Origin of the sequence: Paenibacillus massiliensis 2301065 = DSM 16942, from assembly GCF_000377505.1 — a bacterium.
GTDB lineage: Bacteria > Bacillota > Bacilli > Paenibacillales > Paenibacillaceae > Paenibacillus > Paenibacillus massiliensis.
The window spans coordinates 1-85,644 of sequence record NZ_KB898204.1 but is presented as its reverse complement, the minus strand read 5'-3'; the positions used below and the strand labels follow the sequence as shown (position 1 = coordinate 85,644).

The following is an 85,644-nucleotide window of genomic DNA, read 5'->3' as shown; positions in this document are numbered from 1 at the left end:
GAGAGCCATTAGCTCAGTTGGTAGAGCACCTGACTTTTAATCAGGGTGTCGAAGGTTCGAGTCCTTCATGGCTCACCATAATGTATCATATGCGCGTGTGGCGGAATTGGCAGACGCACTAGACTTAGGATCTAGCGTCTTTGACGTGGGGGTTCAAGTCCCTCCACGCGCATAGGTTTTGCGGACGTGGCTCAGCGGTAGAGCATCGCCTTGCCAAGGCGAGGGTCGCGGGTTCGATTCCCGTCGTCCGCTCCAAGTAAGTCCCCTTAGCTCAGCTGGATAGAGCGTTTGACTACGAATCAAAAGGTCGGGAGTTCGAATCTCTCAGGGGACGCCATAATATTTAATATCGGGACGTAGCTCAGCTTGGTAGAGCACCTGGTTTGGGACCAGGGGGTCGCATGTTCAAATCGTGTCGTCCCGATCTTATATGTGCGGGTGTAGTTCAATGGTAGAACTCCAGCCTTCCAAGCTGGTAGCGTGGGTTCGATTCCCATCACCCGCTTTTATGATGTAACAGTTGAGCCTATAGGCTCTTTTTTTATTATCTATTTCTAATATTCATAATGACGTGGAATCACGAGTAACATGTGCAAGCAATCTTTATTATGATATGTTGGGTGGAATTGAAGCTTCTCGTGAATTTAATCTGTACATATGACTCATCCTACCCATGTCTCTTCCTGTTGTTGTTCCTAACTGATGTGACCATCACTTCGCCCCTTGCCCTTGCAGCTATTCATTGAATCCTTCCTCTACTAGGGAATATTTGCTTGTATTTCAGTCACACTGATCTTAACAAATAGATGCTCAAACCCATATTTCACACTATTACTGTAATAAGGTATTGATTTATTGTGCTAAAGAGTGCTACACTCAGTGTCATACTTTGGACAAATTCGAGGAGATGTAGAAAAATCACATTTTTACAAAAAAAGTAAGGCTGATTTATGAATTTTTCTAGCTTAAAATTGAAGCTTTTCAGGTGCTTTTATTGTATGATGTTAAGAAAGTGTCAATTTCGTACTTATGGAAGCGGATGAGATGGGAGGAAAAGCATGACTGAGCTTACGTTAACCGCAAACAAAAATCAATCGAACAATTCATTGCGGCGAGACGTTCGTTTTTTAGGAAACATTCTCGGAGAGGTACTAGTACACCAAGGCGGCAATGAGCTGCTGGAGACCGTAGAGAAGATCAGAGAAACGAGCAAATCCTTGCGTGCGGAATTTCTACCTGAGTTATTCCAGGATTTTAAAGCCATGATCAGTAATCTGGAGCCTGATACTCGGCATCAGATCATTCGTGCGTTTGCTATTTATTTTCAATTGGTGAATATTGCAGAACAAAACCATCGCATCCGTAGAAAAAGGGACTATGAGCGCTCTGTTGGTGAAGAGCCACAGCCAGGCTCTATCGAGAGCTCTGTGCGAGAGCTTCAAGAGAATGGCTTCACTGCCCAGGATGTGCGTGACATGCTGGAGGAGCTTTCCCTAGAGCTGGTAATGACCGCTCATCCGACAGAGGCCATGCGGAGAGCAATTCTGGATATTCATAAGCGAATATCCGAGGATGTCATGCTGCTCGATAATCCTACATTGACATTCAGAGAACGCGAGCAGACACGGGAAAACCTATTAAATGAGGTTAGTACACTGTGGCAGACAGATGAGCTTCGAGATCGCAAGCCAACCGTACTGGATGAAGTGCGTAATGGAATGTACTTTTTCCATGAGACTCTGTTCCATGTTCTACCTGATGTATATCAGGAGCTGGAGCGGTGTCTTAAGAAATACTATCCAGAATCGCAATGGCACATTCCAACCTATCTTCGTTTTGGTTCATGGATTGGTGGAGACCGGGATGGCAATCCATCCGTAACGGCTGACGTTACCTGGAATACCCTGCGTATGCACCGTAAGCTGGCAGTTCGGGAATACCAGCGGATCTTGGTTGACCTAATGGGCTATCTTAGCTTCAGTACCAGCATTGTAACTGTCTCCGATGAGCTTATCACCTCCATCGAGGAGGATCGCAATAATGTTACGCTCAAACGTTTGGAAATTTGGCACAATGAGAAAGAGCCTTATCGCATTAAGCTGGCGTATATGATTGCCAAAGTTAACAACGTAATGGACGAAACCAAGCGGGGAACATCTGAGGCATACAACAGTGCTGAGGAGCTTATTGCTGATCTGAAGATTATCGACTCCAGTCTGCGTCATCATTTTGCTGACTATGTAGCCGATACTTATGTACAGAAGATGATCAGACAAGTGGAACTGTTCGGCTTCCACACGGCAACCCTGGATATCCGGCAGCATAGCCAAGAGCATGAGAATGCTATGACGGAGATTTTGGCCAAGATGAACATCGCTCCAAATTACGGTCAGCTGACAGAGGACGAGAAGATTGATCTGCTGGAACGACTCATGAACGATCCTCGCCCAATCACTTCTCCGTACTTAAATTATAGTGATGCAACTGAAGAGTGTCTCAATGTATATAGAACAATTAATAAGGCTCAGAAGGAATATGGTCAGCAATGCATTACCAGTTATCTGATCAGTATGAGCCAAGGGGCAAGTGATATTCTGGAGGTTATGGTACTGGCGAAGGAAGCGGGACTTTTCCGTAAGGAAAAGGATGGTTCCGTCGTGTGTACACTGCAATCGGTACCTTTGTTCGAGACGATTGAGGATCTACATGCAGCGCCAGCGATTATGCGTAAAGTACTTGGACTACCGGTATATCGTGAGTCCGTAGCTGCGATGCATGATCTCCAGGAAATCATGCTCGGCTACTCTGACAGTAACAAAGATGGCGGAGCAGTAACTGCCAACTATGAGCTACGTGTAGCGATGAATGAGATTACCAACGTAGGTAATGAATTCGGTGTGAAGCTCAAATTTTTCCATGGACGTGGAGGGGCGCTAGGACGTGGAGGCATGCCTCTGAACCGCAGTATTTTGGCCCAGCCACCACACACAATCGGTGGAGGTATCAAGATTACAGAACAGGGTGAGGTGTTATCCTCCCGTTACTCCTTGAAAGGTATTGCTTATCGGAGTCTGGAGCAGGCGACATCAGCTTTGCTGACAGCCTCGATGTATCGCCGTACAGGCAAAGAGGAGCATTTGGAGGAGCGCTGGGAGGAAATCGTTAAGCATATTTCGGAAGTGTCCTTACACAAATATCAAGACTTGATCTTCCGTGATCCTGACTTCTTCACCTTCTTCAAAGAGTCTACACCATTGCCTGAGGTCGGTGAGCTGAACATTGGTTCTCGTCCTTCCAAGCGTAAGAACAGTGACCGCTTCGAGGACTTGCGAGCAATTCCATGGGTATTCGCTTGGACCCAAAGCCGCTACTTGCTCCCAGCTTGGTATGCTGCTGGAACAGGATTGCAGAGCTTCTACCAGGATAAGGAAGAAAATATGGCTGTCCTGCAGCAGATGTATCAGGACTTCCCATTCTTCCGCACATTGATTGATACACTGCAAATGGCAATTGCCAAAGCAGATCTGATCATTGCAAAGGAATATGCAGGAATGGCGCAGAATGAGGAAGCCAGCCAGCGCATTTACGGCTTGATTGAGGAGGAGTTCAAGCTCACCTCATCTCTGATTCTTAAAATCACAGGCCAACAGGAAATTCTGGACAATGTACCTGTGATACAGGAGTCCATTCGTTTACGTAATCCGTATGTTGATCCACTAAGCTATCTGCAGGTACAGCTTCTCAGCGAGCTGCGTAGCCTTCGTGATCAGAATGAAGACGATGCAGAATTGCTGCGCGAGGTACTGCTTACCATCAACGGAATTGCTGCTGGATTAAGAAATACAGGCTGATGCCAAGAACTATTCGAATCGGGCGCCGCAAGGCTCCCGGTTTTGTTTTGTGCATACTGCATTTTTTTGAGCTTTTGAAGAGGAAAATCCTTGCTTTTTCACTTCAGATAACATATCTTTAATAGTTGTAGAAATTCGAGAACCCATCAGCAAGTCTGGGGGAATATATGGTGGATTATTTGGAGAGCCGCTTAGTCAACCTGGTCCTTAAAGGAGATCAGAGGGCCTTTGCTGAGCTTGTAGAACTGTATAAGGATAAAATATTTCATTTGACGTACCGGATGCTGAATAATCGGCATGAGGCAGAGGATATGGTTCAGGAGACTTTTCTGCGAGTATACAGGAATCTGGAGAAATATGATCATAATCAGAAGTTCTCTACCTGGATTTACCGGATTGCTACCAATCTATGTATAGATCGGCTGCGAAGAAGAAAGCCTACATATTCACTGGATGCCGAGCTGAATGATCAAGAGGGGTCAGATGGCTATGCCATGCTGCCCAGCGATGATCGTACACCTGAGGGTGAGACACTATTGCTGGAGACGCAGACCATTATTCGTGACGCGATAGCTACGCTACCACCTAAATACAAGACGGTGATGGTGCTTCGTTATCTTCAGGACATGTCATTGCAAGAAATCAGTGAGGTCGTGGACCTTCCGGTGACAACCATCAAGACAAGGGTACATCGCGGACGTGAGTATTTGCGTAAAAAACTGGAACATAAGCTGTAAATTTATAGCCATACAATGGCTCGGATTTTTTTGAAACATATCCGTCTGCAAAGCGTATGGTATGTTGAGTAGCTGTGTTTTCGTGCTGAGATGTTGCAGATCAAGCTTAGGTGACTAGGGCAGCATGCTGACATCACAGTACCGCAGGAGTTAATTGAAAGGAAAGGACTGGCTCATATGGAATGCAAACAGGCCATTTCTTGGATGCATGATTACTTGGATCATGAGCTGCCGAAGCAAGAAGGACTAGAATTGCAGGAGCATCTGCGCTCGTGTGAGGATTGTCGTATACGTTTTGGAGAGCTGGAGCGGACTGAAATGCTGCTGTTTGGGACTCGTGATTCCCTGCCTCCTGTATCGGATGCATTGACAGAGCAGATTTTGAAGGTCATGCCACAGCAGAAGCAGCAACGGACTTGGGTCCGATGGATCAAGAGGCATCCGGCACTAACTGCGGCTGCTTTGTTTCTGGTTGTCATTGTATCTAGCGGCTTGAATTCATGGGGACAAGGAGATCAATTGATTGTCCGTGTCAAAGGGGATAACCCCGAGAACGTGATCATTCAGGGCCATAAGGTCATTGTGCCAGAGGGCACCTCCATAGCTGGGAACCTTACGGTGGAGAATGGCGAGGCAGAGGTGTACGGAGAAGTTCAAGGGAATTTGACAGTTATTGACGGTTCGTATTTCAAGGCTTCCACGGCCCACATCTCAGGTGAGATCAAAAGTATAGATCAAGCGCTGGATTGGGTATGGTACAAGGTATCTGATATCTTCACAGAAGTAGCATATCGTTAAGAAGTTATAGTATAATTGAGGGAAGCGCCTGTTCTGGTGGACGGGCGCTTCTTTTCGCAAAAAAGGTACCAAATATTCTCAGAAAAGACGTATTCGGCTATGAAGTAGCGACATGACTTGCAACATGGCTTGTAACGTTATAACCTAGATACACAATCCACAATATATACATATGTGAATTGGGGATAACCCACTATTTATAGAAATACGGGGGCATGCGCATGCTGGATTACTTTGCGAATATGACGTGGCAGGAATCCATTAAGGATTTAATCGATATTTTGATTGTAACCTATATTATTTATCAGATTATCTTGCTAGTCCGTGGTACACGGGCGGTGCAATTGCTCAAGGGGATATTGGTGCTGGTCGTGATCTGGGCGCTAAGTACCTGGTTCGATCTGTTCACGCTAAAATGGCTGATGAATCAGATGTTCACCTTTGGTGTACTGGCCATCTTCATTATCTTCCAGCCTGAGCTTCGTAGGGGTCTTGAGCAGCTTGGTCGAGGCAAGCTGTTTGGTCGGAGTCCGATGGAGGATGAGGAGCTTAATAAGTTTATAGGTGAAATTATTAAAGCCGTAAATTATTTATCACGTCGAAAAATTGGTGCTCTGCTCGTGTTCGAGCGGCAGACAGGGCTAAATGAATACACCGAATCAGGGATTAAAATGCAATCCTTGATTAGCTCCGAGCTGCTCATTAATATTTTTATTCCGAATACACCTCTTCATGATGGGGCGGTCATCGTGCAGAATAATCAGATTGCAGCAGCAGCCTGCTATTTGCCGTTATCTGAGAATCCTTTTATCAGCAAGGAGCTAGGGACTCGTCATCGGGCGGCTATCGGTGTCAGTGAGGTTGCGGATGCGGTAGCCATCGTAGTCTCTGAAGAGACTGGACATATTTCACTTGCCATGAATGGACAGGTTGTCCGTGATATAAAAGAAGAATCCTTAATCTCTAAATTATATGAAGAGCTGCGTCCGGCTGCAGTTCTAAAAGAAAAGCGTGGCTCTTTCTGGAAGCGGGGAGGAGGCGGCAATCAGGCATGATGGAGAAATGGTTCAACAATAATACAGTAGCCAAAATTCTGGCACTTGCAGTAAGTATACTGTTATGGGCGATGGTTCATCTGGATAGCGGTACGACAGCACCGTCTCTGACTACATCTTACGGGACGCGAACTATTGATAATGTGAAAATTCAGACGATTGGTCTTGATGATTCACGTTATGAGTTGACCGGGATGAATACGGATCGTGTTCGTATCCAGGTGAGAGGACAGCGTTCTGCCCTGACCTCATTTTTCGGTGATGATTATAACGTAAGTGTAGATCTCAGCCACATGCAGGAAGGCACAGAGACTCTGCCTCTAATGAAGCCAGACGTTCCATTCGGCGTGGAAGTTGTATCTATGGAGCCTTCTATGATTACTGTGACGGTCGAGCAGAAGCAGACAAAGGCATTCAACGTCAAGATAACTCCTACCGGAGAGGCAGCAGAAGGGATGCACGTTGGAGCAGGGGTGGCAGATCCGACTACCGTCAATGTGACCTTGCCTACTAGCAGGATGGAGACCGTGGCAAGTGTGCAGGGATTTGTGGACGTAAGCAAAGCGTCAAGCAATATAGAGAACCGAAAGGTGAAGCTCAAGGCATATGACAAGAATGGTAAAGAGATCGAGGGTGCAGTCCTTGAGCCAGACACTGCTTCTGTTGTTGTACCGATCAGTCAGGGCTACAAGTCCTTACCTATCAAAGTGAGCTACACTGGCGAATTGCCAGAGGGTCTTGTGCTCTCCGATGTAAATCCCAGTGTGACTGAGGCTGCTGTCTATGGTACGCCGGATTATCTCAGCAAGGTTCAAGGGAGCATTCATGCTACACTTGACTTGAGCAGGCTTGAGGCACAGGGGACGACAGGGGTGCAGGTTGCGTTGACGAAGCCTGAGGGGGCTGAGCGTATTACTCCAGAATCGGTGGAGCTACAAGTTACCATAGCACCTTTTGGAGAAGTACAGGATATCAGGCGGACTATGACAGACATACCCGTGACCCTTCAGGGAGCAGCTAGTGCAGAAGCCGCTTCGATTACTGAACCCCAGAGCCGAAGCCTGAATATCGAGGTAAGTGGTCCTGAGAATTTGGTGAATAATCTTACGAATGATGATATCATGCTAGTGGCGGATGTTACCGGGCTCCAGGCTGGTGATCATTCAATTCCTGTACAGATTACACTTCCAAGGTACATTACAAGACCTGAAGGCAGTCAGCCACTGATGGTCACAGTTAATGTTCAGGAGGCTTCTGTGCCGGCAAATACGCCAGAGCAGACAGCACCAGAATCTTCGCCTGATGCAGAGAATAATCAGCCTGTACAGGGAAATGATGAAGCTGCACCTTCTACTACAGACCAAGCTGGAAATACAGGGGAGTCTAGTCCAGAGACATCCAGTGATGATAGCTCCCAAGATAATAACAATAGCCAACCTTAGGGCGACTACAGAGAACATACAACAAAGACTATATGATAGGGGAGTCATGAAGTAATGGGGAAATATTTTGGTACAGACGGTGTCCGTGGAGTTGCCAATAAAGAATTAACCGCAGAGATGGCATATAGCATCGGTCGGTGTGGAGGATACGTCCTTGCAGGTAATGTGGAGAAGCCTACCGTAGTCATCGGAATGGATACGCGTATCTCGGGCCTGATGCTGGAGTCTGCGCTTGTTGCTGGGCTTCTGTCCATTGGTGCTAATGTCATTCGACTAGGCATCGTATCGACACCAGGAGTAGCTTATCTTACGCGATTGCTCCAGGCCGATGCAGGGGTCATGATCTCGGCTTCACATAATCCCGTTGAGGATAATGGCATTAAGTTTTTCGGGGGAGACGGCTTCAAGCTGACGGATGAGACCGAACTGAAGATCGAGGAGCTGATGGATGCGGAAGAGGATACGCTTCCTCGCCCGATTGGTGGTGCACTTGGTGCCCTCCGTGTTGATAATGAAGCACGTTACAAATATCTGGACTATCTGAAGACAACAATTAGCCAGTCTTTTGAAGGTCTTAAAGTTGTTCTTGATTGTGCTAATGGAGCGGCTTATGAGCTTGCACCTAAGCTATTCGAGGAGCTTGGAGCGGAGGTAATTGCGATTGGTGCGGAGCCTAACGGTCTGAATATCAATGATCATTGCGGTTCTACCCACCCAGAACAATTGAAGGAAGCTGTGCTTCAGCATAAGGCAGATATTGGTCTTGCCTTTGACGGAGATGCGGACCGTCTGATTGCAATTGATGAGAATGGCGCAGAGGTAGATGGTGACTTCATCCTCTGTATTTGCGGAGATGCCATGAACCGTGCTGGCAAGCTGAAGGATTCTACCATCGTAACGACGGTCATGAGTAACATTGGTTTCTATAAAGCTACCGAGCAGCTTGGCATTCAGACGGCCAAGACTGCGGTAGGGGACAGATATGTGATGGAGGAAATGCGCCGTGGCGGGTATAATCTGGGCGGTGAGCAGTCAGGTCATGTCATTTTCCTCGACTATAACACGACTGGTGATGGCATCCTGACAGGGATTCAACTGATTGACACGATGAAGGCTACTGGCAAAAAGCTGAGTGAGCTGAAGTCGCTGATGACGCAGTATCCACAGGTGCTTGTGAATGTGCGTGTACAGGATAAGAGCAATTATCCAGGTAATGTTGCCATTGCAACTGCGATTGAGAAAGTTGAGCAGGAGCTTGGTAGTAATGGCCGTGTGCTTGTGAGGCCATCGGGAACAGAATCGCTGATTCGCGTTATGGCTGAAGGACCCGACAAGGCAGAGCTGGAGAAATATGTCGATGAGATTGCTGAGGTCGTGAAAAAGGAACTGGTTTAGAAAAAATCGGTGACCTTTGATGACTAGCTAACATATGCTGTGATGTGGGCTGTTGAACGGTTCAAGCCGTTTCGACAGTTCATGTTACGGGTATTCGTTACAGAAGCTCATTGCAAAATTGTAGCTGAGTGCATATAATGATTGAGTGCATTTTACTTTGAGGAAGAAAGTGAGGATCGTAAGGTATAACCACTTAAGCGCCAGAGCTTGCTCATGCGCGGGGAACATGTTGGTACAGCTTCTAGGGAGTTGATTGACATGGACGGCTGCTGCAAGCTGACGAGGTGGGGGTGTTCGAAATATTCGGCGGGGACCTCCCGGTTGTATCACCAGACCGTAAACCGATGCTTGGAAAATGGATAGGTGACTGTCCACACAACAAGCCGGTTGGTGAACCATAATATACTTGAACAGTTCATTTCATGGATGTACGGCATCAGAAGAGGGTATGCGGTACAGAAGAAATGCGTAGCATTCGTGAAGCCTGTTGTTTTAGTGATGCGTAATTGTATATCTCATATAGGATAACTTCATAACTGTACACATTTCGGCATGTACCGCATGCGTTTCCTTCTGTTGTCCTGTCAGTGAAATGACGAACGGAGGAAACGAACATGTGTGGTATTGTTGGATATATTGGTAATCAGAATACGCAGGATGTACTGATTGATGGTCTCAAGAAGCTGGAGTACCGTGGATATGATTCTGCTGGTATTGCTGTTTTTACAGATAAAGGATTGCAAGTGTCAAAGGCTAAAGGTCGTCTGGCTAACCTGGAAGCGAAGCTGGAGGATGCTCCATTGGTTGGTTATGCAGGTATCGGCCATACACGTTGGGCTACTCACGGTAAGCCTTCCGATGTGAACTCCCATCCACATACAGATGAGAGCCAGAAATTCTCAGTCGTCCACAACGGGATTATCGAGAACTATCTGGAGCTGAAAGAAGAATTGATGACTGAAGGTCATGTGTTCGTATCGGAGACGGATACAGAGATCGTATCGCATCTGATTGCACGTGAGTATGAGGGCGATATTGTTAAAGCTGTGCAAAAGGCGATCACTTATATGCGTGGTGCATTTGCATTGGGTGTATTGACTGAGCATGAGCCGGATAAATTAGTAGCAGTTCGTCAAGCGAGCCCGCTGGTTATCGGTGTTGGTGAAGGGGAGAACTTCATTGGGTCTGACATCCCTGCGATTCTGAAATATACGCGTAATGTATTTATTTTGGAAGATGGAGAGATGGCTGTTCTGACTAAGGATGCTGTCGAACTGCTGACGATTGAAGGGAACTTTATTTCTCGGGAAATGATTCGTGTCGATTGGGATGCAGTCACTGCAGAAAAAGGCGGCTTTGAGCATTTCATGCTGAAGGAAATCCACGAGCAGCCGAAGGCTTATCGTGATACGATGCTGGGACGGATTGATCACAAGAATCATCAAGTAGTGCTTCCAGAATTGAAGCTTACGGATGAGCAGATCAAGAACATTCGCAACATTCACATCGTAGCTTGTGGTACAGCATACAATGCTGGCCTGATCGGACGTACAGTGATTGAGAAATTTGCACGTATTCCAGCGGAAAATGATGTGGCTTCCGAGTACCGTTACCGCTCGCCAATCATTACACCAGAGACGCTCGTGATTGTAGTCAGCCAATCTGGTGAAACTGCTGATACGCTGGCTGCCTTGAGAGAAGCACAGGCTAATGGCGCTCATGTATTGGCTGTTACCAACGTCGTAGGTAGCTCCATTGCTCGTGATGCAGATGATGTATTGGTGACACTGGCAGGACCAGAGATCGCTGTAGCCTCTACCAAAGCATACTCCTCACAGTTGATTGCGTTCTATCTGCTGGGCCTGTACCTGGGTCAAGTTCGTGGTACAGTAACCAAGGAAGAGGCTAGTGAAGTACTGGCAGCCATGGAAGCTCTGCCTGAGCAAGTTGAGAGCATGCTGAAGCAAGCAGATGCTATCAAAGCCTATGCGGAGCAAATCTCCAAGCATGAGCACCTGTTCTTCATTGGACGTGGTCAAGACTACGCTGTAGTACAGGAAGGTTCCCTGAAGCTCAAGGAGATTTCCTACATTCACTCCGAAGCCTATGCGGCAGGTGAGCTGAAGCATGGAACGCTGGCACTGATTGAGGATGGAATCCCAGTTATTGCGCTGGTAACCCAAGAATCCGTAATGGAGAAGACGGTCAGCAATATTAAGGAAGTTAAAGCTCGTGGTGGTGACGTACTTGCAATTACTTACGAAGAGCATGCAGCTGAGCTGATGAAATCGGTAGACCAAGTGTTCGCGATTCCGAAGACATTGCCAATTCTGTCTGCTGCCGTCTCTGTCGTGTCCTTGCAGTTGCTGGCATACTATGCAGCTCTTGCTCTGGGTCATGACGTGGATAAACCGCGTAACCTTGCGAAGAGTGTAACGGTGGAATAAGAATCCAGATTAACATCATGACTCCAAACGGGGCTGCCTTCGGGTAGCCCTGTTTTCTTTTAAGGAGGCGTATCCATGGCAAAGCGTAAGCGTGAAATCACGGATGCCAAAATTAATAGATTCATCAAAGAAGGTAGAGGTCAAGGAACAGGAGCCGATTACCTTCCTTGGTTGCGAGGGTTCGAAGAAAATAAAGGGCTAGACTCGGGAAATAAAGTTGTAGACTGATAAAATGGAGTATTAGACTGATAAATTTTTGCTGCAATATTATGGAATATCAATACCAAAGCTTAGTGCCATATTGCTAATAAATTCATCTTCGCTCAGTTTCTCACGTGCCTTCATTAAGTCTTCGCTGGTATGGTATCTCAATTGGCTAGATGGATCAGTTGCCGCCTTGTAAATCAATTCAGCGTATTGATGCAATCTGATTCAATTGAACGCGAATAATTCGTACAAGGCTTGATAGACAAATAAAGATCGGTTTAGGCTCATTCGTACTTGATCCCAAACCGATCTTTTTCAATGCTTTTAAATCCACTATTTAAGCCTTATTGCATGAACCCAACAATGGGGCTATTGGATATGAAAATAATCAAAGTCGACGAATCCACCAGTCTGGCGTGTGGCGTAATGGAATAAGGCGAACCGGTAGCCCATAAAATGAGGCAACGTGTACGACATTTGCAATGTGTTTCCAATTGGGGTCCATTGGGTTCCGTCAAGACTGTAATAAAAATAGGCCTTGTCTGTCTGATTGGTAAAGTCACATAACACCTTGAAGTATACTCGATTCTGGGTAACGGGAACATTGGCCACTTCCGTCATGGCTCCTGAGCTTGCATTGACCATAACAATGGATGTGGAGGAACCTGTCTTCTTCACACCCACAAACCCATATTTGTCTTGAAAGGCTGCCAGCCCGGCATAATCTCCATCTTTCATTCCCTCTGTCTCCAGCGCGATGATTCCGGTGCTCCGAGGTCCAAATGTTCTTTGTGTGAGCGTATTTCTGGCATTGAGAATACTTGTACTAAGCGTTCCTGCCGTAAGTCGCAGGAAGCCAGGGCGCTGCGTAAGCGACCAGTTGGCCGGATCCGGATTATGATTCCACTGCCAGAATTTCGCCAGCTCGGAGGAGACTTCTGCGGTAGCAGTGCTTGTGAGTGAGACATCGTCGAGATAGAAGTCCATTAAATCATTCGCGGAATCAGGTGATGCTTGATAGGGAGTCTCCACGAAAATAAAGCTTTGCGAAAGGTCAGCCTGAGCAGGAAGGGTATAGGTTCCTTGAATGGTTCCCCATTGTCCCTTGGTTAACGTAGCACTGCCCATAATGGAAATGCCAGTATAGCTGGGGCCGTGCTGGATACTCAGTTGAAAGGGCTTGGTAACCGGTCCTGTCAGATATTTGACCTTCGCTGAGAACTGATAGACCTCACCTGGTTTCAGCTTGCCAGTCAATTCCTGCTTTGGACCGGCAGCAGTCTGCCGCCTACCACTGATGAACAGGCTCTGATTCCCACTGAATTTCTCGGCTTGAGTCTTGTCGATGATCGCTGTGTTATTACGTTCCCAGGGGCTTGTGTCATTATTCTCAAATCCTCCATTGCCAATCAGTTGCTCTGCTGTGGTTGCAGCGGAGAAATCGTCAGATCCATAGATTTTCTTCAGTGGATGACCTTCTGCAGGAAGCTCCATCGTCAGCGGTACCTTACCATTCACACCAAATACCGGCCATTGATCGGTCCAGGTGACTGGGACGAGGTAAGGAATACGTCCTATGGCACCGCTGTCCCTGAAGAGCATGCCGTACCAGGAGCCTGATACGGTGTCGACAATCCCGCCCTGTGCGATTCCTGAATCCTTAAGGACAACTTTTCCCGTATAAGGGCCAGTCAGGCTATCAGCACGATAGCATATTTGAACTCTTCCCTCGCCAGTGGGCCAAGCAATCAGGAAAATATAGTATTTGCCGTTGATTTTTTGTATATGAGCTCCTTCTGCCTTCAAGATCAGGTTAGAGCCCGCGACCTGGCTGGCATTGGGTATGATGACCTGCTTCAGGCCGCCAGATTTAATAGCTGTAGCATCCGGGGTCAGCTCTACGATACTGATCTGGTCACTACCATAGACAAGATATACGTGTCCATTATCAAATAGCAATGAAGCATCATGGTAATAGCTGCTCAGCACGTTCGAGGTCCAGGGACCCTCTTCAATGTTACGTGTCTGGTAAACATAGGTCTTGCCAGTAGAAAGAGAACCAAAAGCAACGTAGTATATTCCATCATGGTACCGAAGGCTACTTGCCCATGAACCTCTCCCATATTCATTCTGACCATTTTGCAGATTGTGAGAAGCTTGATCGGCGTAAATATCATACACGTAATTGACAATCTCCCAGTTGACGAGATCATATGATTTCATGATCGGAACACCAGGGTTCATGTGCATGGTTGTACTGGTCATATAATAGGTGTCCCCTACCCGAATGACATCATTATCTGGAACATCTGCATAAATTACTGGATTGTTGAAGGATGCAGCTGACGATAGATTACCTATTGGAAACATGACCATGAGGAGTGGAAGGATCATGAACAGCAGCCCTGCTTTCTTTAACATATTAGTGCCTCCTGACCAATTCTAGAGCTTCTATGAGAATGACCTATAGCGAAAACTCAATATAGTCAACGTAGGCGTCCCAGGTCCCGTCATCGGATGTCAGGGTAAGCTTGACCTCCTGGTCTCCTGTGAGGTGAGTAATATTGGATAGGGTCTGAACGGTCGGCGTTGTGCCTGTAAAATAGAACGAACCTACAGTAGCTCCACCAATGATCAGGTCCACTTTGGCCGTAGCTGCATTACTTGAAGCTCCACGTACCGATATCTGGTGGGTAGCGTTGGCAAAGAATTGGGTATAGGATGCATAATCTTGGTTGGCATATAAGGCAACACCTTCAAAAGGACTACTAATCTTGCCTGCATAAGTCCCGCCGATATTCATATTTTCCGCCTCAACCCGCGTTGTGGTATTGCTGCCGCCCGAATTAGGTGTGAATTGCCAGGCATCCAGATTGAAGAGTTGATTGCTGCCGGCACCAGTGAACACGAGATAGACATTACGCACTCCGGTTGCATTGTTGATGGTAGTCTCTAGTTCTTTCCAAGCCTGCATGCCTCCGGTGGAAGGAACATTCAGTGTACCGACCAAAGGTCCAGTCTCACTGTCAAGTCGGATTTCAATGTTACCGCCGACATTTGTGGCGACATTGGCCTTGAAGGACTTTGCCCCCGTAGAGCCAAAGTCAGCCTTGCCGACTGCAATCCAGTCCCCATTGTGTATGTTGGTCACATTCAGATTACTGATTGGACCACCACTAGCTTGTGTTGGCTCCGTCGTCACACCTGCCTGCCACGCAATGGTCTCGGCTTCGACGCGGGTGTAAGGATTCAGATTGGAGAGCTGAGCAATTCCTGTCAAATTGCCCTGAACTTCGGCAATACTCCCATCTGAGTTGTGGACCAGCTTGTTGATATGCGGAGAACGGTAGCCCATTCCAGCCCCGATTTGCGCTTTGCTAACGGTCTGGGCATGGTACACGACATACCATTCATTTTTAAAATTGAATACAGCATGGTGATTGTTGCCACCTACACCGAAGAAGGTATATGGATTTTTCAGAAAATGCCCCTTATAGGTGAAGGGCCCCATGGGACTGTCGCTGACCATATAGCCAATCTCGCCTGCAGGATATTGGGGCGGGTGCGTGCCAGCAAAATTAATGCAGTACGAATAATAGTACTTCCCGTTATATTTATGCATACCAGAATCCTCGAATAGATAAGGGGCATCAATAGTGGTAGCGCTTCCAATAACGCTTATCATGTCTGCCCCCAATTTGATAACTCTGGCGGTCTTTGGATTCGCAATGGAAGCCGGGTCGGATGTGTTCGGAATTCCGCCGCCACTGTATAAATATCCTGTGCCATCATCGTCCACCAGCACGGCGGGGTCAAACAGCCAGGTAACACCAGCCATTCCAGGCGTACTATGTGTCAGAAGAGCTCGACCAAGGGGATCTGTCCAAGGTCCGATCGGGGTGTCTGCTGTCAGAACACCAATACCAGCTCCACCATTAGCGAAGTACAGGAAGAACTTGTCCTTCCCGTTAACCTTTTTATGAGCTATGGCTGGCGCCCAAGAGTTGGCTGCCCATTTGGCGATACCTTTGCCATTATTTTTGTTGTTGGCACCAGCGACAGGGATGGCACCATGATCTGTCCAGTTCACCATGTCTGCGGAGGAGATGACCTGAATACGGTCCAATGCACTGAAGTCGTTATCTTTAATGGAGCCGTTATTGTTATACACATACGTATCACTGGACATGTAAATATAGACTCTTCCGTCGTGCACGAGGGCGTAGGGGTCAGCCCCCAGCTTATGGTCCATAAGCGGATTGGAGTTGCCAGGGAGCTTGGCTAATGGCTGATTAGCAGCATCGGCATACAGTGTGGGGAAGACAGCGAACAATAAAGCCAATGTTAGAAATGAAGCCAGACATCTTTTGATCATCTTAATAACCTCCATGTTTTTTATATGGTTATATGCCAGGCAGCCCAACATGATTTCATTGCTGTTAGGTAGCACTGGACCTGAACCCAGGATAAAAAATGACATGTAAATCCTCATGCATGTATTTAACAAAATAGAAATGGAATCGCTTTCATGAATCTGCAAGCATCGTATAGCCCAAGGCGTTCTATGAAGTCTCATGGCTTTCTGTGAAGTCTGTGCGTGAGCGTTGAAACTATGTAGTGAGTCATGCCACGAGCAGAAATGTACAGCAGTGGAGAGGAGTTGAACAGCTGATTGTAAAAGAAAAATGAGTGTGTTCTAAGAGAATGAAGCGCAATCAGAGTTAAATGAATAGCGGAAAAAATGAAATAATATGTAATTGTTTGGGTTTAAATGGGTTTTATTGGCGCAATAATACCATTTTGTATCATAAATTACAATATATTTATTTGTGAATTGAGGCCATTTACGGGTAAACCATAGCTATGTTTTCATGTTTTGACACGAAATCGTATCAGCTTGCATTCGGATATGGCACTACATATATTCCTTTTTTCGTGAAAAAAACATACAAAAGCAGGCTCAACATCCGCGATGGGAATAGATCCTGCTGTGTGGGAGTCTGCTCACTTGGACAGCATGGAAGCTTGGACCAAATGACTATCGACGTATTGCTTGAAGCGTACAATTTTTCCGTTCTCAACCCGCCAAATATGCACAAAGTCTGCCTCGAAAAATTTGCCCGTCAGCTTATAGGTGCCAGAGTAGACACCGACGACGATGATGGTATTTTCGTCCTCATAGAATTCCTTTGGCTTCGCCATATAATTATCCCATTCGCTGCCTAGCCGCGAAAAAACGTTGTGGAAGATCTCTTCGTAGCCCACATATGTGCCAGCATAAGGAAAACCTGCGGCTTCTGTCCATTCGGCGTGCTCGGCTAAATAAGCTTGATATATCAAGCCGTTTTCCTTAGCGTCGCCTTCATAAGTGCTTTTGACCATTTCCAGATTGCTCAGCATCATTTACCTCATAAACATGGGTATTGTTCGTTCATTATTGGATAGAGCATCCATCGTCACTGCAAGTACCATCGGAATCCGAACCGCTCACATCGCCCAGAATCTGTAGAGGCTGCGATTCGCTCCAGGACGTATTCAGTGCTTGCAGGAAGGTGTCGCTCGCTTGAGCACCAGAAATAGCATATTTACGGTCAATGACAAAAAAAGGAACACTGGTAACACCTAATTGCTGTGCTTCCTCTTCATCCTGTCGAACCTTGTCTGCAAATTCCGAGCTTGTGAGGAGGCGACGTACAGAGCTCTCATCTAACCCAGCTTCAAGGGCTAATTGAATCAACGTCTCGTGATCTCCCAGATGACGACCGTCTGTAAAGTAGGCTTTGAATAAGTCCTGAAATATAGCTGCTTTTCCTTGTTGGTCTGCATACTTCGCTAGGCGGTGGGCATCGAAGGTATTGGTCAACTGGATAGCGTCGAATTGGAAGTCGAGCCCCGACTGGGCTGCTTGCACTCCAATGTTATGATTCATCGCAATAGCTTCCTCACGCTTCATGCCATACTTGCCAACCAGCATGTCATGCACGTCATGCTCTTCACGCACAGGTGCATTTGGATCAAGCTCAAAGCTTTTGAATACGATCTTCACCTCCTCCTTGTGTGGGAATTGCTCCAGTGCTTGCTCAAATCTCTGCTTGCCAATATAGCAAAACGGACAGGCAAAATCAGACCAAATTTCAATATTCATGATAGATCTCCTCTCAGATGAAAACCATATTGTAGTCCTTCATTGGTAAAATGAGTGTTGTATCGTTCATCTTGATGTAACAATAATAGTTACAACAATATTTTCTGTCAAGTGGAATTTTTAAATTCAAAAAGGCCTTCATTCCCATTTAGGGAAGAAAGCCTTTAGGATGACTGACTAGTTGGAACTATGTCTCCAGTGCAAAAGCGATGATCTGATCCTTGGTTAAGGACTTGCCCTTGTTCCATATGTCCTGCCACTCCTGCTCTTCAAGAGCATTCTGTGCCATATGAAATGCGTGTCGGTACTCTACAGGATAATTTGGAGATGTAGACCCACCAGAGGCCTCGCGGTATTTCTCGGCAGCACTCAGAAGAACAACGGTATCTGGATAGGCTTGCTGGGCGCACAAGGCAATTGCCAGCCCTTCGATACTTCGCGATAGTACCCAGGTTCCCTTATAGATATGGCTGATGGCCACACTTTTCTTGAAATATTCTATAGCTTGCTCCACTTGTCCAAGCTTCAATGCGGAGTAGCCAAAGCCTTCGTAAGGACCCGACAACTCCCATTTATCCTGTATCTGTTCAAAGCATTGGATGCTTTCTTGAAATAACAGGACAGCTTCACTGTACTGATTTTGTAGGAGCTCAAGCTTACCCCACGCATGCAATGAGCCTCCCAGATTCCAGAGATCGTGGGCTTGTCTGGAGATATTTACGCTTTCTTGGACAAAATCCCTGGCTTCCTTCAACTGTTCGAGACTCATATGGATGAATCCCATCAGTCGTAGCGAGGAGGCAAGTAGTCCCGCATGATTCAGCCTGCGCGCGAATGTCACACTGGTGCCTGCCGAAGCTCTCGCCTGTTCCAGTCTTCCAGAGACGAAGAGAATAACCCCTTGTCCGTGTAGTGCTTTGGTGGTATCAGCATGGACCTGTTCCTCGTCGATAGGCTCCTCCATATGGATATCGTCCAGAAAACGCCCCAACCACAGCAACCCTTGATTCCAGGTGCCTTCGTGGAGCCAGAACCAGTATAATGCGGATGCCATCTGAATGCCGATGGGCCGGACTACCTGATGATGATAAGCCCACTGTAGCACATTACTTACATTTGCATATTCGCGTCGGACATCCTGTAGACAGGCATCTCGTTCATGGGTACGGAATTTAGCCTCGGCACTCATCAGATAGCAGCTGTAATACCGGGCATATCGCTCCGACAGGAGATGTCTGCCCTGGTCAGCGGATGCCTCAAGCAGTCGCTCTGCAGCATATTCCTTAATGGATTCCAGCAGGGAGTAGCGCATGGAATTATGGTCATGGCTTGGATCGATACCTACCAGTGATTTATTCACGAGACTGGATAATAGATCTAGCAGTTCTAGCTCTGTAATATTATCCGGGCGATTAACGGCTCCTGGTTCACAGCTGCACACCGACTCAGCGGCATCCAAAGTAAAGCCTCCCGAGAAGATGCTTAGCCGCTGTAAGAGAAGCTGCTCCTTGGCCGTGAGCAAAGTATAGCTCCAGTCGATCGTCGATTTTAGCGTTTGTTGGCGGTGGGTTGCCGTTCTCCTTCCAGCAGTCAATAACGTGAGCAGACTGGAAAGACGCTCAACGATTTGTTCCAGAGTCAATACATTCATTCGCGCCACAGCAAGCTCAATGGCTAGAGGAATGCCTTCCAATCGTTTGCAAATTTCGCAAATGAGCAGCAAGGATTGCATAGTTGGTTGAAAATGGGGAGTGACGGTTCGGGCCTTTGCCAAAAACAGCTGCACCGCTTCATATTGTTGAATGTCCTCCGCAGGCAACTCCTCCACAGCATCCGCCAGATGTGGCGTTGTTAGGGGTTGAACCCGGTACATATATTCACCATGGATGTTCAGAGCTTCTCGGCTCGTGACGAGAATGCTTAAGGATGGTGCAGCTGATAGAAGAGCTTCCGCCAAGGCGCTGCTTGCATTAATGAGGTGCTCACAATTATCAAATATGAACAATTGCTTTTGGTCAGATACAAAGCTCACAAGTGATCCTATGTCACTTTGCGCTGGCTGATTCTGCAAGCCCAGGGTCGACAACAGGAACTGACTTACAAGATCAGGGTCACCTACGGAGCCCAGCTCGAACAGCCAAATACCGTCTGGATACACCTCGGTAAGCTGTGCAGCCACCTGTATGGCAAGCGATGTCTTGCCAATACCTCCAGGACCCAGGAGGGAGACGAGGGAGTGCTCTCGCAGCAATTCCCTAATCTCGGTCGTTGCTTCACGTCGTCCAATGAAGAGAGAAAGAGAGCCAGGTATATTGCCTTGTGGCTTGGAGGAGTAGGCTACTTGATCCCCCTGTCTACGCACTGGATGATGTCCTGCCTGACCAGAATCTGACGCTGTCGCGTTCGTGCTGGAAACAGCCACGTCGGCGGGACTCATGATCGTGTCGAACCAATCCTCATCAAAGTCGGGGAATTCACGGTGTGTGGTGGAACGGGCCTCCGACAATCGTTTGACTGCAAGCCATAGCTCGCTAGCTTCCTTCTGCTGGGCTCCTTCCAGCAAATGTCCTTCCTCCAGAAACACTTGAATCAATCGCTTCAGACTGCCGATGCTTGGTATGCGATCACCATTTTCCCATTGCTGAACGGTTCGGGGGTCAACGCCCACCTGAGCTGCCAAGTCCACTTGGCGCATTTTTTTTCGTGCGTCCTCTCGGACGGGTCTGGATCGGAATTTTTTGATCAGTTCATGAGGCCACTCTTTGGAGAATTTCTGGTCATCCATTGTATCACCTGAAATCTATTAGTTATGGTCACAGCATTTCAATGTCCGGCAGCCAGATTGCATATCCTATGCTGTGCCTTGCACGAACAAATACGAACTCATATACATTCGTGTTCAGGATTCTATCAGATAAGCTATACCATATCAACACACAAATCCAATAAGGAGGTGCACGACATGCCTTTGACACGTATTTCCATGCTAGCAGGTCGTTCGAGTGAGGTAAAAGCACAGATTAAGGAAGTGGTCTCCCAGACGGTCGTTGATAAGCTGCATGTACCAGCGAGTGACCGTTTTGTACTTATAGAGGAATATGACCGGGAGAATTTCAGTTATGATCCGAACTGTCTGGATATCGAGAGAAGCGATGGATTCCTCATTGTCCAGATTGTCCTGAATGCGGGAAGAACGTCCGATGTGAAAAAAGAATTTTATGAAGCCTTGGCGGAGCAGCTCCATCAGCAATGCCAAATTCGTACCGAAGATGTGTTCATCAATTTAGTTGAAGTTACCAAGGATAACTGGTCTTACGGTAATGGAGCTGCGCCATTCATTCTGTAAAAAATTCAAAATAAGAGAGTAAGTTACGACCATGTCAAAAGTTCTGTATATTACTGCCCATCCAGGAAATCCCAATCAATCCTATAGCCTTGCTGTAGGGGAGCAATTTGTACAAGCCTACAAAGAAAATCATCCAGGGGACACGGTGGAACACGTAGACCTGTATCAATTGACGATTCCGCAGATTGATGCAGACGTATGGGGAGCATGGGGACAACTTCAAGCTGGAGCTCCATTCGATCAACTGACTGCTGCCCAGCAAGAAAAGATAACTCAACTGAACCAATTGCTTGAGCAGTTCATGACGGCCGATAAGTATGTCTTCGTTAACCCAATGTGGAATTTCTCCTACCCTCCAGTGATGAAGGCCTACATCGACTCCTTCTGTGTTCGTGCCAAGACCTTCAAATATACGGAGAATGGACCAGTGGGTCTGCTGAGCAACAAAAAGGCGTTCCATATTCAAGCAACTGGAGGTGTGTACTCCGAAGGTCCAGTGCAGGATCGCGAGCATGGAAGCAGCCATCTGAAGACGGTTCTGAACTTTGTCGGTGTCACCGAGTTCGAAAGCTTGTTCATAGAAGGAATATCCACCGCAGGAGATCGCGCTCCACAAATCAAAGCTGAAGCGATAGAAAAAGCGCGTGAGGCAGCCAAAGCTTTTTAATAAACACGTGTACTGAATTGCCATAAAATCATTCTCCTAACCGTTACAAGCAAGCTTCTTCATAACCGTAGTACCTATAAAACTCTCAGTATATCCTGAGAGTTTTTATAGGTATGCACGGGGGCGATGAATGGAGCGCTAAATAGGAGAGATCTATAAGAGAGGATAGCGGAAATGAAAGAAAGCTTTTTGGGAGCTACGCTGACCGCTAAGCAGCGTCTGGGCATTGCAGTAGTACTGGGAGCCTTGGCTGCAATTGCTCCATTTTCTTTGGATATGTATCTACCAGCCTTGCCGGAGCTAACGAGAGATATGCATACCTCAGCGTCCATGGCTCAGCTTAGCTTGACAGCTTGTATGCTGGGACTTTCGTTGGGACAATTGTTTGCGGGTCCTCTGAGCGACATTTATGGCCGGCGCAAGCCTTTGATGTTTGGTTTGCTTTTGTATGTGATTGCTTCTATATGCTGTGCTTTTAGCGGTTCCATTTGGACGTTTATTCTACTGCGATTCATTCAGGGCTTAGCTGGAAGTGTAGGAGTTGTCGTGTCCCGAGCGATGACCAGGGATCTTTTTTCTGGCTCTGAACTAACGAGGTTCTTCTCCCTGCTAATGCTGATAAACGGGGCTGGTCCTATTTTTGCTCCCATTGCTGGAGGACAGCTATTGCGTGTGTCCTCATGGCAAGGAGTCTTCTTTGCATTGTGTATAGCTGGTCTAGTCTTGTTTTTTGCGGTTGTCTATAAGCTGCAGGAGACCTTGCCCGTGGAGAGAAGAACGGAAGGCAATCTGAAAGCTACGCTCCTTACCTTTGGTAATTTGTTAAAGGACAAAATGTTTATAGGATATGCTCTAGCTCAGGGGTTTGTCCTTGCTGCAATGTTTGCCTATATATCGGGATCAACGTTTGTTATTCAGGATATTTTTGGGGCATCCCCTCAGGCATTTAGTTTCATTTTTGCCGTGAACGGGATTGGTCTAATTGTGGCTGGGCAAATTACAGGCAGATTATCCAGCAGAGTTAGCGAGCGACGATTGTTCATAAGCGGAATTATGCTGGCCTGCCTTAGCGGTGTTCTGCTGTTCGTCATCCTGATTAGTGGTGGAGGACTTTATGCCGTTCTAGTCCCCTTATTCTTTGTAGTAGCGAGCGTAGGAATCGTTACAACAACGGGATTCTCGCTAGCCATGCAAAATTACGGTGCCGCGGCAGGGAGCGCCTCAGCGCTGTTAGGCTTGATTTCCTTTATTCTGGGCGGTCTTGCTGCTCCGTTAACTGGCATTGGGGGAGGGCACTCTGCCATCCCGATGGGGATTGTCATTGCTGCAGCTAATCTGGCCGCGTTCGTATGCTATATCGTATTTGTACGAGCGAATTCGAAGCAAAGCGCTTAAGAAAAGAAATTCATCATTCTTTGAAAGACAATGAGTACAGGAGGATTTAAAATGAATATTTCATATCATGGACATTCCGTTGTTCGCATCCAGACGAACGGAAAAACTATACTTATTGACCCTTTCTTGAGGGGCAATTCTGCTACAGATCTGGATGCAGCCACTGTGGAGGCGGATGTTATTATTTTGACTCATGGGCACGGAGATCATGTAGGAGACACAGTAGAAATAGCAAAGAGAAATAATTCGCTGGTCATTGCCTCGGCAGAGCTTGCGGATGTGCTCAGTTGGGAAGGGGTGAGGACCCATGCTATGAGCATTGGGGGCGCTTATACGTTTGCTTTTGGAAAAGTGAAGCTGACTCAAGCCTTTCATAGCTCCAGCTATGTTAACCAGAAGACGAAAACGATTGTCTACACCGGCATGCCTACGGGGATTCTGTTCACTGCGGAGAATAAGACCATTTACCATGCAGGAGATACAGGGTTGTTCTACGACATGAATGTGATTGGAGCACGCCAGAGCATTGATGTGGCCTTCCTTCCGATTGGGGACAACCATACGATGGGACCAGAGGATGCTGCACTGGCGGCTGAATGGCTTCAGGCCAAGCAGGTAGTGCCGATCCACTACAATACGTTCCCTTTTATTGAACAGGACCCCAACAAGTTTGTTTCGCTTTTGCCAGAAGGCGTCGGAGTTGCATTGAAACCAGGGGAACAAATATCAATCTAAAGATAAGGAGCCGTCTCATTAGAGATGGCTCCTTATCTTTAGATTGAAAGGTAGCAGATCATCTGGTATCAAGGTTTTGATAAGTTGGTTAATTTTGTCTTAGGGGTAAAGTGAGTTATAATATATCATGTTGTCTAACAAATTAGTAATTTATATAATGGAATTATTAACGTTGCAGATGCTGTGGTATCGAGGAAAGTAGAAATACGGAGGTGAGTTCCATTCAGTTCAATCGTGTATCCAGTAACAAGCTCTATATACAGATATATGATCAGATTCTGTCACAGATCCAAAGTGGAGCGTTTCAGATTGGTGACAGACTACCAACCGAACGGGAGCTGTGTGCGCAGTTCGGAGTTAGCAGAGCACCGATCCGGCAGGCCCTTAGTGCTCTTGAAATGAAAGGATACATCTACTCTCGTCAAGGAGAGGGCGTATATGTCAAGAATACGAGTATGTCTACGGAATCGTTAACGGAGGATGCCTCCTTCATTGATTCCATAACCCCGGAGGATATTGTGGAAGCTAGAATGAGCATAGAGCCACTTATCGCCAAATTTGCAGCTCAAAGAGCAACGGATGAAGACGTCGAGCTTCTGCGCAATACGATCGATCAGATGGAAGCCGAGACCCGAACAGGCAGCTATGTGCCTGAGACGGATGAGAAGCTGCACATGGGGATTGCCAAGGCTTCCCATAATGATGTGTTCATTCAGTTCATGACTGTCATCACGCAAGCGATGAAGCAGCAGGAAATGTGGAAATTCATTCGTGATCGAACCGTGACCCGGCCTGATTATAGAGACACGAACTTCAGTGAGCACAAGGGCATTATTCATGCAATAGAGAACAAGCAGGCAGACAAGGCGTCCAAGCTTATGTCTGAGCATATGCAGCATCTGTATAATCGCTATTGGAAAGATTAATTTATACCAGGAATCCTCTGCCCGTTGATAGGTGCAGGGGATTCTTATTTTATGTGACAATTATTATAGCAAACAACAGTTGACATTTAAAAAGTATGCTATTATACTCAAGTCACAAGTTCACTTGGTATACAAGTTATCAAGTGAACCAATTTTTCAGGAGGTGTTGGAAGCGCTTAATCTCATGATGAAATATTTCGATTCAGGAAATACTTTCATAAGTCACTTTTTTTATCAATCGTGTTGAAAGCGTTTTAAAATTATGACATGAAGCAGTGCATCATCTTTTGGGAGGATTTCATATGGATCTGCAGCAACTGGAGAAATCTACAGTCCGTAAAGTTACCTTGCGGCTTATTCCTTTCTTGTTCCTTTGTTTTACAATATCTATTCTGGATCGTGTTAATATTGGGTTTGCCGCTCTGAGCATGAATGAGCATCTTGGCTTTTCCGAGGCGGTATATGGATTTGGTGCAGGGGTGTTCTTCCTGGGATATTTCCTGTTAGAGGTACCCGGAAGTGCTATGATGGCGAAGATTGGTGCAAGACGGTGGATTAGCCGTATTATGATTTCATGGGGAATTATAGCGATTATTATGGCATTCATTCAGACGCCAATCCAGTTCTACATTGTTCGTTTCTTACTGGGTGTAGCTGAAGCAAGCTTTTATCCTTGTATGGTGCATTACTTGAGCGGTTTCTATCAGACTAAGCACCATGCCAAGGCGATTGCAGGGTTCATGATTGCAATTCCGGCAGCGAACGCTATCGGTTCTCCGATCTCGACCTTCCTGCTGCAGATTGATTGGATGGGACTTGCGGGGTGGCAGTGGTTATTCATTTTGGAAGCGATTCCAGCATTGATTCTTGGGGTTGTGTGCTACTTCTATCTTACAGACCGGATTGAGGAGGCAACATGGCTGACGAGCAGTGAGAAGAACTGGCTGCTTGAGGTTACTAAAAAGGAAGCTCTGGAAAAGCAAAAAGTAAAGAAGCCCACGTTTATGGAAGTATTGCGTGATCGGGATGTACTGATTCTGGCTGTGGGGTATTTCTTCTGGATGTTCGGTTACTATGGAATTAATATGTTTCTGCCCACCATTTCCAGAGGTCTGACGCAGACGACCGGGCTGACCTTGCAGAGCATCGGCTGGCTGCTCGGATTAATGTACTTGTGTGCCATGGTGGTTATGTATCTGGTGGGTAAGAACTCGGACAGAACGAATGAGAGAAAATACCATGTGGCGTGCTGCTTGACTGTAAGTGCTGTAGCTATGATTGTCAGTGTCTTTGTAGCAGAATTCAGTCTGGTCGGAGCTTTCGTATTATTGACCATCAGTCTTTGTGGAGCTTTTGGTGCTTACTCGCCATTCTGGGCCATCCCGCCATCATTTCTGACAGGCGTCGCCGCTGGGGGAGCCATCGCATTGATTAATAGTATTGGTAATCTTGGTGGATTTTTCGGTCCATATTTCGTAGGCTTCATGAATGACATGACGGGCTCGCATAATCTGGGTATGGTAACCTTGGGGATTAGTATGCTTATTAGTGTCACCATTATCGTGCTGCTTGTAAAGCAATCTGGAAAAAGCAAGACGATGACCGTGGATAGCAACCCTCCGTTGGAGCCGATTGGCAAATGACAGAGCTGCTGCGCAACGAAGACTATTAACAAAACGGGTATATACGCCATTCACAAATACTCGTTTTTTATTTACAATAACTTAGGATACAAGTTAACAAGATTATAAGATAACAAACAGCTATTGAGATTAAAAATTCATGTTGAGGTGAGCCAAATGACAAATATCAGCGTCCATGAGCTTGAACAGAAAGCCGCTGAGCTTAGACAGACAGCTCTAACGATGATTTATAAAGCACAATCAGGACATCCTGGCGGGTCGCTGTCTGCCGCTGATTTTGTAACAGCCCTTTATTTCAGAGAAATGAATATCGATCCAGAGAATCCGAAATGGGAAGATCGTGACCGTTTTGTACTCTCCAAAGGACATGTTTGTCCCATTCAATATGCTGCACTGGCGCATCGAGGTTACGTTCCGATGGAGACCATTCATACACTCCGGCAATACGGCTCTCCATTTCAAGGCCATCCTGATATGAAAAAGTGCCCTGGCATTGACATTTCAACAGGCTCGCTCGGTCAAGGTCTGTCCTGTGCTGTAGGCATGGCTTTAGCAGGCAAACGGGACAACAAGGACTATCGGGTATTTGCAATATTGGGCGATGGAGAATGTCAGGAAGGACAAATATGGGAGGCAGCTCAGACCGCGAATAAGTATCAGCTTGATAATCTGATCGTCTTTGTCGACGACAACAATCTGCAGATTGACGGTACATGTGATGAAATTATGCCTAATCTGGATCTGGAGCTTAAGTTCAAGGCCTTCGGCTTTGAAACGAGACGCATCGACGGTCATGACATGCAGCAGATTGTGGATACGTTGGATGAGGTGCGTGAGCTGAAGAACAAGCCTATCTGCATCGTGTGCAATACGATTAAGGGCAAGGGTGTATCGTTCATGGAAGATGTGTGTGGCTGGCACGGAGTTGCGCCCAAGGAAGCAGAGTATTTGCAGGCACTAGAAGAAATTGCGGGAGGTTTGAAAAAATGAGTGTACAAGAGAATACAGCAGTAGTGAAGAAAATTGCAACTCGTGAAGCCTTCGGTCATGAAATTGTGGAGCTGGGTAAGAGCAATAAAAATATCTACGTCGTGGATATTGATATCGGTAAGTCCTGTAAGACTACGGAGTTCGCCAAGCAGCTCCCGGACCAACATGTTAATGTGGGCATCGCCGAGCAGAATGCGGCTGGCCTGTCTGCGGGTCTCGCCACTACCGGCAAAATCCCCTTCATTAGTACCTATGCGGTGTTTGGCTCGCTTCGTATGGCAGAACAGATCCGCCAAGAAGTCTGCTATCCTAACCTGAATGTGAAAATTGCATGCTCGCATGGAGGGCTGACACCTGCGAATGATGGAGGCAGTCATCAGGCTATTGAGGATATGGGCGTGCTCCGTACCATTCCTAATATGACGGTTATTATGGGCTCCGATTATTACTCTACCCGTAAGCTGGTGGCTCAAGCTGCCGAGCATTACGGCCCAGTCTATCTCCGTTTCACTCGTGATGCGATTCCTGTAATCTACGACGAGAATGAGGAATTCCAGATCGGTAAGGCCAAGAAGCTGAAGCAAGGCAAGGATCTTGCCATCATCGCCAATGGTGATACCGTCTATCTGGCCATACAAGCAGCCGAGCAATTGGAGCAGGAGGGAATCTTCGTTACCTTGCTCGATATGCATACGCTGAAGCCGCTGGATCGGGAAGCTGTCGTAGAGTGTCTGAGCACCGGGCACATCATTACCGTTGAGGATCATAACATTCTCAATGGCCTCGGTAGTGCTGTCAGCGAGGTAGTAGCCGAGGAAGGTGGAGCAGTTCTTCGCAGAATCGGAATCCAGGATAAATTTGGGGAGTCGGCACCATACGAACAACTGCTGGAGCTTAATGGAATTACTATTGAGAATATCGTTAATACAGCTCGTACCATGCTCAAACGAAACTAACCTATATATAAATTGATCAAAGGAGTGTTTAAACCATGTTTGAACTAACCAATCGCGTAGCTATTGTAACTGGAAGTGGCTCCAAAAGAGGAATCGGACGCACGATTGCACTGACTCTGGCCAAGCAAGGAGCGAAGCTATGCATCGCTGATATCAATCAGGAAGGTATTCAGGAGACGGTGGATGCTATTAAGGCAGCAGGCGGGGATGCAATCGGGGTTGAACTGAATGTGACCAGTGAAGAGTCTACAAAGGCTATGGTGGCACAAGTGTTGGAGGCGTATGGAAGAATAGACATTCTGGTCAACAATGCTGGCATTTCTCAAAAGGCAACCGTTGCAGAGATGACGCTTGAGGATGTGACACGGGTATTTAACGTCAACATGTTCGGACTGTTCCTGTGCACGCAGGCTGTACTTGAGCCTATGAAGAAGCAGGGATATGGTCGAATCGTCAATCTCTCTTCAGTCTCTGCAAAGCGTGGTGGGGGCGTATTCGGGGGTGCACATTATTCTGCATCCAAGGCGGCTGTATTGGGCTTCTCCAAGAATCTGGCGCGTGAAGTGGCAGCGGACGGGATCACCGTTAACTCCGTTGCGCCTGGTCTGGTGAATACGGATATCTGGAAGTCGCTCGATAAAGAAGTGGCTGATGGTGTTATTGCAGGCATCCCGATGGGACGTCCTGGTGAGACGGAGGAGATTGCCGCAGCTATCGCATTTCTGGCTTCTGAGGAATCCTCGTATATTACCGGCGAAGAGATTGACATCAATGGTGGTTCGCACATGGATTAATAGTAGGTCACAAGCAGGAACAGGCATCCTGACATGCAAGCATACAGGTGCACGGAGGGATGTCTGGAGTGCAGGCTCAGCTATAAATATAATAGAAAGGAGCTCCTTATTGGGGAGCTCCTTTTTGACGTATGATCTTTATGTAGAATGCATTTGAAATTGATGTATAACATCTTCGCTCCATATGTATTCCATAAGACTCCATAAGAACTACGTGTGACTTATGTTCCGTTCTCATTATTGAATATAGGGTAGAAGGGCGATTACGAACTCGTATACAAAATAGAGCGCAAATTCCAGCAGAAGAATGCCTGCAATAATAGAAACGATCTGAATCATTTTGCGGCTCATGACTTTTCTTGTGATCGACACGATGGTCAGCAAGCCGATGTCATGAATGAGAATGCCGCCTAGCACACCGCTGGCAGCGATGGCAAAGCTTCCTTTATTGCCTGCGCTATAGGAATCGGTCAGGACAGCACCGAACACGGACACCCAAAAAATCAGATTACCCGGGGAAACAGCCACTAGCAGTCCATTCCGGTATGTACTCCAAAATGATTTATTCGTTCGTTCATCTGCCGGGGTGATGTCTTTATCAGCATTTTTGATAGAAATTTTTATGGCTAGCTAGCGGAAAGGGCTTGTTACTGTATCCATAACCACTCCAAACAGGGAGCGAGGTGGAGTATAATTATAACAACAAGAATGGATGTTTCATGAAGGAAAGGAGATAACTGCTATGACGAAAAAAGCTTACTACCTTCGCCGCCCTGTCATGTCTGACGCTCAGGCTGTCTGTGATCTTGTAGCTGCCTGTGACACGGAGGATCTGGGGGCACCTGATATCGTGCTAGATGATGTTCTGGACATGTGGTCTGGCTTCGATCTCAACAATAATGTGTGGGTCGTGGCGGATGCAGACTCCACATTGATCGGTTACGCATTTTTGGAGGAGGACAGTGAAGAGAAGCTGTTCAGCTACGGGTGCGTGCTTCCCGCGGCACGGGGCTACGGTGTTGGTTCTGCGTTGATCTCTGCGCTGGAGGCACGTGCTGATGAGCTTCGTGAAGCTTCTGGAATAACGAAACGGCTGCAAAGCATGATTCCCACCTTATGTGAGGATGCCAACGATTTACTGAAGTCTAAGGGCTTCGTTCCGGTCCGCTATTTCAAGCGAATGGCAATACGTTGGAACGAGGCACCACCCCTAGTCATTCCACTGGAAGGCTTCACGATCAAGTCTTTTGTGAAAGGACAGGATGAGCAGTCTGTCTATGAGGCCTATGTCGAATCGTTTGCCGATCATTGGGACTTCACCGTGCCTGCCTTCGAGAAATGGAAAGAGAAGACGCAGCTTCCTACATTCGACGAGCAATGGTGGATGGTAGCTTGGGATTCGACAAATACCGTGGCTGGCTTTGCCCTGTGCCGGATGCGTGAGGATATGCTCTTCATTGAGCAGATTGGTGTACGGCGACAGTACCGTGGACGCGGACTAGCACAGCTGTTGCTGCATGCTGTATTCGAGAGTTCCTATAGGGCAGGGCAGCCACATATTTCGCTTGGCGTCGATGCCGCCAATCCCTCAGGTGCATATCGCCTCTATGAGAAGGTGGGCATGAGACCAGACCACGAGATCAGCATTTACGAGAAGCTATTTCCGCTTTCATAAGTTTTATATGAATGATTGAAGGCGGCTCCAGCTCCTTAGGTGTGAGGTGCAGGTTTGATTTAATAGGGTCACCGCGAAATGCGTTATCTAATTAAGAGTACTGTCGAGAATTGTATCGCAAGTGATATAAAGGAGGGAGGAATGAAGCGAAGTAGCTCATTCTTCCCCTTTTCTTTTTGTAAAATAAGAAATTCTCCAGAGGATAATTTCTCTTTATCGAGTGCCCATCCTTCGTTATCATATCGATAACGGCAAGTAACTAGTAGAATGTGGTAAATACGCGATACTATAAAAGACGGAGGGCGTAGGGAAATGTCTATACTGCTGTCTATTGGTCTGCTATGCATGATCCTGCTTATCTTGTTCAGAAGATCCATCATAGGAGCTCTACGAATTGAAAATCATGTCATACTGCAGCAATTAAGCAAGGCTAAGTGGTATCGGAACCATTGGCTAGGAGGGCTATTCTTATTCATGCTCAATACGGTGTTATTTGGCGGCACGTTGCTTGCACTCTATATAACCACACTTTTCCTAATTCCCTATGTACATATGGTAATCATGCTATTGGCGGTTCTCCTTAGTGTCTACTTGTGGTCTATTCTAGGCAAAGCGTGGCAGGGTGATCGGAGTGACCGTCTTAAGATGGGGATGGTTGGGGGAAGTTTTTATTTGTTACTGGCCTTGCTGTGTATGTATGGGCTCGTTACGCTGGCGCCTGCTTATCCAGGTGAAGATACATTTATGAGTGCTATAGGCTTCATATTTGGTATAGTAGTTACTACCGTGGCCTTTGTAGTCTGTCTGATGTTTACGGGCTTTTCGCGCGTCAGGAATTAAGGCTGATCAGTGAGGCGAACGGGATAAATGTATTGGAAAGTAGGGAAACAGGCTTTGGCACAATCCGAAAGTAACAACGTAAAATTAGATCCGTTATCCTTCTCGTTCATTCGTTTCTATATATTAGCATTTCTATTCTTTGCCGCGAATTCGGCATTAACCATCATTCTTCCGCTACGCAGTGAAGCTGCTGGCCTCAGTGAGGCCGAGATTGGCTTGATGATGGGCTCGTATATGTTCACATGCATGCTGCTGCGGCCTTTTGCGGGACAGCTCTTAGGGAGATATGGCCCGCTTCGTGTCATGAAGGGGCTATTGCTGCTACACGCCATTACGCTGCTGCTGTTCATGATCGCCGGGGCGGAGAGCTATCTATGGCTTCGGGCGCTACAGGGCGTAGCTACAGCCTTTTTTTCGATGACCATGCAAGCAGGTATTATGGAGAAGCTGCAGGACAAGGATCGTGCCCAGGGCCTGTCGATGTACACCTTGTTCACGATGGTTCCTTCGCTTATCGTTCCTGTACTCGCTATTCAGATTTGGGAGCAGGCCCACCACATGTGGTATGTACTCCTGCTATGTGGACTGGCTGCACTACCACTGCTGTTCGGGTATAATCTGGATTTGCCGCGAAGCACAGTACAGAATGCATCGTATACGCTAAAGGATATGCTTCGTTCCCTGAGTGGGCTCTGGCGTAGTATTCCCTTACTGGTGAGTACACTGATTATGCTCTGTGCTTCATGTGTCTTTGGAGCGACAGCTACATTTTTACCCCTATATATGATATCTTCGGGCACGGGAAGTGTCGGTCTGTTCTTGGCCGTTCAAGGACTGGTGGTCATCCTGTGCAGGTTCATGCTGCGTAAAAAAATCCCGTCAGACGGTAGCTGGAGCCCTTGGCTTATGGGCGGTCTGCTGCTCTCTGCTGCGGTGGGAACCCAACTGCTGGTGCTGCTGGAGTGGCTTGGACCGTTCGTATACTTGTCCGCTATATTCAGTGGATTCGCCCTTGCGCTGCTGTATCCGACATTAACAACGTATCTGTCCTTTGTGCTGCCGGCAGAGTCGAGATATGTCATGATGGGAATCTTCATGTCCTCGTACGATCTGGGCTTTGCGCTTGGCGGGTTCGCGATGGGCATGATTGTGCAGTTCAGCTCATATTCGACAATGTTCATGGTCTGTACGTTGCTGTCTCTACTCGCTGTAATTCCGATCGTGGGCTACAGGAAGCGGATGGGGGAAGGGGCCAGGGTATAGGTCGGTAGCTTTTGAAATCCAAGCATTGTATGCAATAACCGTTTCCCGGAATTCCAACGGAAACGGTTTTTTTGATTTTTATAATGTAAAGATTACGAAAGTAAATTATTACAATTTACACTATTGACGAATGCCCTTTGGAAGGGTTTATAATTGTATATAATTCCATGTATGGGATTAGAAGGGTCCTATGACTTGCCGGGTGGATCATCCAGAGAAGCTCGCCTGCGCCCCGCCCCTCGCTTTCCGGCCATCTGGCCGCCCAAGAAAAGGAGGAGGAATTGAAATGCAGAGCCAAGTAATCCGCATGATTAGTGAAGTGAAGGAAGACCACGAACTCCCCGGGAAGCTGGATGGCACCTCGGATATTATTCATGACGCAGGCCTGGATTCCCTGCAATTGGTGCATTTTATGCTGAAGATTGAAGATGAATTTGACGTGGAAGTCGATTTTGACAATTTTGAACTGGAATACTTAAGCTCCATTGATGCTTTCTGCGATTATATCCGGCAAATGAAGGAACACTCTGGATTGACGGAGACAACGGAAATCGGGACAATATGACGTCATGACGCGCTAAAGCTCTATCAAAACGATAGCGAGGTGCATAACGATGCAGCCGAAAAGCCATGTATTGATTGATGAAAAGGCGTTCAAGCTGATTAAAAGAAATTTGAAAAATGCTTCGGTTTCCTACCGTAACTCTGTCAAGGACCCAGCCTTTAGAACGGACATGCCCCATACAATCGGCATCAAGCTGACCAACCGCTGTAATCTCCGCTGCACACACTGCTTTGAATGGAACGAGGAAGGCTACCACCATCAGATGGACAAGGAAGAACAGAATATGGATTTGGACCCTGCGTTGCTCAGACAAATTTTACAGGAGACACAGGAGGTCAAATCCCGTTTGTATATGTGGGGTGGGGAACCGATGTTCCACCGCCGTTTTGATGAAATTTTGGACGTGCTGGCCGAGGACCGACGGGAGATGACGTTCTGCACAAACGGTCTGCTAATCGACAAGCACCTCGATCGAATTCTGGAATTGTCCGACAATCTGGAGCTGCTGATCGCCGTCGAAGGCTTCGAGCGCGAGCATGATCTGATCCGCGGAAAAGGTACCTTCAAAAAAACGATGGCACAGATGCAGCGGCTGATCGAGCTTCGTGACCAAGGCTTGTATAAAGGTAGAGTAACCGTGCATGCAGTCATTAATGACAACATGATCGGACGTATGTTCGAATTCCTCGAAATGTTCGAGACCATGAAGCTGGATCTCGTTCTGCTTACTTTCCCATGGTATATCTCCAAAGAAACCTCACTCAAAATGGACGACTATTTTTCCCGCAACTTCTCCTGGCTACGCGAGCTTGAAGAAAACAATATCAGTAGTTGGCATGCCTTTAAGTACAAAATCAATCCGGACCGCATCGATCCCCTCATGCAGGAGCTCCGTCGTATCAATGAGCGCGTATGGAATATCCGGGTTCGTTATCAGCCAGGTCTCGACTTCGAGGAGATCGACAAATTCATTCATGGCGAGGAATTGGTCAGTCGCTGCTCCTCGCGCTGTCTTGCCCTGAATTCACGCACAGACATTTTGCCTGATGGAAAGGTCATGCCCTGCAAGTTTTTCAGCGAGTTCACAATCGGAAGCCTACAGGAGAACACTCTGAAGGAAATCTGGGAATCCGACAAATATGAAATGACCCGCTCTATCATCAACGAAAAGGGGCTGACTCCTGTATGCTCCAAATGCAGCGTGCTTTATCTTCATGGAGCCGGTTCACTGAAATATATTTGAGCAGTAGCCGAACCGGTAGAGCAGCTTTTAAAAGGAGATGCAGAGATGGATATTGCTTTGGATGTGAATTTGCTGACGGCGCTCTCCACAGACCGCGATCGGCATGTATTCGTGTGGCTGTTCAATATTGGCGCTGAGGAAATATGGCATCCTGGTTCACGGGCCGTTGCTGACCCGGCGGAGCAGATTGTCGTGAACCGGATGGAGGAAATGAATCTGCTGCTATGTCGCAGCCAGGATATTATCGTGCTGAGAGAGCAGCCACAGCCTCATTTTCTGAAAATGCTACAGCACATAGGATTCGACATTCCTCGGATTGAGGTGCCGGAGCCTTCTGACCCGCTGACGCCCATTACTGAACTGGTGCTTGCCGATGAAGAACTGCTGCAGCGGCTGCGAACCGCATCAGAGGAAGCAGGCGGCGCTTATCTGGTGCCATATGCTGTCACGTGGAAGGAGGAGGAGGTTGCGGAACGTGGCTCCCTGACCTTGCTCGGAGCGGATGCGGAGCTGTGTGCTCGTGTGAATGACAAGATTTTCAGCCGCCGCCTAGCCGAGCATCTCGGCTTTCCGGTGACTGAAGGTGCTGTATGTAGGAATGAAACGGAGGTTCAGGAAGCGTGCGACCGCATTGCGGCAGCAGCGACAGGTCCCGTTCGTTTTATTATCAAGCAGCCGCACGGAGCCTCCGGCAAAGGCATGTTTCTTGTTGAGGACCTGTCCCGGCTGAATACCATTCTTAATGTAATGAAGCGCTTTGCCGGTCGCAATTCACTTGCAGGTGGCTGGCTGGTGGAACGGTGGTATGGGAAACAGCTGGATTTGAATTATCAGATTTATATTAGCCCTGAAGGCGAAGTGACCATGTTCTCGCTAAAAGTGCAGCAGCTTGCCGGAACCGTATATACCGGCTCCCGTATGCCTGCCGAGCTAGGGAAGGGGCTGGAGGAGCAGATCCTCAGCTATGCGGAACTGCTCGGTTCCTCCTTGTGTGCTGCCGGTTATTTCGGGATTGCATCCATTGACGGTTTTGTGGATGAGGACGGTCTGCTCTTTCCGGTCATCGAAATTAACGGCAGGTTTACACTATCGACCTATATTTCGTTTGTATCCGCTGTGCTTGGAGAACGTAAGTTTTTGTCCCGCTATTACCGGGTTGTCTCTGACGAGCCGCTAACGTATGAATCCTTGTGCGCACTGCTTCGGGAGAATAGGCTGCTGTACGGGCCTGAGCACCGGGAAGGGGTAATGGTGTATACCGCAGGTACCCTTTCTCCAGCCCGTCTAAAACAGGGATTCATCAACCGTATTTTTGCTCTGATTATCACGGACAGCTGGGAGGAGGCTGAGGACTACGCGCGCCGGCTGGAGCTGTTGTTCGCCGCTGAGCAGCAAGTTCAAGCCCTTAACTCATGAAAGGCATGGAATAGATAGTCTAGCTTGGACGCTCTAGCTTAGACATGAAGGTCTGAACATACCCAATGAATGGAGGAGTCTGAATGGAGACAGGTGTAAGTATCGTGCTGCCTTTGCTGGAAAGAGTGCTGAAGCTGCCTGAGGGCGAGCTGGCGGGAATGGAAGCGGATCGGGATTTGCGGAGCTTGGGACTGAATTCACTGTCCGCGATTGAATTGATTGTGGAGCTGGAGAACGAGCTCAACATTGTAATCGATGACGATGACCTGCTGTTGGACAATCTGTCCACGCTAAGCGAGATTGAACAGCTGCTGGACAAATATGTATAAGGCCGGGACAGCTTCACACAGGCAATCTGTGTCTGGAACAGACCGGGTAGGCAAGCATTGCCTCTATTCTTCCCTGTGCGGCTTGCTGCTGCGCCGAGGTATTGTAGCTGCCGAGGCTGATTTGTTCCTGCTAGCAGGCAGCATGAACGCGGAATATGAGGGTGAGCTGCGTCCATTTGGTCCGGGAACCTTCGGGAACCAGCTGCGCAGAATCACGGCTTCCGGAGGTCCTGACCTCCGGGTTGAAGCCTGGGACCCGCAGGACCGCGATCCGCACAAGCTGTTGAAGGCTCTGCCTGATGGATACAGCGCGATGCTGCACGTATCCAGCGCAGCCCTGACGTATCACCAGATTTATGTTATCAACCGTGCACGCGGACATGTGATCGAGCTGCATAGCCTGGATGAAGAATCACGTACTGCCCATGTATCGGACAGCTTCCTGCTGGACTCATCAGGTCAAGCATTCCAATACACGGGCGAAGCCCGTCTTGACGATCTGCTGGGCGGAGTGCTGGATTATGCGTGGCTGGCGGGAGCGCCAGTCGAGCCTTCACCGGCAAGGATATACCAAGCGTGCGCCCTGCATATTCGGGATTATCTATCAAGTCGGAGCGACGTGCCTCAGTTCCGAAAAGGGGATGCAGCCTATCGCGCCTTTATAGCAGATTTTCAGCTGCTGTTCGATCTGAACGATCAGGAGTTTCGGTACCAATGTGCAGAGATTTATTATCAGCTGCGAATCGGCACTGCGCTCACTCTGGCGGATTATCTCCACGATTTTGCCATGCTCCATCAGGACACGCTGGGGGCGGGGGCGCATTTCATTGCCGACGGGGCCACAGAGCTCTACGCCGGCTGGCACCGCCTGAATCTGCAAATTTACAAGACTGGCCTGCAGCTTGGCAGGCATCGTGTACAGACATTGATCAGCCGTGCGAACGAGCTAGTTGACCAGCAATACAGGCTGCTTGAACAGCTCCTGCCGCTTGTGGAAGACGCTAGACAACAGTAGGGAGGGAATCGTTTTGCCGGTTATTACACTGAACCGATTGTCAAAAACATTTACGTACTACAAAAAAGAACCGGGTGTGCGGAAATCGCTGCAAAACCTGTTCCACAGGGAGAAGCTGGCCAAGGAAGCCGTTAAGGATATCAGCTTTTCCGTCAGGGAAGGTGAAATGGTCGGTTTTCTTGGGCCGAACGGGGCGGGCAAAACGACAACTCTGAAAATGCTGTCAGGCATTCTGCATCCGAGCAGTGGTGAAGCTTCCGTACTGGGATTTACGCCTTGGAAACGGCAGAAGGAATTCAAGCGGCAGTTCTCCATCGTCATGGGCCAAAAAAATCAGCTGTGGTGGGATTTGCCTGCAAGCGAATCCTTTGCGCTGAATAAGTTGATTTACGAAATCGGCGACCATGAATTTCGCTCTTCACTGGACGAACTGGTCACGCTGCTTGGTGTAGAGGAGCAGTTGCATGTGCAGGTGCGGCGTCTGTCGCTTGGAGAGCGCATGAAAATGGAGCTGATTGCCGCGCTACTGCATCGGCCGAAGGTGATTTTGCTGGATGAGCCGACCATCGGTCTGGATATGGTATCCCAGCGCAGGATTCGGGAATTCTTCAAGGCATATAACCGCCAGCACCGAACGACGGTGCTGCTGACCAGTCATTACATGAAGGACATCGAGGATTTATGCTCACGGGTAATGATCATTAGTGGCGGAAGCCTTGTATATGATGGGGATCTGAAGAGCATCAACCAGCGGCTGGGGGCCCGTAAGCTGCTTAAAGTCAGGCTGACCGAGCCCGTTGCCCAGAAGCAGCTCGCGGGACTGGGAAGTGTACGAGCAAGCAGCCAGTTGGAGGTTGTTTTTGAGGTCGATGCAGAAGACACGCTCGGATGGTCGAAAAAGGTGCTTGATGCGTTGCCTGTTACGGATTTTACGATTGAGGATGTCCCGCTGGAGGAAGGCATTGAAAATTTGTACAACGAAGGCAGATGGGCCGATGCGAAATAATCCGCTTGAATATAACAAGTATGTCAAAGTGTTTTTACTTGGCATGCAGAATGAGATGGAGTACAGGACGAACTATTGGCTGCAGCTGTTTTCGTTCATTTTGCCGTTGATGACGCAAATTTTTCTCTGGCTTGCTGTCTTTGGCTCTTCGGGTGAACGGCAGCTGCTCGGCTACACCCTGGAGGAAATGCTTGTGTACGCCGTAATGGCAGCAGTTACCGGCAGGCTGATTGCAGCCGGTTTTGAATACGAGATTGCGGAGGATATCAAGGAGGGAGGGCTTGGCAAATTTCTTGTACAGCCCGTGCACTATTTTGCCTACCGTCTTTTTCGGTTTGTCGGGGCCAAGGCTGTGCAGAGCGCTGTTATCTGGACAGGTGCTGTCTGTATGCTGGTCGGGCTCAGTCTGTGGGGCGGCGGCAGCTTTTCAATCATTCATCTTTTGCTGTATATGCTGACCCTTCCCGGAGCACTGCTGCTAAACTTCCTCATCTATTATACGCTTAGTGGCATGGCTTTCTGGATTACGGAATCCGTGGGACTGTTCTATACCCTGTCCCTCGTCATCTACGTTGCGAGCGGAACTGTCTTTCCGTTGACGATTTTTGGGGAGGCGGTGGGAAAGCTACTGAGCATGCTGCCGTTTGCCTATACAGTGTTTTTTCCCGTCAATGCGGTAACAGGTAAACTGAGCGGCTCCCTCATAGCAGCAGGCATCGGCCTGCAGGCCTTCTGGATTGCCGTACTCCTGATTCTGTCGGGGATTGTCTGGCGTGCGGGTGTCAGACGCTTCGTAGCTGTGGGAGGATAACATGAAAAAACTGCTGCGGACGTGTGTCCGCTATGTCAGGTTGTACATGCGGTTCGTCAAATTTTCCGTCATCTCGCAGATGGAGTATCGCATTAATTTTGTTACTGCATTTCTGGTGGAGACGGCTTACCTGCTCATCAAGCTGCTCTATGCCTCAGTCCCTTACCGGACAGGCACGGACATCAACGGCTGGTCCCCGGATGCGGTGCTCCTGTATATCGGGGTGTTCACGATTATGAGTGGCCTGTACAGCGGGCTTTTTTATAGCAATTTTACCGGGCTGCCGACCAAAATCCGCACAGGCTCGCTGGATATGCTGATGACCCAGCCGGTCTCCCTGCAGTTCATTGTCACCCTGCGACAGTTTAATTTGGGCTATACCATCCCCAATGTTGTTGGAGGTGGCATTATGGCAGGCGTCGGCTGGCATCGTCTGCAGCTGCCGTTCACCTGGGAGGCAATTGGCGGCTTTTCCCTGCTGCTGGCAGTCGGTGTGCTTACCGCTTATTCGGTCTTTCTGTTACCGCAAATGCTCGGCTTCTGGACCATCCGCACGAATGGGGTGACGGAATTATCAAACAGCCTGTTCGACACGAATACCGTGCCGATGTCGGTATACAGCAAGCTCATTCAGAGAATCGGCATTTTTGTACTGCCCATATTCGTCATCTGCAATTTTCCGCCCATGTTTGTACTGGGCATGATGAATGGCAGCCTGCTGCTGTGGGCTGTATTGGTCCCGCTTTGGCTCCTGCTGATTGTGCGGCTGGTCTGGCAGTTCGCGCTGCGTGGTTATACAAGCGCAAGTCAATGACTGGAGCGGGAAGGAGCTACATTCTTATTTCTAGGGAGGGAAGAGTGAATGACACCGGATGTACCTACACTGAAGCGCATATTTATGGGAACGTTTGAGGCGGAGGCTTATTGGAAAGATCCAGATACAGCGTCCCTGCCCACTCTGCCGGATCGGTCTGGTGCGGCGATTGTCGCCGCCATGGATGAGCTGCTGTTCTGCTTCTGCGGGCAGGAGGATGTGCTGCTTACCCGTTACGCCATGTCCCCTGTACACTGGCAGTATATATCTGGATTCGGCTTCAGGCCTGCTGTCAATGCGCATGATCTGTCCTATGATGAAACCGTTGTGCTAGGCTCATCTGCTTCCGTCTTCGAGCTGCTCTGCCAGCGCCGGGAAGACGGTGTGCCGGGGCTGCCGGATTTGCAGGATGGCCTGCTCGCCCCGTTTGCCTACCTTCCTTACACGGAGGAAGCGGCAAAAGCGTGGGGTATCCGCCTTCATCAGCCGTCTCTTGAGTCAGTCCGCAAAGTGAACGCCAAGACTTACTCCTCTAGGTTGAAAGAGCGCTTGGGACTGAGCAATCCCGGCCAGATCGTCACGAGTGCCGATGAATTGGAGCAGGAAGGGCGGAAGCTGCTAATGGAAGGCACTTTTCTGGTAAAGGATGATTTTGGCGTATCCGGCAAGGGCAATCTGCATATCACTTCACTACAAATGCTGGAACGGATCGTGGCGTATCTGAGGCAGCAGGAGCGGAAGGGGAAGAGAGTATGCTTCATATTGGAGCCTTTTCTGGAGAAGGAGCAGGATTTTTCCTGCCAATTTGTTGTGTCCGAAGCAGGTGAGGTGGAGATTGTATCCGTGCAGCTGCTGGCCAATTCAAGCTTTTCCTACAGAGAGTCGCTGCTGCCTGATGCAGGATTTATGGAGATGCTGGAGGACAAAGGTTATTTTTCGTTCATGAAGGCGATTGGCAGACAGCTGTGGATGGACGGTTACTTCGGGGATGTGTGTGTCGATTCCATGACGCTTAGAGACGGAAGCCTTGAAGAAATTGTCGAGATCAATGCGCGGCGTTCCATGAGCCTGATCAAGCACCACCTTGATGTGTTCCTGACGGAGCGCTCGCTGCTCGGCAGCATGACCAATTATACGCTGTCCCATCAGGGGGCGCTATCGTACGAGGCCCTGCTGGACAAGCTGGAGCAGGCGAAGCTGCTGTTCACGGACAGCCGTGAAGAGGGCGTGATGCCGCTGTCGGCCAATACGCTGTACGTGAATACAGGAGGGAGGGATGCGTCCAATCCTGACAACGGTATGAATGGAGGCACAGACACGGGACGAAAAGGAAAAGGGCGGCTCTACCTGGCGATGATCGCCGAGAATCAGGACAGAAAGGCACAATTGACTCAGCGGCTGGAGCATTTTTTGGCTGATAACCAGTTTGCTGTATTAAATTAGCTGGCATGGGTGAACAGACATTCATATTTCGAAAAAGCTGGGAGGAAGGGAAATGAAGGTTACGATATTATGCTCTGGCTTCGGGTTGGGATTCTACACGCCCGGATTGCTGATTGAAGCAGGACTGAGCAGACTTGGCATGGGTACGGCCGTTCATGTATTCGAGAATGTGCTGCCAGAATCGGCGCGTACCAAGGTGGACCAGAATCGTAAAGCCTATCATGACAACTTCAAGATTGCACTGATGTCACAAAAAATCCCGCAGGATATGAGTGAATCCATTGATTTGGAAGCTTTGGAGCAGCTCCTGTCTTTATGGTGCGAGGAGGATCGACGCCATTTTATTTGCCTGTCAGGCCACTGGATGTACGTTCTGGAGGAATACCGGTCCCGGCGGAGCGGGGTTCCTCTGCACATTGAGCTGCTGTACATGGATTCTACGCCATCCCCTTCCTGGAAAAATTTAATGCGCCACCGGCCGCAATTTGCTGAAGGCTGCGGTCAGCTTACTCTGTTTGACCATGCCACAGGCAGCATTAACTGCTATATTGATGTGTCTGTTCCCCTTGTATCTTATAGGGAACGGGAGCATCGGTTGTTCATTCACGGCGGCGGCTGGGGCATGGGCACCTATCGCGACAAGCTGGACGAGCTGGAAGCGGCCGGCTATGGGCTTGATATCATGCTCTATAACGATGACGCTCCTGACGAACAGGCCGGTAGCCGCAAATATTACCGGATGGATCCGCAATGGCGGACATGGCAGACCGGAGCGGACGGTAGACACAGCTTCCCACCGTTTGCCGAGGTCCACTCTGGCGAAGAAGTCCTGTACCGCAATGAGCAAGAATATCACCTGTTGTATGTGCGGCAGCGTCAGATGAAGGCCATTGTCAGCAAGCCAGGAGGGGGAACCATGACAGATTCCTTTGCATCCGCGACACCACTGATCATGCTGGAGCCTTTCGGTGCGCATGAGAAAGACAATGCAGATCTGTGGGAGGAGCTTGGATTCGGTATCCGCTACGAGCGCTGGCTCTCGGAATACGGAGGCGGTGCGGATATTCTGGAGAAGATGCATAAGGACATGCTGGAAACGAAAAAGCGGACCCCGGAATGCTCGCGGCTGCTGGCTCAGCGCCTTGGCCTGTACTCTGCGCAGACCGTTCCCGATGTGGAGGAGGGGAGCTGATGAACGCTGTCGCAGAAGCATGGGTGCCGCCTTCCCCGGCCGGAGAGCCCGTCAAGTTCGGCGTCATTGGCTGCTCGTCCATCGTACCGCGTGCGTTGCTTGATCCTGCCCGCTATGTGGAGCATTCGGCTATTGTGGCCGTTGCGAACCGGACTGCCGCAAAAGCCGAGTTGATGGCTGAGCAGTACGGCATCCGCACGGTGCACCGGACCCCTGCAGAGTTATTAAACGACAGTGAGGTCGATGCCGTATATATTGCACTTAGTAACGATCTGCATGCGGAATGGATTGCAAAGGCGCTGAGCGCAGGCAAGCACGTACTGGTCGAAAAGCCGCTATGCCTGCACACAGATGAACTGGACCTGATCGAGTCGGCCCTGCGGGCAGGTGGGCCATACCTGCTAGAAGGGGTCATGGTCAGGTATCATCCCTGGCAGGACAAGCTCCGTACTATGGTAAGCGACCTTAGCTTCGGCAGGCTGCGCTCGGTAGACACCAGTCTGTGCATCCCGGCCAAAAACGGGCATAAAGACAACTACCGCAGCCGTCCGGAGCAGGGAGGGGGCTGTTTCAGAGATTTGGGTGTGTACTGGCTTCAGTTTTTGCAGATGCTGGTTGGATTGGACGGGGCCAGCTTTCAAGGACAATCCTCCTTCGATGGGCCGGGCGGCTGTGATTGGACCTTTCAGGCGCAGGCGGAGTACCCGGACGGCTTGAGGGCGACGGCCCTATGCTCATTTGAGCGACCTTACCGCTGCTCCCACACCCTGACCTTCGACGATGCGGTCGTTTCGCTGAATGACTGCTTCCGTGCGAATCTTGGATTTTATAAAATGACGCTGCGTATTCGCCGGTCCAGCGAGCTGTCCGCCAAAGCCGAATTCCGGCCCATGAATTATTATGTGAATCAGCTCGATTACTTTTGCCGGATGGTCCATGGGACAGCTGCTCCTGTTCCTTTCGGGGAATCGGCAGAACGGATCAGGCTGCTGGATTCCATTTACCAATCGGCCCGCCAGAGCAGGGTAAAGTGAAGGAGAGGATTTCATGAATCTATCCGATGATCAACTGTTGTCCGTAACACGGAGCCACAGGACCCCGTTTTTTCTATATGACGGAGATGCTCTGTACTCCCATGTACGGAGTATACTCGCCCGTCTGCATCCTTCAGTCAAACTGCATTATGCGCTGAAGGCGAACGGAAATGTCAGCATCGCTGCGCTGCTCTGCTCCCTTGGCTGCGGGGCGGAGATTGCATCGTCAGGAGAGCTGTATACAGCTCTTACTGCAGGCTATGAGCCGAAGGATATCATTTTTGCTGGGCCGGGGAAAACCGAATCTGAGCTGAATGAGGCTGCTGAGACAGGAATCGGATGCGTCAATGTTGAATCGGTCCGGGAGCTGCGGCTGCTGGAAAAAGTGGCGGCACGAAGCGGTGTCCATGTGCGAGCAGCCGTCCGCATTAATCCTGACGCGGATGTATCCGGGGCGACGATAAAAATGGGTGGGGCAGCCCGCCCGTTTGGTGTGGATGAATCCCAACTGGACGTTTTCTTTGCAGCTTTGCAGGAATGTAGACATATTCAATTTCAGGGCATCCAGATCTACACAGGCACTCAGATGCTGAAGGCAGAGGAGATTATTGGATCGTTTGCGAATACCGTCAGACTTGCCGGGGAGATTGGTGAGAAATACGGCCTGCCTATTCATAGCATTAATCTGGGCGGCGGCTTTGGCATTCCTTATTTTGCTCACGAACAGTCGCTCGATATGGATCAAGTGCTCCAGTATCTCAACGGATTGGCGGCAGAGGCGGTGCAGCGTATGCCAGGCGTCCGTCTGATTATTGAGAGTGGTAGGTACCTGGTCGCCTGTTCCGGAATGTATGTGACAAAGGTACTGTATACCAAAACATCCAAAGGAGAAAAGTTTGCCGTCACGGATGGAGGCATGAACCATTACGCTTCCGCAGCTTTCCGGGGCCGCAGGCTGCGCGATAATTTTCCGGTAAAGGTCTTCAGCGCACACAAGCAGCAGCCGGACGTGGATAAAGCTGGAGAGGCCAGGCAGCAGGAGGAGGAAATCACCGTCGTTGGCCCCCTCTGTACTCCCGAGGATTGTCTTGTTCGGAAAGCGAAGCTGCCACTCATCAGGGAGGACGACTACATTGTTATTCCTAATGCGGGCGCGTACGGACTCAGCTATAGCCCTGTTGATTTTCTAGGTCATCCATCTCCAACAGAGCTGCTTGCAGCCGGTGGGCAGGTATATGTGATCCGGGAACCTGGCAATGGGAAGGATGCCATGCGTCATCAGCGTCTGATCGTGCCGAATACGCTCCAGCAGATCTAGCAAGAGTGTACGTGCTGTATTTGAAGCAAAAATTCGTATACGGTTCTTCCCTCGCGTTAAAAGATGAGATTCCGGTCGTTATTTGGGGGATAAGGTGATGAGGCTGGCCGAATGGCAGCGACGCCCATCCCCTTGAAGCTTACATGGACGGATTGGGGAAGCTCGGACAGTATGAAGTGCGTCAAGACTTCCCAGGGCATCGTCATCCGTTCAGTCCTTTCAGGGACCGTGTACTCCTGCTCATAAAATTCGGGCTACCTTAAAGCTCCACATCTGCCGATATATAACTAGTGAATCTAGTGCCTTAATTCAGATTGATGCGAGTGTAGAGCCAGGGCATTAGGAATATATCAAGTGGTTAGGAAGTGTTGTATGTTAAGGAAGCTTTGGGGTCTACTATTTTCTATTTCTCTAGCTGTAACGATGCCGGGAGTCGCAAAGGCTGCTGAGAAGCCCGTTCAGTTGTATGTTAATCACGACAAGCTGGTCGGAGTGCACACAGTTATGAAAAAGGGGAGGTTGTATGTACAGGCACAGGAATTCTTCTCTAAGCTCGGCTACAAGGTGTCCTATGATCCAGAGTTTCAGGAAATCATAACAGAAATTAACGGACACGAGCTCATCTTCTGGGCTACCGATGATACGATTGAATTTAATGGTCGCTATTATATGGATACACCCGTTTTTCTAATGGATGACAAACCATTCATTTCTGTTCGTTTGCTGGGATATTTTATGGAGCATTCTGTGGAATATGACCCCGTCAAGCAGACTGTTAGTATGAATCCTTATGGTGATGGCCAGATGGAAGCTATTCGAGAGCTTGTCTGGAAATATGACAAGACTTTTAGTGTAGATCTACTGACTTTCGATAATCTTGAGCGGGGATACTATTCATCGGATTACGATTATCAGTCGTATCAGTTGCATAGTGAAGTGCCACTTCGGGAGTACACCGCAACTGTAGATCACATTGAATTCACATCTGCTACGGAAGCAGATGTGCGCGTAACCTATGTTGAGAACACAGATGTGCTGAATCGACTACATAAATACAATTTGGAGATTCGATGGGAAGATGGAATGTGGAAGGTGGCTAGATCTGAGGTAACTTTGTTTCAATGGACACTTCCCAGCGATATTGATGCCAAAGCAACGGCTATTAAGCAGAATTCCGACAAGAAGCAGGCGGAGGTTTTGTCTGATCTAACTAGTTATTTTAAGGCTTATAACACAGAGGATTTAGAATTGACACGTCAATATACTTCCCCAGCCGAGATTCAGACTTGGGGTGAGGGTGTTTTCTCATGGGAGCACACCTTTAAATACGGCTTTAATAATACCGATACTACGTATCAGCTTTCAGACGAGCGAGTAGTTTTTCTCGGTGAAAGGGAAGCAGTAGTCCAAGCGACTATGGAATGGAGTCAGGTTAGAGAGGGTGAAGAGAAGGAACAGTCGATATTTCCAGCTTTGATCTTTATGGATTATGCTAACGGTCGTTGGAGTTATAGTTATTATATGCATCTGAATGATGATGATGGTACTAATTAATGTGGTGCGAGTTCATAAAAGCACGTGGCCACCGGCAGCGTCAGTGCGATTTCGGAATGTACAAGTAGCATTCTTAAGCCGAGTTTCTCCTAACAGGAATTCGGCTTTTTTTGCTATGTATTTGCTAGGCAGACTACCTTCGTTCCTTACCTATGTTTTGCTTGGAAAATCTCGATATGTATGCATAACATGCAAGCTCTTCTCCTATTTTCATGATAGAATGAGCTAAATTTAAAATAGACAGATAACAAGAGACAGGGATTGGAGTGGGTAACCGTGATAGGTATTACACATTTTGGACTGTTTGTGATTACGGCTTTGCTTGTGAATTTCACCCCCGGAGCTGATACGATGTATATCGTAAGTCGAAGCGTGTCGCAGGGAAAAAAGGCGGGCCTTTACTCTGTGCTGGGCATTTCCTCGGGCATTCTGGTACATACCTTTTTGGCTGCCGTCGGGTTATCGCTGCTACTGACCACATCGGTTATGCTATTCACAGCAGTGAAGCTGATAGGGGCAGGGTATCTGGTATACCTGGGCATTCGTATGCTGATGCAACGTTCGTCCAGCTTTGAGCTGGCGCACAAAAAGGAAGCCTCCTACAAGAAGATTTATGTCCAGGGACTCATTACGAATGTGACCAATCCGAAGGTCGCGCTCTTCTTCATCTCGTTCATTCCGCAGTTCATTGCTCCGAACCAGATTTATGGGTCCTTGCCATTCATTATCCTGGGGCTTACCTTCGTCCTGACGGGCACGCTGTGGTGCTTACTTGTGGCATTCTTCTCAGCGCTACTCACGAACAAGCTGCGAGAGAATCCGAAGGTAGAGCTGATTTTGAACAAGATTACCGGCCTGATTTTTATCGTCATGGGCATCAAGCTCTTCCAGACCAAGGCTGCCTAGGGAGACACGCTTATCGGAGCCCATTCATCGAATCTGCAAGTCGGGATGGAAAGCGAGCGGAATTCAATATAGAATCGATCATAACTATGCGGACTAAACTCCTTTTTGGAAACATCTTTCTGAGTCCGATATAATAATAAGGCAAGTCTTTCTAAAAAACGGTGTGGAATAGGAAAGTTACGTGTGTTGAAGCTTATAATTAGAGGAGAGTGTGACAGATGTATACGACTATCAATGGATTTTTGAACGATTGGAAGCAGGAAGCTGCGCTTACGCTGCAAGTGCTGGACAAGCTGACGGACACCTCGCTGAGCCAGGCGGTATCGAATGAGCAGCCTCGTACGATTGGCGAAATTGCGTGGCATATCGTGCAGAGCGTACCTTTTTTTGTGAATCAGATCGGATTTCAACAGGAGGTCCCAGCTCCTGAGCAAGGCTCCGCATCAGCGATCGCACAAGCGTATCGCCGCGCCAGCGAGGCGGTAGTTGCGGAAATGAGCGCACATTGGGCGGATCAGGATGACAAGCTGCCACAGACGATCAAATTGTTCGGCGTCATTGACACGACTGTCGCTGGCGTGTTGAACACACTTGTTCGCCATCAGATTCACCACCGTGCCCAACTCACGATCCTGATGCGTCAGGCAGGGCTGGTAGCACCGGGGATATACGGGCCGAACGAGGAAGAGACGGCAGCCATGAAGGCGGCGCAAGCCAAGTCGTAGTGTTGATAATCAAGATTAAGCCTGACGTTTTAGTGAAGCGTCAGGCTTTTTTATCGAATGATCATTCGCTTGGTGAAGTGCTAAATGAATCGGTGAGATTCACAAAGGGATAGAAGAACTATTATGACCCAAACTGACCTAATACAGAAAGGAGCATATATGAATAGTACATACTCACGGGAGTTACGTAGCGTCGTCGGAAGTCTTTGCATAATACTGATTTCTGCCCCTCTCCTCTGGAGATTGGTGAACTGGATTCATTTTACGGCTGTGGGGCCAGATTATAGTCGTGGCATGCGTCTTCTGACGGGAGTGGCGACTGCTGTGCTGAGCATGCTTCTACTTGAAGGGATACGCCGTCTGCGCAAAGTAAATTGGAGTGAGCTGGGGGTGAGGTGGTCAAGTGCCGGGATCACTTCCTTCGTCTTCGGCTTCTTGTTATGGCTCATTCCTGCCTCCTTCGGAGTCGCATTATGTGTAGCCATGGGTTGGGCACAGATCGAGCTGTCCCCATTTTCGATGACTGAGATTGTGGGAAGTCTGCTTCTATTGGCGCTGACAGTATTGCTGATTGAGGCCCTGCCAGAGGAGTTGATTTTTCGCGGAGTGATCTATAGAAGCTTGCATGTCTTCCTTCCACAATGGGCTGTAGTGCTGGTACAAGTACTACTGTTCTCCTTGTTTGCTTGGCTCGTTGGGGCTATGTATTCATGGGAGCAGATTCAATTCATTCCTGGGTTCGCGCTCATTCTGGGGTATCTGCGGGCTGTATCGGGCACCGTGTGGACGGCGGTAGGGTTCCATACTGCGATGATGACCTTCACACAGCTGCTTGGTCCTGTTCATGGACATGTAGAGGTGAGTGGTATGCTGACACTAAAATTTATTGCGTTCATCCTGCTGCCAAGCATGCTGGGTGGCATTGCTCTGGGCTTTATGTATCCGAAGACGGACTGGCGTAGTAAGTTAATGTAAGGAGGCAGAGGGCCAGGACTGCAAAGAGTAGTACGCAAGTGGACCTGAATTTTATAGACGTTGTCATTAGACTATTGCAATCAGAGTAGAGATAGCTTATACTTCGATTTAGTGATTGATCAATCACTATCACTAAATCATTATCGCAACATTACATATTAAGTAGGAGGTGTATCTATGACCAAGCGATCAACGGTCTCGGTGAATCGACAGTCGGAAATCATAGCTGCTGCGATTGAAGTCTTTGCAGAGTTAGGCTATTATCGTGCTACTACGGCCAAGGTAGCGGAACGGGCCCAGATATCCCAGCCATATGTGTTCAAATTTTTCGCCACGAAGGAATTATTGCTGCTCGCAGCCCTGAAGGCATCTTGGGCACGGGTTGAAGAGTCGTTCAGTCAGGTCATTGAGACCGTGTCGTCAGAACGACTGGAGCAGGAGCTGATTTCGGCCTATGCACAGATTATGCACGAGCATCGCAATGAAATTTTATTGCAGATGCAGGCTCAGACGATTACAGATGCTCCGATTGTAGAGGTCATGCGAGAGGGATTCAATCAAGTCAGGAGCATGGTCTATGATGCATTCGTGAAGGCCGGAATTGCTCAGCCTGCGGAACGAACGATGCTATTTCTGGCCCGTGGTATGCTTTGCAATATTTCCATGTCTCTAGATATGCCGGAGCTGATGAAGATCGAAGATTAGGGATCGAAGATTAGGGATCAAAGATCAAGATATAAGCATTAAGCGTTAAGAAACAAGAAATAAGGATTACAGATTAAGCTCAGGGGCTGATGACTGATCACGGTCTTATGAGTGTCATATATTATTATTGGGGAAATACGTCATAGTGACGTTTTTCTTTACACATTTAGTGAGTGATTAATCACTAAATAAACCTCGTTACACTATTTTAAGGAGCGTGGAGTTGATGTTGAACAAAGCTGTCGTATTGGGTGCTACCGGAGGAACAGGAACGGCCATCGTTCAAGAATTGATTCGCAAAGGTATTCCTACCGTCGCTTTTGGGCGGTCAGCTGAAAAATTGGATCGACTGCTGGAATCACTGGGGCGTCCAGCCCATCTCACGAGCTATACGGGCGATGTATTTCGGGTACAGGATGTAGTGAATGCGGCGCAGGGCGCGGATGTCATGTTCCAATGCGCTTCGGTTCCCTATCATGAGATGTACACACGGCAGCTGCCACTTGCCGAGTCGGTTATGGAGGCTGCTGGAATTGCGGCTACAAGTATCGTATTCATAGACGGCATTTACCCTTATGGCAGAGCAACCACACCTCGAGTACGTGAGGATCATCCCAAGCAGCCGCATACGAAGAAGGGGAAGGTGAAGCTGCAACTTGAAAGGTTGATCTTCGACAGCCGTTGGGGCGCTACGAAGCGTCTCATCGTCCGCCTGCCCGATTATTATGGTCCATCAGCTAACATGGCCTCCTATCTAGGGATGACCATGGAGGGCATTGCTGCTGGCAGACCTGCGATGTTCATTGGCAATATGAAGGTGGCACGCGAGTATATCTATTTGCCAGATGCTGCGCATATGATCGTGGAACTGGCTGGGAGAGAGGAAGCCTACGGTCAGGATTGGAACCTACCTGGGGCTGGTGTCATTTCGGGGCAGGAGCTGGTGCGGATTGCTCAAGCGGCGAGTGGTGCAGCTAAGCTGGTTCTTCCGTTGCGGAGAGCTTCGCTGCGTCTCATCGGTATGTTCAATCCGGTCATCCGTGAGATTGTGGAAATGCTATATTTGACTGAAGAGCCTGTAGTATTGGATGGCAGCAAATATGAGCGACTCATTGGACCGATTACAGCGACTTCGTTCAAGCACGGGATTGAGACGACCATTAAGGCGATGAAGAAGCTGTCGTGAAGAGAAGGGGTAGCTTAACATCGCATGCACTATTAAATACACCGTTAACATTTCTGAAGTAATCCCTACTGTCATGAAAATTGAACGACGTTAATGATTAAGCTCCCAAGTTATTAAGGCGTTTAATTGAAGGTACACAGCTAAAAGACAGATGACAGTTCATCTGTCTTTTGCTGTTCATTCATGAGTGCATCGGATTTGCTCCGTTGTTCTATGGGAATTATTATAGTACTGTTAGTGACACTACTATAAGCAGGATTCAAAAATTCAGAGTTGCAAGGACACGGAGCAGTAACTAATCCAGCATATTTGTATTCAAAAATACATTCAACGAAATTCCAGCAAAAGGGGGAGTGTGCATGATCAAGGTGCTTGTCGTAGATGATGAAGCTAGTATCTCCAGTGCCATTGCTTACGCGCTAGGTCGGGAAGGCTTCACGGTCGAGACGGCTGCAGACGGGGAGGAGGCACTAAGAAAGGTTGCCGCCTTCCACCCGGAGGTCATGGTACTGGATGTGATGATGCCGAAGCTGAACGGATATGAGGTATGCAAAAGGCTGGATGACAGCAATAGACCAGCCGTCATGCTGCTGACGGTCAAGAATGACATTGTTGATAAGGTGCTGGGACTTGAGCTGGGGGCGGATGATTATATGACCAAGCCGTTCGATATTCGTGAGCTAATAGCCAGAGTCAAAGCCTTGGCCAGACGTTGCCACCGCCAAGAGCCTCTTGCATCAGAGGCGACTGTTGAGGGACGTATTGAGCTTGGTACGCTGTGGATTGATGTACCGAGTCGTACAGCAAAGGTAGCTGGACAGGAGCTGGAGCTGACGCCGAAGGAGTTCGACCTGCTGACTCTGCTCGCGGGGCACCCCGAGCGGGTGTATACACGGGAGGCATTACTGGAGCAAGTATGGGAGATGGACTTTGCTGGAGGCACACGTACCGTAGACATCCATGTGCAGCGTCTGCGTAAAAAGCTTGGGGAGCAGCAGGAGCTCATTCAGACCGTATACGGCATCGGCTATAAAAGCAAGAGGCTGCCTACATGAGCGGCTCCGGCCATCCTTCAGCATCCTCATCACGTTTGCAGCGTAGGAGATGGCTTCATATTGGCCTGAAAGGCAAGATTGCTCTGCTGCTGGCCCTGCTGCTAGCCTTCGTCATTCTATTGCTCAGCATCCTGGTGCTAGCGGGCATCCGTGATGATCAACGGACCCGCATGGAGCAAAGTCTGGCCCACCAAGCGGATGCGGCAAATCTGCGTGTGCGTGAGGCCTATCTGACTGGCAAGCGCGTAACACCGAAGGCTTTCATGGAGCAAAGTGGTCAGCGTTTGGCTGTGGATCTGGGTGGGCAAAGTGGTATGGCGGTGACGTTATACGATCCGGACGGTAGCTTTGCAGGCACATCCTTGCCGATTCAGCCGCTAACGGATGTGAAGGCCGCACTCAGGCATACAGCTCAAGGACAGTCAGCGTATATAACTCAGGGTGAGCAGCTGCTGTATCTGGCACCGTTATACAATGTGGATGAGCTGCTCGGCACGGTGCAGTTTCATTATTCGCTCAAGGAGCAGAATGATTTTTACAGCCAGATTAAGCAACTCTTCATGGGGATCGGGGCGGCTGTTCTGGTGGCAGGCTTTCTGATCGGGTACGGGTATGTCTGGCGACAGGTGCATGTACTGGGCAGGCTGAATCAGGCTGCGCGAGATATTGGGCAGGGTCGTTACTTGAGCGAGCCTCCAACTCAGCGGAATGACGAGCTAGGTGAGCTGGCGCAAGGCATCTATGATATGAGCAGCCGGATCTCCTCCTATGTCAGCGAACTGAATGAGGAGAAGCAGAAGCTGCTTGCTGCCATTATCCGCCTACAGGAGCTGGAGCAGCAGCAGAAGCAATTTATAGGGAATATCAGCCATGAACTGAAGACGCCGTTGACGTCGATTGTTGCTTATTCGGATCTGCTAGACATGTATAGCGATGATCCGGCTCTGCTGGAGCATGCACGTACACAGATTGGCAAGGAGGCAGAACGGCTTTATGCGCTAGTCGAGAAGGCATTGCAGCTATCTGCAATGGATGTCTACGAATTCGAGACGAATGCTTCCCGAGTGGAGATTCGGCCTTTGCTGGAGGAGGCGTTGAATCGGTTGCATATGAAGGCAGAGCAGCGTGAAATCTTGCTGACTTCGGCATTAAATGAGGATACGGCCTGGGTGGATCGTGATAATGTCATGCATATGGTAGTCAATTTGCTGGATAACGGAATCAAATATAATCGGCCTGGCGGGACGGTCAAGCTGTCCAACCGTTCAGTGATCTCTGACTCCGGCGAGCGAAGCGTGATCATCGAGGTCGAGGATACAGGAATCGGGATACCACAGGAGCTACAGGAGCGGATTTTCGAGCCATTTTACACCGTGAGCGATGATCGTTCCCGCGATACCGGGGGGACAGGACTAGGTCTTCCTTTGGTGCGAAGTCTGGCAGCGAAGCAGCACGGATCAGTGAGGCTGGTTGCCTCCGGGCCTGACGGCTCACATTTCATGGTTACTTTACCCGGTGATCCTCCGTTTGATCCAGAGGCCCATTAATGTATCCCTTTGCTGCGCCTTGTCGATGCGTTCTGTTGCTGTGCGCACGCTTCTTGTTACAAGTTCGATACAAGCTGGATATGGTTTGGAGACATCGCTCCATTATTATCGAAGGAAGCAGCAAGCTTAACAGAGGTCGACAGGGCTAGGGCTCCCCGCTTGCAGCGGCTCTATACTTATATTTATCTATTAAGGGAAGTATCAACTTACTGAGGATAGTGCCAGCCTATGAGAAGGCAGCATTGAAGGTAGCTTCATGCCAGAAGAATGCATTGTATTGGATACAATAAGCATATTAGGGCAGGAGTACCTTTGGACATGATGAAGGATGCAAGTGAAGTGATGAAGACTACGAACTAAGGAAGCATGAAATAGGAAACCTGGAGATGGAGAAAGGGGGAAATCCATATGAAATCCATAGTTGTCTTGCTCAAGCTGGGGGCGGCCCTAACATTAACGACAGGGCTAATGGGATGTGCAGCTGCTCAGTCTCCATGGGGACAAGCGGATCAGGATGCCCCCAAGGGACAAGGGCAATTGACGGTTGTGGAGGGCTCTGGTCCGAAGCCAGAGCAGGGGATTGTGGTAAAAGCCATTCATCGGCTGGAGGGGGCCAATATTGAGCAGTGGTTATCCGATGATGAGCTGCAGATTAGCCTGACCAAGCTGCTTAAGCCAGGTACAGCGACAGAAGAGCCGAAATATGAATATAGCTCCCAGAAGGTCAATCTGGACAGCAATGAACAGACTGCGATTACAGACCAGGCAGATTCAAATATAGTTCGCAAGGAGCAGGCTTCTCCAGATGGTCAGTATAGCTTCATCCAGCAATGGCAAGATAAATATACTGCACGTAATTTTATCGAGAACCGAAGTACAGGCCAAGTTACGGAACTCCATGAAGAGAACTATTTGGAGCAGGGGAGTTGGTTGAACAACGACACTTATGTACTTGCTGCAGGCTCGATGCAGGGGCCCGGCCCGATTCTCACCATTCATGTAGATGGTACGATTACGCCATTGCCACTTCAGGACCCGGAGCTGGATAACTTTACGACCTTTGGGGCAGGACAGGACCGGATTTATTATACCGATAACAAGAGAGTCTTGAAGCGGATACAACCCGGTACTGCACAACCGACCGAGCTGTTGAAGAATGTAGTGAATTTTGAATTGTCCCCGGATGGCAAGCATCTTGCTGTAGAGACGACTCCTGTACCGGGGCAAGCGGGCAGTGAGCTGCGCATGTTCGACGGCAATGGTAGTGCAGAGAGTATATTGATTGCCAAGGGAGATCTGATTCCTTACATCGCGTGGTCTCCAGACTCCACCAAGCTGGCGGCAGCTCTGTATACCGAGGATTCAAGGGGGATGAACGGGGTGTATATTCTGGATTCGGACTCTGGCAAGGTCTCGCCGATCGGGCTGAATTATTTTCCACAGTTCCCATTGAGCTGGAACCCGTCTGGTACGCGTCTTGGTGTGACCATTGATGGTCAGGATGGGCTGCCAATGACGCAGATTATTGATTTTAAATGAGTAAGTGGTCGAGTGAGCAGTTGAAGCTGTTGTGGCTGAGCTGGGGTGCAGGTGCATTCCTTTACGCCGCGCGGCTTCTTTTTTTTGTAAATAATAGATACAAAAAACAAGCTCATACATCAGCATAAGTGTTACAAGTTCGATACAAGCTGGATATGCTTTCGAGATATGGGGGTTCTATACTGAGTTCATCAGGAAGGAATAACAAGCTACAGCATGACAATCACATGGTTTCCGCCATTGGCGGCATAGACAAAGGAGCTAATTAAATGAAGAAGAACAACGTAAAGAAATCCATTACAGCGATGATGGTAGTAGGTATGACCTTAACAGGGGCAGCGGGTGTATACGCTGGAACCAACCTCCAGACGATTCAAGCGTACGTGAATAACAAGATCAGCTTCAACGTGAAGGGCTCTGTATTCGAGCCAAAAGACGCTAACGGAAAACCATTGGCACCCATCATGTACAATGACACCACCTATTTGCCTGTTCGTGCACTATCGGAGGCATTGCAAGCGCCAGTATCCTACGACAGCAAGACAGGGGTCATTACGATTGGCGCACCAACGAGCGGTGTACCTGGAAATGGTCAGACAGACATATGGGTGAAGCCGAGCTATACAGCCGCCCAACTGGAAGCCATTCAAAAGGCTTTCGCAGGCTTTGACGGATTCGAGACGGCCTATGCACCACAGTTGATCAAGAAAGGTGATGTGCTGCAAAAAATAGTCGCCACGGATGATGGAGTGAACTTCATCTTCGCACAAATGACGGTTAACGTATCTCCACGGGATTACTCCGCTGGCTACACAGGTACTGAAGTGACATTGTCGAACGGACATACAGGGAAATGGTATACCCCAAGCGATACAGCTATGCTGACCGTGAAGCAGGATGACCGTTATGTAACGCTTAGCTCCCCGGATGGTAAGCTGAGTAAAGCAGAGCTGGAGAAGGTAGCTGCGAATGTAATGAAGGTGAATAGCTCTCAGGCAGGTGCGGTGCAGTTGAGTGAACTAAAGTATACAGAGGCTCAGCGCAAGGCCATTAAGGCGGAGTTTGCAAAATTTGACGGCTTCAAAACAGCGTATGCACCTATGCAGATGGCAAAAGGAGACACGTTCCAAAAGGCAGCCGCCGGCGGAGACGGCGTGACCTTCCTCTTTCAGCATATGAATGTAAGTATCTCACCACGAGACTACTCCTACGAATATGATGGCAAGAATGTGACGCTTTCCAATGGTGTGAAAGCTAAATGGTACACGCCGAGCGATACAGCCATGCTTACCTTCGAGTTGGATGATCGTTACGTGACGCTTAGCTCCCCGGACCATAAGCTTAATCAGGCACAGCTGGAGCAGATCGCCGTAGGCGTGGCCAAGTTGAAATAAGACGAAGCAACAATTGAATCGAGAAAAGCTTGATATGTAATGGGGGCTGTCCAGACAGCTCCTTTTTCATGTGAAAGGATATCGAGAGTGCAAGGAGCCCTAGCTATATGGAGCTTTAGGAAGTGTTTATTGGATGTATTTTTTGGATGATTAGTGATAGAACATATAACATATATTACATAATAATTCCATGGATTGTACTACGATATTTTTTGATATTGTAATCGTTTGTTTGATATTGAAATCGTTTGAAAGAGGAAAGCTATGAAAATCCAAGCTCACAAATTGTTCTATTCCATCAGCTTTTTGCAATTTTTTATGAGTGAAATTACAGGGACGACATTAATTCTATTTCTTCTTTTCAAGGGTTTGTCTTTAGAGATGGCTAATTACTTACTTGTGATTTTATTTCTAAGCGTGTTCTTGTTAGAAGTACCTACAGGTGCGATAGCGGATAAGTACGGCCGTAAGGTATCTATGCTGTTAGGGCTAGTGTGTTTTATGATCTACAGTGTATTGTTCGTAATGTCCGAGGATATGTGGCTGCTGATGATCGCGCAGGTTTTTGGAGGATTGGCTATTTGCTTACAGTCAGGCTCGCTGGAATCCTGGGTGGTTGAGCACAGTGATCGTCCGATAGAAACACTATTCACGAATGCTAATAGCATACGATATATCTCGGGTATCCTTTGTGGATTACTCGGTGCTGCATTAGCCAGTTACAGTTATGCACTTCCGTGGTTTATCAGCATGATTTCAATTGTAGTAGCTTTTATTCTGGTTGTGGGTTTTATGATAGAGCATCATGTGGAGAAACGTCGGCAAAGCAGCCTTAAGCTTACAGATATCGTTAAAGAAAGCATCCACATAGGGATGAGCAATAAGGCTATTTGGATCGTCTTCCTCATTGGTCTGTTCATCAGCTTCTCTAATTCAGCAGGGAATACCTTTCAACAACCACGATTGGTTGCTCTGTCTGGAGAAGGGGTCTGGATTATGGGGATGATTAAAGCAGGCTATTCATTGTGTATGACGTTAGGCAGTCTTTTGGTCCAGCGTTTGTATCGGAAGTATCAGGATGTTACCATTCTTATTTTTTCGTGCCTGATGTTGGGCATATGGTTATTTGCAGCGGGAGTGTTTAATACATTTTACCCGGTATTAGTGACCTTCCTGATTTACGAAGTAGGGCGGGGAATGTACCCGGCAGCTAAGCAAATCTTCTTGAATAAAAGAATCAGTAATGAGTACCGCTCTACTCTGCTATCTCTGGATTCGGCCATTTCACAGTTGGGAATGTGTATTGGACTTATTGTCACAGGAATCATCAGCCGTAATTTCTCAGACCTGTCATCAGATCAAGCACCTATTCGTTTGTCATGGATAATCTGTGGCTTAATAGCGATTGTACCGGTATTTATCTTGTTGTATCATTCCAGATCAGCAAGAGAGAGCCATTCAGCGGAGTCTGCCACTAAGATACCCGGCAAAGAAACGTTCTAAGAAAGCTTATTATATACAATGAGGCTCTATCAAAATAAATATAGGCTTTAGTACAACAACAGAAGCAGCCCGTTATCGAGACGAGAAATCCTCTTTAACGGGCCGCTTTTTGTTCATATTGCTAATCAGATTCAATTCAGCTACTTCTGTACTAACTTCATCTGACTTCACTTTCTTCTAGACATTGTAGAAGTCTCGAATTCTATTACTCTACAGCGCGCAGACGGAAGGTCAGGCTGGCGAAGTCGCCTTGGAGATCGGAAGTGACCAGACCAATTCGCATCAGCTGATCGCCGCCAAAGCTCTGTCCACCAAAAGCTTCAGTAAATGTAGCAGTCTCGCTACCAGCATCAGTAGCGGAATCAGCAGGAATATGCGCTACACCGGATTCAAGACGATATTTCTTGTTCGGGTCCAGTCCCTTGAGCGTCAGGCGACGGATCGGCCCGTTGGCCTCGGCCAGTACACGGAAGAAGGCCACGAATGCCTCCGATTGGTCCTCATTCACGAACATCCACGCTGTATTGCCACGTCCCTCGAACGGGCTTAGAAGACGGTGCATATCGCCCTGCTGTACGAGAGAACGAATCTCCTTGTATTGGGCAACCTGTCTTGCAGCCAGAGCCTGGTCCTCAGCAGACAGTGCGGTCAGATCAAGCTCGTAGCCGAAGTTACCGCTCATGGCGACGTCGCCGCGCATCGTAAGGGAGGTGATACGGTGCACCTGATGGTTCGGTACGTTGGATACATGCGCCCCCATCGTACTGGCTGGATATACGATGCTCGTGCCGTACTGGATTGCGAGACGCTCAATCGCATCGGTGTCATCGCTCGTCCAGGTCTGTGGCATATAGTACAGCATCCCTGGGTCAAAGCGTCCACCACCACCGGAGCAGCTTTCGAACAGAATATGCGGGAAGCTGGTGGTCAGACGCTCCAGCAGATCATACAGTCCAAGCATATAACGGTGTGCCGTCTCCTTCTGATGCTCACGGGAGGCAGACGCCGAGGTGACTTCTGTCATGTTGCGGTTCATATCCCACTTCACATAGGTGATTGGGGCCGATGAGAAGACAGCGCTTAGCGTATCGTACAGATAATCAATTACGTCCTTCCGCGACAGATCGAGCACGAGCTGGGAGCGGCCTTCCGTACGACGACGGCCTTCAGCGTGCAGGCACCAGTCTGGATGCTGGCGGTACAGCTCACTTTCTGGAGAGACCATCTCAGGCTCTACCCATAAGCCGAACTGCATGCCCTTGTCGTTGACACGTTTGGCAAGATCAGCAAGACCTCCCGGCAGCTTGCGCCGATCCTCGAACCAGTCTCCAAGGGAACTGTCATCATTGTCGCGTTTGCCGAACCAACCGTCGTCCAGAACGAAGAGCTCAATGCCAAGTGGGCTTGCTGCCTCGGCAATCGCTTCGATCTTGTCAGCATCAAAATTGAAGTAGGTCGCTTCCCAGTTGTTGATCAGAATCGGACGTACTTCGTCTCTGTGGTTACCGCGGCACAGGCGAGTCCGATACAGGCGGTGATAGGTGCGGGACATGCCACCCAGGCCTTGGTCAGAATAGACCATTACAACCTCAGGCGTCTGGAAGGACTCTCCAGAAGTAAGCTGCCATGAGAAATCAAATGGATTGATACCAATGCTCACCCGTGTCTGACCAAATTGCTCGACTTCGGCTTGGGCGACAAAGTTGCCGCTGTACACAAGGCTGAAACCGTATACGTCACCGACATCTTCGGTGGCGTCTGGACGGAGCAAGGCCAGGAAGGGATTCATCTGATGGCTGCTGGAGCCGCGACGGCTCTCCAGACGCAGCGCGCCAGGACCGAGCTCTCTCCGCTGAATATGACGCTCACGTACCCACGCACCTGGCAGGTAGAGAGCCTCGTACTGGGAATCGCTGAAATCAATGGATGCGCTCATAGCCTCATCCAGCTGAATTGACCCATTACCCTTGTACTCGAAGAAAGTCGAGCGTGTAATCGCGCTATGATTGGCAAAAACGGTGTATAGCAAAGTTACCTTGAGGCCAGAATAATCATCCTTAAGCTCCAGATAGAGCGTTGTAGCTTCCTCATCTGCTTCCGTATAGACCGCAGGAAGTCCAGTCAGCTTGGGTTTGCCCGCTTCAATCCGATAGCCGCTGTATTTCAGCTCGGTAATTCTGCTGCCATCCGCAAGCTTCACTTGATAAGCAGGCTGGCGGAAGTCACTGGTGCCATACTGCGGATACTCCTGGGGAAGCGTGTCGAGCGAGATGTTGCGGTTCGCAGGCACCGGATTCGGCGAGAAGGAGCAACGCTCACGCAGCTCTACAATGTGGGCCAGACTCGTGTCATGATTCAATTGTGCGCCCCAATACAGATGGGCAGGGTAGCCTTCGATGATCTGGAACAGATAGCTGCTGTCCTTAGATTGTAAATGGAATAAGCCTAGTGTCTCGTCTACATAAATATTCATCAGATTCACTCCCGATTTTTTATAGTCTGGTTGTGACGCCATCATTACATTCGTACCGAACATTCGTATCATTACGTTTTGAAGTTGGAAACGACATCCGTTTAATTAAGCTACACTTCATTCATTGAGAATTTGCATCTGACTCTAAGCCAGTGCTAGTGCCTGAGCTTTCCCGAACGATGAGCTTGGTCCCGATGACGCTATGTGCGGGGGCCTCCCGCCCTTCCAGTCGCTCGGAGAGTAGCTGGACAGCAGATCGACCCATTTGCTCAGGATACGCCCGAATAGTGGTGAGTGCAGGCTGCAGGTAAGCAGCCATCTCGATGTCATCGAAGCCGACGACAGCCATGTCCTGTGGCACCTGAAGCCCATGTCCGTGTAGGGCACGCAGTACACCGACGGCCAGTGGATCACTGGCGGCGAAGACCGCAGTAGGCCGCTCGGCTCCTGTCAGCAGGTCATTCATCATGCGGTACCCGTCAGCACTGCTCCAAGCACCCACACGAACGAAGTCAGGGTTATAGAGACCTCGCTCCTGCAAAAGTTTCTTGAAGTAGTGAGCCCGTCGTTCTCCGTTACTCTCGCCACCTACGAAGGCGATGCTGCGATGTCCAAGCTCAACCAGATGGCCCAGTGCTTGATCGACAGCCTGGCGAAAGTGTACCCGTACCGTGTCATAATCCAGTAGCTCCTGATACTGATCGACCAAGACAATCGCTTCCTTGGTGACAGGCAGGGGGGTAATCTCTTCCGGATCGACACCACCGACGACGATCAGTCCGTCAGCAGGCTGCAATTGAGCAATGGAGTGGCGCCCCCGCAGGGTCTGACCCAGAGTCAGTCCAAGCTCCTCACAGCGGATCTCGATGCCGCGTCGAATGGAAGCATAATAAGGATCGTCACGTTCCTCCTCAATGGAGCACCAGAGCAACAGTGAGACTGTTTTGCCAGCACGCTGCATGTTCCGCTTGAGCTGCCCAAGTCGTTTGGGCTTATATTGAAGCTGTTCCGCAATGGCGAATATATTACTCCGGGTATCCTCGCTCACGGACAGAGACAGATCATTATTAAGCACTCTGGACACGGTTGCGGCGGATACGCCGGCTTGCCGGGCAATGTCCTTGATCGTTGCCAACTGCGCTCACACCTTTTTAGTTAATAAATTTACTAAAAACACGCTTTAAGCCTATCACACTCTACAAACGATTTCAACAACCGCTTACATCTTCCCGACTTTCCCTCAATTTCTATCTACTCCTCAGTGAAGAAGTTGTGTTAACATGATGAATATTCTTCGAATTGCGGGGGCAAATCATGTACAAGTTCTTGTCTTGGGCACAAAAATGGTTCGGGCGACTACGCTTCAAGAGTAAGGTAATCGCCTTGTTTCTACCCTTGATCATACTATCCTTGGTTATTCTTGGTGTCGGATCGAGCCAAATCTTCAGCCGCTCCCTGATTGAGCGGACGACCAGCAATGTCATGGATGAATCTCAACTGATTCTGTCCAGAACCGATTACATATTCAGCAGTGTAGAGACTGCCGCGAATATTATGGTGACGAATATTAACCGCTTGTATGAATCGAATGGCAAGCCTCCAGCATCCACGGTTGAGCAGACGCGTTTTGCCAATCTCATGCAGAGCCGTCTGTCTATTGATGTATCGATCTTCAAGGAGGTAGACGGGGCTGTATTCGTCGATAGCAGCGGATATATATATGCCTCCTATGATGAGAAAGGGGATGCCGAGCAGATCCGTAAGCTAGTGCATAGTGGTCAGGAGATGGACAGCTACGGACGCGCAATCTGGATGGGGATGGAACGCAGAGACCTGCTGACTCCGGACCCGAGCTCCCCAATGCTGACGCTCCGCAAGACGGTCATTCACATCGACAACGGGGAAGTGTACGGTACGTTGTTCCTGCTGGTGAAGGAGGAGCGGTTATCCGCATATCTGAAATCCAGTGATGCTTCTACGCCGAAAGCCTACTATTTTCTCGATAGGGGCAATCAGGTGGTCGTAGCTGAAGATAATGCCCAGCTAATGCAGCCCATTAGCTCTGAGCTGGCATCGTCAATGCAGTCCTGCGCCGATCAATCCCCCGCTGGAGCGTGCTCTTTCCAGGAGGAAGGCAATCTGATTTCGGTAGTCGATTATGATCGGATGAACTGGAAGCTCGTGAATGTCGTGTCTTTAAATCTGCTCATGGCCGATGTGCGCAAAAATGTTGGCTTGACCGCAGCGATTGGCCTGTTCTGCTTGGTGCTCTCCTGGCTGGGCGCGAGCTTCCTGTCCCGAATGGTTGTAAGTCCGCTGGAGCAGGTGACCGGGGCGATGCGAAAGGTAGTGAACGGAGATATTCATACGGTAGCGCCTGTGCGTTCCGAGGATGAGATCGGTACGATTGCCGAGGCCTTTAACTATATGGTCAGACGGGTACGGGAGCTGCTTGATACCGTCAGGCAGGAGCAGAATCGCAAGCGTGAATTTGAGCTCGCCTTGATGAGCGCACAGATTAAGCCCCATTTTCTATACAACACGCTGGATACCATCTATGCGCTCAATGAGCTGGATCGTCATGATGAAGCGAGAGATACAACCAAGGCGTTGGCTGATTTTTACCGGATGGCCCTGAATAAGGGACGAGAGCTCATCATTCTAGAGAAGGAGACAGAACTGACGGATGACTATCTGACGATTCTACAGATTCGCTATCCAGATGTATTCCGCTACGAGATTGATATTCCATCTGAACTGGCGGGTACCCCGATTCCGAAGCTATCTCTCCAGCCTCTGGTAGAGAATGCGATTTATCATGGGCTGAAGGCCAAAGGAATCAAGGGGTTCATCCGTATATCCGCCTTCAATCAGGATGACAAGGTTATTATTCGGGTGGAGGATAACGGTGTAGGGATGGACTCTGCACAGGTAGAAGCCATCATGTCACGTGATTCCTTCGAGGAGGGTGCACGTTCGATCGGCACGTATAGCGTTCAGCAACGATTGAATTTGTATTTTGGTGAGGAATACGGAATTATGGTGCACAGCGCTCTTGGAGAAGGGACCAGGGTCGAGCTGTCTTTGCCGATGCTGCAAAAGGGGAGTGGGACACAGCATGTATAAAGTGATGATCGTGGATGATGAACCGTTATTTCGTGATTTTCTGCGTCTGAAAATGGACTGGGAAAGCCATGGCTTCCAGGTCTGCTGTGAGGCGAGAAATGGACAAGAGGCACTTCAGGAGGCAGAGCTGCACAAGCCGCATCTGGCTCTGGTCGATATTAATATGCCCTTCATGGATGGGATCGAACTAGCGCAGCGGCTGAAGGTCCGGTTCGACCGGATGGCAATTGTATTCATTTCCGGGCATAACGAGTTCGAATATTTGCAGAAGGCGGTGCGCACAGGCGTTAAGGATTATTTGCTTAAGCCGTTTAATGCAGAAGAGATGAGCGCGATGTTGACACGGATTGCACCGGATCTGCCAAAGTTGCCGACAGTAGAGCAGCGCAGCGAAGCTAATGAGTCGATGGGAGCTAGTGGTGGCGCTCGGGCTGTGCCGCCCGATCTTGGCAGCTTGCGCGATGCGGTCGTCCTCGGCCTGATCATGAAGGACAGCGAGTGTCTGGAGGAGGTCCGTAGGGCGGTGCGGCAGCTCCGAATGTATGAGTGGGGAGACGAGCATGCGGATGCGACACTGATGGGAATCGTATCTCTGGCTCTGACCTTTGCCAGTGAACGGGGCATAGGCTATGATCAGCTATGGGATAACGGGGATGCGGTCTCACCCTACGATTACTTGCGAAGGCTTGGAAGCTGGGAGGCCGCCGAGGAATGGTTGGCATCGCTATACCATCGGCTGATTCGACTAATGGAGCAGATCCGTCCAACGAAGGCTGCGAATCTGTTCGCTGCGGCCATCCAGTACATTCAGGAGCATTATTCCGATCCAGACCTGTCTGCAGAGCAGGTATCCGGTGGCGTATTCGTCGATCCCAGCTATCTGCGGCGTGTCTTCCGCAAGGAATCCGGCTTCTCTATCGTCGATCATATTACACATATTCGTATGAAGAAGGCCAAGGAGCTCATGCTGGAGGGTAACCGCAAGCTGTACGAAATCGCCGAAAGCGTCGGCTATAGTGACCCGAATTATTTCAGCAAATCCTTCAAAAAATGCTTCGGCATGACGCCGACGGAATATGAGCAGCTCAAGAAGCGATAGCTACAGAATGAACGGTTGGACTTTTATTAAAATTAGCTCATATCAAATTGCGATCATATAGAGCAGCTATTCCTCGTCATGAAGGGTGGCTGCTCTTCATTTCAGGGAAAAACGTGAGTTTCGTGAAATTCGTAAACGCTCTACGGGGATTTGTCCCGTTTTTTACAGATAGCGCCCGTTTTGTGCCTTAAAGAACCATGTAGGTGTTGACTATACTATAGCTACAGCAATGAAAACGCAGTCAATAGAGAGCTGCACAAGGGGGCAATGAAATGAAAGCACAGAGTCACAAACGATTGAAGGCTGTATTGCTAACGCTTACAATGTCATTGGTCTTGGCTGCTTGTGGGGGAATGGAATCCTCTTCCTCGGAAGCATCCAATCCATCTGGTGATGGGACAATCAAATTGAAGGTGTATGCGCAGCATTTTGATGATGATACGTCCAAGCCGTTCGACTATGCGGTGGAGAAGCTTAAAGAGGAAATGCCGAATGTAGAGATTGAGCTGGACGCTGCGGTACAGGATGGCTATCAAAAGCTGAAGACTTATGCGGCAACGGGCAATATGCCTGATATCTATTTTACAGATTGGTCGACACTGCAGACGATGGCAAAATCCAAAAATGTTGAGTTACTGGATGACTATGAAGCTACCACCGAATTCAAGCAGAACCTGAATCCAGGCGTAGAATCCCGTCTGGTGGCGCCGGATAATCATGTCTACGCGTATCCCGATACGGGAATTGAGTTCCAGATCATCTACTACAACAAAGCGATCTTCGAACAGGCTGGCATCCAGACACCGATCAAGACCATTGATCAGATGGCAGAGGCTGCACAGAAGCTGAAGGCTGCTGGCTTTGTACCGATGTCCATATTTGCAAAAGAAAAGTGGATCACGACCGCCTTCTATAACGGTCTCGTGACCCGGGAGCAGCCGCAGGGCTTTGGTGCAATCGGTCAGGAGGGCTTGAAGCAGCTGCCTGAGGCTTTCGTGACGGCTGCTCAGCAGATGAAGCAGCTGCAGCAAGCGGGATTATTCGATGCGAATGCAACGAATACCAACTATGATCAGGCGTCCTCCTTGTTCTATCAAGGCAAAGCTGCCATGTTCGTAAATGGTCAGTGGGAGATCTATAGCTCGCAGGAGAAGCTGGGAGATCAGGTCGACTGGATGTACTGGCCAGCCAAGGATGAGGCTACTTATGAGCAATCCAAGTATTTCATCAATGGGGCGGGAGCTCCGCAAGGCTATGCCGTATACCCTGGCAGCAAGAACAAGGATACAGCGGTCGAGGTCGCTGCGTTCCTGGCAGCCAAGTCTGCTGAGTATCGTTACACACAGCTAGGTAGCCCGATCGTATCCCCTAAGGTTGACCTGCCGATCGCTTCGGATGTACCTGCGATGATGCAGCGCGTAGCAACAGAGCTTCTGCCAAATGCAGAGAATTACGCACAGCTACTGAGCAATACGGCTATTACAAATGCCATCAATGACGGCACGCAGTATCTCATGGTGGATAGCTACACGCCGGAGGAATTCGTCGAAAGTCTGAACCGTGTATTGGATAAAGAGAACTAACAACTAGGAACCCGGCAGCCCTTGGTGATTCATCATCAGGGGTTGCTCTGACAGACAAAAGGGGTGGAAGGAACACATGAATAAATATTTAGGTAACAAGACAGCATTGACTCTGTTTTTGCTGCCAGCACTGCTGATCTATAGCGTTGTTCTGATATATCCCGTACTTCAGACGGTATTTCGTAGCTTCTATGATTGGGACGGGCTGAGCACGCCCGAATTCGCAGGGCTCAGCAACTATATTGAGCTGTTCCATGACCCACTACTCATCACTTCGTTGAAGAATGGGGGCATCTTCGCTCTTGTCCTGATCGTCTTCCAAATTGGACTTGGTACGATTCTTGCCCTGATCTGCGCTGACCCCCGTACTCGTGGTCGAAAATTCCTGAAGACCGCTTACTTTATTCCCGTGGTGCTGTCAGTTACGGTCGTATGTCAGCTTTGGATTGCGATGTATGATCCGACTAACGGACTCATTAACCGTCTGTTCACGCTGCTGAATATTCCGTACCAGCAGAACTGGCTCACTTCTCCGACTGCATCTATTATTGCGATTGCGTTCGTCAATGCCTGGCAGTTCATGGGTTATCAATTCGCACTCCTGTATGCAGGTGTGAAATCCATCCCGGAGGACTACTTCGAGGCTGCCACTATTGATGGCTGTAGCAAATGGAAGGCACATTTCTACGTCACCCTGCCCTTGATGAGAGAGACGTTCAAGTTCTGTTTCATCATTGCGATTACTTCAGGGATTGGTGCATTCGTGCAGATGTTGATCATGACCAGTGGAGGTCCAGGTACGATTAACTACACCCTTACCTACATGATCTATCGCTATGCCTTCATGGAAAGCAACTATGGCTATGCATGTGCTGTATCCGTAGTGCTAGTAGCGATCTCGCTGCTTGCTACCGTCATCATTAACAAGGTATTTGATCGTGGGCAACACGCCTGATTCGCCACGAATGCAACTTGAGATATAAAGGAGAACAAAATGAGTATAACGGCTGTGCGCAAAATCGGACAATTTGTCTTACAGCTACCGCTGTGGCTGTATGTGATCGTATCCATCTACCCGCTATTCTGGATGATTTCCTATTCATTGAAGAACAATGATGAGATATTCGTAACCAATCCGTTTGGATTCCCGACGACCTTTCGATTTGAGAACTATATCAATGCCTGGCAGCAATTCAATATTCCACGCTATTTCATGAACAGCTTCGTGGTATCGACAATATCCACCCTGCTGATTATGCTCATGGCTCTGATGTTTGCTTTTGCCGTGGCCCGCATGAAATGGCGCTTCAATTCACTGGCGCGAATGTACATGATTATCGGGATGTTCATGCCGTTGCAGGTCATCATGATCCCACTTGCACTGCTAGTTCGTGATTTTCACCTGACCAATACCTATGGAGCCTTGATTCTGCCTTATGTAGCTATTGGTCTGCCATTTTCTACTATGGTGTTCTATGGCTTTCTGATGGGAATTCCGAAGGAGATTGAGGAAGCAGCTTGTATGGACGGGGCCAGCATTTATCGGCTATTCCTCAGTATCGTTGTACCGCTCGCACTTCCAGCCATTGCTACCGTAGCTATTTTCCAATTCCTGAACAACTGGAACGAATTTACCCTGGCATATATTCTGATCTCGGATGAGAACATGAAGACACTACCGCTGGGTCTATTATTCTTCCAGGGCTCCTACAGTACAGATTGGGGAGCTATGGGAGCGGTCATGACGATCGCGTCTCTGCCGATGGTACTCGTCTATCTCCTCCTGAGTGACCAGGTTGAGCGTGCGATGACAGTAGGCTCGGCAGTTAAGGGCTAATTGGAGATGGTGTAAGGGTACCTTAATCAGATCACTTGTGAGGTAGAACTGCTGCAAGCGGGGAGCGCTGTCGACGACGACTAGCGCTTGCTGTTCTAATGAATGAGGATCAAAATTAGATGATAACTCGTGATACTATAATCTTTTGACGTCAAGGAGGAACGGTAATTGAAGACGGATCTGCTTCATCTCAGAGCACCAGGTCATTGGATCAACGACCCGAATGGCTTCATCTACTACAAGGGCGTGTATCATTTATTCTATCAGTACTTCCCTTATGGTACGATGTGGGGCACCATGCACTGGGGACATGCAGTGAGTAGGGATCTGGTGCACTGGGAGCATCAAGGCGTCGCGCTTTTTCCCAGCAAGGGCTATGATCAAAATGGCTGTTTCTCAGGCACTGCGCTGGAGGTGGAGGGGAAGCTGCATTTGTACTATACAGGTGTCAGATATGAGTTGTTTGATGACGACAATATACACCGGATTGTAGATGAGCAGTTCGAATCGAGCCAAGCTCTGCTAATCTCCGAGGATGGAATTAGCTTTGATAACTTCCAACAGAAACATCTTGTGGTACCTCCCATTACCGACCCGGAGCTCGGTGACCGTGCGCATACGAGAGATCCGAAGGTCTGGAAGGGGCAGGACGGGTATTATATGGTGCTGGGTTCGAAGGCAGCTGGACAGGGGAAGCTGTTGTTCTATAAAAGCGACGATCTGCTGCAATGGCAATATGTGAGCAGCTATTCGAAGCCGGGGCTGGGCTATATGTGGGAATGTCCTGATCTGTTCAAGCTGACGGATTCAGATGGGACGGAGCATTCGATCCTGCTGATGTCACTAGAAGGGGTGCCACAAGGGAGATTCTATACGAGCCATGCCATCTGCAGCCTGGTTTCATTTCAGGAGGAAGGTGCGCAACTGGCTATCCCGGATACCTATCAGTTGGTCGATTATGGCCTCGACCTCTATGCGCCACAGACGAATCTCGATGCGGAAGGTAGACGAGTCCTTATCGCCTGGATGCGTATGCCGAGCAAGGTCCAGCGGACAGGAGCAGAGCCGTGGATTGGGATGATGTGTCTGCCAAGAGTAATAGAAGTGGTGGAGGACCATATTTATTTTCGTCCCCACCCACAGGTGCTGGACAGCTTCTCTAGCAAGCTAGAGCAACTGGAGCAGCTGGATTTCACAAAGCCCTACTATCTTCAAGCCACACTCCACAACGGGGATGAAGTCTGTATCGGAGGGTATAGAATTTGGCTACAGGATGGTGTACTACATACGAATCGATCAGAGGTGTTCGGAGAGCTGAAGGGCTATGATATGCAATTCAAGACCCCTGAGTTGGACGCAAGCTGTAAGCTCGATATCTTCGTGGATGCGGATATCATCGAGACTTTCGTTGATGAGGGAAGATATGTAGTTAGTAACATTGTGTATGATCTACAGGGTGGACTCACTAGCACAGTAGAATTATCTGTGAGTGTACAGTAGAGCAGGGCAGCATACAGCATGACTTTTAGCGTAGTCTTAAGCAAAGGCATTGGCAAGCATAACAAAACCCGGCAATTGCGGGCGGGAAATGCTCGGTTGTAGAGCATCTTTCCCTTAACGCAATGCCGGGTGTTTTTGTATTGCTGTAGGCTATCTGATGAGCTTTACTGTCAGATCAGGCCAGACTCACGAAGCAAGCGCTCCAGAATCGTAGCGATCTCTGCGCGAGTGACGACCTGCTCCGGGGCCAGACGATTACCGCTCAGTCCAGTGATCAGGCCAGCCTGAACACTGGAGGCTGCTGCCTCACGAGCCCAGTCAGGGACGCGATCTGCATCAGTGAACTGCTGGACAGCAGTACTGTCTCCAGAAGCACTGCCAGACAGTCCCGTGAGTGTCATTGCCCGAGACAGCATGACCATGGCCTCTGCGCGGGTGATGCTCTGCCCTGGACGGAAGGTGCCATCCGTGAAGCCTGTAATCAAGCCAGAATCCACAGCAGCGGAGACGGATCCGTTGTACCAGGAGTCAGCAGATACATCCGCAAAGTCTGCCTTGTCATCAGCTGGTTCTAGTCCAAGGCCCTTCGACAGGATGGAGGCGAACTCTGCCCGGGTGATTGCACGCTGCGGCTGGAACTGTCCAGCTCCCGTACCAGACACAATCAGTCGATTGCCCATATTTTCAATGGAGCTTCGTGCCCAGCTGCCTGAAATATCCGTGAAGGTCTGCTCCTGTCGGACGAGCATATAACTGCTGTTGCTAAGACTCTTGATCGAAGCATACCAGCGGCCATCTACATTAACGATCCGAGTCGGTACATGACGCACGGAACCGTCAGGGTCCACAGCGACTGCCGTGGTGATACGATCCGGTTGCACATCCTCCGGTATTGGAACCAATCCTTCCACGTAGGTGGAGTAGCGGTCAATGGCTATTGAACGACCGTCGCTTACCTCAGTGATGTCGAACTGTACAGGTGGAGTCAGGCGTTCCAACTGATTTGCTGTGGCCGCACGATCTGCTGCTTCGCTCTGAACAGTTGAAGCCGCCGTCACTCTGATCTGAACGTCCACGTTGGACATGTCATTCGAGCTAGGCGATCGCAGCTGGATTTGCTGTGCGGATACAGTATAGTGCCCACTTGTTGTCTGGACAGACAATAGGGTGGACGCCTGCTGCATTTCACGCATCAGATCGCCGTCGAAGTTCGCGACGAATGCATCACCAGTCGGCAGGTCTGTAAATGGTACAGTTACCGTAGCTCCTTGCGGTTGGTCATTCAATACGCTGCGGATCAGCTCCCGATCCATTTGAATGGAATGAACCGTCTGACCATTTTGCGTACTGGTTGTTAAGACACCAGCCTTTAGAATCTGCCCGTTCACCAACACATTCACCAGCTTAGAGGTGTCTACTGGCGGAGTCACTGGTGTTTGGACCGGAGGTACAGACGATCCGCTATTGTTGCCACTATCCATGTCCGATGAGCTACTTGACCTAGTAGTTACATTAACGGCATTGGACTGAGGGCTTGCAACGCCATTGATCATCTGAACTACATAGTAGCTGCCCCTGGATGAAATGTTACTAAAGCGATAAGTGCTATTTTCCTGCTCTGTAGGCTGCATGGCAAGCGCCTCTTGGGAGGATGCTCGGTACAATCTCAGTGTAGCACCAGGGTACACATTTGTGACTTCAACGGTATTTCTCCCGCCTGTTGCAACAGGTGTGCGAAGAACAGGATTGACGAAGACCGAATTGATGCTCTCAATCCCATAGACGGACTGGGTTACATAATAGAACTCTGACTGTGGCACGACATGCTCAAAGCGGTATTTACCATTCCCGAGATCCGAATAGGTGCTGGAGACCACGTTATGGTTCGCCGCATCATACAGCTTCAAGGCCGCTTGCGCAGACACGTTGCTGACATCGATATACTCGACACCTGCTGTAACCAGCGGAGTACGTAATAACGGATTGAAGAAGCTGGAATTGACGCTTTCCTCACCATCCAGAGTCTGGGTCATGTAGTAATAATCAGGATGAGGCAGGATGTCGTCAAGCGTATAGACCGATCCCGTTACACTGGAATAGATACCTTGCAGAACACCAGCTCCAGTGTACAGCTTCAGAGTTGCACCAGGTGTGTACTCACTGACTGTAATCGATTCCTCGCCGCCAATAGCCAAGGGAGCACCAGGGATATGGACGGTTACGACCACTTGGTTGGAGTGGGAGCTAGTAATTCCATTGATTCTCTGCGTTACATAATAACCAGTCCCGGCTGCAACTGAATTGAAGCGGTACACACCGCCCCCCAGATCAGTTGGATTCGAAGCGACGATCGTTCCATCCTGTCGATGCAGATGTACGGTGGCATCTGGATAGATATTTGTAACGTCTACCGATTTCAGTCCACCAGTCGCACTTGGCACCCGTAGCGATGGTGTAACGAAAGTGGAATTGCTACTGCTGATGCCATCAATGGATTGAGTGACATAGTAGTAGTCGCTATGCGGTACAACGTTAATCAGACGATACACACCATGACCCCGGGACTCTACGTTAGCAGCGACAGATTGCCCTGTGGAAGCATTGTAGAGCTTGAGCTCTGTACGATCGGATACGTTGGAGACATCAATGTACTCGATTCCAGCGGTAGCTACAGGAGTACGCAATGTTGAGTTAATAAAGCTGGAGTTGAGGCTCTCCCTACCATTTACGGTCTGGGTGACATAGTATTGATCAGGATCAGGCAGCACATCCGTAATGGTATAGCTTGAATCCGTGATATTCGGATAAGTCCCTTTCAGGACGCCTGTTGTGGTGTACAGCTTGAGTATTGCACCGGATACAAAATGAGTAACCGTGATAGCTTCCTCGTCACCAGTTGCTACGGGAGCCACGGGTGTATTGTCAGTGACAACAACAGCATTAGAGCTTGCGCTATGGATGCCGTTAATGATCTGGGTTGCATAGTATCCAGTGCCCGATGCGACGGATTCGAAGCGGTATACACCACCGCCTTGATCGGTTGGGTTCGTCGCAATGATGGTTCCATCATTACGATGGAGTCTCACGCCAGCCCCTGGATACACATTGGACACATCCACAAATTCCCCGCCACCAGTCACACTTGGTACCCGTAGCGATGGTGTAACGAAGGTAGAATTGCTACTGCTGATGCTATGAATCGATTGCATGACGTAATAGTAGTCACTATGCGGTGCAACGTCAACGAGACGATACACACCATTGCCTTGGAACTCTACGTTAGCAGGTACCGGTTGCCCAGTCGAAGCATTGAACAGCTTGAGCTCTGTACGATCGGATACGTTGGAGATATCAATGTACTCTAATCCAGCAGTAACAACAGGGGTGCGCAGTGTTGGGTTAACGAAGCTGGAATTGACGCTTTCCTTGCCGCTCACGGTCTGAGTGACATAGTATTGGTCCGGATCAGGCAGCACATCTCTAATGGTATAGCTTAAGCCGGGTACATTCAGAATAGTCCATTTGAGGATACCTGTGGTAGTATACAGCTTGAGTGTTGCGCCAGATACATACTGGCTGACGGTGATAGACTCATCTCCGCCAGTCACTGCAGGAGCATCCGGGAAATATTCTGTCACGTCAACTCTACTGGAGTCTGCGCTGGTAATGCCGTTGATCGTCTGGGTTACATAGTACCCCGTGCCTTGTGTAATGAATTCAAAGCGGTATGCACCACCGCCCAGCGCAGTAGGATTGGACGCAATGATCATCCCGTCATTTCGATGGAGTCTCACCGTAGCACCTGGATACACATTGGAGACACCTACATGACCCGAGCCGCCCGTTGCTGTCAGCACGCGCAGTGATGGTGTAACGGAGCTTGAATTCGAGCTAGTGGTTCCGTTCATCGTCTGCGTGACATAGTAAAGATCGCTATGTGGGACGACATTGATCAGTCGGTATACATTGCCGCCCTGATACATGGCGTTCGCGGTGACCTCTTGGCCTGTGGTGGCATTGAATAGCCGCAGACTCGCGGAGCCTGACACATTGGACACTTCAATGTACTCTACCCCGGGAGTAACAACAGGTGCACGTAAGGGAGGATTGACGTAACTGGAAGGGGGGCTTTCTTCGCCGTTTACAGTTTGTGTTACATAATACTGTCGTGAATCAGGCAATGCAGGGACAAATAAGGTACTATAAGCCGGGAGATTTGAGTGTGTACGGTACACCTGCCCATCTGCTGTATACACGGTTATGGTGGCCCCGTCGGGATATCCGTTTATGATAATTTGCTCCTCGCCAATTGTTACATTAGGAGCTGGTGGCGGAGCGGCATAGGCAGGCTGCAAGCATGAGATCGACAAGATTGCACATAGCATCATCAATCCGATCGGCCTTAATACCCGTTTGCTGAAGTCTAGCTTGTTCATTGAATCCCCCTTTAATTGATGTGAAGCATAATTCATAGCCAGTAGCCATCCACGAGTATGGGGTAGCTGCGGATTGGGTTCTTTTGCTAATCTAAATCAGTATACCTTACTTATTATTATCGTGATTTTTAAGTTTTGCTTAAATTTATTTGGCTCAAAAGCCAGATCTGAAGTCAGTTCTAAAGCCAGAACCAGAAGTCAGACCTCTAAAACAGAACTATTAAGAGAGTAGAGCGGACTGTCATTGCATCGTCCAGATACAGATTGTAGAATGGTTAGGTAGAATAATAGACAGGCCTGTAATGTCAGATGTTGTGCATGGCTGTTGAGCTGAGAGATGGGGGAAGATAGACAGATGATAGATTTACCGAATTGTCCGAAATGTAATTCAGCTTATACCTATGAGGATGGTAGCCTGCTGATCTGTCCGGAATGTGCTCATGAGTGGACTCCGGGTGCAGAGAGTGAAGGTGCTGAGGAGCAGAAGGTTGTACGGGATGCCAATGGCAATGTATTGCAGGATGGAGACTCCGTAACCATTATTAAGGATCTGAAGGTTAAAGGCAGCTCCTCTGTCCTAAAGATCGGTACGAAGGTGAAGAGTATCCGTCTGGTGGATGGGGATCATGATATTGATTGCAAAATTGATGGGTTCGGTGCCATGAAGCTGAAGTCCGAATTCGTGAAGAAAATCTAATCGCCGGTGACACCGCAGGGAATTAGGCGAGGTAGGGAATGTACCATATAAATTAACTATGACGATAGGAAGCACAGGCATTTGGCCTGTGCTTTGTTGTGCTTTGTGAAAGCTAAGTTAGTTGTGTTAGGCGACATCACACGTTCAAATGGTGAAGGCAGCGACTTGAGCTGATATTGTGAAGCAGACAGACAGCTTGTTAACATAAATTTAACTTTATTTTAAAATGTTGTCATTCACATGTCATTCTTCTTCTTTTTGGTTTTGGTATAATTTTTCCAGATCGAATTATGCAAAATGCTAGCTAGTCAGGAGAGGAGATTATTGTGTTGATAAGAAAAGTAGGCGCAGCCTTCGTGCTTGGCGCTATCATGCTGTCGGGGTGCAGCTCACAAGAGGTGGCCCCAATTGCACCAGAGCCAGAAGAGTCCCCCAGCAAGCACGTGTCGATGCAACTGGAGCAAGAGAAGCATGACGAATGGATAGCGGCTTCTGCAGATGGACAAGTAAAATTGTATGCCAAGAAGGACACGGGGCATGCGATTGAAGGGGTAACGCTGGAGATCAATGGAGTACAAAAGGAATGGGATTGGCAGATTCCCAATACAGGAACTGACCCCCAGGTATTCTATACGGATCTTACAGGAGATGGTCAAGAGGAAGCTGTCATCATCATCCAGACCGGACGAGGGACAGGGCTGAGCCTCTATGAGATTCATGTGGTGGATGCCAAGGACGCTACCGAGATCCAGGTACAGGGCTATGAGGATATTGTTGCGGAACAGATTGAATCCCATGTAACCCAACAAGCCGATGGTACATTAGGGATTACAGTGAAGACGCAAGGCCAGGAATACAAGCTCGAATATCCACTAGATGCTGCAACAACAGTCGATCAAGAGGAGCTTTATTTCGGTGGTGTTGTGCTCTATTCCTTAGAGGGGCAGTCAATCAAGCTGTATATACCGGGCTCTGTCGGCGTATCCCCCATGTATGTGTGTGATATTAACGTCGTATATAAGTTCGATGATGCCAAGAATCAATTCGTAGTGGATCAGATCGAAGTGAAGCCTGTCGAGTCCTAATATGGCTAATAACATATGCCAACACGGCCTTAGTCTCAAATATCGGGGACTAAGGCCGTCTCTATTATTACGTACTTCTTAATTCACAATGTAATCAAAGAACATATGCGCACCAATCGAGATTTTCGAGCTAATCTGGACCGTGCTTCCCCCAGGGAACTTATAATAAAGCTTCCCGTTCTGGGTGTAGCTCAGCTCTTCGAATCTCTTGTTTGTGTTGTAGAAGCATTTTGCGGCGATCGGGTTGGCAGAGTTGCTAAGATTGGAGGCCAGATTTACGATGTTCTTCCAGGCTGCGCTGCTGGTATCAGGCCGAAGACAATGAGCAAGGTTGGGATCATTATCGTTAAAGCAGCTGAAGGCATACGGATGAAGCACAACCGCCTCAATCGTGTTGAGATTTTTGAATTCGTTGTAAGTCTTGTTGCTTTTACGATTAGAAATGACATAGGCTACACCTACGCGAGAAGCGGAGTCACCTCGGGTCTCTCCATAGAGTGTTCTAGCCAACAGATCCACGCTGTCGCGTCCTTTAAGCTGAGATTTCGAAGTTAATGCATCACCAATTGCCATGATTATTCCCCCTCTTTGAATCTGGAGCGTCTAGTAGAGACGTTCACTATATAAGGAGATTTGTGAGAGGGAATTACAACTAATTTGCCTAGAGGTATACATATAGATTTCACGGTAAATGCACAAAATGCAAAAAAGCCCGCATGCACTATGTAGCACTCGGGCCTGGACAAGAGTTCGGCAAGTCAGTCCAGCGTGACATGACGGCAGCCTGTACGCCTGTATATATTAGTCCTCTGTAGGATGTTTCTGCATCACAGATTCATCTTCGAAAAAATCACCCTCACGCAGTCGATCCACAAAGCCCTGCAGCCATTTGTAATATTGCTCCGCCTGCTCAAGCTTGTGTAAATCTTGCAAAGCCGTCTCACGCTCCGTGGAAGACGTCTCTCTCGATAGAATGAATTCAATCAGCTCTGGCTTGACCTGCTGGAGACTGTGCGTCATGACATCCACCTCTCGCTGCAGCTTATCCCCGAAGAAATTTTGAAATGTCAGGTAGAAGTTAGTCTCAGCTACATACAGGTCCTTCCGTTCCTTCTTCTCCTCCAGCTTATAGATCATTTGGGATTCAGTCAGGGCACGCACGGCATAGCTCATGTTGCTCTTGCTCATCTGCATGGCTTCTTTCATTTCTTCGAGGGTCATCGGTCGATCCTCAAAATACATAATCCCGTATAGCTGGCCAAACGTATGGTTCACGCCATACAAATCCATTGTGCTCGCAATCGCTTCAATCATTTCTGTACGATGCTTCTGTGTAGTACTTAGCCCGGAGTTATCCGGTGTCAAGGCCTTTTGATCCTTCATAAGGTCACCTCGAGGGGGGAGTTAGCAGGCATACTGCAATATTTGGGAAAAAATTTTTACATGGACACCCGTTATTTTAACATAAGTCAGGCTTACATTTATCAAAAGCATCGTACAATCATTTTTGTACACAAGAAAAAAGTCATCCAACACAGCCGATTAACTTGTTGGTAACAGAAAAGTTAAAACTTAAGGACGTGATTGAATATGAAAGTAAGGCTGATGAAGGAGACGGAGGCTGTAATGTTCACTCTGCCGGCGCTTCTTCCATTGCTGCTATTCTGGCTGTGGCCGCTGGGTTACATCGTATACCTAAGCTTGACATCGTGGGATTTCATGAGTCCCGACAAACTGTTCGTCGGTTGGGAGAACTATCAATATTTATTTACGAGCTCGGATTTCTATCAGGCCTTGCGGGTAACACTTCTATTCGGGCTTGGCAGTGTCATTCCGACGATGGTAGGCGGGCTTGGACTAGCATTGCTCATGAACCGAAAGATGAAGGGAGGAAGCCTGTTCCGAATGCTGCTTTTCTCACCATGGGTTACCCCGACAGTGGCTGTGTCCATTGCGTGGTCCTGGATCTTTGAGCCGGAGGTAGGTCTGGCCAATCTGTTATTGGGCTGGTTCGGTGCTTCTCCTATTAGCTGGCTTCGTGATGGAGATTGGGCGCTAGTCGCTGTACTAATTGTCACTCTGTGGAAATCCATTGGTTGGTGTATGGTGTTCTATCTCGTGGCCCTGCGTAATCTTCCGGCAGACTTGCTGGAGGCGGCAGGCATTGATGGGGCTGGCTGGTGGGACAAATTCAGAGCCATTATCCTGCCACTGATCTCGCCTACGACCTTCTTCTTGTCTATCATTCTGACGATTCAATCCCTGCAGGCCTATGACCAGATTAACGTGATGACTCAAGGTGGACCGGCAGGGGCAACCCGGACATTGCTCTATATGTATTATCAATCCGCATTTGAATCCTTCAATGTAGGTGAGGCTTCGGCTATTGCGGTAGTCATTATTCTGATCTGCGTACTCCTGTCAGGAATCTCCTTCCTGCTGGGCAGACGCCTGGTGCACTACTGATGAACATGACCGTGATTCCTAAAAAATTACCGAAGCAGGCGCCGAGCCAAGCGACAGGTCGTCCGCGGAAGCTGGCTTGGTTCAACCGGGAGCGGCTTCTAAATCTTCTGCGTTATATCCTGCTGGCGGCGGTCAGTCTGGCAATGGCCTTTCCATTCTATTGGATGGTCACCAGTGGCTTCAAGACGAATGATGAGATTTGGCAGTTCCCGCCAACCTTTTGGCCACAGGAATTCCGATGGAGCAACTATCTGGATGCCTGGCATGCGGCTCCGTTCGCTCGTTATATGTTGAACAGCATCGGCGTAGCTGCTGCGATCTGTGTACTACAAGTGATCAACTCCAGCATGATGGCTTATGCCCTGACGCATATGCAATTCCGTCTGAAGGGTCTGCTGACAGGTATCGTGCTGCTCGGATATATGATTCCGAGCACGGCAGTCTACCTGCCGAGCTATCTGATATTAAGCAAGCTGCAGCTGCTGGATACCTATACAGGATTGATTTTGTCCAACTGTGTCAGTGTATTCTCGATTTTCCTGATCCGCCAAGCCTTCCTTCAGGTATCGCATGAGCTTGTTGAGGCGGGGCAATTGGACGGGGCTTCACATTTCCGAATTTTGTGGACGATTGTGGCGCCGCTGATTCGCTCGACTTTTGCGGTAATGGTCCTGATCACATTCATCGAGCAGTACAACAACTACTTCTGGCCCATGCTGATTACGAAGGACCCAAATCTTCAGCTCGTGTCAGCGGGCTTACGAAGCTTCTTCGTTGAGGGTGGAGCCTATGGGCTGGCCTGGCCGCAGATTATGGCTGCTGGAGCCTTCACGATTGCGCCGCTGCTGCTGCTCTTCGTGTTCACCCAGAAGACGATTATGGAGAGCGTTAATATCACGGCTGGCGTGAACAAGAATTAAGTCGTAACAGGCACGAGCAAGAATGAAGTGTATTCGCGAAGTATCAATTTCAATTCACATAGGGGGATATTATTCATGAAGTGGAATCATCTGTACAGCAACATGCGCACCATGTGGTCACAGCAATGGAAGAGAGGTACGTCGCTGGTGCTGGCTTCGAGCTTTGCCCTGCTCACAGCGTGTGGAAGTGCTTCTACGGCAGGAACTTCTGATACAGCAACGAACAGTAGTCCATCGAATGCGCCGGCAGCCGCACAGGCTCCGGTAGAGATCGAGTTCTGGTATGGCCTCGGGGGCAACCTGGGCGACAATATGAAGAAGATGATCGACAACTTCAACAGCTCGCAAGATAAAGTTGTGGTAAAGGGTATCGTACAGGCTGACTATACGGAGACCGAGCAGAAGCTTCAGGCAGCTATTGCATCGGGCAAAGTACCTGCTGCCGTGCTTGGCTCCAACGTGGATTGGGCGCGCAAAGGCTACTATGCTTCGGTGGATGACCTGATTGCTGCCGATCCTGAATTTAATAAAGAGGATTACGTACAGACCTTCCTGCAGCAGGGCCAAGTAGATGGAAAGCAATATTTCCTACCCATGTATGGAACGACACAAGTGATGTACTATCGCATGGACACGCTGAAGGAGCATGGCATTGATCCTGCCACCCTGACGACTTGGGAAGCCCTGGCTGACGCTGCAGCCAAGATGACCAAGCAGGAGAATGGGAAAACCACATTCTATGGCTGGGAGCCAATGTGGGGCAAGGATAATATGATTGATGCTGTGTTCAGCAAAGGTGGCCAAATCCTTAGTGATGATGGCAAGACTGTGATGATTGATTCCCCGGAATGGGTGGAGACCTGGGAGCTGTTCCGCAAATGGATTCATGAGGACAAGATCATGGGCATCCAATACGGCGGACAAGGCTGGGAATATTGGTATAAGACGATTGATGATGTCTTGAAGAACAAAGCAGCAGGCTATACAGGCTCCAGTGGCGATCAGGGAGATCTGGACTTCAGCATCGTAGCTGCAATGGAACAGCCGGGCTGGGAAGGTATCGGACAAGGTAAGCCAGTGGCAGAAGCACGTATGGCAGGGATTTTGGCAAAAGCAAGCCCAGAGCAGCAGCAAGCAGCCTTCGAATGGCTGACGTATTTCTCTGAAGCTTCCAACACGGCCCAATGGTCGATGAACACAGGCTACATTGCAGTTAGACAATCTGCGCAGGAAGATCCTGCCTTCAAGGAATTCAGCGCGAAGAATCCACAGATTACAGTACCGCTGCAACAGGCTGCTCATGGCTCATCGCCATTCCAGGACCCTACAGGCGGCAAGATTAATGAAGCACTGAAGGATGCGGCAGATGAAGTGCAGATCAATAATGTACCAGCGGCTGAAGCATTGAAGAAAGCGAAAGAAAAGGCACAGAAAGAGCTGGATCGTCTGAATAAGTAAATAAGCAAGCAAGGTAAAGCAAGCAAGTCCATATGTAATTTAAAGCAAGCGTGAAATACATGAGCCAGCCATCGGTGATGCGATATGGAGCACATATTGCTTAGCTGATGGCTGCTTGTGACGGATGGGGAAGGAGTGCGGTACATGTCAAAGCTGATAATCCCTGGTGCTCCAGCGCCAGTGGAGGCAGTGTTGTTCGATAAGGATGGCACATTGCTGGATTTCACATATCTCTGGGGCCATTGGACTGATGTCGTGCTGACTTGCTTTCAGGAGGAGTTGGCCCGCCAAGGACGGCTGCTCGCTGCGGAAGCACTCCCTGCAATCTGGGGAACAGAGCACGATGAACAGGGGCGGGTGATCGGTTATGATGCTCGCGGGCCGCTTGCGATGGGCAGCATGGGAGAAGTAGAGGCTGTACTCACATGGCATGGCTATCGAGCTGGCGTATCCTGGGCCGAGGCGAAGCTGATGGTGTCACAGAGCTTGAACCATGCAGAGCTGGAGCTGGAGCGCACTCGCCCTGTCAGGCTGATGCCGGGTGCCCGCGAATTTCTGGAGCATTGCCGGAAGGCACGGATTCCCATGGGTATTGTTACTGCGGACGAGACCAGTCAGGCAGAGCGACACTTGAGCTGGCTGGGAATCGAGGAATACTTCGAGGTCATTATCGGTAATGATCAGGTGGAGCGAGGCAAGCCGTTTCCTGATATGGTGCTACTTGCCTGTGAACGAATGAAGGTAGCGGCAGAGCGGGCACTTGTCATCGGGGACACAGACGGCGATATGGAGATGGGAATTCAGGCTGGCGTACTATGGAAGGTTGGAATTGGGGAACCTGAGCGATTGTCGCTGGCGGACGCCAGCATTCATTCATTTATTGAGCTAATGGAAGGCGACTAACAGGATGACAAATCAAAATTATATTGGCTGGGGCCTGCTTGCTCTGGCGATTGCACTGGAAATCAGCGGCACGATCATGATGAAGCTGTCAGGCGGTTTTACACGGCTATGGCCATCGGTGCTGATGTTTGTCTGTTATGGTGCAAGCTTTACAATGCTGAATTTCGCCGTGAAGCATATACCTCTCGGTGTAGCTTATGCAATCTGGTCAGGGGTAGGTATTACGCTGATCGGTCTTTTTGATCATTTTGTATTTGGCGAACGATTAAGAGCAATGTCTTTGGTATGGATGGGATTCATTCTAATTGGGGTCATCGGATTGAAATGGGGGAATTCTTGATGAAGGACGAGGCAGCAATTCACCATGCAAGGCAAATGAAGCCTTTGGCAACGTTTCAGGTTATCACGGATACTCATATCACGGAGGAGCCACAGCATATCCATAATCTTCATTTGGAGCGCGCCCTAACGGATCTACTCTCCTTCAGTGAGGGAAGCAGTGGGATTATGCATATTGGAGATGTGACGGATCATGGGAGACCGGGGGAGTATCACGAGTTGCATCGAATTCTGAAGTCCTATCGTACTCTCCTGCCAACAATTCGATACACCCTGGGCAATCATGACGTAGGCATCGGAGTGGTGGAGGAGCACCCAGCCGATCTGATGAGTATGAGCAGTCAGGAGATTCATGCATGGGTGCAGGAAGCCATGGCGAAAAGTGCCGAAGCGCCTATGCAGGAAGAGCAGCTTGGCGACTTCTGGGAGCAGCGGCTCGGAATGTTCCTGGAGGAGACAGGTTCGCTGGCACCGTATCATGATCATTGGATCGACGGTTATCATTTCATATTCCTGGGCACTGAGCAGCCTCATCCCAAGGATTGTGAGATGAGCAGCACACAGCTGCAATGGCTGGAGACGACACTCGCCGAGAAGGCTGCCCCGAATCGCCCGATCTTTGTCTTCCTGCATCAGCCGCTGTTGAATACAGTAGCTGGTTCTATGGAGGAGCAGGGCTGGTACGGTGTCAAGCAGGATACGGAGCTGAAGGCGGTGCTGAACCGCTATCCACAGGTGATGCTGTTCACGGGGCATACACATTGGACACTGGATAACGAGCGTACCCGCTATGGCGACGACCAGCAACGGCCTAGCATGTTCAATGCAGCCTCGGTAGCCTATCTCTGGACGGATGAGGATGAATATCTGGAAGGGAGCCAAGGTCTACATGTTGAGATCTATGAGGATCGTGTGATCGTACGTGGCCGGGATTTTGTGCAGGGCTGCTGGCTTGAGGGAGTCGAGTACACGGTGAGTTACCCCGTTAGCCGCGAGGTGGAGTCTACTCTCTAGAGCATTGAGCTTGAATAAATGGAACAACGGCTTGTTACCGCCTAATGGTGACAGATGCAATTTGGGAGAAGTCATTAGTTTGCTCTAAGGGGAACGTTTTTTCTGAAAGCTAGCAGTGAATTCCTTTATCATTAAGACATGTGGAGGCCAACCTCTATAAATGCATCTGAGGAAATAGCGATCAAGCTGGGTATTGAAATAATGTTGTGAATTCAACAATGTTTCAGTATAATAATACAAATAAAAATGATATAGTGCTTGTTTTTATCCCCAGGTAAACACGATTAAAAGCATTAAGTCTCACTCCCGTTAGGGCCTATGTATATAGGAGGGATGAGATTTAATGCTTTTTTTGATGATCTGACTATGGAGGTAGAATAACAGATGCGTTTTCTAAGTGATAAGGATCTTAGACAAGAACTGAACGTTCAGCAAGTTATCCATCTTGTTGAGACGGTGTACAAAGCTAAAAGTGAAAACAACACGGAGACTTGGCCAACCATCTTTTATGATTTTGTTCCGGGGAAGGCAGATATGGACATCAAGTCAGGCTATCTCAAGAGCGATAAGGTATTTGGACATAAAACAGTTACATGGTTCGCTGACAATGAAATGAAGCAAATGCCGACTTTGATGGGCCTAATAACTGTATTTGATGCTGAGACAGGAAAACCTATAGGGTTAACCGAGGCAGCATTTATTACAGGAATACGAACAGGAGCCTCTGGAGCGATCGGAGCTAAATATTTAGCTAGAAAAGACTCTGAAAAGCTTCTTGTAGTAGGTTCTGGGAACCAAGCTATTTATCAAATTGCATGTGCCTTGTCTTTACTTCCCAATTTGAAAATGGTCCGGGTCGCAGGTAGGGACAAAGTGAAATTAAAAAAATTCGTTGATACCATTTCGAGCAGACTTCTACATGAGTTTGGAATAAACGCAGAAAAAATTTTGTTTGAGGAGGTGGGTTCTCTAGAACAAGCAGTGAAGCAGAGTGATATCATCATTACAGTGACACCATCAAGAACCCCCATAATAAAAAGGGAATGGGTAAAAAAAGGTACACATATTTCTTGCATAGGAGCAGATATGTCTGGAAAACAGGAGATTGATTCTAGTCTGGTTTCAGAAGCTCGCCTTTTCTTAGATGATAAAGAACACTGTATACAAGTTGGCGAAATTGAAATGCCGCTAAAAGAAGGCAAGATTACAGAGAGCAATATATCTGGTGAAATCGGTGATTTGATCCTGGGAAAAATGAAGGGTAGAACTAGTAACGAACAAATTACAATTTTTGATGCCACAGGTATGGCGATTCTCGATATATATGTAGCGAAAATGGCTTTACGGACTGCAGAGAAGAAAAATCTCGGAGTTAACTTTGAAATCTAAGGGAGAACGAGAAACGACATTTAGCTATGAAAATGTGAAAAATGCATATGATCGAATCAAGAATCACTGGTGTAGCCGCAATTTCTTCGGGCAACCATGGGGGTTCTGTAAGCTACGCCGCATCCCTTCTTGGGATAGATCATGTCACTGTTATAATGAGGATATTGACACCATAGTAATCCCCGTAGGCGGTGGTGGCCTTATTACGGGTATTGCTGTTGCAGCAATTAGGGATTATAAAGAACCTATTGGAGGTAGAAATGTAGCCCTTGTGTTAACCGGTGGGAACATTGATGGAAATGTATTAACGAATATTTTGTCCCAATATTAATTTGTCTTTTTCCTAACTTAATGTGGACACCATTGATCTGAAAAACAAATAGTATATGGGCTTTTAACAAATAAGCAGCAGATCTATGTGATCGGCTGCTTTTGTTTGTTAGCGTGCCCAGAGGCACGCATTATCTAGTTGGTGAAAGTCCAACCAAGGGAGGGGCCAAGCCACCCTTGTAGCTAGGATGCTTGCGCATGGTGAAATCTGTGTGTAAAAGCGCATCGACAAAAGTACCGGTCAGAGACCGGGCGAGCGACAACCCAGGCCGCAACATCAAGTGAATCCTGCCGCGTCGTCAAAAAGGACCTGCGAAGGGGAAAAGAGGGAGCCGAGTCTCGTGACAATGGACGAAGGCCAAGGAAGCTGTGCAGAACTTGGGACAACAGTGAAGAACCCTCCGGCG

Annotated in this window: 68 protein-coding genes, 6 tRNA genes and 1 pseudogene; 64 read left to right on the top strand and 11 right to left on the bottom strand. The window is 48.7% G+C overall.

Going from position 1 to position 85,644, the window contains the following annotated elements; translation table 11 throughout:
* The first annotated feature begins 2 nt into the window (after positions 1-2).
* From D328_RS0125835 to D328_RS31690, 14 genes are all read left to right on the top strand, one after another.
* Positions 3-78 (top strand) — tRNA-Lys (locus D328_RS0125835).
* Between the two features lie 13 nt (positions 79-91).
* Positions 92-172: transfer RNA gene (locus D328_RS0125830), tRNA-Leu, on the top strand.
* Positions 173-180: 8 nt separating this feature from the next.
* A tRNA-Gly gene (locus D328_RS0125825) sits at positions 181-255 on the top strand.
* Positions 256-260: 5 nt separating this feature from the next.
* Positions 261-337 (top strand) — tRNA-Arg (locus D328_RS0125820).
* A 13-nt stretch (positions 338-350) separates the two neighbouring features.
* A tRNA-Pro gene (locus D328_RS0125815) sits at positions 351-424 on the top strand.
* Positions 425-434: 10 nt separating this feature from the next.
* Positions 435-505, top strand: a tRNA-Gly gene (locus D328_RS0125810).
* Positions 506-1,058: 553 nt separating this feature from the next.
* On the top strand, positions 1,059-3,851 hold the full coding sequence (gene ppc / locus D328_RS0125805; protein ID WP_018887943.1) for a phosphoenolpyruvate carboxylase: 2,793 nt from the start codon (positions 1,059-1,061) through the stop codon (positions 3,849-3,851).
* Between the two features lie 170 nt (positions 3,852-4,021).
* Positions 4,022-4,588, top strand: coding sequence for an RNA polymerase sigma factor SigW (gene sigW, locus D328_RS0125800; RefSeq protein WP_025681218.1), 567 nt, complete (start codon positions 4,022-4,024; stop codon positions 4,586-4,588).
* Positions 4,589-4,765: 177 nt separating this feature from the next.
* Complete coding sequence (locus tag D328_RS0125795) at positions 4,766-5,386, top strand: zf-HC2 domain-containing protein (protein WP_018887941.1); 621 nt, start codon at positions 4,766-4,768, stop codon at positions 5,384-5,386.
* 221 nt (positions 5,387-5,607) lie between these two features.
* Entirely contained in the window at positions 5,608-6,441 is an 834-nt protein-coding gene (gene cdaA / locus D328_RS0125790; RefSeq protein ID WP_018887940.1) for a diadenylate cyclase CdaA, read from the top strand.
* Positions 6,438-7,883: a CdaR family protein gene (locus D328_RS0125785; protein WP_018887939.1), complete on the top strand. Its 1,446-nt coding sequence runs from the start codon at positions 6,438-6,440 to the stop codon at positions 7,881-7,883. Before cdaA ends, D328_RS0125785 begins: the two co-directional genes overlap by 4 nt.
* Before the next feature lie 54 nt (positions 7,884-7,937).
* Positions 7,938-9,278 (top strand): phosphoglucosamine mutase, encoded by a 1,341-nt coding sequence (gene glmM / locus D328_RS0125780; RefSeq protein WP_018887938.1) that lies wholly within the window; start codon positions 7,938-7,940, stop codon positions 9,276-9,278.
* 614 nt (positions 9,279-9,892) lie between these two features.
* Positions 9,893-11,725 carry a glutamine--fructose-6-phosphate transaminase (isomerizing) gene (gene glmS, locus D328_RS0125775; RefSeq protein ID WP_018887937.1) on the top strand — a complete coding sequence of 611 codons (1,833 nt, stop codon included), beginning with the start codon at positions 9,893-9,895 and terminating at the stop codon, positions 11,723-11,725.
* A 75-nt stretch (positions 11,726-11,800) separates the two neighbouring features.
* Positions 11,801-11,953: a hypothetical protein gene (locus tag D328_RS31690; RefSeq protein WP_018887936.1), complete on the top strand. Its 153-nt coding sequence runs from the start codon at positions 11,801-11,803 to the stop codon at positions 11,951-11,953.
* A 348-nt stretch (positions 11,954-12,301) separates the two neighbouring features.
* Here D328_RS31690 and D328_RS0125765 read toward each other — a convergent pair whose 3' ends face one another.
* From D328_RS0125765 to D328_RS0125745, 5 genes are all read right to left on the bottom strand, one after another.
* Complete coding sequence (locus D328_RS0125765; protein ID WP_018887935.1) at positions 12,302-14,353, bottom strand: beta-xylosidase family glycoside hydrolase; 2,052 nt, start codon at positions 14,351-14,353, stop codon at positions 12,302-12,304.
* Positions 14,354-14,396: 43 nt separating this feature from the next.
* Positions 14,397-16,307: a carbohydrate-binding protein gene (locus D328_RS0125760; protein ID WP_018887934.1), complete on the bottom strand. Its 1,911-nt coding sequence runs from the start codon at positions 16,305-16,307 to the stop codon at positions 14,397-14,399.
* Positions 16,308-16,936: 629 nt separating this feature from the next.
* Positions 16,937-17,335 (bottom strand): nuclear transport factor 2 family protein, encoded by a 399-nt coding sequence (locus D328_RS0125755; protein WP_026281382.1) that lies wholly within the window; start codon positions 17,333-17,335, stop codon positions 16,937-16,939.
* 31 nt (positions 17,336-17,366) lie between these two features.
* A complete protein-coding gene (locus D328_RS0125750; protein ID WP_018887932.1) occupies positions 17,367-18,077 on the bottom strand; it encodes a DsbA family oxidoreductase in 711 nt (236 codons plus the stop codon).
* Between the two features lie 187 nt (positions 18,078-18,264).
* On the bottom strand, positions 18,265-20,862 hold the full coding sequence (locus tag D328_RS0125745) for a helix-turn-helix domain-containing protein (protein ID WP_018887931.1): 2,598 nt from the start codon (positions 20,860-20,862) through the stop codon (positions 18,265-18,267).
* Positions 20,863-21,039: 177 nt separating this feature from the next.
* On the opposite strand from D328_RS0125745, the gene D328_RS0125740 reads away from it, so the two are divergent.
* The 9 genes from D328_RS0125740 (at position 21,040) to D328_RS0125700 (ending at position 29,529) form a co-directional block, all read left to right on the top strand.
* On the top strand, positions 21,040-21,423 hold the full coding sequence (locus D328_RS0125740; protein ID WP_018887930.1) for a tautomerase family protein: 384 nt from the start codon (positions 21,040-21,042) through the stop codon (positions 21,421-21,423).
* 31 nt (positions 21,424-21,454) lie between these two features.
* On the top strand, positions 21,455-22,090 hold the full coding sequence (locus D328_RS0125735) for an FMN-dependent NADH-azoreductase (protein WP_018887929.1): 636 nt from the start codon (positions 21,455-21,457) through the stop codon (positions 22,088-22,090).
* 174 nt (positions 22,091-22,264) lie between these two features.
* Positions 22,265-23,485 carry a multidrug effflux MFS transporter gene (locus D328_RS0125730; RefSeq protein WP_018887928.1) on the top strand — a complete coding sequence of 407 codons (1,221 nt, stop codon included), beginning with the start codon at positions 22,265-22,267 and terminating at the stop codon, positions 23,483-23,485.
* A 51-nt stretch (positions 23,486-23,536) separates the two neighbouring features.
* Positions 23,537-24,220 carry a metal-dependent hydrolase gene (locus tag D328_RS0125725; RefSeq protein WP_018887927.1) on the top strand — a complete coding sequence of 228 codons (684 nt, stop codon included), beginning with the start codon at positions 23,537-23,539 and terminating at the stop codon, positions 24,218-24,220.
* Positions 24,221-24,432: 212 nt separating this feature from the next.
* Complete coding sequence (locus tag D328_RS0125720) at positions 24,433-25,146, top strand: FadR/GntR family transcriptional regulator (RefSeq protein WP_018887926.1); 714 nt, start codon at positions 24,433-24,435, stop codon at positions 25,144-25,146.
* Positions 25,147-25,448: 302 nt separating this feature from the next.
* Positions 25,449-26,789: an MFS transporter gene (locus tag D328_RS0125715; protein WP_018887925.1), complete on the top strand. Its 1,341-nt coding sequence runs from the start codon at positions 25,449-25,451 to the stop codon at positions 26,787-26,789.
* A 156-nt stretch (positions 26,790-26,945) separates the two neighbouring features.
* The gene (locus tag D328_RS0125710; RefSeq protein ID WP_018887924.1) at positions 26,946-27,779 is read left to right on the top strand and encodes a transketolase; all 834 of its coding nucleotides are present in this window, start codon (positions 26,946-26,948) and stop codon (positions 27,777-27,779) included.
* A complete protein-coding gene (locus D328_RS0125705; protein ID WP_018887923.1) occupies positions 27,776-28,735 on the top strand; it encodes a transketolase family protein in 960 nt (319 codons plus the stop codon). Before D328_RS0125710 ends, D328_RS0125705 begins: the two co-directional genes overlap by 4 nt.
* A gap of 35 nt (positions 28,736-28,770) precedes the next feature.
* Complete coding sequence (locus tag D328_RS0125700) at positions 28,771-29,529, top strand: SDR family NAD(P)-dependent oxidoreductase (protein ID WP_018887922.1); 759 nt, start codon at positions 28,771-28,773, stop codon at positions 29,527-29,529.
* Between the two features lie 237 nt (positions 29,530-29,766).
* Here D328_RS0125700 and D328_RS29835 read toward each other — a convergent pair.
* A pseudogene (locus tag D328_RS29835) lies at positions 29,767-30,144 on the bottom strand (LysE family transporter); the annotation flags it as partial.
* Positions 30,145-30,271: 127 nt separating this feature from the next.
* Here D328_RS29835 and D328_RS0125690 point away from each other — a divergent pair.
* From D328_RS0125690 to D328_RS0125565, 26 genes are all read left to right on the top strand, one after another.
* On the top strand, positions 30,272-31,204 hold the full coding sequence (locus tag D328_RS0125690) for a GNAT family N-acetyltransferase (RefSeq protein ID WP_018887920.1): 933 nt from the start codon (positions 30,272-30,274) through the stop codon (positions 31,202-31,204).
* A gap of 312 nt (positions 31,205-31,516) precedes the next feature.
* Positions 31,517-32,044 carry a hypothetical protein gene (locus D328_RS0125685; protein WP_018887919.1) on the top strand — a complete coding sequence of 176 codons (528 nt, stop codon included), beginning with the start codon at positions 31,517-31,519 and terminating at the stop codon, positions 32,042-32,044.
* Positions 32,045-32,071: 27 nt separating this feature from the next.
* Positions 32,072-33,307 (top strand): staphylopine family metallophore export MFS transporter CntE, encoded by a 1,236-nt coding sequence (gene cntE / locus D328_RS0125680; protein ID WP_018887918.1) that lies wholly within the window; start codon positions 32,072-32,074, stop codon positions 33,305-33,307.
* Positions 33,308-33,593: 286 nt separating this feature from the next.
* Complete coding sequence (locus D328_RS0125675; protein WP_018887917.1) at positions 33,594-33,872, top strand: phosphopantetheine-binding protein; 279 nt, start codon at positions 33,594-33,596, stop codon at positions 33,870-33,872.
* Between the two features lie 49 nt (positions 33,873-33,921).
* Complete coding sequence (locus D328_RS0125670) at positions 33,922-35,115, top strand: radical SAM/SPASM domain-containing protein (RefSeq protein WP_018887916.1); 1,194 nt, start codon at positions 33,922-33,924, stop codon at positions 35,113-35,115.
* Positions 35,116-35,160: 45 nt separating this feature from the next.
* Complete coding sequence (locus tag D328_RS0125665; RefSeq protein ID WP_018887915.1) at positions 35,161-36,531, top strand: preATP grasp domain-containing protein; 1,371 nt, start codon at positions 35,161-35,163, stop codon at positions 36,529-36,531.
* Positions 36,532-36,614: 83 nt separating this feature from the next.
* Positions 36,615-36,860: an acyl carrier protein gene (locus D328_RS0125660; RefSeq protein WP_018887914.1), complete on the top strand. Its 246-nt coding sequence runs from the start codon at positions 36,615-36,617 to the stop codon at positions 36,858-36,860.
* Positions 36,853-37,875: a BtrH N-terminal domain-containing protein gene (locus tag D328_RS0125655; protein WP_018887913.1), complete on the top strand. Its 1,023-nt coding sequence runs from the start codon at positions 36,853-36,855 to the stop codon at positions 37,873-37,875. The genes D328_RS0125660 and D328_RS0125655 overlap by 8 nt, the downstream gene beginning before the upstream one ends.
* A gap of 13 nt (positions 37,876-37,888) precedes the next feature.
* Positions 37,889-38,881 carry an ABC transporter ATP-binding protein gene (locus D328_RS0125650; RefSeq protein ID WP_018887912.1) on the top strand — a complete coding sequence of 331 codons (993 nt, stop codon included), beginning with the start codon at positions 37,889-37,891 and terminating at the stop codon, positions 38,879-38,881.
* A complete protein-coding gene (locus D328_RS0125645; protein ID WP_231505385.1) occupies positions 38,838-39,692 on the top strand; it encodes an ABC transporter permease in 855 nt (284 codons plus the stop codon). The genes D328_RS0125650 and D328_RS0125645 overlap by 44 nt, the downstream gene beginning before the upstream one ends.
* Before the next feature lies 1 nt (position 39,693).
* Positions 39,694-40,506 carry an ABC transporter permease gene (locus D328_RS0125640; protein ID WP_018887910.1) on the top strand — a complete coding sequence of 271 codons (813 nt, stop codon included), beginning with the start codon at positions 39,694-39,696 and terminating at the stop codon, positions 40,504-40,506.
* 48 nt (positions 40,507-40,554) lie between these two features.
* Positions 40,555-41,949, top strand: a complete 1,395-nt coding sequence (locus tag D328_RS0125635) for a hypothetical protein (RefSeq protein ID WP_018887909.1) — start codon at positions 40,555-40,557, stop codon at positions 41,947-41,949.
* Between the two features lie 52 nt (positions 41,950-42,001).
* On the top strand, positions 42,002-43,141 hold the full coding sequence (locus D328_RS0125630; protein ID WP_018887908.1) for a hypothetical protein: 1,140 nt from the start codon (positions 42,002-42,004) through the stop codon (positions 43,139-43,141).
* Entirely contained in the window at positions 43,141-44,175 is a 1,035-nt protein-coding gene (locus D328_RS0125625) for a Gfo/Idh/MocA family protein (protein ID WP_018887907.1), read from the top strand. The genes D328_RS0125630 and D328_RS0125625 overlap by 1 nt, the downstream gene beginning before the upstream one ends.
* Positions 44,176-44,188: 13 nt before the next feature.
* Entirely contained in the window at positions 44,189-45,493 is a 1,305-nt protein-coding gene (locus D328_RS0125620; protein WP_018887906.1) for a type III PLP-dependent enzyme domain-containing protein, read from the top strand.
* A 372-nt stretch (positions 45,494-45,865) separates the two neighbouring features.
* Complete coding sequence (locus D328_RS0125615; protein ID WP_018887905.1) at positions 45,866-47,047, top strand: copper amine oxidase N-terminal domain-containing protein; 1,182 nt, start codon at positions 45,866-45,868, stop codon at positions 47,045-47,047.
* Positions 47,048-47,323: 276 nt separating this feature from the next.
* On the top strand, positions 47,324-47,953 hold the full coding sequence (locus tag D328_RS0125610) for a LysE family translocator (protein WP_018887904.1): 630 nt from the start codon (positions 47,324-47,326) through the stop codon (positions 47,951-47,953).
* A gap of 218 nt (positions 47,954-48,171) precedes the next feature.
* Positions 48,172-48,678 carry a DinB family protein gene (locus D328_RS0125605; RefSeq protein WP_018887903.1) on the top strand — a complete coding sequence of 169 codons (507 nt, stop codon included), beginning with the start codon at positions 48,172-48,174 and terminating at the stop codon, positions 48,676-48,678.
* 246 nt (positions 48,679-48,924) lie between these two features.
* Positions 48,925-49,653 carry a CPBP family intramembrane glutamic endopeptidase gene (locus tag D328_RS29830; RefSeq protein WP_018887902.1) on the top strand — a complete coding sequence of 243 codons (729 nt, stop codon included), beginning with the start codon at positions 48,925-48,927 and terminating at the stop codon, positions 49,651-49,653.
* Positions 49,654-49,830: 177 nt separating this feature from the next.
* On the top strand, positions 49,831-50,358 hold the full coding sequence (locus D328_RS0125595) for a TetR/AcrR family transcriptional regulator (protein ID WP_018887901.1): 528 nt from the start codon (positions 49,831-49,833) through the stop codon (positions 50,356-50,358).
* A gap of 226 nt (positions 50,359-50,584) precedes the next feature.
* Positions 50,585-51,544: an SDR family NAD(P)-dependent oxidoreductase gene (locus D328_RS0125590; protein ID WP_018887900.1), complete on the top strand. Its 960-nt coding sequence runs from the start codon at positions 50,585-50,587 to the stop codon at positions 51,542-51,544.
* Between the two features lie 359 nt (positions 51,545-51,903).
* A complete protein-coding gene (locus tag D328_RS0125585; protein ID WP_018887899.1) occupies positions 51,904-52,599 on the top strand; it encodes a response regulator transcription factor in 696 nt (231 codons plus the stop codon).
* Positions 52,596-54,146, top strand: coding sequence for a sensor histidine kinase (locus D328_RS0125580; protein WP_018887898.1), 1,551 nt, complete (start codon positions 52,596-52,598; stop codon positions 54,144-54,146). The genes D328_RS0125585 and D328_RS0125580 overlap by 4 nt, the downstream gene beginning before the upstream one ends.
* 408 nt (positions 54,147-54,554) lie before the next feature.
* Positions 54,555-55,685 carry a TolB family protein gene (locus D328_RS0125575; RefSeq protein WP_018887897.1) on the top strand — a complete coding sequence of 377 codons (1,131 nt, stop codon included), beginning with the start codon at positions 54,555-54,557 and terminating at the stop codon, positions 55,683-55,685.
* Between the two features lie 269 nt (positions 55,686-55,954).
* The gene (locus D328_RS0125570; protein ID WP_018887896.1) at positions 55,955-57,079 is read left to right on the top strand and encodes a stalk domain-containing protein; all 1,125 of its coding nucleotides are present in this window, start codon (positions 55,955-55,957) and stop codon (positions 57,077-57,079) included.
* A 264-nt stretch (positions 57,080-57,343) separates the two neighbouring features.
* On the top strand, positions 57,344-58,582 hold the full coding sequence (locus tag D328_RS0125565) for an MFS transporter (protein WP_018887895.1): 1,239 nt from the start codon (positions 57,344-57,346) through the stop codon (positions 58,580-58,582).
* Positions 58,583-58,787: 205 nt separating this feature from the next.
* On the opposite strand, the gene D328_RS0125560 is transcribed toward D328_RS0125565, so the two are convergent.
* On the bottom strand, positions 58,788-61,055 hold the full coding sequence (locus D328_RS0125560) for an alpha-galactosidase (protein ID WP_018887894.1): 2,268 nt from the start codon (positions 61,053-61,055) through the stop codon (positions 58,788-58,790).
* Positions 61,056-61,176: 121 nt separating this feature from the next.
* Positions 61,177-62,190: a LacI family DNA-binding transcriptional regulator gene (locus D328_RS0125555; RefSeq protein WP_018887893.1), complete on the bottom strand. Its 1,014-nt coding sequence runs from the start codon at positions 62,188-62,190 to the stop codon at positions 61,177-61,179.
* Between the two features lie 179 nt (positions 62,191-62,369).
* Here D328_RS0125555 and D328_RS0125550 point away from each other — a divergent pair, with 179 nt between their 5' ends.
* The 6 genes from D328_RS0125550 (at position 62,370) to D328_RS0125525 (ending at position 70,200) form a co-directional block, all read left to right on the top strand.
* The gene (locus D328_RS0125550; RefSeq protein WP_018887892.1) at positions 62,370-64,181 is read left to right on the top strand and encodes a sensor histidine kinase; all 1,812 of its coding nucleotides are present in this window, start codon (positions 62,370-62,372) and stop codon (positions 64,179-64,181) included.
* Complete coding sequence (locus tag D328_RS0125545; RefSeq protein WP_018887891.1) at positions 64,174-65,280, top strand: response regulator transcription factor; 1,107 nt, start codon at positions 64,174-64,176, stop codon at positions 65,278-65,280. The genes D328_RS0125550 and D328_RS0125545 overlap by 8 nt, the downstream gene beginning before the upstream one ends.
* A gap of 272 nt (positions 65,281-65,552) precedes the next feature.
* Entirely contained in the window at positions 65,553-66,863 is a 1,311-nt protein-coding gene (locus tag D328_RS0125540) for an ABC transporter substrate-binding protein (protein WP_018887890.1), read from the top strand.
* A 76-nt stretch (positions 66,864-66,939) separates the two neighbouring features.
* Complete coding sequence (locus D328_RS0125535) at positions 66,940-67,818, top strand: carbohydrate ABC transporter permease (protein WP_018887889.1); 879 nt, start codon at positions 66,940-66,942, stop codon at positions 67,816-67,818.
* 39 nt (positions 67,819-67,857) lie between these two features.
* Entirely contained in the window at positions 67,858-68,700 is an 843-nt protein-coding gene (locus tag D328_RS0125530) for a carbohydrate ABC transporter permease (RefSeq protein WP_018887888.1), read from the top strand.
* 168 nt (positions 68,701-68,868) lie between these two features.
* Complete coding sequence (locus tag D328_RS0125525) at positions 68,869-70,200, top strand: glycoside hydrolase family 32 protein (RefSeq protein WP_018887887.1); 1,332 nt, start codon at positions 68,869-68,871, stop codon at positions 70,198-70,200.
* A gap of 170 nt (positions 70,201-70,370) precedes the next feature.
* On the opposite strand, the gene D328_RS0125520 is transcribed toward D328_RS0125525, so the two are convergent.
* Positions 70,371-74,636 (bottom strand): S-layer homology domain-containing protein, encoded by a 4,266-nt coding sequence (locus tag D328_RS0125520; protein WP_018887886.1) that lies wholly within the window; start codon positions 74,634-74,636, stop codon positions 70,371-70,373.
* Between the two features lie 355 nt (positions 74,637-74,991).
* On the opposite strand from D328_RS0125520, the gene D328_RS0125515 reads away from it, so the two are divergent.
* Both D328_RS0125515 and D328_RS0125510 read left to right on the top strand, forming a co-directional pair.
* Entirely contained in the window at positions 74,992-75,333 is a 342-nt protein-coding gene (locus tag D328_RS0125515; RefSeq protein ID WP_018887885.1) for a zinc ribbon domain-containing protein YjdM, read from the top strand.
* Positions 75,334-75,662: 329 nt separating this feature from the next.
* The gene (locus tag D328_RS0125510; protein WP_018887884.1) at positions 75,663-76,418 is read left to right on the top strand and encodes a hypothetical protein; all 756 of its coding nucleotides are present in this window, start codon (positions 75,663-75,665) and stop codon (positions 76,416-76,418) included.
* Between the two features lie 78 nt (positions 76,419-76,496).
* Here D328_RS0125510 and D328_RS30500 read toward each other — a convergent pair whose 3' ends face one another.
* Positions 76,497-76,991, bottom strand: coding sequence for a cell wall hydrolase (locus D328_RS30500; protein WP_018887883.1), 495 nt, complete (start codon positions 76,989-76,991; stop codon positions 76,497-76,499).
* Between the two features lie 228 nt (positions 76,992-77,219).
* Positions 77,220-77,801, bottom strand: coding sequence for a GbsR/MarR family transcriptional regulator (locus D328_RS0125500; RefSeq protein WP_018887882.1), 582 nt, complete (start codon positions 77,799-77,801; stop codon positions 77,220-77,222).
* A gap of 207 nt (positions 77,802-78,008) precedes the next feature.
* On the opposite strand from D328_RS0125500, the gene D328_RS0125495 reads away from it, so the two are divergent.
* From D328_RS0125495 to D328_RS0125465, 7 genes are all read left to right on the top strand, one after another.
* Positions 78,009-78,884, top strand: a complete 876-nt coding sequence (locus D328_RS0125495) for a carbohydrate ABC transporter permease (RefSeq protein ID WP_018887881.1) — start codon at positions 78,009-78,011, stop codon at positions 78,882-78,884.
* The gene (locus tag D328_RS0125490) at positions 78,884-79,804 is read left to right on the top strand and encodes a carbohydrate ABC transporter permease (RefSeq protein WP_018887880.1); all 921 of its coding nucleotides are present in this window, start codon (positions 78,884-78,886) and stop codon (positions 79,802-79,804) included. The genes D328_RS0125495 and D328_RS0125490 overlap by 1 nt, the downstream gene beginning before the upstream one ends.
* Positions 79,805-79,879: 75 nt before the next feature.
* Positions 79,880-81,262, top strand: a complete 1,383-nt coding sequence (locus D328_RS0125485) for an ABC transporter substrate-binding protein (protein ID WP_018887879.1) — start codon at positions 79,880-79,882, stop codon at positions 81,260-81,262.
* A 144-nt stretch (positions 81,263-81,406) separates the two neighbouring features.
* Positions 81,407-82,165: an HAD family hydrolase gene (locus D328_RS0125480; RefSeq protein WP_018887878.1), complete on the top strand. Its 759-nt coding sequence runs from the start codon at positions 81,407-81,409 to the stop codon at positions 82,163-82,165.
* A 4-nt stretch (positions 82,166-82,169) separates the two neighbouring features.
* Positions 82,170-82,505 (top strand): DMT family transporter, encoded by a 336-nt coding sequence (locus D328_RS0125475; RefSeq protein WP_018887877.1) that lies wholly within the window; start codon positions 82,170-82,172, stop codon positions 82,503-82,505.
* A complete protein-coding gene (locus tag D328_RS0125470) occupies positions 82,505-83,518 on the top strand; it encodes a metallophosphoesterase family protein (RefSeq protein WP_018887876.1) in 1,014 nt (337 codons plus the stop codon). Before D328_RS0125475 ends, D328_RS0125470 begins: the two co-directional genes overlap by 1 nt.
* A gap of 384 nt (positions 83,519-83,902) precedes the next feature.
* Positions 83,903-84,907 (top strand): ornithine cyclodeaminase family protein, encoded by a 1,005-nt coding sequence (locus tag D328_RS0125465; protein WP_018887875.1) that lies wholly within the window; start codon positions 83,903-83,905, stop codon positions 84,905-84,907.
* The last annotated feature ends 737 nt before the right edge of the window (positions 84,908-85,644 follow it).

What these genes read in the sequence shown, in the direction of transcription:
- ppc (WP_018887943.1), top strand. Translation starts at nt 1,059, where the DNA reads ATGACTGAGCTTACGTTAACCGCAAACAAAAATCAATCGAACAATTCA.
- D328_RS0125795 (WP_018887941.1), top strand. Translation starts at nt 4,766, where the DNA reads ATGGAATGCAAACAGGCCATTTCTTGGATGCATGATTACTTGGATCAT.
- cdaA (WP_018887940.1), top strand. Translation starts at nt 5,608, where the DNA reads ATGCTGGATTACTTTGCGAATATGACGTGGCAGGAATCCATTAAGGAT.
- D328_RS0125785 (WP_018887939.1), top strand. Translation starts at nt 6,438, where the DNA reads ATGATGGAGAAATGGTTCAACAATAATACAGTAGCCAAAATTCTGGCA.
- glmM (WP_018887938.1), top strand. Translation starts at nt 7,938, where the DNA reads ATGGGGAAATATTTTGGTACAGACGGTGTCCGTGGAGTTGCCAATAAA.
- glmS (WP_018887937.1), top strand. Translation starts at nt 9,893, where the DNA reads ATGTGTGGTATTGTTGGATATATTGGTAATCAGAATACGCAGGATGTA.
- D328_RS31690 (WP_018887936.1), top strand. Translation starts at nt 11,801, where the DNA reads ATGGCAAAGCGTAAGCGTGAAATCACGGATGCCAAAATTAATAGATTC.
- D328_RS0125765 (WP_018887935.1), bottom strand. Translation starts at nt 14,353, where the DNA reads ATGTTAAAGAAAGCAGGGCTGCTGTTCATGATCCTTCCACTCCTCATG.
- D328_RS0125760 (WP_018887934.1), bottom strand. Translation starts at nt 16,307, where the DNA reads ATGATCAAAAGATGTCTGGCTTCATTTCTAACATTGGCTTTATTGTTC.
- D328_RS0125755 (WP_026281382.1), bottom strand. Translation starts at nt 17,335, where the DNA reads ATGATGCTGAGCAATCTGGAAATGGTCAAAAGCACTTATGAAGGCGAC.
- D328_RS0125750 (WP_018887932.1), bottom strand. Translation starts at nt 18,077, where the DNA reads ATGAATATTGAAATTTGGTCTGATTTTGCCTGTCCGTTTTGCTATATT.
- D328_RS0125745 (WP_018887931.1), bottom strand. Translation starts at nt 20,862, where the DNA reads ATGGATGACCAGAAATTCTCCAAAGAGTGGCCTCATGAACTGATCAAA.
- D328_RS0125740 (WP_018887930.1), top strand. Translation starts at nt 21,040, where the DNA reads ATGCCTTTGACACGTATTTCCATGCTAGCAGGTCGTTCGAGTGAGGTA.
- D328_RS0125735 (WP_018887929.1), top strand. Translation starts at nt 21,455, where the DNA reads ATGTCAAAAGTTCTGTATATTACTGCCCATCCAGGAAATCCCAATCAA.
- D328_RS0125730 (WP_018887928.1), top strand. Translation starts at nt 22,265, where the DNA reads ATGAAAGAAAGCTTTTTGGGAGCTACGCTGACCGCTAAGCAGCGTCTG.
- D328_RS0125725 (WP_018887927.1), top strand. Translation starts at nt 23,537, where the DNA reads ATGAATATTTCATATCATGGACATTCCGTTGTTCGCATCCAGACGAAC.
- D328_RS0125715 (WP_018887925.1), top strand. Translation starts at nt 25,449, where the DNA reads ATGGATCTGCAGCAACTGGAGAAATCTACAGTCCGTAAAGTTACCTTG.
- D328_RS0125710 (WP_018887924.1), top strand. Translation starts at nt 26,946, where the DNA reads ATGACAAATATCAGCGTCCATGAGCTTGAACAGAAAGCCGCTGAGCTT.
- D328_RS0125705 (WP_018887923.1), top strand. Translation starts at nt 27,776, where the DNA reads ATGAGTGTACAAGAGAATACAGCAGTAGTGAAGAAAATTGCAACTCGT.
- D328_RS0125700 (WP_018887922.1), top strand. Translation starts at nt 28,771, where the DNA reads ATGTTTGAACTAACCAATCGCGTAGCTATTGTAACTGGAAGTGGCTCC.
- D328_RS0125690 (WP_018887920.1), top strand. Translation starts at nt 30,272, where the DNA reads ATGACGAAAAAAGCTTACTACCTTCGCCGCCCTGTCATGTCTGACGCT.
- D328_RS0125685 (WP_018887919.1), top strand. Translation starts at nt 31,517, where the DNA reads ATGTCTATACTGCTGTCTATTGGTCTGCTATGCATGATCCTGCTTATC.
- cntE (WP_018887918.1), top strand. Translation starts at nt 32,072, where the DNA reads ATGTATTGGAAAGTAGGGAAACAGGCTTTGGCACAATCCGAAAGTAAC.
- D328_RS0125675 (WP_018887917.1), top strand. Translation starts at nt 33,594, where the DNA reads ATGCAGAGCCAAGTAATCCGCATGATTAGTGAAGTGAAGGAAGACCAC.
- D328_RS0125670 (WP_018887916.1), top strand. Translation starts at nt 33,922, where the DNA reads ATGCAGCCGAAAAGCCATGTATTGATTGATGAAAAGGCGTTCAAGCTG.
- D328_RS0125665 (WP_018887915.1), top strand. Translation starts at nt 35,161, where the DNA reads ATGGATATTGCTTTGGATGTGAATTTGCTGACGGCGCTCTCCACAGAC.
- D328_RS0125660 (WP_018887914.1), top strand. Translation starts at nt 36,615, where the DNA reads ATGGAGACAGGTGTAAGTATCGTGCTGCCTTTGCTGGAAAGAGTGCTG.
- D328_RS0125655 (WP_018887913.1), top strand. Translation starts at nt 36,853, where the DNA reads ATGTATAAGGCCGGGACAGCTTCACACAGGCAATCTGTGTCTGGAACA.
- D328_RS0125640 (WP_018887910.1), top strand. Translation starts at nt 39,694, where the DNA reads ATGAAAAAACTGCTGCGGACGTGTGTCCGCTATGTCAGGTTGTACATG.
- D328_RS0125635 (WP_018887909.1), top strand. Translation starts at nt 40,555, where the DNA reads ATGACACCGGATGTACCTACACTGAAGCGCATATTTATGGGAACGTTT.
- D328_RS0125630 (WP_018887908.1), top strand. Translation starts at nt 42,002, where the DNA reads ATGAAGGTTACGATATTATGCTCTGGCTTCGGGTTGGGATTCTACACG.
- D328_RS0125625 (WP_018887907.1), top strand. Translation starts at nt 43,141, where the DNA reads ATGAACGCTGTCGCAGAAGCATGGGTGCCGCCTTCCCCGGCCGGAGAG.
- D328_RS0125620 (WP_018887906.1), top strand. Translation starts at nt 44,189, where the DNA reads ATGAATCTATCCGATGATCAACTGTTGTCCGTAACACGGAGCCACAGG.
- D328_RS0125615 (WP_018887905.1), top strand. Translation starts at nt 45,866, where the DNA reads ATGTTAAGGAAGCTTTGGGGTCTACTATTTTCTATTTCTCTAGCTGTA.
- D328_RS0125605 (WP_018887903.1), top strand. Translation starts at nt 48,172, where the DNA reads ATGTATACGACTATCAATGGATTTTTGAACGATTGGAAGCAGGAAGCT.
- D328_RS0125595 (WP_018887901.1), top strand. Translation starts at nt 49,831, where the DNA reads ATGACCAAGCGATCAACGGTCTCGGTGAATCGACAGTCGGAAATCATA.
- D328_RS0125590 (WP_018887900.1), top strand. Translation starts at nt 50,585, where the DNA reads ATGTTGAACAAAGCTGTCGTATTGGGTGCTACCGGAGGAACAGGAACG.
- D328_RS0125585 (WP_018887899.1), top strand. Translation starts at nt 51,904, where the DNA reads ATGATCAAGGTGCTTGTCGTAGATGATGAAGCTAGTATCTCCAGTGCC.
- D328_RS0125580 (WP_018887898.1), top strand. Translation starts at nt 52,596, where the DNA reads ATGAGCGGCTCCGGCCATCCTTCAGCATCCTCATCACGTTTGCAGCGT.
- D328_RS0125575 (WP_018887897.1), top strand. Translation starts at nt 54,555, where the DNA reads ATGAAATCCATAGTTGTCTTGCTCAAGCTGGGGGCGGCCCTAACATTA.
- D328_RS0125570 (WP_018887896.1), top strand. Translation starts at nt 55,955, where the DNA reads ATGAAGAAGAACAACGTAAAGAAATCCATTACAGCGATGATGGTAGTA.
- D328_RS0125565 (WP_018887895.1), top strand. Translation starts at nt 57,344, where the DNA reads ATGAAAATCCAAGCTCACAAATTGTTCTATTCCATCAGCTTTTTGCAA.
- D328_RS0125560 (WP_018887894.1), bottom strand. Translation starts at nt 61,055, where the DNA reads ATGAATATTTATGTAGACGAGACACTAGGCTTATTCCATTTACAATCT.
- D328_RS0125550 (WP_018887892.1), top strand. Translation starts at nt 62,370, where the DNA reads ATGTACAAGTTCTTGTCTTGGGCACAAAAATGGTTCGGGCGACTACGC.
- D328_RS0125545 (WP_018887891.1), top strand. Translation starts at nt 64,174, where the DNA reads ATGTATAAAGTGATGATCGTGGATGATGAACCGTTATTTCGTGATTTT.
- D328_RS0125540 (WP_018887890.1), top strand. Translation starts at nt 65,553, where the DNA reads ATGAAAGCACAGAGTCACAAACGATTGAAGGCTGTATTGCTAACGCTT.
- D328_RS0125535 (WP_018887889.1), top strand. Translation starts at nt 66,940, where the DNA reads ATGAATAAATATTTAGGTAACAAGACAGCATTGACTCTGTTTTTGCTG.
- D328_RS0125530 (WP_018887888.1), top strand. Translation starts at nt 67,858, where the DNA reads ATGAGTATAACGGCTGTGCGCAAAATCGGACAATTTGTCTTACAGCTA.
- D328_RS0125520 (WP_018887886.1), bottom strand. Translation starts at nt 74,636, where the DNA reads ATGAACAAGCTAGACTTCAGCAAACGGGTATTAAGGCCGATCGGATTG.
- D328_RS0125515 (WP_018887885.1), top strand. Translation starts at nt 74,992, where the DNA reads ATGATAGATTTACCGAATTGTCCGAAATGTAATTCAGCTTATACCTAT.
- D328_RS30500 (WP_018887883.1), bottom strand. Translation starts at nt 76,991, where the DNA reads ATGGCAATTGGTGATGCATTAACTTCGAAATCTCAGCTTAAAGGACGC.
- D328_RS0125500 (WP_018887882.1), bottom strand. Translation starts at nt 77,801, where the DNA reads ATGAAGGATCAAAAGGCCTTGACACCGGATAACTCCGGGCTAAGTACT.
- D328_RS0125495 (WP_018887881.1), top strand. Translation starts at nt 78,009, where the DNA reads ATGAAAGTAAGGCTGATGAAGGAGACGGAGGCTGTAATGTTCACTCTG.
- D328_RS0125490 (WP_018887880.1), top strand. Translation starts at nt 78,884, where the DNA reads ATGAACATGACCGTGATTCCTAAAAAATTACCGAAGCAGGCGCCGAGC.
- D328_RS0125485 (WP_018887879.1), top strand. Translation starts at nt 79,880, where the DNA reads ATGAAGTGGAATCATCTGTACAGCAACATGCGCACCATGTGGTCACAG.
- D328_RS0125480 (WP_018887878.1), top strand. Translation starts at nt 81,407, where the DNA reads ATGTCAAAGCTGATAATCCCTGGTGCTCCAGCGCCAGTGGAGGCAGTG.
- D328_RS0125475 (WP_018887877.1), top strand. Translation starts at nt 82,170, where the DNA reads ATGACAAATCAAAATTATATTGGCTGGGGCCTGCTTGCTCTGGCGATT.
- D328_RS0125470 (WP_018887876.1), top strand. Translation starts at nt 82,505, where the DNA reads ATGAAGGACGAGGCAGCAATTCACCATGCAAGGCAAATGAAGCCTTTG.
- D328_RS0125465 (WP_018887875.1), top strand. Translation starts at nt 83,903, where the DNA reads ATGCGTTTTCTAAGTGATAAGGATCTTAGACAAGAACTGAACGTTCAG.